The sequence below is a fragment of the Niveispirillum sp. FG156 genome, from assembly GCF_057809555.1.
Genome location: NZ_JBMDKE010000004.1, coordinates 1 through 111,480, shown reverse-complemented (window position 1 = coordinate 111,480; position 111,480 = coordinate 1). Strand labels below are relative to the sequence as shown.

Annotated in this window: 110 protein-coding genes, 1 tRNA gene and 1 other RNA gene (1 of these 112 only partly in view); 64 read left to right on the top strand and 48 right to left on the bottom strand. The window is 65.3% G+C overall.

What is annotated here, in order from left to right; translation table 11 throughout:
- The 5 genes from ubiA to ACODSP_RS03935 all read right to left on the bottom strand — a co-directional run.
- Positions 1-763 carry the 5' portion of a 4-hydroxybenzoate octaprenyltransferase gene (gene ubiA / locus ACODSP_RS03955; RefSeq protein ID WP_488964327.1) on the bottom strand. Its footprint begins 290 nt before the window's first position, so the window shows 763 of its 1,053 coding nt (coding positions 1-763); its start codon is at positions 761-763; its stop codon lies off the left edge, out of view.
- Positions 764-1,109: 346 nt separating this feature from the next.
- Positions 1,110-2,159 carry a hypothetical protein gene (locus tag ACODSP_RS03950; RefSeq protein WP_488964326.1) on the bottom strand — a complete coding sequence of 350 codons (1,050 nt, stop codon included), beginning with the start codon at positions 2,157-2,159 and terminating at the stop codon, positions 1,110-1,112.
- A 186-nt stretch (positions 2,160-2,345) separates the two neighbouring features.
- Positions 2,346-3,353 (bottom strand): TIGR00266 family protein, encoded by a 1,008-nt coding sequence (locus ACODSP_RS03945; protein WP_488964325.1) that lies wholly within the window; start codon positions 3,351-3,353, stop codon positions 2,346-2,348.
- A 324-nt stretch (positions 3,354-3,677) separates the two neighbouring features.
- On the bottom strand, positions 3,678-4,268 hold the full coding sequence (locus tag ACODSP_RS03940; RefSeq protein ID WP_488964324.1) for a DUF1013 domain-containing protein: 591 nt from the start codon (positions 4,266-4,268) through the stop codon (positions 3,678-3,680).
- A 188-nt stretch (positions 4,269-4,456) separates the two neighbouring features.
- Positions 4,457-5,455, bottom strand: a complete 999-nt coding sequence (locus tag ACODSP_RS03935; protein ID WP_488964323.1) for an NAD(P)H-quinone oxidoreductase — start codon at positions 5,453-5,455, stop codon at positions 4,457-4,459.
- Between the two features lie 234 nt (positions 5,456-5,689).
- On the opposite strand from ACODSP_RS03935, the gene ACODSP_RS03930 reads away from it, so the two are divergent.
- Both ACODSP_RS03930 and ACODSP_RS03925 read left to right on the top strand, forming a co-directional pair.
- Complete coding sequence (locus ACODSP_RS03930) at positions 5,690-5,878, top strand: DUF1192 domain-containing protein (RefSeq protein WP_488964322.1); 189 nt, start codon at positions 5,690-5,692, stop codon at positions 5,876-5,878.
- Between the two features lie 9 nt (positions 5,879-5,887).
- Complete coding sequence (locus tag ACODSP_RS03925; protein WP_488964321.1) at positions 5,888-6,154, top strand: hypothetical protein; 267 nt, start codon at positions 5,888-5,890, stop codon at positions 6,152-6,154.
- Positions 6,155-6,264: 110 nt separating this feature from the next.
- On the opposite strand, the gene ACODSP_RS03920 is transcribed toward ACODSP_RS03925, so the two are convergent.
- Together ACODSP_RS03920 and zapE are read right to left on the bottom strand one after the other, a co-directional pair.
- Positions 6,265-6,471: a ribbon-helix-helix domain-containing protein gene (locus tag ACODSP_RS03920; RefSeq protein WP_488964320.1), complete on the bottom strand. Its 207-nt coding sequence runs from the start codon at positions 6,469-6,471 to the stop codon at positions 6,265-6,267.
- Positions 6,472-6,569: 98 nt separating this feature from the next.
- On the bottom strand, positions 6,570-7,685 hold the full coding sequence (zapE, locus tag ACODSP_RS03915) for a cell division protein ZapE (RefSeq protein ID WP_488964319.1): 1,116 nt from the start codon (positions 7,683-7,685) through the stop codon (positions 6,570-6,572).
- Positions 7,686-7,845: 160 nt separating this feature from the next.
- Between zapE and ACODSP_RS03910 the strand changes: the two genes are divergently transcribed.
- The gene (locus ACODSP_RS03910; protein WP_488964318.1) at positions 7,846-8,634 is read left to right on the top strand and encodes a substrate-binding periplasmic protein; all 789 of its coding nucleotides are present in this window, start codon (positions 7,846-7,848) and stop codon (positions 8,632-8,634) included.
- 2 nt (positions 8,635-8,636) lie between these two features.
- On the opposite strand, the gene ACODSP_RS03905 is transcribed toward ACODSP_RS03910, so the two are convergent.
- Positions 8,637-9,422 carry a substrate-binding periplasmic protein gene (locus ACODSP_RS03905; protein ID WP_488964317.1) on the bottom strand — a complete coding sequence of 262 codons (786 nt, stop codon included), beginning with the start codon at positions 9,420-9,422 and terminating at the stop codon, positions 8,637-8,639.
- A 180-nt stretch (positions 9,423-9,602) separates the two neighbouring features.
- Between ACODSP_RS03905 and ACODSP_RS03900 the strand changes: the two genes are divergently transcribed.
- A complete protein-coding gene (locus ACODSP_RS03900) occupies positions 9,603-10,832 on the top strand; it encodes a DUF2336 domain-containing protein (protein WP_488964316.1) in 1,230 nt (409 codons plus the stop codon).
- A gap of 98 nt (positions 10,833-10,930) precedes the next feature.
- On the opposite strand, the gene ACODSP_RS03895 is transcribed toward ACODSP_RS03900, so the two are convergent.
- Positions 10,931-11,458 (bottom strand): hypothetical protein, encoded by a 528-nt coding sequence (locus ACODSP_RS03895; RefSeq protein ID WP_488964315.1) that lies wholly within the window; start codon positions 11,456-11,458, stop codon positions 10,931-10,933.
- 176 nt (positions 11,459-11,634) lie between these two features.
- Between ACODSP_RS03895 and ACODSP_RS03890 the strand changes: the two genes are divergently transcribed.
- A complete protein-coding gene (locus ACODSP_RS03890) occupies positions 11,635-12,030 on the top strand; it encodes a dihydroneopterin aldolase (protein WP_488964314.1) in 396 nt (131 codons plus the stop codon).
- 207 nt (positions 12,031-12,237) lie between these two features.
- On the opposite strand, the gene ACODSP_RS03885 is transcribed toward ACODSP_RS03890, so the two are convergent.
- From ACODSP_RS03885 to ACODSP_RS03855, 7 genes are all read right to left on the bottom strand, one after another.
- Positions 12,238-12,897 (bottom strand): DUF799 domain-containing protein, encoded by a 660-nt coding sequence (locus ACODSP_RS03885; protein ID WP_488964313.1) that lies wholly within the window; start codon positions 12,895-12,897, stop codon positions 12,238-12,240.
- Positions 12,898-12,907: 10 nt separating this feature from the next.
- Positions 12,908-13,273, bottom strand: coding sequence for a DUF4810 domain-containing protein (locus tag ACODSP_RS03880; RefSeq protein ID WP_488964312.1), 366 nt, complete (start codon positions 13,271-13,273; stop codon positions 12,908-12,910).
- Between the two features lie 2 nt (positions 13,274-13,275).
- Positions 13,276-13,575 carry a hypothetical protein gene (locus tag ACODSP_RS03875; RefSeq protein WP_488964311.1) on the bottom strand — a complete coding sequence of 100 codons (300 nt, stop codon included), beginning with the start codon at positions 13,573-13,575 and terminating at the stop codon, positions 13,276-13,278.
- A 10-nt stretch (positions 13,576-13,585) separates the two neighbouring features.
- Positions 13,586-14,521, bottom strand: a complete 936-nt coding sequence (locus ACODSP_RS03870; RefSeq protein ID WP_488964310.1) for a CsgG/HfaB family protein — start codon at positions 14,519-14,521, stop codon at positions 13,586-13,588.
- 476 nt (positions 14,522-14,997) lie between these two features.
- Positions 14,998-16,242, bottom strand: coding sequence for a threonine ammonia-lyase (locus ACODSP_RS03865; RefSeq protein ID WP_488964309.1), 1,245 nt, complete (start codon positions 16,240-16,242; stop codon positions 14,998-15,000).
- Positions 16,243-16,621: 379 nt separating this feature from the next.
- The gene (locus tag ACODSP_RS03860; protein WP_488964308.1) at positions 16,622-16,924 is read right to left on the bottom strand and encodes a hypothetical protein; all 303 of its coding nucleotides are present in this window, start codon (positions 16,922-16,924) and stop codon (positions 16,622-16,624) included.
- A gap of 114 nt (positions 16,925-17,038) precedes the next feature.
- Positions 17,039-17,860, bottom strand: coding sequence for a S49 family peptidase (locus ACODSP_RS03855; RefSeq protein WP_488964307.1), 822 nt, complete (start codon positions 17,858-17,860; stop codon positions 17,039-17,041).
- A 175-nt stretch (positions 17,861-18,035) separates the two neighbouring features.
- Between ACODSP_RS03855 and ACODSP_RS03850 the strand changes: the two genes are divergently transcribed.
- Complete coding sequence (locus ACODSP_RS03850) at positions 18,036-18,764, top strand: substrate-binding periplasmic protein (RefSeq protein WP_488964306.1); 729 nt, start codon at positions 18,036-18,038, stop codon at positions 18,762-18,764.
- Here the strand turns inward: ACODSP_RS03850 and ACODSP_RS03845 are convergent.
- Together ACODSP_RS03845 and ACODSP_RS03840 are read right to left on the bottom strand one after the other, a co-directional pair.
- On the bottom strand, positions 18,758-19,507 hold the full coding sequence (locus tag ACODSP_RS03845; protein ID WP_488964305.1) for a tRNA1(Val) (adenine(37)-N6)-methyltransferase: 750 nt from the start codon (positions 19,505-19,507) through the stop codon (positions 18,758-18,760). The genes ACODSP_RS03850 and ACODSP_RS03845 overlap by 7 nt on opposite strands.
- Positions 19,504-19,731 carry a putative signal transducing protein gene (locus ACODSP_RS03840; protein WP_488964304.1) on the bottom strand — a complete coding sequence of 76 codons (228 nt, stop codon included), beginning with the start codon at positions 19,729-19,731 and terminating at the stop codon, positions 19,504-19,506. Before ACODSP_RS03840 ends, ACODSP_RS03845 begins: the two co-directional genes overlap by 4 nt.
- 157 nt (positions 19,732-19,888) lie before the next feature.
- Here ACODSP_RS03840 and ACODSP_RS03835 point away from each other — a divergent pair, with 157 nt between their 5' ends.
- The 5 genes from ACODSP_RS03835 to ACODSP_RS03815 all read left to right on the top strand — a co-directional run bounded on the left by ACODSP_RS03835 (position 19,889) and on the right by ACODSP_RS03815 (position 23,737).
- A complete protein-coding gene (locus tag ACODSP_RS03835) occupies positions 19,889-20,911 on the top strand; it encodes a polyprenyl synthetase family protein (protein WP_488964303.1) in 1,023 nt (340 codons plus the stop codon).
- A gap of 291 nt (positions 20,912-21,202) precedes the next feature.
- Positions 21,203-21,279: transfer RNA gene (locus tag ACODSP_RS03830), tRNA-Pro, on the top strand.
- A 113-nt stretch (positions 21,280-21,392) separates the two neighbouring features.
- Entirely contained in the window at positions 21,393-21,839 is a 447-nt protein-coding gene (locus tag ACODSP_RS03825) for a DUF3429 family protein (RefSeq protein ID WP_488964302.1), read from the top strand.
- An 8-nt stretch (positions 21,840-21,847) separates the two neighbouring features.
- Positions 21,848-22,204, top strand: a complete 357-nt coding sequence (locus tag ACODSP_RS03820; protein ID WP_488964301.1) for a DCC1-like thiol-disulfide oxidoreductase family protein — start codon at positions 21,848-21,850, stop codon at positions 22,202-22,204.
- Between the two features lie 183 nt (positions 22,205-22,387).
- On the top strand, positions 22,388-23,737 hold the full coding sequence (locus ACODSP_RS03815) for an APC family permease (RefSeq protein WP_488964300.1): 1,350 nt from the start codon (positions 22,388-22,390) through the stop codon (positions 23,735-23,737).
- A gap of 88 nt (positions 23,738-23,825) precedes the next feature.
- Here the strand turns inward: ACODSP_RS03815 and ACODSP_RS03810 are convergent, their stop codons facing one another.
- The 4 genes from ACODSP_RS03810 to ACODSP_RS03795 all read right to left on the bottom strand — a co-directional run bounded on the left by ACODSP_RS03810 (position 23,826) and on the right by ACODSP_RS03795 (position 29,266).
- The gene (locus tag ACODSP_RS03810; RefSeq protein ID WP_488964299.1) at positions 23,826-26,165 is read right to left on the bottom strand and encodes a TonB-dependent receptor; all 2,340 of its coding nucleotides are present in this window, start codon (positions 26,163-26,165) and stop codon (positions 23,826-23,828) included.
- A 432-nt stretch (positions 26,166-26,597) separates the two neighbouring features.
- Positions 26,598-27,686 (bottom strand): LacI family DNA-binding transcriptional regulator, encoded by a 1,089-nt coding sequence (locus ACODSP_RS03805; RefSeq protein ID WP_488964298.1) that lies wholly within the window; start codon positions 27,684-27,686, stop codon positions 26,598-26,600.
- Between the two features lie 42 nt (positions 27,687-27,728).
- Positions 27,729-29,075 carry a GH1 family beta-glucosidase gene (locus ACODSP_RS03800; RefSeq protein ID WP_488964297.1) on the bottom strand — a complete coding sequence of 449 codons (1,347 nt, stop codon included), beginning with the start codon at positions 29,073-29,075 and terminating at the stop codon, positions 27,729-27,731.
- Positions 29,076-29,080: 5 nt separating this feature from the next.
- On the bottom strand, positions 29,081-29,266 hold the full coding sequence (locus tag ACODSP_RS03795; RefSeq protein ID WP_488964296.1) for a hypothetical protein: 186 nt from the start codon (positions 29,264-29,266) through the stop codon (positions 29,081-29,083).
- 57 nt (positions 29,267-29,323) lie between these two features.
- Between ACODSP_RS03795 and ACODSP_RS03790 the strand changes: the two genes are divergently transcribed.
- The 11 genes from ACODSP_RS03790 to ACODSP_RS03740 all read left to right on the top strand — a co-directional run bounded on the left by ACODSP_RS03790 (position 29,324) and on the right by ACODSP_RS03740 (position 45,570).
- On the top strand, positions 29,324-30,571 hold the full coding sequence (locus ACODSP_RS03790; RefSeq protein WP_488964295.1) for an ABC transporter substrate-binding protein: 1,248 nt from the start codon (positions 29,324-29,326) through the stop codon (positions 30,569-30,571).
- Positions 30,572-30,611: 40 nt separating this feature from the next.
- Positions 30,612-31,481 (top strand): carbohydrate ABC transporter permease, encoded by an 870-nt coding sequence (locus tag ACODSP_RS03785; RefSeq protein ID WP_488964294.1) that lies wholly within the window; start codon positions 30,612-30,614, stop codon positions 31,479-31,481.
- Between the two features lie 3 nt (positions 31,482-31,484).
- Positions 31,485-32,324, top strand: coding sequence for a carbohydrate ABC transporter permease (locus tag ACODSP_RS03780; RefSeq protein WP_488964293.1), 840 nt, complete (start codon positions 31,485-31,487; stop codon positions 32,322-32,324).
- A 4-nt stretch (positions 32,325-32,328) separates the two neighbouring features.
- On the top strand, positions 32,329-33,414 hold the full coding sequence (locus tag ACODSP_RS03775; protein ID WP_488964292.1) for an ABC transporter ATP-binding protein: 1,086 nt from the start codon (positions 32,329-32,331) through the stop codon (positions 33,412-33,414).
- Positions 33,415-33,574: 160 nt separating this feature from the next.
- Positions 33,575-34,279 (top strand): hypothetical protein, encoded by a 705-nt coding sequence (locus ACODSP_RS03770; RefSeq protein WP_488964291.1) that lies wholly within the window; start codon positions 33,575-33,577, stop codon positions 34,277-34,279.
- 73 nt (positions 34,280-34,352) lie between these two features.
- Entirely contained in the window at positions 34,353-36,503 is a 2,151-nt protein-coding gene (locus ACODSP_RS03765; protein WP_488964290.1) for a T3SS effector HopA1 family protein, read from the top strand.
- The gene (locus ACODSP_RS03760; RefSeq protein ID WP_488964289.1) at positions 36,500-37,786 is read left to right on the top strand and encodes a lanthionine synthetase LanC family protein; all 1,287 of its coding nucleotides are present in this window, start codon (positions 36,500-36,502) and stop codon (positions 37,784-37,786) included. Before ACODSP_RS03765 ends, ACODSP_RS03760 begins: the two co-directional genes overlap by 4 nt.
- Positions 37,783-39,375 carry a S8 family peptidase gene (locus tag ACODSP_RS03755; RefSeq protein ID WP_488964288.1) on the top strand — a complete coding sequence of 531 codons (1,593 nt, stop codon included), beginning with the start codon at positions 37,783-37,785 and terminating at the stop codon, positions 39,373-39,375. Before ACODSP_RS03760 ends, ACODSP_RS03755 begins: the two co-directional genes overlap by 4 nt.
- Positions 39,372-41,090 carry an ABC transporter substrate-binding protein gene (locus ACODSP_RS03750; protein WP_488964287.1) on the top strand — a complete coding sequence of 573 codons (1,719 nt, stop codon included), beginning with the start codon at positions 39,372-39,374 and terminating at the stop codon, positions 41,088-41,090. Before ACODSP_RS03755 ends, ACODSP_RS03750 begins: the two co-directional genes overlap by 4 nt.
- A 155-nt stretch (positions 41,091-41,245) precedes the next feature.
- Positions 41,246-43,336: a GAF domain-containing sensor histidine kinase gene (locus ACODSP_RS03745; protein WP_488964286.1), complete on the top strand. Its 2,091-nt coding sequence runs from the start codon at positions 41,246-41,248 to the stop codon at positions 43,334-43,336.
- A 164-nt stretch (positions 43,337-43,500) separates the two neighbouring features.
- On the top strand, positions 43,501-45,570 hold the full coding sequence (locus ACODSP_RS03740) for a S9 family peptidase (protein WP_488964285.1): 2,070 nt from the start codon (positions 43,501-43,503) through the stop codon (positions 45,568-45,570).
- Positions 45,571-45,850: 280 nt separating this feature from the next.
- Here the strand turns inward: ACODSP_RS03740 and ACODSP_RS03735 are convergent, their stop codons facing one another.
- The 5 genes from ACODSP_RS03735 to ACODSP_RS03715 form a co-directional block, all read right to left on the bottom strand.
- Positions 45,851-46,057, bottom strand: a complete 207-nt coding sequence (locus ACODSP_RS03735; RefSeq protein ID WP_156344386.1) for a hypothetical protein — start codon at positions 46,055-46,057, stop codon at positions 45,851-45,853.
- Positions 46,058-46,249: 192 nt separating this feature from the next.
- Positions 46,250-46,462 carry a hypothetical protein gene (locus ACODSP_RS03730; protein WP_488964284.1) on the bottom strand — a complete coding sequence of 71 codons (213 nt, stop codon included), beginning with the start codon at positions 46,460-46,462 and terminating at the stop codon, positions 46,250-46,252.
- Entirely contained in the window at positions 46,459-47,211 is a 753-nt protein-coding gene (locus ACODSP_RS03725) for a TrmH family RNA methyltransferase (protein ID WP_488964283.1), read from the bottom strand. Before ACODSP_RS03725 ends, ACODSP_RS03730 begins: the two co-directional genes overlap by 4 nt.
- A 172-nt stretch (positions 47,212-47,383) precedes the next feature.
- Positions 47,384-48,853 carry an IMP dehydrogenase gene (guaB, locus tag ACODSP_RS03720; RefSeq protein WP_488964282.1) on the bottom strand — a complete coding sequence of 490 codons (1,470 nt, stop codon included), beginning with the start codon at positions 48,851-48,853 and terminating at the stop codon, positions 47,384-47,386.
- Between the two features lie 389 nt (positions 48,854-49,242).
- Positions 49,243-50,553: a CAP domain-containing protein gene (locus ACODSP_RS03715; RefSeq protein WP_488964281.1), complete on the bottom strand. Its 1,311-nt coding sequence runs from the start codon at positions 50,551-50,553 to the stop codon at positions 49,243-49,245.
- 195 nt (positions 50,554-50,748) lie between these two features.
- Here ACODSP_RS03715 and ACODSP_RS03710 point away from each other — a divergent pair, with 195 nt between their 5' ends.
- From ACODSP_RS03710 to ACODSP_RS03585, 26 genes are all read left to right on the top strand, one after another.
- Positions 50,749-51,624 (top strand): DMT family transporter, encoded by an 876-nt coding sequence (locus tag ACODSP_RS03710; protein WP_488964280.1) that lies wholly within the window; start codon positions 50,749-50,751, stop codon positions 51,622-51,624.
- Positions 51,625-51,638: 14 nt separating this feature from the next.
- Entirely contained in the window at positions 51,639-52,388 is a 750-nt protein-coding gene (locus tag ACODSP_RS03705) for an N-acetylmuramoyl-L-alanine amidase (RefSeq protein WP_488964279.1), read from the top strand.
- A 42-nt stretch (positions 52,389-52,430) separates the two neighbouring features.
- Positions 52,431-52,858: RNase P RNA component class A (rnpB, locus tag ACODSP_RS03700), an RNA gene on the top strand.
- A 637-nt stretch (positions 52,859-53,495) separates the two neighbouring features.
- Entirely contained in the window at positions 53,496-53,984 is a 489-nt protein-coding gene (locus ACODSP_RS03695; protein ID WP_488964278.1) for a division/cell wall cluster transcriptional repressor MraZ, read from the top strand.
- Positions 53,984-54,949, top strand: a complete 966-nt coding sequence (gene rsmH, locus ACODSP_RS03690; RefSeq protein WP_488964405.1) for a 16S rRNA (cytosine(1402)-N(4))-methyltransferase RsmH — start codon at positions 53,984-53,986, stop codon at positions 54,947-54,949. The genes ACODSP_RS03695 and rsmH overlap by 1 nt, the downstream gene beginning before the upstream one ends.
- Positions 54,946-55,386 (top strand): cell division protein FtsL, encoded by a 441-nt coding sequence (gene ftsL, locus ACODSP_RS03685; protein WP_488964277.1) that lies wholly within the window; start codon positions 54,946-54,948, stop codon positions 55,384-55,386. The genes rsmH and ftsL overlap by 4 nt, the downstream gene beginning before the upstream one ends.
- Entirely contained in the window at positions 55,383-57,197 is a 1,815-nt protein-coding gene (locus tag ACODSP_RS03680) for a peptidoglycan D,D-transpeptidase FtsI family protein (protein WP_488964276.1), read from the top strand. The genes ftsL and ACODSP_RS03680 overlap by 4 nt, the downstream gene beginning before the upstream one ends.
- Positions 57,198-57,217: 20 nt before the next feature.
- On the top strand, positions 57,218-58,666 hold the full coding sequence (locus ACODSP_RS03675; RefSeq protein WP_488964275.1) for a UDP-N-acetylmuramoyl-L-alanyl-D-glutamate--2,6-diaminopimelate ligase: 1,449 nt from the start codon (positions 57,218-57,220) through the stop codon (positions 58,664-58,666).
- A gap of 99 nt (positions 58,667-58,765) precedes the next feature.
- A complete protein-coding gene (locus ACODSP_RS03670; protein ID WP_488964274.1) occupies positions 58,766-60,244 on the top strand; it encodes a UDP-N-acetylmuramoylalanyl-D-glutamyl-2,6-diaminopimelate--D-alanyl-D-alanine ligase in 1,479 nt (492 codons plus the stop codon).
- Positions 60,234-61,319, top strand: coding sequence for a phospho-N-acetylmuramoyl-pentapeptide-transferase (mraY, locus tag ACODSP_RS03665; protein WP_054165937.1), 1,086 nt, complete (start codon positions 60,234-60,236; stop codon positions 61,317-61,319). The genes ACODSP_RS03670 and mraY overlap by 11 nt, the downstream gene beginning before the upstream one ends.
- A gap of 8 nt (positions 61,320-61,327) precedes the next feature.
- Positions 61,328-62,725 (top strand): UDP-N-acetylmuramoyl-L-alanine--D-glutamate ligase, encoded by a 1,398-nt coding sequence (murD, locus tag ACODSP_RS03660; protein ID WP_488964273.1) that lies wholly within the window; start codon positions 61,328-61,330, stop codon positions 62,723-62,725.
- 2 nt (positions 62,726-62,727) lie between these two features.
- A complete protein-coding gene (gene ftsW / locus ACODSP_RS03655) occupies positions 62,728-63,852 on the top strand; it encodes a putative lipid II flippase FtsW (RefSeq protein WP_488964272.1) in 1,125 nt (374 codons plus the stop codon).
- Positions 63,849-64,955 carry an undecaprenyldiphospho-muramoylpentapeptide beta-N-acetylglucosaminyltransferase gene (murG, locus tag ACODSP_RS03650; protein ID WP_488964271.1) on the top strand — a complete coding sequence of 369 codons (1,107 nt, stop codon included), beginning with the start codon at positions 63,849-63,851 and terminating at the stop codon, positions 64,953-64,955. Before ftsW ends, murG begins: the two co-directional genes overlap by 4 nt.
- Positions 64,952-65,161, top strand: a complete 210-nt coding sequence (locus ACODSP_RS03645; RefSeq protein ID WP_488964270.1) for a hypothetical protein — start codon at positions 64,952-64,954, stop codon at positions 65,159-65,161. Before murG ends, ACODSP_RS03645 begins: the two co-directional genes overlap by 4 nt.
- A 3-nt stretch (positions 65,162-65,164) precedes the next feature.
- Positions 65,165-66,589 carry a UDP-N-acetylmuramate--L-alanine ligase gene (gene murC / locus ACODSP_RS03640; RefSeq protein WP_488964269.1) on the top strand — a complete coding sequence of 475 codons (1,425 nt, stop codon included), beginning with the start codon at positions 65,165-65,167 and terminating at the stop codon, positions 66,587-66,589.
- Between the two features lies 1 nt (position 66,590).
- Positions 66,591-67,538: a UDP-N-acetylmuramate dehydrogenase gene (murB, locus tag ACODSP_RS03635; RefSeq protein ID WP_488964268.1), complete on the top strand. Its 948-nt coding sequence runs from the start codon at positions 66,591-66,593 to the stop codon at positions 67,536-67,538.
- A 239-nt stretch (positions 67,539-67,777) separates the two neighbouring features.
- A complete protein-coding gene (locus ACODSP_RS03630; RefSeq protein ID WP_488964267.1) occupies positions 67,778-68,713 on the top strand; it encodes a D-alanine--D-alanine ligase in 936 nt (311 codons plus the stop codon).
- A complete protein-coding gene (locus ACODSP_RS03625) occupies positions 68,701-69,618 on the top strand; it encodes a cell division protein FtsQ/DivIB (protein ID WP_488964266.1) in 918 nt (305 codons plus the stop codon). The genes ACODSP_RS03630 and ACODSP_RS03625 overlap by 13 nt, the downstream gene beginning before the upstream one ends.
- A 12-nt stretch (positions 69,619-69,630) precedes the next feature.
- The gene (ftsA, locus tag ACODSP_RS03620) at positions 69,631-70,911 is read left to right on the top strand and encodes a cell division protein FtsA (protein WP_488964265.1); all 1,281 of its coding nucleotides are present in this window, start codon (positions 69,631-69,633) and stop codon (positions 70,909-70,911) included.
- 114 nt (positions 70,912-71,025) lie between these two features.
- Positions 71,026-72,723 carry a cell division protein FtsZ gene (gene ftsZ, locus ACODSP_RS03615; RefSeq protein ID WP_488964264.1) on the top strand — a complete coding sequence of 566 codons (1,698 nt, stop codon included), beginning with the start codon at positions 71,026-71,028 and terminating at the stop codon, positions 72,721-72,723.
- Positions 72,724-73,188: 465 nt separating this feature from the next.
- On the top strand, positions 73,189-74,082 hold the full coding sequence (gene lpxC / locus ACODSP_RS03610; protein ID WP_488964263.1) for a UDP-3-O-acyl-N-acetylglucosamine deacetylase: 894 nt from the start codon (positions 73,189-73,191) through the stop codon (positions 74,080-74,082).
- Positions 74,083-74,200: 118 nt separating this feature from the next.
- The gene (locus ACODSP_RS03605) at positions 74,201-75,013 is read left to right on the top strand and encodes a substrate-binding periplasmic protein (protein ID WP_488964262.1); all 813 of its coding nucleotides are present in this window, start codon (positions 74,201-74,203) and stop codon (positions 75,011-75,013) included.
- 225 nt (positions 75,014-75,238) lie between these two features.
- On the top strand, positions 75,239-76,000 hold the full coding sequence (locus ACODSP_RS03600; RefSeq protein WP_488964404.1) for an outer membrane protein assembly factor BamD: 762 nt from the start codon (positions 75,239-75,241) through the stop codon (positions 75,998-76,000).
- A gap of 42 nt (positions 76,001-76,042) precedes the next feature.
- Complete coding sequence (gene recN / locus ACODSP_RS03595) at positions 76,043-77,719, top strand: DNA repair protein RecN (protein WP_488964261.1); 1,677 nt, start codon at positions 76,043-76,045, stop codon at positions 77,717-77,719.
- A 3-nt stretch (positions 77,720-77,722) separates the two neighbouring features.
- Positions 77,723-78,001, top strand: a complete 279-nt coding sequence (locus ACODSP_RS03590) for a hypothetical protein (protein ID WP_488964260.1) — start codon at positions 77,723-77,725, stop codon at positions 77,999-78,001.
- Positions 77,998-78,228 (top strand): DUF2283 domain-containing protein, encoded by a 231-nt coding sequence (locus ACODSP_RS03585; protein ID WP_488964259.1) that lies wholly within the window; start codon positions 77,998-78,000, stop codon positions 78,226-78,228. Before ACODSP_RS03590 ends, ACODSP_RS03585 begins: the two co-directional genes overlap by 4 nt.
- 197 nt (positions 78,229-78,425) lie before the next feature.
- Here the strand turns inward: ACODSP_RS03585 and ACODSP_RS03580 are convergent, their stop codons facing one another.
- Positions 78,426-79,166 (bottom strand): helix-turn-helix transcriptional regulator, encoded by a 741-nt coding sequence (locus ACODSP_RS03580; RefSeq protein WP_488964258.1) that lies wholly within the window; start codon positions 79,164-79,166, stop codon positions 78,426-78,428.
- A 180-nt stretch (positions 79,167-79,346) separates the two neighbouring features.
- Between ACODSP_RS03580 and ACODSP_RS03575 the strand changes: the two genes are divergently transcribed.
- Positions 79,347-79,559 (top strand): ribbon-helix-helix domain-containing protein, encoded by a 213-nt coding sequence (locus ACODSP_RS03575; protein WP_488964257.1) that lies wholly within the window; start codon positions 79,347-79,349, stop codon positions 79,557-79,559.
- Positions 79,560-79,641: 82 nt separating this feature from the next.
- Here the strand turns inward: ACODSP_RS03575 and ACODSP_RS03570 are convergent, their stop codons facing one another.
- On the bottom strand, positions 79,642-80,124 hold the full coding sequence (locus ACODSP_RS03570; protein WP_488964256.1) for a peroxiredoxin: 483 nt from the start codon (positions 80,122-80,124) through the stop codon (positions 79,642-79,644).
- Positions 80,125-80,263: 139 nt separating this feature from the next.
- On the opposite strand from ACODSP_RS03570, the gene ACODSP_RS03565 reads away from it, so the two are divergent.
- Together ACODSP_RS03565 and pal are read left to right on the top strand one after the other, a co-directional pair.
- A complete protein-coding gene (locus ACODSP_RS03565) occupies positions 80,264-80,863 on the top strand; it encodes a YqgE/AlgH family protein (protein ID WP_488964255.1) in 600 nt (199 codons plus the stop codon).
- 279 nt (positions 80,864-81,142) lie between these two features.
- A complete protein-coding gene (gene pal / locus ACODSP_RS03560) occupies positions 81,143-81,667 on the top strand; it encodes a peptidoglycan-associated lipoprotein Pal (RefSeq protein ID WP_488964254.1) in 525 nt (174 codons plus the stop codon).
- Here pal and ACODSP_RS03555 read toward each other — a convergent pair.
- Positions 81,651-82,538, bottom strand: a complete 888-nt coding sequence (locus ACODSP_RS03555) for a LysR substrate-binding domain-containing protein (protein WP_488964253.1) — start codon at positions 82,536-82,538, stop codon at positions 81,651-81,653. The genes pal and ACODSP_RS03555 overlap by 17 nt on opposite strands.
- Positions 82,539-82,649: 111 nt before the next feature.
- On the opposite strand from ACODSP_RS03555, the gene ACODSP_RS03550 reads away from it, so the two are divergent.
- A complete protein-coding gene (locus ACODSP_RS03550; RefSeq protein WP_488964252.1) occupies positions 82,650-83,540 on the top strand; it encodes a TolB family protein in 891 nt (296 codons plus the stop codon).
- Here the strand turns inward: ACODSP_RS03550 and epmA are convergent.
- Positions 83,537-84,592 (bottom strand): EF-P lysine aminoacylase EpmA, encoded by a 1,056-nt coding sequence (gene epmA, locus ACODSP_RS03545; RefSeq protein WP_488964403.1) that lies wholly within the window; start codon positions 84,590-84,592, stop codon positions 83,537-83,539. The genes ACODSP_RS03550 and epmA overlap by 4 nt on opposite strands.
- Positions 84,593-84,658: 66 nt before the next feature.
- On the opposite strand from epmA, the gene ACODSP_RS03540 reads away from it, so the two are divergent.
- A complete protein-coding gene (locus ACODSP_RS03540) occupies positions 84,659-85,627 on the top strand; it encodes a lipid II:glycine glycyltransferase FemX (protein ID WP_488964251.1) in 969 nt (322 codons plus the stop codon).
- Between the two features lie 4 nt (positions 85,628-85,631).
- Here ACODSP_RS03540 and ACODSP_RS03535 read toward each other — a convergent pair whose 3' ends face one another.
- From ACODSP_RS03535 to ACODSP_RS03510, 6 genes are all read right to left on the bottom strand, one after another.
- Complete coding sequence (locus ACODSP_RS03535) at positions 85,632-86,510, bottom strand: sigma-70 family RNA polymerase sigma factor (RefSeq protein WP_488964250.1); 879 nt, start codon at positions 86,508-86,510, stop codon at positions 85,632-85,634.
- Positions 86,497-86,961 (bottom strand): carboxymuconolactone decarboxylase family protein, encoded by a 465-nt coding sequence (locus ACODSP_RS03530; RefSeq protein ID WP_488964249.1) that lies wholly within the window; start codon positions 86,959-86,961, stop codon positions 86,497-86,499. The genes ACODSP_RS03535 and ACODSP_RS03530 overlap by 14 nt, the downstream gene beginning before the upstream one ends.
- Positions 86,962-87,064: 103 nt before the next feature.
- Complete coding sequence (locus tag ACODSP_RS03525; RefSeq protein WP_488964248.1) at positions 87,065-87,577, bottom strand: DUF6265 family protein; 513 nt, start codon at positions 87,575-87,577, stop codon at positions 87,065-87,067.
- Positions 87,578-87,687: 110 nt separating this feature from the next.
- A complete protein-coding gene (locus ACODSP_RS03520) occupies positions 87,688-88,158 on the bottom strand; it encodes a DUF6265 family protein (RefSeq protein ID WP_488964247.1) in 471 nt (156 codons plus the stop codon).
- A 36-nt stretch (positions 88,159-88,194) separates the two neighbouring features.
- On the bottom strand, positions 88,195-88,791 hold the full coding sequence (locus tag ACODSP_RS03515) for a glutathione S-transferase family protein (RefSeq protein ID WP_488964246.1): 597 nt from the start codon (positions 88,789-88,791) through the stop codon (positions 88,195-88,197).
- The gene (locus ACODSP_RS03510) at positions 88,788-89,948 is read right to left on the bottom strand and encodes a YbfB/YjiJ family MFS transporter (RefSeq protein WP_488964245.1); all 1,161 of its coding nucleotides are present in this window, start codon (positions 89,946-89,948) and stop codon (positions 88,788-88,790) included. The genes ACODSP_RS03515 and ACODSP_RS03510 overlap by 4 nt, the downstream gene beginning before the upstream one ends.
- A gap of 106 nt (positions 89,949-90,054) precedes the next feature.
- On the opposite strand from ACODSP_RS03510, the gene ACODSP_RS03505 reads away from it, so the two are divergent.
- Complete coding sequence (locus ACODSP_RS03505) at positions 90,055-90,957, top strand: LysR family transcriptional regulator (protein WP_488964244.1); 903 nt, start codon at positions 90,055-90,057, stop codon at positions 90,955-90,957.
- A gap of 16 nt (positions 90,958-90,973) precedes the next feature.
- Here ACODSP_RS03505 and ACODSP_RS03500 read toward each other — a convergent pair whose 3' ends face one another.
- The 6 genes from ACODSP_RS03500 to dgcA form a co-directional block, all read right to left on the bottom strand.
- Positions 90,974-91,228, bottom strand: a complete 255-nt coding sequence (locus ACODSP_RS03500) for a hypothetical protein (RefSeq protein ID WP_488964243.1) — start codon at positions 91,226-91,228, stop codon at positions 90,974-90,976.
- Between the two features lie 271 nt (positions 91,229-91,499).
- Positions 91,500-92,141, bottom strand: a complete 642-nt coding sequence (locus ACODSP_RS03495; RefSeq protein ID WP_488964242.1) for an EF-hand domain-containing protein — start codon at positions 92,139-92,141, stop codon at positions 91,500-91,502.
- A 67-nt stretch (positions 92,142-92,208) separates the two neighbouring features.
- Positions 92,209-92,952, bottom strand: coding sequence for an EF-hand domain-containing protein (locus ACODSP_RS03490; protein WP_488964241.1), 744 nt, complete (start codon positions 92,950-92,952; stop codon positions 92,209-92,211).
- Between the two features lie 58 nt (positions 92,953-93,010).
- On the bottom strand, positions 93,011-94,105 hold the full coding sequence (locus ACODSP_RS03485; protein WP_488964240.1) for a pentapeptide repeat-containing protein: 1,095 nt from the start codon (positions 94,103-94,105) through the stop codon (positions 93,011-93,013).
- Positions 94,106-94,296: 191 nt separating this feature from the next.
- Positions 94,297-95,427, bottom strand: coding sequence for a pentapeptide repeat-containing protein (locus ACODSP_RS03480; RefSeq protein ID WP_054165907.1), 1,131 nt, complete (start codon positions 95,425-95,427; stop codon positions 94,297-94,299).
- A gap of 127 nt (positions 95,428-95,554) precedes the next feature.
- Positions 95,555-96,559, bottom strand: a complete 1,005-nt coding sequence (dgcA, locus tag ACODSP_RS03475; RefSeq protein ID WP_488964239.1) for an N-acetyl-D-Glu racemase DgcA — start codon at positions 96,557-96,559, stop codon at positions 95,555-95,557.
- Between the two features lie 162 nt (positions 96,560-96,721).
- Between dgcA and ACODSP_RS03470 the strand changes: the two genes are divergently transcribed.
- On the top strand, positions 96,722-97,558 hold the full coding sequence (locus tag ACODSP_RS03470; protein WP_488964238.1) for a hypothetical protein: 837 nt from the start codon (positions 96,722-96,724) through the stop codon (positions 97,556-97,558).
- Here the strand turns inward: ACODSP_RS03470 and ACODSP_RS03465 are convergent.
- Positions 97,536-98,897, bottom strand: coding sequence for a CRTAC1 family protein (locus tag ACODSP_RS03465; RefSeq protein WP_488964237.1), 1,362 nt, complete (start codon positions 98,895-98,897; stop codon positions 97,536-97,538). The two genes, ACODSP_RS03470 and ACODSP_RS03465, sit on opposite strands and share 23 nt — an antisense overlap.
- A gap of 156 nt (positions 98,898-99,053) precedes the next feature.
- Between ACODSP_RS03465 and ACODSP_RS03460 the strand changes: the two genes are divergently transcribed.
- The 3 genes from ACODSP_RS03460 (at position 99,054) to ACODSP_RS03450 (ending at position 101,831) form a co-directional block, all read left to right on the top strand.
- Positions 99,054-99,323 carry a hypothetical protein gene (locus tag ACODSP_RS03460; protein ID WP_488964236.1) on the top strand — a complete coding sequence of 90 codons (270 nt, stop codon included), beginning with the start codon at positions 99,054-99,056 and terminating at the stop codon, positions 99,321-99,323.
- On the top strand, positions 99,323-99,727 hold the full coding sequence (locus ACODSP_RS03455) for a PIN domain-containing protein (RefSeq protein WP_488964235.1): 405 nt from the start codon (positions 99,323-99,325) through the stop codon (positions 99,725-99,727). Before ACODSP_RS03460 ends, ACODSP_RS03455 begins: the two co-directional genes overlap by 1 nt.
- A 247-nt stretch (positions 99,728-99,974) precedes the next feature.
- Positions 99,975-101,831: a ribonucleoside-diphosphate reductase subunit alpha gene (locus ACODSP_RS03450; protein WP_488964234.1), complete on the top strand. Its 1,857-nt coding sequence runs from the start codon at positions 99,975-99,977 to the stop codon at positions 101,829-101,831.
- A 147-nt stretch (positions 101,832-101,978) separates the two neighbouring features.
- Here ACODSP_RS03450 and ACODSP_RS03445 read toward each other — a convergent pair whose 3' ends face one another.
- Positions 101,979-102,917, bottom strand: a complete 939-nt coding sequence (locus ACODSP_RS03445; RefSeq protein ID WP_488964233.1) for a nucleoside hydrolase — start codon at positions 102,915-102,917, stop codon at positions 101,979-101,981.
- 166 nt (positions 102,918-103,083) lie between these two features.
- On the opposite strand from ACODSP_RS03445, the gene ACODSP_RS03440 reads away from it, so the two are divergent.
- The 6 genes from ACODSP_RS03440 to ACODSP_RS03415 all read left to right on the top strand — a co-directional run bounded on the left by ACODSP_RS03440 (position 103,084) and on the right by ACODSP_RS03415 (position 107,806).
- Positions 103,084-103,692: an HAD-IB family hydrolase gene (locus tag ACODSP_RS03440; RefSeq protein ID WP_488964232.1), complete on the top strand. Its 609-nt coding sequence runs from the start codon at positions 103,084-103,086 to the stop codon at positions 103,690-103,692.
- Positions 103,693-103,796: 104 nt separating this feature from the next.
- On the top strand, positions 103,797-104,771 hold the full coding sequence (locus tag ACODSP_RS03435; RefSeq protein ID WP_488964231.1) for a metal ABC transporter solute-binding protein, Zn/Mn family: 975 nt from the start codon (positions 103,797-103,799) through the stop codon (positions 104,769-104,771).
- 12 nt (positions 104,772-104,783) lie between these two features.
- Positions 104,784-105,569 carry a metal ABC transporter ATP-binding protein gene (locus ACODSP_RS03430; protein ID WP_488964230.1) on the top strand — a complete coding sequence of 262 codons (786 nt, stop codon included), beginning with the start codon at positions 104,784-104,786 and terminating at the stop codon, positions 105,567-105,569.
- The gene (locus ACODSP_RS03425; protein ID WP_488964229.1) at positions 105,569-106,477 is read left to right on the top strand and encodes a metal ABC transporter permease; all 909 of its coding nucleotides are present in this window, start codon (positions 105,569-105,571) and stop codon (positions 106,475-106,477) included. The genes ACODSP_RS03430 and ACODSP_RS03425 overlap by 1 nt, the downstream gene beginning before the upstream one ends.
- Entirely contained in the window at positions 106,474-107,418 is a 945-nt protein-coding gene (locus ACODSP_RS03420; protein WP_488964228.1) for a metal ABC transporter permease, read from the top strand. The genes ACODSP_RS03425 and ACODSP_RS03420 overlap by 4 nt, the downstream gene beginning before the upstream one ends.
- 109 nt (positions 107,419-107,527) lie before the next feature.
- Positions 107,528-107,806 (top strand): hypothetical protein, encoded by a 279-nt coding sequence (locus tag ACODSP_RS03415; protein ID WP_488964227.1) that lies wholly within the window; start codon positions 107,528-107,530, stop codon positions 107,804-107,806.
- Here the strand turns inward: ACODSP_RS03415 and ACODSP_RS03410 are convergent.
- The 3 genes from ACODSP_RS03410 to ACODSP_RS03400 all read right to left on the bottom strand — a co-directional run bounded on the left by ACODSP_RS03410 (position 107,781) and on the right by ACODSP_RS03400 (position 111,257).
- The gene (locus tag ACODSP_RS03410; RefSeq protein ID WP_488964226.1) at positions 107,781-109,460 is read right to left on the bottom strand and encodes a glycosyltransferase family protein; all 1,680 of its coding nucleotides are present in this window, start codon (positions 109,458-109,460) and stop codon (positions 107,781-107,783) included. The genes ACODSP_RS03415 and ACODSP_RS03410 overlap by 26 nt on opposite strands.
- A 42-nt stretch (positions 109,461-109,502) precedes the next feature.
- Entirely contained in the window at positions 109,503-110,222 is a 720-nt protein-coding gene (locus ACODSP_RS03405) for a Bax inhibitor-1/YccA family protein (protein WP_488964225.1), read from the bottom strand.
- A 117-nt stretch (positions 110,223-110,339) separates the two neighbouring features.
- Positions 110,340-111,257 (bottom strand): complex I NDUFA9 subunit family protein, encoded by a 918-nt coding sequence (locus ACODSP_RS03400; protein ID WP_488964224.1) that lies wholly within the window; start codon positions 111,255-111,257, stop codon positions 110,340-110,342.
- Positions 111,258-111,480 lie beyond the last annotated feature (223 nt).

Sequence of the window (111,480 nt, the reverse complement as noted above, 5' to 3'; positions counted from 1 at the left end):
TGCCCATCGGTTCCAGCGCCAGCAGCCAGAGGATGAAGGCGCCAGCATAGAAACCACCCACCCAGCGCCGCGAATCATTGCCGAACAGCAGGGCCGTGGACTTGATCCCGACATGGGCATCATCTTCCCGATCCTGATGGGCGTAGACCGTGTCATAGCCGAGCGTCCAGAGGATGCCCCCGGCATAGAGCAGCACCGCCGGCCAGCCGATATCACCGCGCACCGCCGCCCAGCCCATCAGGGCGCCCCAGTTGAAGGTCAGGCCCAGAAAAGCCTGCGGCCACCAGGTGATCCGCTTCATCAAGGGATAGGTGCCGCCCAGCAGCAGCGAGGCAACGCCCATGGCGATGGCGAACAGGTTCAACTGCATCAGAATCAGCAGACCCACCAGCAACTGCGCCACCAGAAAGGCAATGGCCTGACGCACCGTGACCTGGCCCGAGGGGATGGGGCGGACCTTGGTGCGTTCGACCCGGGCATCCAGATGCCGGTCCAGGATGTCATTGATGGTGCAGCCGGCCCCGCGCATGACCACGGCACCGACGCCGAACAGGAACATCAGCCAGAGATTGGGCCAGCCTCCCGCCGGCGCCGCCAGCGCGATGGACCACCAGCAGGGCAGCAGCAGCAGCCAGGTGCCGATGGGCCGGTCCAGCCGGGCCAGACGCGCATAGGGGCGCCACGCCACCGGCAGGTAGCGGTCGATCCAATCGCCGGGCCGTATGTCGGTATGCCCGGCGGTCGTGTCGGTGGCGTGCGTCATGATGCGCGCATCTTATCTTTTCCCCCGCCGGACGCAAAGAGACGGTTTGTCACCGCCACAGGTTCCGGGTCCCGCGTGGCAGGATGGCATCGGTCGGCCGCCGTTTCCGTGACGGCGCGCACAGGGTGCCCTGTGAAACATGACGCACCCTTGTCTGTTCCCGCGTTTCGCAGGCAATGGATTATGCCATGGCGTTAACCCTGTGAAACATTGTGCACCCTCCTTTTCTTGCCCCTCAATCGCCGGCGCCCACATCCGTGGGCTTGGCTACGCGCCACGTGGCGCGCGGCGGCGGTCGCCGCCGTACCGACGGTCAAGAGTTTTGACCATCGGTATCGGTCCGGTTTCACAGGAAGCCGGGCTTGGGTGCCCAGGTCAGCCAGCGGGGACGTTCGGGCCAAACAATGTTGGTCAGGCCGGGTGCGGTGGGCAGGTTGTCCAGCACGGTTTGGGTTTCAAAGAGAATCCGGACCAGCAGGCGTGGGGCCGACCGGCGGCGGCGCGCGGCGGGGCTGAAGGGTGGCGCCGGGTTGCGCGGGATGGGCGGGGATGCGGCCTTGACGCGGGCCGGCGGTCTGGGCGGGGCGAAGCGGAGTTCGGGGGGGTAGTCAGGCGGGTAGTCGCCCGACTGGCCCATGACGTCGGCGGGGGGTGGGGGCAGCTCGGGGATCGGGTCTTCGGGGGCGTCCTGGGTGGGAACCGGCGTGGTGGAGAGGTCGGGCGTTTGGCCCCTGGGTCCCGGCGTTCGCCGGGATGACGAGGGGAGTGGGTCGGTGTGAGCCGACAGGTCGGGCAGGTCGGTGGCGAGGTCGGGGGCTTCGGCGGTGGGGGCGGTCAGGGGGTCCAGGCGGATGGCGTCGGCACCATCCGGGGAAAACCAGTCCGAGGGGACGCGGGCGTGGCCGGGCTTGGGCTTTTTTTCCGACGGTTGCAGCAGGTCCCCGCCCAGGCCCAGACGGTCGGCGGCCCACAGGGTGGCGCGCATGTCGCCGCTGGCCACGGCATGGTAGAGGCTGTCAACCACCAGGGTGCGCAGGGAGACGAAGCGGCTTTCCGCCTCCCGCCGCAGCAGGGCGCGTTCTTCGGCGACGCGGCGGCGCAGATTGTGGGACCGCTGCAGGGCGCGCCAGATGGTGGTGCGCGACACGCCATATTCCGCCGTGATCTCCTTGATCTTGCGGCCCGCCGCGATGTGGAAGGCGATCTTGGCCCAGGCGACATCCGTCACCTTGCGGGACACGTAACCCTCCGTCAGATGCTCATCAGGGGCGAAGCCCACATCCTCGGTAAAGGGCTTGGTATGAAGGTCGGAGGACCCGCGCCACCAGGCCTCCGACTGTTCCTGCGGCGTCAGGGTGGGGTGGTCGGTGTCGTAGGGGTTATGGGACAGGGACATGGGCCAGCGCTCCCGAAGGCAAGGGATGGGTCCATGATCCTAGCAGGTTTTGGGAATTTATTCCATTAATAGCGTTTGGAGCGCATTGCTTCAATTGCCCTCCCCTTCGTCATCCCGGCTTCCGCCGGGATGACGAAGGGGAGCGCGATGATGAAGGATAGGGTGGGGTAAGGGAAGGCGCCCGCCTTACCGCTTGCCGCCCATGACGATGTCGCCCAGGGGACCCAGCACGCTGCCTTCGCCCTTGCCGGCACCCGGCATGGCGGCGGACAGCATACGGCCGGCCAGACGGGAGAAGGGCAAGGATTGTATCCAGACGCGGCCAGGGCCGCGCAGGGTGGCGAAGAACAGGCCCTCGCCGCCGAACAGCACGGATTTCACGCCACCGACCTGCACCAGATCGAAATCGATATCGGGGGTGAAGGCGGCCACACAGCCGGTATCGACATGTAGCACCTCCCCCGGTGCCAGTTGCCGTTCCATGACGGTGCCGCCGACATGGGCGAAGACCCAGCCATCGCCCGTCAGGCGCTGCATGATGAAGCCTTCACCACCGAACAGGCCCGTCAGGATGCGGCGCTGAAAATGGATGCCGATGGACACGCCCTTGGCCGCCGCCAGGAAACTGTCCTTCTGACAGATCAGGCCACCGCCGAGATCGGCAAGGTTGAGCGGCAGGATGGTGCCGGGAAACGGGGCCGCGAAGGCGACACGGGCCTTGCCGCGCCCCTGTTGGGTAAAGACGGTGGTGAACAGGCTTTCGCCGGTCAGCACCCGCTTGCCGGCCCCGATCAGCTTGTCCAGGAAACCAGCCGATTCGTTGCCATCGCCGAAGATGGTGTTCATTTCAACGGTCTGGTCCTTGTAGACCATGGCCCCGGCCTCGGCGATCGCACTTTCGCCGGGGTCCAGCTCGACCTCCACGAACTGCATCTCCTGACCGTGGATCTTGAAATCAATCTGGTCGGCGCGCGAGTAGCGGCCCCCGCCACGCGGTGGGGGTGGGGGAGCACCGGCGCTGCCCCAGGGGCTGTCCTGTGGCGTCAGTTCGGCCACGGCGCGCACGGGCAGCCATTCGGCCATGCCATTGCGCCAGCAGAAGGCATCCGGGTGGTCGCGCACATAATCCAGCGCCGCCTGCCCGTCCAGCGGGCCGACCCGGTCGTCATCATCGTGGAAGAACCATTGCGTCATGATGTGTCATCCCCCCGTTTGCCGCGCCGCCGGTGCGGCGCGTCATCATGCATATCGGGATGAAGGCGGACAAGAAAAAGGCCGGCTGCGCGTGGCGAGCCGGCCAATTTCAAATATGCCAAAGGTGCCGATTGAAGCCGGTCAGGCTTCTGTGGCTTTACCCCATCTCGTCATCCCGGCGACAAGCCGGGACCCAGGAGCCAAGCGCCCAACCTATCGGTTGCGTCTATCAAGGCAGCGTCAAGCTTTGCTCCTGTGGCCCCTGGGTCCCGGCTTTCGCCGGGATGACGGGGGAGAGAGCTTTGATGTTGACGCTGAGAGACCTTAATCCTCGGCGTCAGCCGCATCCATATCCTCATCCACCGCGTCCATATCGGGCGTTTCCGGTTCCGGACGGCCACGGCGGGCGCGTTCCAGGGAAGCGTCCAACTCACGCTGGCTGCACAGGCCCAGCAGGACCGGGTTGCGCGCCTTGATGTTGGCGGCGTTCCAGTGGGTCTTGTCGCGCACGGCGGCGATGGTCGGCTTGGTGGTGCCGATCAGCTTGCAGATCTGCGCATCCGACAGTTCCGGATGGGCCTTCAGCAGGTGGGCGATGGCGTCGGGCTTGTCGCCGCGCTTGGTCACCGGGGTGTAGCGTGGGCCCTTGGAGCGGGCCACCGGCTGCGGCAGGTCCTGCACGCGCATGCGCAGCTTCAGGTTGGGGTTGGCTTCGACGCGGGCAATCTCTTCCGCCGTCAGTTCGCCGCCGGCCACAGGGTCGCGGCCAACCATGCCCACCGCCACTTCGCCATCGGCGATGGCCTGCACTTCAAGCTCATGCATGCCGCAGAATTCCGCAACCTGCTCGAAGGTGAGACTGGTGTTCTCGACCAGCCAAACGGCGGTGGCCTTCGGCATCAGGGGCTGTGCCATGCTTCCTCCTCAAACGCTTCGCCGGCACCCGGCCAGCAGAAAATCAATCCGTTAACGCAAAAGCCGCCCGTCGCGCGCGGGAGGGGCCCCGCGCAGCCAACCGGACGGACAAGTCAACGACCCGTTCACCTATAGCGTTCCGAGACGGGACAAGCCACGGGATTTTTTAGGGGAATGGTGTAACGGGATTACAGAACCAGCATGATCTTACCGATATGGGTGGAGCTTTCCATGAGGCGGTGGGCGCCCGCCGCACCGTCCAGCGGAAAGGTCTGGGCAATCACGGGCCGCACTTGCCCCCCCGTGACCAGGGGCCAGACCTTTGCCCGGACGGTCGCCGCCAAGGCCGCCTTCTGTGCGGTTGTACGGGCGCGCAGGGTGGAACCGGTCAGGGTAAGGCGCTTCATCATGATCGGCGCCAGGTTCACCTCCGCCTTCGGCCCGCGCAGGAAGGCGATGGAGACATGGCGGCCCTCCAAGGCCAGACAGTCGATATTGCGGGGCAGATAATCGCCGCCCACCATGTCCAGCACGACATTGACGCCCTTGCCGCCTGTGGCTTCTTTCACCACCGAAACGAAATCCTGGGCCTTGTAGTCGATGGCGTGATCGGCCCCCAGGGCGCGGCAGGCCTCCACCTTGTCGGCCCCGCCGGCGGTGGCGAAGACGGTGGCGCCCAGGGCCTTGGCAACCTGGATGGCGATGGTGCCGATCCCCGACGTGCCGCCATGCACCAGGAAGCTCTCACCCGCGATCAGGCCGGCGCGTTCGACCACGTTGGTCCAGACGGTGAAGACGGTTTCCGGCAAGGCGGCGGCCTGCACCATGTCCAGGCCCTCGGGCACGGGCAGCACCTGTCCCGCCGGGGCCGTGGCATATTCGGCATAGCCACCGCCGCCCAAGAGCGCGCAGACCTTGTCGCCCACCTGCCAACCCGTGACGCCATCGCCCAGGGCCGCGATGGTGCCGGACACTTCCAGGCCCGGCAGGTCCGATGCACCGGGCGGCGGGGGATACAAGCCCTGACGCTGCACCACATCGGGCCGGTTGACGCCGGCGACAGCCACCTTGATCAGCACCTCGCCTGCCGCCGGGACCGGGACAGGACGCGTGGTGGGCACCAGGACCTCCGGCCCACCGGGCTGCGAGATCTCTATGGCGCGCATGCTTGTGGGCAGGGTGGTCATCGGGGCGGTTCCTTCATGCTTCGGGGTGGCGGCCAATCGCGTGATACCGCAGAATGGGGCCAAGACTAGAGCGTATTTCCGTTGACCGGAAACACGCTCTAGCAGTTCGTAGTCCTCAGTCGCCGGCGCTGCATCCGCAGCTTGGCTTTCGCCGCACGAGCGGCGCGGCGACAGTCGCCGCCGGTGCGGTTTTCCAGTCAAAGGAAAACCGCCCTAAAGATAGGGATGGAACCGATGGCTTTCGACCTGGATGAGTTGCTGCCCACCAAGAAAGTGTCCAAGCCCGTGGAACTGGCCAGCCTGTCGGTCGGCGACCTGGAGGACTATATCCTGGCGCTGGAGGCGGAGATCGTGCGGGTGAAAGCCGCCATCAAGGACAAGCAGGAGGTCGCGGCGGCGGCACAGGCGTTTTTCAAGAAGTAGGGCGGTGGAATGAGCGATCTGAAGGTTCATATCGGGGACAGCGCCAGCTTGGCTGCCATGGGCGACCGCTTCATCGCCGCCTGGAACCGGGCCGCGACCGGCGACACGGTCCATGAACGCCATCTCAGCTTTGGCACATTGCAGGAAGCGGCGACAGTCCTGACCCCGCGCCGGATGGAGTTGCTGCGCACCATTCATGAAGAACCGGCGGCCAGCATAAGCACTCCGAAATCGTATTTTCTCCGTCACCCCGGCGGAAGCCGGGACCCAGCGTAAGGCGCGGTCAGCGCCGATATGAGTCATGTCGCAGCTATCGCTGCTCTCGCTGGGTCCCCGCTTTCGCGGGGATGACGATGAGGGGTGCTTCCAGTCAATGTAAACCCGTTCTACCTGCGAAACGCTGCCAGGACATGGACCCGCAAGGCGCTGGACAGGTTGCCGGTGCGGGTGGCGTCGATGCGTTCGATAAGGGCGTTGACGGAGATGCCTTCCGCCGCCGCCAGTTCCTTCAGCGCGTCCCAGAAGGGTTCTTCCAGCGTGACGCTGGTGGGGTGGCCGGCGACCATGACGGAGCGTTTGCGGATGGTGGTCATATTTCACGCTCCCTCAAGCGCCGGGCGGGCGCATCCGCGCCTTTGGCTTACGCCGCACGAGCGGCGGGCCGGCGGTCGCCGGCCTGGGCTGTGCCCGGTCACGTCAGATGCTCGCGCGCGAGGTATTCCTGGCTCTGCATTTCCATCAGGCGGCTGATGGTGCGCTGGAATTCGAAGGCGTGGGTGCCTTCGGCATAGATGCGTTCGGGGGCCACCTCGGCGGCGATGATGGTGTTGACCTTATGCTCATACAGCGCGTCGATCAGGGTCATGAAGCGCTTGGCCTCATTGCGCAGCGCCTCCGGCAGGCGGGGCACGTGATCGATCAAGACGGTGTGGTAATGGGTGGCGATGGCGAGGTAATCGCCCGCACCCAGCGGCCGCGCGCAGAGTTCATCGAAGGTGAACCAGGCCACGCCCTTGGCACAGCGCGGCACATCCACGCGGCGGCCCTGGACCGTCAGATGGGTGGCGGCGGGAGTGGCAGCGTCGGTCAGGTCAGCGAAGGTCTGGGCCATCGCCGCTGCCGTGCCGGCGGTCAGGGGATAGTGATAGACCTTGGCCCCCATCAGCCGGGCCAGACGGTAATCCCGCGCCGAGGCCAGATGCAGCACGTCCAGCCGGTCCTTCAACAGAGCGATGAAGGGCAGGAACAGCTGCCGGTTCAGGCCATCCTTGTACAGGTCATCGGGCGGCCAGTTGCTGGTCGCCACCACAACCACGCCCAGATCGAACAGGGCCGTGAACAGCCGGCCCAGGATCATGGCGTTGGTAATGTCGGTGACATGGAATTCGTCAAAGCAGAGCAGCCAGCCTTCAGCGGCGATCTCCTTGGCGACCTCCACCACCTCGTCACCCTTGGCGCGACCTTCGCCGCGGATGGCGTGCAGCCGTTCATGGACGCGCAGCATGAAGGCGTGGAAATGCACCCGCACCTTCTCCTCAACCGGGGCGGTTTCGAAGAACAGGTCCATCAGCATGGATTTGCCGCGCCCGACATCGCCATAAATGTAGAGGCCCTGCGGGGCGGGATCGGGACGGCGCGTCAGGCCCAGGCGGGCGCGCCAGCCGGTCTGGCCGGTCGCGGGCCGATAGCCCTTCAGGGCGTGCCACAGGCTTTCCAGCTTCTCCGCCGCCAGTTCCTGGGCCGGATCGGCCTTCAGCGTGCCGGTGCCGCGACGGGCGCGGTAGACGGAAAGGGGGCCGTCGGTCATGGCGTGTTCATGAGCAAGGTCAAGGATTTGCACGCCAACAGGTAAAGCCCGCCCGGCCCCTTCGCAAGCGCGGCATGGACGACCCTGCCCTGTGGCATCATCGGGTATGCCGAAATTGGTCGTTACATTTTAAACAAATTCGTGTGAAATATTTGCAGCCATGAATATGTCCATCCGCCCCACGCTGGCCGCCATCGCGGCCCTTTTCGTGTTTCTGGTCGCCTTGCCGGCGGCCAGCGCAGACACGGCGTGCCATCTGCGTATCGTGTGGACGGAGCTGCCGCCCTATCAGACGGTGGGCGCGGATGGAAAGCCATCGGGCATCGATATCGAGCTGGTGACCGAGGCCAGCCGGCGTATGCCGTGCGCCATCGACTGGGAATTCGCACCGCGCCCGCGCGCCTTGCTGCTGGTGCAGGAGGGCAAGGCCGATGCGGTGGTGGGCGTGGGCCGCACCGTGGAGCGGGAGGCGTTCGGCATCTTCTCCCAGCCCATCCGCGAGGGGCGCAATGTCCTGATCGTGCGCAAGGGCTATGCCGCGAAATTCCCCTATCAGAACCTGACGGCCCTGGCGGCCAGCCCGTTCCGGCTGGGTGTCGTGTCGGGGTCCCGGTACAGCCAGGAATTCGAGGATCTGACGCGCAGCGGCGCCCTGGCCGACAATATCATCCCGGTCCAGAACGGGGAGAGCGCCATGGCCATGCTGATGCGCGACCGCATCGACGGGTTCATTGATGGCTATCGCATCGCGCTGAACCGCGCCACGCAGCTGGGTCTGGCGGACGATATCGATGTCCATCCGATGTTTGTCAATGAACACAAGGCCTTCGCCCTGTTCAGCCAGGCGGCCAATATCGATCCCGCCGTCATCACCCGCTTCAATGCCGTGATCATGGGGATGGAGGCCGATGGCACCATTACCCGCATCATCAGCAATTACGGCAGTTGACCTTAGCGGGCATTAGCCATGACCGGTGCCCAGTCGCCGAGACCGTACCGCCCCAGCATGCGCGCCAGATCCCCTGAACGCCGCAAGGCGGCGATTCCCGCATCGAGTTTCGCTGCTTTCTCGGCGCCGTCCGGGCCGGGTGCAAAGGCGATGTAGAGCGGGGTACCGGTATCGATGGCCTGCATCTCAACCAACCCATCCATGGCCTGGGCCGCCAGCGTGAATTCGGTGACATTCATGTCCTCGATGACAGCATCGACGCGGCCAGCGAGCAGCTTCTTAAGATTCTGGTCCGTCACATTGTCGCCCGACGCCAGTTCCAGCCTGTCGGTATCGCCAACATGTGCTTGGACATAGGTGTCGATGACATCGCCGTATGAGTAATCCTTCACAACAGCCAGCCTTTTACCTTCCAGGCTCTTTAAACCTTCATAGCGCCATTTTTCGCCACGGCGGGTGATGACCACGTTGGTGGTGACACCGACACTCTCCCTGCCAAAGACAAGCCCCTCACCATCGGCAGCCGTGGCGCCGGCCACAGCGTCAATCCGCCGTGCCCGCGCCTCTTCCACTGCCCGTGACCAGGGCATCAACTGGTAATTTACGCCCTGATCAGCAAAAACGACACGCATGATCTCCACCATATAGCCGGGCTTTTCCGCTGCGGGCTCACAGTTATAGGGACACCATGCATCCGCACGCAGGCGCACCGGCTCCCCGGCATCGGCAGCCGGGCCGGACATCAGCGCAGGCAGCAGGAGCAGCATCATTGTCAGGAATACACGCATCGCCATTTCCCTCGCTCAACCGAAGCTCATACAAAGCGCGCTCTGCACGTCAAAAGAAGAGTACCAAAAGAATGTTGCGGCTTTTCGCGCGGGTCCCGTCCGCAAGTGAGTTGAAACCAGCGCACGGATAGAGGATCGTGGCGACATGCTGACCACCCTCATGCCCCGCCCCCATCCCTGATGACCGACCGGCCCGACAAAGCGCTGCCGGTTGAAGCCTATGAGCGGGCCAAGGAACTGGCGCGTATCGGCGCCCCGGCTCAGCGCGCCGAACTGGCGCTGCAATCCGATACGCCGCCGGAACTGCTCTATTATCTGGCCGATGATGATGACCCGCTGGTCCGCCGCGCCGTCGCCTTTCGCACCGAAACGCCGGTACAGGCGGCCCCCAGGCTGGCGCGTGATCTGGATACGGAAGTCCGCGTGCTGCTGTCGCGCAAGCTGGCGCGGGCCTTGCCGCACCTGACAGGAGCCGAACATGCCGCCATCCGCGACCTGGCCCACCATGCCCTGACCATGCTGGCCGCCGATCAGGTGGTGCGGGTGCGCGCCGCCCTGGCCGGCGCCCTGCGCGATGTCGCGTCCGCCCCGCCCGGCCTGATCGCCGGCCTTGCCCGCGACGTGGCGCGGGAGGTGGCGGAACCGATCCTGCGCGGCTGCGTCAACCTGGGGGATGAGGAGCTGGTGTCCATCATCGCGGCCCAGCCCGTGCCCTGGGTTCTGGAAGCCATCGCCCGGCGCGACCATGTCTCCGCCCCCGTGGCAGAGGCAGTGGCGGCGACGGGCGACCCGGTGGCCACCGCCAGCCTTCTGGCCAATCCCGGTGCCGCCCTGTCTGACCGGGCCATGTCGCGGCTGGTGGAAAAGCCGCTGTCCGCCATGGACATGACCAAGAGCACGGCCAAGCCGCTGCTGCCGCCATCGCTGCTGGGCAAGCTGGCCCGGATTGTCGAGGACAGTATCAAGGGCGAACTGGCGGGCCAGGGGTTCGACCGGCAGGAACGGCAGGAGGTGGTGGAGGTTACCCAGCGCCGCCTGGACTGGGCCCGCGATTACGTGAAGCGGGAGCCGCCCGACGCCAAGGCCGCCCGCCTGAAGGCCGAGGGCAAGCTGGACGAGGCGTCCGTCTGGGATGCCCTATCCTGGGGCGACAAGCCGTTCGTGCGCGAGGCCCTGGCCCTGCGCGCCGATCTCCCGGCGGAACTGGTGCAGCGGATCATAGACACGCAGAGCGCCAGGGCCATCACCGCGCTCGCCTGGCGCGCGGGGCTGTCCATGCGCTGCGCCCGGCTGTTGCAGCTCAAGTCCGGCCTGCCGCCGCCCAAGCTGCTGAATGCCCGGCATGGGGTGGATTACCCGATGAATGAGGCGGAGATGCGCTGGCAGCTGGGGCTGTTCGGGGTGGAATGAGTGTAGCGCGGATTAGCCAAGCGTAATCCGCGGAAAGCCCGTCAGCGTTGGCCCGCGGATTACGCTTCGCTAATCCGCGCTACGGTATAACCGCGCCATTACTCAAACGTGCGCAAGGCTGCCGGGGCGCCTTTCAGGTGCTTGACCAGCAGGCTGACGATTTCCTCCATCTGCGTGCGGACCTTGTCCAGTTCCATGGAGGTCTTGTCGTCGAGCGCTGCTTCCATCAGCATCATGTCGAAATCATTCAGCAGGCTTTGCAGGCTTTCACGCTCCGCCTCCAGAATATCGTAGGCGCCAAGCGCATGGATCAGCAGTTCGGGCGGATCACGGAAGAAAGCCAGGCTCATGCGCGTAAAGCTGGTAATGGAGCGCAGGCGCATGCGGATCAACCAGCCGCGCAGATCGGCGGGCACCCCCCGATTGGGGGCTTCTTCGGCCTTGTCGGTGATGGTGAAGATCAGGGCCTGGATTTCAAGATAGCGGGCGCGCGCCTTCTTGAAATCGGGAAATGTCGCCAGCTTCACGCTTTCCTGCTTTTCAAACAGGCTGACGGCACCGGCCAGCGACTGCGACAGATGCCGCAATACCGTCGCCCGCTGTGCCGCATCCTGTTCGTAACGCATGAATATCCCCGTGTGCCTCAATCTTATATAATGTCGCGCACTCTATCCGTGGAAGGCAAGCAGCACCACCATGCCTTAAGGATGGCATCAAAAGGCCGCCCCTGCCGAAAGCGGAGGGGCAGCCCCCGCATCCCCGTCGCTTGTCCCCGCCCCGGCCCGATGGTAGAGCAGCAGGCATGATGCAGCCCCTGGCCCGCCCCCTTCCCCACATCCTGCCCGACGCGCCGCCGCGTGATACGGGACAGGTAGTGCTGGTCGTGCGCGATCTGGTGGTGACGACGCTGATCGGCATCTATGACTATGAATATGTAAAACCGCAGCGCCTGCGCCTGAACCTGGAACTGGCGCTGACGGCGGACACCGATCAGCCCTGGACCCATGCCGATCTGGTGGCCACGGCCAGCCAGATTGTCACCGAGGGCCATACCAACCTGCTGGAATGCCTGGCCGAACGGCTGGCCACTGCCCTGCTGTGCGACGGACGCGCCGCCATGGCCCTGATCCGTCTGGAGAAGCTGGACGCGTTTGCGGAATGCGAAGCGGTGGGCGTGGAGATCGTGCGGGCGGCGTGAAAAAGCAAAACGCCGCGCCCAGTATATGAGCGCGGCGTCTGCTGTCGATCAGGTGGCTAGAGCGTGTTTCCGTTGACCGGAATCACGCTCTAGCTTTTCGTTTCCTCAATCGCCAGCGCTGCATCCGCAGCTTGGCTTACGCGGCACGTGCCGCGCGGCGGCGGTCGCCGCCGGAGCTGTTTGCGGTCAACCGAAAACAGCTCTAGATCAATAATCCTTGCCGTGATTGGCGTCGTAGGGACCCGTCGGCATGCCATGACCCGGTGCGTACAGGGCCATGCTGTTGGCCTGATTGGCGAGGGGGAGATAGCTTGGCTTCGCCCGCTCCACTGCTGCGACAATGGCTTGGGCAATCAGGCCGGCCAACAGGTTGCCACCGCTGTTCTGTGCCTGCGGGGAATAAGCCAGGGTGACCTCATCCGTCCAGATCGTGTTGCCGGTCTTGCCATGCTTGAGCACATAGGACAGGGAGACGGTCGTGGTGGTGGCGAGGACGGCGTAGGCCGAATCCCACTTCTCCAGCGACACGAACATCACCGCATCGGCGCCGAACAGATTGGCAACCCGCGCCGGATCGGCGGAATGGACAAGATTGGCATCGGCCAGCCCCTCATCCTCCATGAACCGCTTCACCATATGGACGGGGAAGACGTAATAGCCCTTTTCCGCCAAGGCACCCGGCAGGGTGACCAGGAAATTGTCAGCCGCATCGACCTGCGTGCTTTTGTTGACCACGGGCACGACGACGATGGAGCGTGGGTGCTGGTCACGGAACGCGCTGAAATCCTTCTTGGGGATTTCCGGCGTTGCACAGGCGGACAGGCCCAGAAGCAGCAGGCCCGCCGAGAGGAGTTTGATCATCCGCATCGGTCTATCCTCAACTGGTCTTGGGGGCGGCATTGCCATTGCGGGCAGCCGTGATGGCCTTGTCCATGAAGACGGCCGATTCCGGCCAAGCCGTCTTCTCCCGTTCAAACATGGCGACAGCGCCGGGGACATCCCCCTTGGCCAGCCGCACATACCCCAATTCGGCGAAGACGCCAGGGGCGATCTTCTGCGTCTTGGGATCGGTGACCGCCAGCCGTTCCAGTTCTTCCTGATACTGCGCCAGCTTGGTGGCATCCTGCTGATAGTCGTAGAGGGTCAGGGCATAGTTGCCCCACATGTACTTGCCGGTCGGCGGCTGGGCGCAACCCGCCAGGGCCGCGACCATCGCCGCGGCCAGCAACATTCTGTTCTTCATGGTCAGGGCACCGTGATGGTCTTGGTCACCTCGTCACCGAGATAGACCGTGGTTTCGTAAACGACGCGCCCCATATCCTGGATAGTCACCTTGTGGGTGCCACGATCCAGCTGAAGCTTGGCCTTGATCCCGTCATAGGCGGCGGCGGGGCCGATCTGCACGCCATTCACCAACAGCACAGCCGTGGGAGAGGCGTTGGCGATGGCGATGGCCGGACGCGAATCAACGGTACGGACACTCGAATCCGGATAGGAACATCCGGCAAGTACAAGAGTGAAGAGCGCGAATATTGTCCGCTTCATCTTAAATCTCCTACTGGCTTTCGCCGACGATGAGAGCGGCCTGACCAGCGGCGGCCAGCGAACCGGAGAGAACGCGGGCCACGGCCCCTTCATTCACTTCACTGTCGCCGAAGGTGGATTCCACCTCGATATCCACCAGCTTGGTGGGCGGCAGCTCAATCTCAAAGCCCGTCTGCGGGCTTTTCACCCGTTCACCGGGCTTCAACACGGCCAGACGGTCACCCGCCTTGACACCCTGACGGGCACCACCGCTGATGAAGACACGAGCGCCGTCAACCTTCAGGACATCCGCACGCCAGGGGCGGGATTCCAGCTTGGTCACCAGACCGTTCATCATGTCGGAAATGGCGGCGCCGATTGCCTTGTCATTCAAGGTCGCATCATAGGCGGCCTGACTGCCGAACCCCATGACAGTGCCGTTTTCCACCGCAGCCTCACCCACGCCGGAAGTGGTGAAAAAGGCCACGCCCGTACGCACATCGACGACGCGCACTTCGACCTTGGCGCGCGCAACCTGCTTCTTGGTGTTGCTGAGGAAGCCGGACTGCCCCTCGGTCTGGCGGCCAAATTCCGTCAGGGAACCGATGATCAGAACATCCGCGCCGACGATGTTGCCGGCCCCGCCGCCCAGCTTCTGCTCGCCCTTGATAATGTCGAGGTCAGAGCGTTCCAGCACCACGAACTTGCCGGAATCGACCAGACGCGCGGACAACATGTCAGAGGTCTGCCGGCCCAGCGGATCGATCTGATCCGCCGTCAGCAGCGCCTTGCCATAGCGGGTTTCGTTGGTGAAGCGCCCAATGGCGATCTTGCGCTTCAACGCCTTCACCGCCGGCGGTGCCTGCTGTGCCGCCTGTTGGGCCTGAGCAACCTGTTGCGGTGCCTGCACAACAGCCGGCGGCTTGGCCGGCGTTGCACAGCCAGCCAGCAGGGCAACCGCCGCCACCAATGATATCGATGCCGCACTTCGCGACAACCCTTGAATAGAACAATCCCTCAAAACGACCTCCCCCACAAATGATGTGGACAAGGTTATCAAACCGCAAATTATACAAGAATGCCGATTTTACATAATATTGAATATATTAATATTGACAAGTTTAAATGAAAAATCCCAAAATCAAAAATATAAACAAACAATAACACCCCGCTTCATTTGAGAAAAAGCTCGATTGCGGATGTATGTGTGCTGAAAGCGCACCTCCGACAACCGGAAGCACACTTTCTAGATCGGGTTTACGTTGACTGGAAGCACCCCCTATCGTCATCCTGGTGAAAGCCGGGACCCAACGTAAAGCGGCATCTGCCGCGACATGAGTCATATCGGCGCTAACCGCGCCTCACGCTGGGTCCCGGCTTGTCGCCGGGATGACGAAGAAAACGCGTTTCCAGTCAAAAGAAGTCCGCTCCAACAGATCAACCCTACTCCACCCCACCCGCCAGCACCTGTACCGTCAGGCCGCCCGTGGTACGCAGGGTTTCGACCACGCGTTGGGCGTGGCGTTTGGACCGGCATTCGATGGTCAGGTCGATGTCGGTGGCCTTCACCGTCGTGGTGGTGAACAGGCGCTGGTGCGAGGCCTCGATGATGTTGCCGCCGGCTTCGCCCACCAGACCGGTGATGCGGGACAGGGCGCCCGGACGGTCGGGGATGGCGATGCGGACCGCGATCAGGCGGCTTTCACGCACCAACTGACGCATGATCACCTGGGCCAGCAGGCGGCTGTCGATATTGCCGCCACACAGGACCAGCCCGACCTTCGATCCCTGGAACAGGTGGGGATGGGTGAGCAGGGCCGCCAGACCCGCCGCACCGGCCCCTTCGGCCACGGTCTTTTCGATGTTGAGGAACAGGGCCACCGCCTCTTCCACCGCGACATCGGGGACCAGGACCACCTGATCCACCAGGGCGCGGCAGATATCCAGGGTCAGGGCGCCAACATTCTTCACCGCGATGCCTTCGGCGATGGTGTCGCCGCCCACCTCGATCGGCTCGCCCTTCAGGGCCTGGGCCATGGCCGGATAGGCTTCCACCTCCACCCCGATGATGCGGATGGCGGGGTTCAGGGCCTTGGCCGCGACCGCAATGCCGCTGATCAGGCCGCCGCCGCCGACGGGGACCACCAGCGTGTCCAGATGCGGGACGGCGTCCAGCATTTCCAAACCGATGGTGCCCTGGCCCGCGATCACGTCGGGATCGTCATAGGGATGGACGAAGACCAGCCCCTCCTCCTGCGACAGGCGTTCCGCCTCTGCCGCCGCTTCGGCCAGGACCGTGCCTTTCAGCACGACGCGGGCGCCATGTTCCTCGGTCCGTTCCACCTTGGTGAAGGGTGTGCCTTCGGGCATGACGATGGTGGCGGGAATGCCCAGACGGCCGGCATGATAGGCCACACCCTGGGCGTGATTGCCGGCCGACATGGCGATGACGCCGCGCCGCCGCTCCTCCTCCGTCAGCTTGCGCAGCTTGTTCAGGGCGCCGCGTTCCTTGAAGGCGGCGGTGAACTGCAAATTCTCGAACTTCACCCAAACCTCGGCCCCGGTCAGTTGCGACAGGGTGCGCGACGGGACGCAGGGCGTGTCCATGATGTGGCCGGACAGGGCCTTCGCGGCCTCCTTCACATCGGCCAAAGTCACGGAAAGGGGGGCGGTGGACGCGGCGGTCATGGATTGCGGTCTCCTTGGACGCAAGGACACGGCATCCCACCCACCGCGACAGGGCGGGCGGGGCCGGTGGGTGCGCGTTCAGGTCCGCGCACTTCTCACGCTTTCTTGAGTCTCACGCCCCATCGTTGCTGACGAGACGATTTTTCACAGCGCTGGTAGACCGGGTCACGTTTGACGGGAAAGCCGGTGCGGCGGCAACTAAGGCAACGGTTGGATCGGCTTTACGTTGCGTCATCCCGGTGACAAGCCGGGACCCAGCGTGAGGCGCGGCCAGCGCCGATATGAGTCATGTCGCAGCTATCGCTGCTTACGCTGGGTCCCGGCTTTCGCCGGGATGACGAATAAAACGCGCTTCCCGTCAAAAGAAATGCACTCTGACTCAGCGCGGGCAGCCGGGGGTGCCGCAGCGCGCGGTTCCTGCGGCCACATAGACGCCGCAGACCGTGCATTTGGCCATTTCCTGCGTATCGGTCGACGGCGTCTTGCGGTCAGTGCCGCGCGGCGTCTTTGCCCGGTCGCCGCCATTGCGGCGCAGGGCCGCCTGCCGTTCCCGCTGGACCTTGCCCAGCAGGCGGAATGCGAACCAGACGATGGCCAGAAGGCCCACCAGGGTGATGATCTTGGACAAGGACAGCATGGCTGCAAAGTGTGGGAAGCCGGAAACGGGAGCAAGTGAAATCATATAAATCTCAGTCGCCGGGCGGCGGCATCCGCCGCCTTGGCTACGGCGCACGAGCGCCGGGCTGGCCGTCGCCAGCCTCCAGTCTGCCGAGGGTAAACCCTCAGCAGACTGGTATCAGAGCCCAAAGCGCGCGAAGGCGGCGCGTTCGGATGCCGCATCCGCCACCCCATCGGCCAGCGACCGCGCATGCAGCCCGATGAAGCGGCCAAGACCGGCCCGGCGCGGCGGGTTGATCAGGCGGATATCCACCTTCTCCCCAAACCGTTCGCGCAAGGTGGCGCGCATGTCGCCGGTGCGGTCGATCAGGCCAAGCTCCAGCGCCCTGGCCCCGGTCCAGAAGGCGCCCGTGAACAGGTCATCCTCCGCCGCCTTCAGCCGCGACCCGCGGCGGTCGCGGATCCAGGCCTTGAACGTCTCATGCATTTCCGCCTGGATGGATTTCAGATGGGCCACATCCTCGGCCTTTTCCGGCTGGAACGGGTCCAGCATGGCCTTGGCCGTGCCGGCGGTATGGACGCGGCGGTCCACGCCCAGCCGGTCGATCAGGCCCGTGAAGCCGAAGCCGGCAGAGACAACGCCGATGGAGCCGACGATGGAACAGGCATCCGCCGTGATCTCATCCGCCGCACAGGCCAGCCAATAGCCGCCGGACGCGGCCACATCCTCCACAAAGGCCAGGACGGGCACATTCTTTTCCGCCGCCAATGCCCGGATTCGGCGCCCGATCAGGGCCGATTGCACCGGAGAGCCACCGGGAGAGTTGATGGCGAGCGCCACCGCCGCCAGCCCGTTCGGGGCGAAGGCCCGGTCGATATCATCGGCCAACCCCTCCAGCGACAGGCCCCGCCGCCCCATGCCAATGGCGCCCGACAGGCGCAGCACAGTGACAAGCGGCGACAGGGAGAGGCCGGCAAGCTTTCTGAGGCGGCGGATCATGGGCGATGGCTTTCCAAAGCGAAGGTGATGGTGAAGAGATGAGGGTGGCATGCGCGCAACGGTAGCCCCGTTCCATACGAAAGAGCGCGGAGAAGGTTTGACCGCGCCCCGGTCGCGGGGCACCCTGTCACTTATGACGAAGGTTCGAGCCAACACCACCTCTTTTGTATATATCATGCTGGCATTCTGCATCCTTTTATTGGTGCAGCTGGCCACACCACTCGCCTATGCGGAGCAGACGGTCGTAGAACTGATGGCCGTGCAGAGCCCGCCCATGGCGATGGCGGATGGGGAGGAGCCGGGGGCCGTTCTGGAACTGGCCACCGCAGCGGTGGAACGGGCGGGGCTGAAGCCCAAGGTCACCTTCATCCCCTGGCGCCGGGCGCAGGAAATGGTGTCGGGGGGTAAGGACCTGCTGATCACCCCGCTGACCTGGCTGCCGTCACGCGCCGATAAATTCACCTGGATCGGGCCGATCTGCCGCATGGAACGGTCCATCGCCAGCATCAAGGACCGTATCGACAACCTGGATCAGGCCAAGCGGGAACGGCGTATCCTGGTGGTGGGGGCCGGCAGTGCCCAGGAAATCCAGCTGCGCGACTGGGGTTATCCGCCCGACCTGATCGTCGCCACGCCGCTGGGCACGCGGGAGGCGGAGATGCTGGCCAGCGGGCGGGTCGATGGCTGGTATAGCGGGACCGCACAGATCCGCTGGCGCTGGAACCGGGAGGGGCGGAAGGAACGGCTGATCATCGGCAATGCGATCATCGTGGATCAGATCCAGCTCGCCTGTTCACGCGATTGCGACCCGACGCTGGCCGCCACCCTGCGCGGCGCGCTGCAAAGCCTGCGTGATGATGGAACGACGGACCGCATCCTGGCGCGGTACGACCTTTACTATTGAAGGGGCAGCGGGGCCGCATCGCGCAGCATGGCCTCCACCGGCGCGGTGTAGCCCTGGCCCTCCCCATGCAGGACAAGGCCGGGCAGCAGGGACAAAGGGCCGCGCGCGTCGCGCCGCGCGCTGACGATCACACGCTTGGCGGGCACGCCGGCGCGGGGCCAGAGCGGCAGGACGCGGATATCCCCGAACCGGCCCGACAGCAGCGACAGCAGATGATCCAGCCGTTCCGCCGGATAGATCAGGGTCAGCGTCCCCCGGCTTTTGCCCAGGCGCAGGGCGGCCTGCACGAATCCCGCCAGATCGCCCACCCCTTCCCCGTGGCTGTTGGCCTTGTGCCCGCTGGGTGACGGGGTATGGCGGCCCGTGGGCCAGAAGGGCGGGTTGGCCAGGATATGATCGAAACTGTTGGGGCGCAGGCCGTCCGGCGGGGCGGATACATCGCCGTCCAGGACGGTGACACGGTCGGCAAGACCGCTTTCGGCGGCCCCGCGCCGGGCCAGACCGGCGGCGAGGTCCTGTATCTCCAGCCCCGTCACCGCCAGACCCGGCACACGGGCCGCCAGACATAGCAGGGCCGCGCCTGTGCCGCAGCCCAGTTCCAGCACGGCCTGTCCCGCCACCGCCGGCACGGCGGCAGCCAGCAGGACCGGGTCGATGGCGGCGCGGTAGCCGTCCGCCGGCTGGAACAAAGTGACGCGGCCACCCAGCAATTTGGTGGCATCGATATCGCCGCAACCGGTCACGCCGATGCCCCCGGCACCACGGACAAGCCTGCCTCCACCAGCAGGGCGCGGGCATCCTCCAGATCATCATCGGCCACGCAGAGACGGCGGGGAATAGCCCCGATGCTGCCTTCCAGCACAGAAGTGTGCTGGTCCAGCAGGACAGACGGGATGCCGGCATCGGACAGGAGCGATTGTGCGAAACTCAGCTCCACCGGGTCGTTGCTGCGGATCAGCGGCTGCATGCGGGTCCATCCCCTTCGGAGTTTCAAGGCGGACATGCCGCGTATAAACGCCGGCAGGTCTTGACCCGCCGGGCTTCCCCGCTATGCTCCCCCGCAATCCCTCGGCCCGTCAACCGGGCTTGTTGTCTGCTGCCTTCTCGCGATGGAGCCTTGACCCGTGGCCACCGTGACCACCCTTGATCCCAAGCGCCGGAAGCCGGACACCAACGCGCTCGACAATCTGGTCGCCCTCGTGGCCCAGGATCTGGCCGATGTGAACGAGATCATCGTCAACCGCATGCAGTCGCCCGTGGCGCTGATCCCGCAGCTGGCAGGCTACCTGATCGCCAGCGGCGGCAAGCGGTTGCGCCCGGTCCTGACGCTGGCCGCCGCCAAGCTGTGCGGGTATCAGGGGGAGACTCACAAGCCACTGGCGGCGTGTGTGGAGTTCATCCATACGGCCACCCTGCTGCATGATGACGTGGTTGATGAAAGCGACCTGCGGCGCGGGCAGGCCAGCGCCAATGCCGTCTATGGCAACAAATCCTCCGTGCTAGTCGGTGATTTCCTGTTCTCCCGCGCCTTTCAGGTGATGGTGGAGGCAGGCTCGCTGGACGTGCTGCGCATCCTGTCGAACGCGTCCGCCGTCATCTCCGAGGGCGAGGTTCTGCAGCTGATCACGCAGAACGACACCGAGACCAGCGAGGAAGCCTATCTGGAGGTCATCAAGGCCAAGACGGCGGAACTGTTCGCCGCCGCCTGCCGCATCGGCGCCGTCGTCGCGGGTCGCCCCACGGCAGAGGAAGATGCGCTGCGTTCCTACGGCATGAATCTGGGCATCGCCTTCCAGCTGGTCGATGACGTGCTGGATTATTCGGCGGCGCAGGCCAAGCTGGGCAAGAATATCGGCGACGATTTCCGCGAGGGCAAGATCACCCTGCCCATCGTCCTGGCCTTCCGCCGGGGCGATGACGAGGAACGGACCTTCTGGCGCCGGACCATGGAAGATCTGGACCAGGGCGAAGGCGACCTGGACCGTGCCATCGCCCTGATGGCCAAGCATAATGCCCTGCATGACAGTGTGGAACGCGCCCGCCATTATGTGTCGGTGGCCCGCGACGCGCTGGGCCTGTTCCCGGCCAGCCCCGTGAAGCGGGCGCTGCTGGACGTGCTGGAATTCGTGGTCGACCGCGACTACTGACGCCTGTCACAACAAGATAATGAAAAGGCCGGGAGGGATCACCCCCCGGCCTTTTTTATTCATGCTCCCTCAATCGCCGGGCAGGCGCGTCCGCGCCCTTGGCTACGCGCCACGTGGCGCGCGGCGGCAGTCGCCGCCGACCATCGGGCGGAGCGGTGAGTGGGCGCGAGGCTGCCATGCGGGCAGACGGGGATGGGAAAATGTCATCTAGGGCTTGCATGGGCCGTTCGATGACGCTATACAGCCGCCCACGCAAACGACGGCCTCGGCCACCGGGTGCGGAACAAGTGACGGAGTATAGCTCAGCCTGGTAGAGCGCTGCTTTCGGGAGGCAGAGGCCGGAGGTTCGAATCCTCTTACTCCGACCAGTAAAAACCCCGGTTCGACATCGTCGGACCGGGGTTTTTTGCATTTGAGGCCAGGGTCAGGGGTGAGCCTTGCCGATATGGCGATGCGTCCTAACTCTCTTGCCATGCAAGAGATGCCATCCCTTCCCACGCTCGTGCGCCTGCCGGGCCTCTCCGGGGTTCTGCCGCAGGTGCTTTGCTTAAGCGCTGCCCTGCTTGTCCCCTTGCCCCCGGAAAACGATGCCCCCGCAGCGCTGGGCCTCGCCTATGCCGCGCTGATCCTGTCCTTTCTGGGCGGGTTGTGGTGGATGGCGGCGTTGCAGCGGGGGGTGAGGCGGGCGGGGCCGTATGTGGTGGCGATAATGCCCAGCCTTCTGGCATGGGTCGCCTTGTTCCCGGTCGCCCTTGGCTTTGACAATGTTCATTCCGCCCTGGGTTTTGTCGGGGTTCTGCTGTTGTTGAGCCCGCTGGTGGACCGGTATCTGGGGCGCACCATTCCCTTGCCCCATGGCTGGGTCCGGTTGCGGGTGATGATGGCCGGCGGGTTGGGCCTGCTGACCATCGCCCTGGCCCTGGTGTGAGATCCGCGATGGCGATGCGGCGCGCAGCGGTCACCGTTTGGTATGACGGGGCCTGTCCGCTGTGCCGGCGAGAGATTGCGCTGATGCGGCGGCTGGACCGGCGGCGGGCCATCCGGTTCATTGATGCCGGCGATCCGGGTACGGCCTGCCCGCTGGATCGCGCCGACATCCTGTCACGGTTTCATGTGCGCGAGGGGGAGCGGATGCTGTCCGGTGCGGCGGCATTTGCGGCCATGTGGCGGGCCATTCCGATGCTGCGGCCACTGGGCATCCTGGCCGGATGGCGGCCCGTCACGCCATTGTTTGAGGCGGGGTACCGCGTTTTCCTGCGGCTGCGGCCGCGATTGCAAAGGTTGTTGCGATGAATGACCGTTCCCACCCCGTGCCGCAGGCGGGGTTGGGCGAGAAGGTGGAGGCCATCCGCCGCCATTTGCTGGGTAATGGCCTGTACAGTCCCGCGTTCTGTCAGGCCCCTTGCCAGGAAGCGTCGAACAATGGTCCTGTGATTGTCTGTTCCAACCCCGGCCACAGACCCAGGAGACAAAAGAGTGACGGATCAGTCCCAACGCGAGCCGACGCTGGCCCGCAATGTGAACCTGCCGCAGCTGGCGCTTTATGGTCTGGGCAGCATGCTGGGGGCCGGCATCTATGGGTTGATCGGCAAGGCGGCGGGGGAGATGGGCAATGCCGTCTGGCTGGCCTTTCTGGTCTCCATGGTCGCGGCCTTGCTGACGGGTCTGTCCTATGCCTCGCTCGGGTCGCGCTATCCGCGTGCGGGTGGTGCCGCCTATGTCACACAGCGCGCCTATGGCTGGCCCTTGCTGACATATCTGGTGGGGCTGACGGTGATGGCATCGGGCCTTACGTCGGTGGCGACGCAGAGCCGGGTGGTGGCAGAGGCGCTGACGCGGCTGCCCATGCTGGAAGGGGTGCCGGTACTGGCACTGGCGCTGGGCTTCCTGCTGCTGATCGCCGGCATCGTGTTCCGGGGCATCAAGGAAAGCATGTGGGTCAACATGGCCTGCACATTCATGGAGGCGGGCGGTTTGCTGGTCGTCATCGCGGTCGGCATTCCGTACTGGGGCGGGGTTGACCTGCTGGAGGTGCCGCCGACATCCGGCGGGATCGATACGGCCATGATCCTGCAAGGCGCCGTGCTGACCTTCTTCAGCTTCATCGGGTTCGAGGACACGTTCAACGTGGCCGAGGAAGTAAAGGACCCGCAACGTACCCTGCCCTGGGCCATCATCATCGCCATGGCATCGGCCACGGTGATTTATCTGGCCGTCGCCATCACGGCGGTGTCGGTGGTGCCGTGGCAGGAACTGGCCGCCGCGTCGGGACCGCTGGTGGAGGTGGTGAACCGTGCCGCGCCCTGGATCCCGCCCGTCGTGTTCGTGGTGATCACGGTGTTCGCGGTGTCGAATACGGCGCTGCTGAACTACATCATGGCCTCTCGCCTGGCCTATGGCATGGCGCGGCTGGAACTGCTGCCGCGTGCGCTGGGCCGGGTGCATGCGGGCCGGCGCACGCCGCATGTGGCCATCGCCACCCTGCTGCTGATCGTTACCGCCCTGATGCTGTCGGGCGACATCGCGCAGCTGGCATCGGCCACGGTGCTGCTGCTTCTGGCGGTATTCACCATCATCAATATCGCCCTGCTGATCCTGCAGCGCCGCCCGACAGAGGCGAAGGGCGTGTTCGAGGTGCCGTCCTTTGTACCGGTCGGGGGCGCGATGATCTGCGCCCTGCTGTTCGTCAACCGGCTGACCACCGGCGACTGGAAGGCCCCGGCGCTGGCCGTGGGCATGCTGGCCGGGATTGTCGTGCTGTATCTGATCATGCGGCCCAAATGCGTGGACAATCTGGACAATGCCGACGAGGTGGCGGTGGATTGAAAAGAAACCCCGCCGGCAGGGAATGCCGGCGGGGTTGCAAGTTAAGGCGCGCCGGAAGGCAGGACGCGCCACCAGGAAAGCGTGACGATCAGAAGCGGTAGGCGGCGCGCACGCCCCAGGTGCGGGGCGCGTCATAGAAGGCGCGGGCCACGCCGGCGAAGCCGGGGATGGTGCCCGTGGACGCCGCCTGCTGCCCACGGATGTCGATATTGTTCTTCACCGCCTTGTCCTCCAGATTCTGGACAAAGGCTTCCAGTTGCCAGTTGGCGGGGGATTCATAGCGCAGCGACAGGTCGGTGCGGGTATAGGCGCCCTGACGGTCGGTGGCGCGATTGAAGTCGGTCAGGAACATTTCCGACTGATATTTGCTCTGGATGCGCGGCACGATCACGCCGCCATCGGGCAGGTCAAAGAAATGCTCATAAACGACGGTCACCGCGATTTCCGGCGCAAAGGGCAGCTTGTTGCCCTTCAGGTTGATGGCGCCGTTGGGGTTGGACGCCGTGAAGATGTTGGTGTCCACGGTCTTGAAATCATCATATTCGGCGGACAGCAAGGCCGCCGACACCTGCAGCCGGTCATTGGCGGAGACGCGCCAGCTTGCCTCTGATTCCAGGCCATAGATGCTGGCCTTGGTGGCGTTCACCGTCACCAGCTGCTGGATGCCGTTGGCGCCGATCACGGTGTTGGCGCGCAGGATGTCGCTATAGTCGGAATAGAAGGCGACATTGTTCAAGGTCAGGTCGCCACCCAGCAGGGTGGCCTTCAAACCCAGCTCATAATTGGTGACGTTCTCCGGGTTGGCCGCACTGCCCCCATCCTGGATCACGCCCGACTTGAAGCCGGTATTGACCATGGCATAGGCCAGCAGGTCGGCGGATACGTCATATTCGCCGCGCGCCATCCAGGTCATCTTGGACCAGTTCTTGTCGGCATCGTTGCGGGCGGTCACCACGCACAGGCTGGGGATCTGGCTGGTTGGCACGCCGATGACATTGATGCCGCCCGTGGCGGGCGTGGAATTGTTGCGGTTGCAGACATAGTTGCGCCCGCCCGTGTCCTTCTTGGTGTCCTTGGTATAGCGCAGGCCGCCAGTGACCCGCGCCGCATCGGTCACATGGAAGGTTTCCTGCGTGAACAAGGCCCAAGAGGACAGGTCGCGGCGCGGCTGGATGAAGGTCTGGGCGTCGCGGCGGTCATTGGGATCGAACTGTCCGGGCACGGTGCCGGTATCGTCGCGGAAATCGATATCGAAGCGGATATCGTTGTCTTCCTTGTAGTAGAAGGCACCGAACAGCCAGTCCAGCCGCTCCGCACCCACCGATTTCACCTGCAATTCATGCTGATGGCTGTCGAACACGCCACGTTCGAACCGCCGCTCCTCGGCAAAGGCCGCCGATACGGGCGGGCGCGGCAGGGCGCGCAGGACCGGGTCAAGCTGATAGCCCACGTCATTGTCATTCACATTCTGCCGCGTCATGTGGGCCCAGCCGAACAGGTAGCTGACCTCCACGCTATCCACGGGCTGGTAATCGGCGCGCAGGCGTACCGTGTCATTGACCTGATCCAGCATGCCGGGACTGTCGATCACCGCCGACCGGCGCTTGGTGCCCGGCAGCGGCGTGACATTGACCGGCACGGTGCCGGCCCCCTGGTCGGAGAAGCGCTCTGCCGACACGAACAGCTTGAAATTCTCCGCCGGGGTCCATTGCGCGCTGACGCGGCCGGAATAGCGGTCGGCATTGTCATACTTGTCGGCGCCGGGCGGCACCTTCGACCCGGCGGCGAAATCGATGAAGCCGTCGCGCTGCTCCACATATCCCGCGGCGCGGATGGCCAACGTGTCAGTGATGGGCAGGTTCAAATGGCCCTTCACCCGGAACAGGCTGTAATTGCCCGCCGTCAGGTCGACGGAGCCGGACGCCTTTTCCGTGTTGGGTTTGGCGGTGATGATATTGACCACGCCGGCATTGGAATTGCGACCGAACAGCGTGCCCTGCGGCCCGCGCAGCACCTCCACCCGCTCCACATCATAAAGTAGCGCCGTAGCGCCCTGGGGTCGGGGCGAATAGATGCCATCGACATGGAAGGCCACGGCGGGGTCGCCCACCTCCGTGCGGTTGGTGGAAACGATGCCACGGATGGCCACGTCCACGGCGGCCTGGTTGCTGCTCTGCCCGATCTGCAGGCCGGGGACCAGGGAAACGATGCTTTTCAGGTCGGAAACCTGAAGCTGGTCGAGCGCCTGCTGGCTCAGCGCCGTCACGGCCACGGGCGTATCCTGCAAGGACACGGCGCGTTTTTCGGCGGTGACGATGATCTCTTCCAGCATGGCGCTGGAGGTCTGGGCCAGGACCGGCGCAGTGCTGATCCCCAGCGCGGTGGCGGCAAGCAGGAAACTCTTGATGGTACGGGTCTTGGTCGACATGGGTTCTCTCCCTCCCTGTTCCGGGCAAAATTCTCCCCTGACCGGAACGGGGCACCCGTCCGGTTGGGCATGTTGCGGGCAATGGGGACCCGTTACCGCGCGGGGGGTGAGCCTGTGCGGGGATCGGGTTTTCTTGGGTGTGGTTGGGTTGGGCGCGGCGGTGACGGAACGGAAACACTGCTCCCGTCCCCCCCGTCTATAGCTTCAAGTGCCGCCTTTCTTCGTCATCCCGGCGAAAGCCGGGACCCAGGAGCCAAATGCCTGACCTTGCGGGCAGCTTTGATCGACGCCGCGTCACGGTTTGATCCTGTGGCTCTGGGTCCCGGCTTTCGCCGGGATGACGAGGGAAGCGGCTTGGCTCGCCCCTACGCCGTCAGGTCTTTTCTGCTTTCATGAGCTGTCCTCTCTCCCTCTTGTCTGCGGCCGGGCCTTTCAGGCGCCTTGTCCCGCTTGGTGTTGGTTGTCCCGGGCCGTGGCCTGGGCGCGCAGTTCCATGCGGAACCGTTGCAGATCGTCGATGCGCTGATAGGGCAGCACGGTTTGCAGGCTCTCCGCCGGCTCCCCGCCCAGCAGGGCCAGCATATGGCGGGCCAGCTCCTCGCCATCGCGGCGCTGCGGCTGGTAGTAATAGGTCACGCCCTGTTCGAACGGCATGCGGAAGGGCATGCCGCCGAAGCCGACGATGCGCAGCCCGTCGCGCGCCGGGTCCATGCCCTGTTCCAGGGCCGCCTCCATGGCGCCGAACATGGACAACTGGTTGGCGCAGACGATGGCCGTCACGCTGCTGTCGCGTACCAAGAGGTCACGCACGGCGTCCTGACTGGCCCAGACCGACAGGTTGGACGTGACCAGCAGCGACTTGTCCCAGGGGATGCCCAGTTCGGCCAGCGCGCGTTGATATCCCCGCAGCCGGAACCCGGCATAGGTCATGTTGCCCGTCGGGTTGAACAGGGCGATGCGCCGGTGCCCATCCGCCGCCAGACGGATCACCGCGTCATAAATCCCACCCTCATCATCATGATCGACAAAGGCGTGGGGGCTGTGCAGTTCGGTGCGGCCAAAGCTGACGAACGGGAACTTGAATTCCAGGCAGAAGCGCGCCCGTTCATCCATAGGCGTGGTGCGGGAAAAGATGATGCCGTCGGCCAGACGCTGCTGAAACACCCGCCGCACGGTTTCCAACGGCGACTGGCTGGCCGTCTGCGCCAGGACGATCAGGTTGTAACTGTCGGTCTCAAGCGTGCGCGACACGCCTTCCACCTGCGCCAGGAAGCCGGCATCGCCGTAATCGGCCACCTCGGGCGCGAAGAAGACCGAACAGATCTTCATCGTGCGCCCGGTGCGCAGATAGACGCCGCCGGCATCGGGCAGGTAACCCAGGGTCGCCGCCGCCTGCTTCACCCGCGCCACCGTGTCCGGTTTCACCTCCGGCCCGTCCTTCAGCGCCCGCGACACGGTCGTGATCGACAGGCCCAGATGCTCGGCAAGGGTTTTCAGGTTGGTGCGCTGGCTTTGTTGCATGGCGGTCGGCTCGTTCAGATCACCTTCAGGGGGTTGCGGAGATTAGGGGTAATTGCCTTGCATGGGCACTTCATTCTCATGCATCACGCGGCGCATGAAATCGAACGATGCCTTGGGCGTGCGCTCAAGCGTCTGGTAATCGACATGCACGAGGCCGAAGCGCTTGTTGTATCCGTGCGCCCATTCGAAATTGTCCAGCAGCGACCAGGGCATATAACCCCTGATATCCGCCCCTTCCGAAATCGCCCGGTGCATGCCGGCCAGATAATCGCGGTAATAGGCGATGCGGTCCTGGTCATTGATGCGGCCATCGGGGCCGGGAATATCCAGGAAGGCGGCCCCGTTCTCCGTCACGAAGACGGGCGGGTTGCCATAATCGCGGCGCAACCCATCCAGCGCCTGATAGAAGGCGTGGCCATCGATGCCCCAGTTCATCTCCGTCCGGCGCAGATATTTCGGCGGCTCGACAATCCGGAACGGCCACGCCGTCCCCTCCACCGGCGACAGATATGTCGGGAAATAATGGTTCACCCCCTGGTAATCCACGGGCCGGTGGATCTCCGCCATGTCGCCCGCCTGGATATGCGGTGCGAACCGGTCCAGCACGCTGTCGGGATAGCGGCCCAGATGCACGGGACCTAGGAACACACCGTTCCATTTATCCTCAAACAGTTTCACCAGATGCGCGTCACGCTCAGCAAATTGCGGCAGGGGGCGGCCCGTATGGACCGGCAGGACGAAGCCTACGGGAATGCCGGGCGCCAGATCGCGCACCACCCCCACCGCCCGTCCATGGGCCAGGTTCAGGTGATGGGCCACGCGCACGGCGGCACGCGGGTCGGCGAGGCCGGGGGCGTGCCGCCCCTCCTCATTCCCGACCCAGGCGCAGACCGATGGTTCGTTGAAGGTGACCCAGGTTTTCGCCCGGTCGCCCAGGCGGCGCACCATCAGGGCGGCATAATCGGCAAACCACGCCGCACTGTCGCGGTTGACCCAGCCGCCCCGGTCCTGCAACGCCTGCGGCAGGTCCCAATGGTACAGGCAGGGCCAGGGTTCCAGCCCGCGTTCCAGCATGCCATCGACCAGCCGGTCATAGAAATCCAGACCCTTCTGGTTGGGGGCCCCCGTCCCGTCCGGCTGCACCCGCCCCCACATGATGGAGAAACGGTATTGCTGCGCGCCCAGGTCCCGGATCAGGTCCAGATCTTCGGCCCAGCGGCGATAATGGTCGCAGGCGACGGTGCCGGTATCGCCATTGGCCACCCGGCCGGGGGTGGCGCAATAGGTGTCCCAGATGCTGGGGCCACGCCCGTCATCGGGCGCCCCGCCTTCGATCTGATAGCTGGAGGTGGAGACACCCCACCTGAACCCATCGGGAAACCGCATCATCGCCGTCATTCGTTGCCTGTCGGAAAAAGTGGCCAGCCAAAAGCGCCCTGAAAGGCCGTGAAGCCCAGCAGGCGGAAAGCGGCCGGCGTGGGACCGTCCATGTCAAAAATCGTAACGTTTCGAAAAATCCCTGTCCAGGCGGATTCTGCAGTCTTCTCAATTTTTCTGCGCTTATTTTCTGCATTTGACATTCACCACCACCTGCCCATACTTCACCAAAATCGAAACGTTTTGGATTGTGCGGCGCGATGATGATCACGCTCAAAAAATGCTGCACCGCCACAAAGATCACGGCCATCGCCTGTCTGGCCCTTATGGGCACTGCATCAGGGGCGCAGGAACTGGAGGTGATGCATTGGCTGACCTCGGGCGGGGAATCCGCGTCGCTGTCGGTGGTGCGTCAGGCGTTCCGGGACCAGGGCGGGGTGTGGCGCGACGCGCCGGTGCCGGGCGGGTCGGCGGCGCGGGCCGCCGCCGTCAACCGCATCCTGGGCGGCAACCCGCCGCCGGTGTTTCTGTTTTCGCTGGGTGCGCAGCTGACGGAACTGTCGGCCCATGGGCTGGTGGTGCCGGCACCGGGGGCGGACGATGAATGGGACCGGGTGTTGCCACCGCTGCTGACCCGGTCGGCCCGGCATCAGGGCCGGTACATGGCCGCCCCCCTGAATATCCATGGCGAGAACTGGATGTTCTACAACAGTGCCCTGCTGCAACAGGCGGGGCTGGAGGTGCCGCGCACGTGGGAGGCCTTCATCGCGGCGGCGGCAAAACTGAAATCCATGGGCAAGACCCCCATCGCGCTGGGCGGGCAGCCCTGGCAGGAACGGTTGCTGTTCAACGCCGTCCTGCTGGGTGTCGGTGGGCGGGATTTCTACCGCCGGGTCTATGAGGGGTTGGACCCCGACGCCCTCTCCTCCCCCACCATGCTGTCGGTCTTCCGCACCTTCGCCATGCTGCGCCCGTTTGTGGATGAGGGCAGCCCCGGTCGCCGCTGGAACCAGGCCACGGCCATGCTGATGCGCGGCGATGCGGCGTTTCAGTTCATGGGCGATTGGGCCAAGGGCGATATCAAGGCAGCAGGGATGGAGCCGGGGGTGCAGATCGGCTGCGCCCTGGCCCCCGCGCCGGACCCTGCCTACATCATGGTGGTGGACGCCTTCGCCTTTACACAAGCACGCGACGCAGGCACGGCAGAGGCGCAGAAACGCTTCGTATCGGTGATGATGGACCCCGCGGTACAGGCCGGGCTGAACCAGGCCAAGGGATCGATCCCGGTGCGTACCGATGTGCCCGACGATGGTTTCGATGCTTGCGCGAAACAGGCCATGGCCCTGATCCGCGACCCGCAAACCAACCTCGCCTCTACCGGCATGGGCCTGTCGGGCGGCATGGCGGGGGCGCTGGACGATGCCATTTCGCATTTCTGGAACGACCCGCGCCTGACGCCCGAACAGGGTCAGGAATTGCTGCGCAAATCCATCCTGGCCTTCCGCTGACCCGGACCGCCAGCAACGATAATGACAAAGGGAGGACGGGATGAAGCCATCGCACCGGGCACCCACCATCGCCCTGCTGCCGGCGGGGATGATCACCTTCGTCTGCTTCTATCTGTTCATCGCCTGGACCTTCGCCATCTCCCTGACCGGCTCGCAATTGCTGCCAAGCTGGGATTTCGTCGGCTTGCTTCAGTATGAACGGCTGTTCGCGTCGGCCCGCTGGTGGACGGCGATGGGCAATATGGCGCTGTATGGTGCGCTGTTCATCACGGGCTGCCTGACGGTGGGCTATCTGCTGGCCATCCTGATCGACCGGGGCGTGCGGGCGGAGGGGGTGTACCGCACCATCTTCATGCTGCCGCTGTCCATGTCCTTCGTGGTCACGGGCATCATCTGGCAATGGATGCTGAACCCCGGCCTGGGCATCCAGCAGGCGGTGCGCGGTCTGGGGTGGGAGGAGTTTGCCTTCAACTGGCTGGTCCGCGCCGACCGCTCCATCTACACGGTCGCACTGGCCGGCATCTGGCAGCAATCGGGCCTGTGCATGGCCCTGTTCCTGGCGGGGCTGCGCGGGGTTGATCCCAATATCTGGAAGGCGGCGAAGGTGGATGGCATTCCCACCTGGCGCGTCTATGCCGCCATCGTCACGCCCATGCTGCGGCCCGTGTTCTTCACCGCCGGCATCCTGCTGTTCTCCCTGGTCGTGAAATCCTTCGATCTGGTGGTGGCGCTGACGGGCGGCGGTCCGGGCTTCTCCTCCGACCTGCCGGCGCGGTTCGTGATGGAGCATATATTGAACCGGCAGGAACTGGGCCTGGGCGCGGCGGGTGCCTGCATGATGCTGGCCACCATCGCCGCCGTGGTCGGCCCCTATCTCTATGCCGAAATCCGGCAGAAGAAGGGGGGCTGAACCATGCGGCGTTTTCCGCTTTACCTGATGCTGACCATCGCGGCGCTGATGGTGCTGTTCCCGCTGCTGGTCATGCTGTCGACCTCTCTGAAACCCTTGGACGAGATCAATAATGGCAGCCTGTTCGCGCTGCCCCAGGATCCGACCATCGGCGCCTGGGCCAAGGCCTGGGGTGGGGCCTGCATTTCCGGCACCTGCCGGGGCCTGTCGGTGTGGTTCGGCAATTCCTTTGCCATCGTGCTGCCGGCTTTGTTCTGCTCCCTGGCCCTGGGCGCGCTGACCGGTTACGCGCTCAGCCTGCGCACGGCCAGATGGGTGGACATGCTGTTCGCGGCCTTGCTGATCGGCCTGTTCATCCCGCCGCAGGTGACGCTTTATCCGATGATCGTGCTGGTGCGGGAGATGGGCCTGTTCGGGACGCTGGGCGGGCTGGTCTTCGCGCATACGGTCTGGGGGCTGGCCTTTGTCACGCTGTTGTTCCGCAATTTCTTCCTGTCGGTGCCGCGTGACCTTTTGAAGGCGGCGCGCATCGATGGGGCAGGCTTCCTGGCCACCTTCTGGCATGTGATGCTGCCCTTGTCGCTGCCGGTCTGTGCCGTCGCCCTGGTGCTGCAATTCACCTATATCTGGAACGATTTCATCCTGGGCCTGACCTTTGCGGGGCCGGGGCAGCAGCCGGTGACGGTGGCGCTGAACGTGCTGGCCGGGTCGCAGTTCGGGCCGCAGGAATACAATGTCAACATGGCGGCGACCATGATCGCCGCCTTACCCACCATCCTGGTCTATCTCCTGTCCGGACGCCTGTTCGTGCGCGGGATCGCGGCCGGGGCCGTGAAGGGATAAGAGGATGCAACGCGTACATCTGCAGGGCATCGCCAAAAGCTTTGGGCCCACAAATGTCCTGGAACGGATCGACCTGGATATCGAGCCGGGTGAGTTCCTGGTGCTGCTGGGCCCGTCGGGCTGTGGCAAGTCCACGCTGCTGAACATCGTGGCGGGGCTGGAGGAACCGACGGGCGGGCGCATCCATTTCGGCGACCGCGACGTAACGGATCTGGAACCCGATCAGCGCGACATCGCCATGGTGTTCCAGTCCTATGCGCTGTACCCCACCATGTCGGTGCGCCGGAATATCGGCTTTGGCCTGACCATGCGCGGGCTGGACCGGGCGGCGGTGGCGGGCAAGGTGGCGGACGTGGCCAAACTGCTGCAGATCGAACATCTGCTGGACCGCAAGCCGTCGCAACTGTCGGGCGGGCAGCAGCAGCGGGTGGCCATTGGCCGCGCCCTGGTGCGGGAGCCACAGGTGTTCCTGCTGGATGAACCCTTGTCCAACCTGGATGCCAAGCTGCGCGCCGACATGCGGGTGGAACTGAAACGCCTGCATGAACGGGGACGCCGCACCACGCTGTATGTCACCCATGATCAGGTGGAGGCCATGACACTGGCCAGCCGCATCGTGGTGATGAACAAGGGAAGGGTGCAGCAATGCGATCGGCCGGAAATGGTCTATGCCAAACCGGCCAACCGATTCGTGGCCGGTTTCGTGGGCGCGCCCACCATGAACTTCCTGGAAGGGGAATTGGCGCTGGTCGATGACGGCCCCGCGCTGCGCCTGGATCAGCAGATATTGCCGCTGCCGGGGCTGCGGGCCGGAACGGGGTTGCAGGTGGGGCAGAGGCTGGTGCTGGGCCTGCGACCGGAACATCTGTCCCTGGCACCAGCGGGAGAGAGCGGGACCTGTCAGGCCCAGGTGATGATGACGGAGCCGACGGGGCCGGACACCTTTGTCCTGCTGCGGCTGGCCGGGCGGGAGGTGACGGCCCGCATGGCGCCGGGCGTGGCCCTGTCGGCGGGACAGATGGTCGGCCTGCACCTGAACGGGGCCGCAGCCAGCCTTTTCGATACCGGTGAGGGGGTGCGGTTGAACTGAGGCACCCCCGCCCGATACGCGTAATAAGGGTAATTAACCAGAACCTGTTCTCGATATCGTCTTGAACAGCCTCCCCCAGGCGGGTTAATCAGAAGGGGGCTGCGCGCCTGCAGCCGGGAGACGCCACACGCCCGGACACGGGTTATCGGAGAGGTGCTGCATGTACGGTTATCCCCAGACCATTTCCTTCCCGCAGACGATTTCCTTCCCGCAAACCATTTCGTATCCGCAGACGATCTCCTATCCCCAGACCATCTCCTGCGCCCCGGCCAACTGCGCCTATCCGCAGACGATCAGTTTTGCGCAGCCGCAGACGATTAGCTTCTCACAGCCGCAGACGATAAGCTTTGCGCAGCCGCAGACGATCAGCTTCGCCCAGCCCCAGACGATCAGCTTCGCTCAGCCGCAGACGATCAGTTTCGCCCAGCCCCAGACGATCAGTTTCGCCCAGCCCCAGACGATCAGCTTCTCACAGCCGCAGACGATCAGCTTCGCCCAGCCCCAGACCATCAGCTTCTCACAGCCGCAGACGATTAGCTTCGCCCAGCCGCAGACGATCAGCTTCGCTCAGCCACAGACGATCAGCTTTGCGCAGCCGCAGACCATTAGCTTCGCTCAGCCACAGACGATCAGCTTCGCCCAGCCCCAGACGATTAGCTTCGCCCAGCCGCAGACCATTAGCTTCGCTCAGCCACAGACGATCAGCTTTGCGCAGCCGCAGACGATCAGCTTCGCCCAGCCGGGCACCATCAGCTTCCCGCAACAGGCGGCGGCTGGGGCGCAGGCACCGGCGGCACCGCCGCAGACGGGTGTGGCCGGCAATCCCTGGGTGACGCAGACGACCTACTGCCCGCCGGCGGCCTGACATCCGCCTGTAACAGGCCGGCGGGGATGCGACCCTGCCGGCCCCGTTGCCCAGCCCTTGCGAAGGCGGCCCCATGTTCCTGCTGGCCAGTGATGTTGCGCCCTTTCTGCTGTCACGCGATCTGCTGACACAGCGCGATGTCGCTGGTGATCAGTTGCGGGTGCGGGAGGTGCGGCGGCGTAACCGCAGCTTCCGCGTGTCCGGCATTGATGGGCCGGGCCTGTTCATCAAGCAGGTGGCGGCATCCGCCCCCGATCTGGCCGGGTCGATCGGGCGGGAGGCGGCCTTGCATCGGCTGGCGGAAACGGTGCCGGCCCTGGCCGCCCTGCGGGGCGCCACGGTGCGTTTGCGCCGGTTTGAGGAGGGGCGTCAGGCCCTGATCTTCGATCTGTTTGCCGATGCGGAGACGCTGGACGCCCATTACCGCCGCACAGGGCGGATGGATGTGGATATCCTGTCGCTGCTGGGTGCCGGTCTGGCCGGCATCCATGCGGAGGCGACGCCGGCGGCGGAGATGATCGGCACGCAGATCGGGGCGCAGCGCGTGGCCCCCTGGATCCTGACCATCGGGCGACGGGATGTGCCCCTGTTCGGGGCGGGGGGCGCGCAACTGGTCGCCATGATCCGCGCCACGCCCAGCGTCCTCCAGGGTCTGGAGGGGGCGCTGTCGCGCTGGCAGCCGCGCACCCTGATCCAGGGTGACATGAAGTGGGACAATATCCTGGTGCGGGGCGTGCCGGCGGGGGCGCCGGAGCTGCGCATCGTGGATTGGGAACTGGCCGATATCGGCGATCCGCTGTGGGATGTGGCGGGGGTCCTGTCCGGCTTTTATGCCTCCTGGCTGGTGGAGGACGGGCGCATGCCCTGGCTGGCCGATCCCACGGCCCCGCCCCGCGCGCCGGAACCGGTGCCGATGGAACCGCTGACCGCCATGTTCCCCGCCATGGCCGGGTTCTGGCAGGCGGCGACGGGCGGAGATTGGCAGGCCGATGATGTCGCGATGCGCGCCGTGGTGCCCTATCTGGGGGCAAGGCTGCTGCAAAGCGCCATGGAAAGCACCTTTACCTCCGCCACCGTGCCGCCGCTGGCCGCAGAATTGACCAATCTGGCCGGTCTGGCCTTCAGTGATGCAGACCGGTTCATGGCGGAATTCATGGGGGTCGGCACGGTCACGCCGGGCACGGCACCCGTGGCGGTGACGCGCGCGATGCAGGCACCAGCCCCCCGCCCCCACGGCCTGTGGGCCGACCCTACCCTGATCGCCATTGCGGAGGCGGTGCGGATCGTGCCGCCGCAATCGGTGCAGCTGCCGGGCCTGCCGCCCGTGCCGGTATCGGTGCAGCCGGGGCAGGATGTGCGGGTGGCGATGGTGGAGGCGATCTGGCCCCTGCTGTATGAGCAGGCCTATACAAAGCCCTGGACCGGTACGGCGATGGAGGCGACAGCCCGCGACCTGACGCCCGATCCCGCCCTGATCGCGGCCCTGTCGGCGGCCAATGCCGGACAGAATGTGCTGGACCGGGGCTGGCAGGTCTATCAGGTGACGCCGGACGGGCGGCTGCATGTTGAAAAGGGCGGCAGCTACCGCGTGGTGACGGCGGCCCAGGCGGGATTGCCGCCCGGATACACGCCGCCGCCGGGCCAGCGCATCGATATCCCCATGCCGAACCAGTCGCAGACGGCACAGGCCGGATATTTCCACGCGTTCGGCGAAACTCCGGCCAGTGCGGCGGATGAGGGGGAGTTGGCGCGACTTTATTTCAATGTCGCCACCGAACAGGCACCGGCCCTGCTGCACCTGCTGACCCTGGGCCTGAACCGCTATTTCATCCCGTTCAGCCTGAAATGCCCATCATCGCCGGCGCTTTATGACCGGGTGGACACGCTGGTCCTGTACCCGCCGCGCCGGTACCTGCCGCTGGTGCTGGAGGTGCTGGACGAAGCCGTGCCCGTGCTGTTGCCCCTGCTGCGTCCGGGGGAACCGCTATTCACGCGCCGGTTGCTGCCGGGGCTGGGCGGGGCGGATGATCCGGGGACGGGCGAAAGCTTCGGCCAGTCGCGGTGCCGGCAGGTGGCGGCGGGGATCATCGATGCCTGGACGGGCGGTGGGGCGCTGATGGATTGCATCGCGGCGCGGCTGACGGGGGCGGGCCTGCGGCTGGATGCGCTGCACCTGTCGCCGGGCATGGCCGATCTGTACCGGCCCTTGGCGGGTGCGGCATGAACCAGATGCTGGCGAGTGCGCCCCTAGTGGAAGGACGCGGACATTTCCTGCGCTGCGCGGATGAGATCGGCCGCCGCCTGTGCCGCGACGCGCTGCGCACCGGCGACGGCACGCTGAACTGGCTGCGGACCCAGACGGAGCGGCGGGAGAACCTGACGCAGTTCCTGCTGCGGCCTGTGGGTGGTGACCTGTATCAGGGGGCCGCGGGCATCGCGCTGTTCTTGTGGCTGCTGCATCAGCGCACGGGCGACCGGGTGGTGGCGCGCACCGCCGAACAGGCGCTGACCCTGGCCGAACAGCAGGCCGGGGGACCGGGTTTCTATACCGGTGCCGCCGGCACGGGCGGCGTGATGATCAGCATCGGTCTGGCGCAGGGGCGGCAGGACCGGGTGGAACGCGGGCTGGATCTGGTGGCACGCGCGGCGGCGGCGGTGACGGGGGTGGACCTGCTGTCGGGGGCCGCCGGTCTGGTGCCCGTCCTGTTGACCCTGGCTCGTACGCAGGCGCGGGCCGACTTCATCGACATGGCCGTCAAGGCCGGGGAGATGATGCTGGCCGCCGCACAGGCGGGGCCGGACGGTCTGTCCTGGCCGGCGGCGGATGCATCGGGGCCGGCCCCGACAGGACTTGCCCATGGCGGCAGCGGCATGTTGCCGGCCCTGGCCAGCCTGCATCTGGCCACGGGTGAGGCGCGCTGGGCAGAGGCGCTGACGGCGGCCCTGCGGTATGAACGGGCGCGGTTCGATCCGGTGCAGGGCAACTGGCCCGATTTCCGCGATGCCGGCGGAAACCCATCCACGACCCCGGCCTTTGGCGCCTCCTGGTGCCATGGCGCGGCGGGGATCGGACGGTCGCGCCTGTGGCTGCTGATGGCCGGCGCGCAGGACCCGCTGCTGGAACAGGAACTGGAGGCGGCGATGGCCGCACTGGTTGCCTTCCTGTCGCGGCCCATGGGGGCAGAGGCGCCGGACCAGAGCTATTGCCACGGGCTGGCCGGGATGGGCGATCTGCTGCTGGATGCCGGTCTGTGGCGCAACCGCGCCGATTGGACGGCGCTGGCCGCCGGCATCGGCTATCGCGGGATCGAACGGCACGGGCTGCCGCGCACCCCCTGGCCCTGCGGCGTGCGGGACGTGGGCGAGGTGCCGGGCCTGATGACGGGTCTGGCCGGGATCGGCCATTATCATCTGCGCCTGCATGACCCGATGGCGGCGGGCAGCATCCTGCTGCCCGATCCGTTCCTGGGCACACGCAACATTCCAACGGGAGGAACCACACCATGAACGCCCCCAGACATGGCGCCCGCTTTCCCGGTTCCCCGACAGAAGGCGGCGGCACGGCACGGCTGGTCGTGTCGCACCGCACGGCGCATGTGCAGGATGATGATCAGCGCAAACGGGCGCGGGAGCAGTTCGATACCTATGTCGACAAGGTGCTGTCCCCCATCACCAACCTGAAACGTCAGAAGCAGGCGCCGGGCGACCATGGCCGCCGCATCCTGGTGGTGGAGGGCGATGCCGGGGAGTTGGAAGCCAAACTGACGGAACGGCCCGACCATCTTCTGGTGGAGCGGGAGCTGCCGCGCGATATTCCGCGCCCCCTGCCCCCCGTGCTGCGCGACCTGCACCGCCGGGTAACGCCGGAACCCGCCCCCCGGACGGCGGCGGAGAAGAAGGCGCAGACGGCCCTGCGCCTGACCGTGATGGCCGATGGGCACCCGGCGGAGGGGGCACAGGTCGGCGTCTGGTTCGAAACGGGGGGTGAGGATACCAAGCTGGTGCAGGTGGTGGCCGACGCCAAGGGTGTCGCCGTGCTGCCCTATAAGCAGGGCTGGACCCCGTCCAAGGGCCTGATCCTGCCCTATGGCAGGGCGTGGAGCATGCTGGTCCCCGCCCCCCATGACGGGCAGGTGGTGCATCTGCCGGCCCTGCCGCAGGGGCCGGTCGGATGGTGGCAGGCACTGACCGGCCATCCCAGCTATGATCCGCATCGCGGTGCGGGGCTGCGCATCGGGGTGATCGATACCGGCGTGGGGCCGACCCCGCTTCTGTCGCATGTGCAGGGGCTGGGCGCCTTCATCAATGGCGAATTCATTGCAGGGACCGCCGCCGCCCATGATGTGCAGGATCATGGTACCGCCACGGTCGGCCTGCTGGGGGCCCGTCCGCCGGTGGACAGCCGGGATTTCTGCGGGCTGGTGCCCGGTGCCGATATCGGCGTCGTCCGCGTCTATCCGGAAAATGGCGGGGCCAGCCAGGTGGATATCGCGTCCGCCATCGACCTGCTGTCGCTGGATTTCAAGGCCGACCTGATCAATCTCAGCCTGGGCGGGGCGGCGTCGGCAATCGAACATGACGCCATCATCGCGGCCCGCCTACACGGCACGCTGTGTCTGGCATCGGCGGGCAATGGGGAGGGCGGGGCCGTCACCTATCCCGCCGCCTATCCCGAATGTGTGGCCGTATCGGCGCTGGGCCTGCTGGGCACCCTGCCCGTGGGCAGTTTTGCGGCCAGTTGGATCCCCGATACGCCCGACCGGTTCACGGCCAGCGGCCTCTTTGTGCCGGATTTCATCAGCGTCGGCTGGCAGATCGATGCCATCGCGCCGGGAACGGGCCTGATCTCCACGATCCCGTCGCGCTATGGTCAGGCCACACCCTATGCCGATATGAGCGGAACCTCGCTGGCGGCCCCGCTGACCACGGGGGTTCTGGCCTCCATCCTGTCGCGCGACCCGGTTTACGGCACCCTGCCGCGCGGCATGAGCCGGGCCGATTACGCGCGCTATGCCCTGACCCGACAGCTGGTCAATCTCGGCCTTGCCCCCTGGTATCAGGGTTGCGGCGCCGCGCACGCGCATCCGGTGTTATGAGGGGGGGCGGCCTGCGCCACCACCTGGGACAGGGCCTTGTGGCCCTGCTGTTCCTGCTGACCTTGACGCAAGGGGTGGGCGCGCAGGGGGCCGGAATGCCGGACGCGCGCAGCCATCGCCTGCTGGAGGAAAAGCGGGTGGTGATGGCCGCCGACAATATCTATCCCCGCACCCATTTCGCACAGATCATCACCCAGCCGCAGGCCACCCTGTTCCGCCTGACCCAGGGGGTGATCGGGCGCATGCATGGCGAATTGATCGCCTGTTCGCTCTGTACCCAGTTGCCCAACGCGCTGGACGGGTCGCTGGTCACCTATACGGATGAGGCGGGGCGGCTGGTGACGCGGGCCGTGTTCGACCTGCTGCCCAACCTGCGCTGGGGCGATGGCACGCCATTGGAACTGGGCGATCTGGAATTCGGGCTGACGGTGGCCAAGCGCTACCCACCTCTGATCCTGGACCCGACGGGCATTACCTCGCGCATCCGGTCGATGCGGATGACGGGGGAACGCCGGCTGGAAGTGGTCTATGACGGGGTGCTGTGCAAGGAACAGCTTTTCGTGCCCCCGCCCCTGCCCCGCCGGCTGGAGGAACCGCTCTACACTGCCGATCCGGCCACCTATTTCCAGCGCACGCTCTATTACACCCAACGCACGCATCCGGGCCTGTATCTGGGGCCCTATGTCATTGAGGCCGAAACGGCACCCAGCGTGATCAAGCTGCGCCGCAACCATTACTATGCCGGCCCGGCCCCGTATTTTGAGCATATCGACATGCTGTTCGGTGACCCCGCCGCCGCCGAACAGGGGCTGCTGGACGGGACCATCGATATCCTGCTGCCTAAAAGCGTGCGGGAGGATGCGCTGATCCGGTTCACCAAGGAACGGCGTGACAGTTTCAAGGTGATCTGGTCGCCCTCCTCCACCCTGACCTGGCTGACCCCCAATTTCGACCATGCGGCCCTGGGCGACCGGCAGGTGCGTGAGGCGCTGTATCTGGCGCTGGACCGCGAGGCCATGGTCCGCGACCTGACGCTGGGTACCTCGCTAGTGGCGCCGGGCTATCTGCATCCGGGTCTGCCGGCCTATACGGCGGGGTTCCCGCGCTATGGCCATGATCCGACACGGGCGGCCTATCTGCTGGACATGGCGGGATGGCGCCGGGACAAGGCTGGACAGCGCCGCAATGCCGCCGGACAGCCGCTGGAAATGACCGTATCCTATCGCGCCGGCGACCGCAGCGTGGGTCAGGCACTGGCCACCGCCTGGCGCGCCGCCGGATTTGCCATCACGCTGAAGGAAGAGACGGACATTATCGGCACCTTCCGGGCGCGCACGTTCGACATGGTGTTGAGCAGCATCACCTATGTCGCCAACTCCCCCTCCATGCCGCTCTATTTCCTGGCCAGCAGCATTCCGACGGCGGAGAACGGCATGCAGGGCCTGAATTTTGCCGGCAACCGCACCCCCAGCCTGGACCATGCGATTGCGCAGATCGACCGCGCCGGATGCACGCGGGAGGACCAGCGGGAGGCGTGGCTGGGCTTTCAGAAGGAATTGATGACCGAATTGCCGCGCATGCCGATGTGGTTCAACAGCGTCGGCACCGTCTTCACCAACCGCCTGGAGGGGGTGGGCAACCCGCCCTTTGGCGATCCCGTGCTGACCGTGCAGCGCTGGCGGCCCAAAATGGCACCCGCGCCGGCGCGGCCATGAACAGGCCGTAAGTACATGTGGTTGAATATCTGCAAAGTTTGAGCAATCCTGCATAATGATGGCGTGTGGTGGATGGAAGACCAGGGAATGAGGGATCAGGACTGGTCCGGATCGGGCAAGGATAACCCGTCCCGGCGATGGGTCAGATGGTGAGCATGATTGATGCCCGGCGCCAGGGACTGACGTTGCGTTGGCAGGGCCGTCGCCTGGGCCCGATCCTGCGCGCGCTGATCCCGACCCTGGTCGTCGTCATCCTGATGGCCGGCCTGTACAGCCGTGGCGGACAGACCGTGCAGGATCTGTCGGGCGACAATGCCCTGATCCTGCGCAATATGGAGGCCAGTGTGCGGCTGGCCGATATCGGCAACCGCATGCAGGGGTTGAGCGCGCGGTTCAACTGGATTTTGGTACTGAAGGCCGCCGAGCGTGAAGGCATTGATGTCCGCGCCGAGCTGGAGAATGCCACCTCTGCGCTGGACAGCGTCATCACCGATATGGAGGCCTATCGTCGCAATGATGCGCGGCCAGAGCAGATCCCCGCCATCAACGACATGCTGAACGAGCTGTCGGATTACCGCAGCGCCGTGACCTGGGTCGGGTCCATGGTCGATCTGGATTATCCCAGCGCGGTCGCGTACCTGGAATCCTTCGGCCAGATGTTCAACCGGGTGCAGAGCCAGTTGGACCGCATGGTCAGCGAACATGGCAATCAGGCGCGCGAACTGGCCGCCGCCGCCGCGCACCGCGCCGACAATACCATCCAGACCTTCCTGTATTTCGCCGTCGCCATGTCGGCGGGCGTGGCGCTGGTTTCCTGGCTGATCGGCCGGTATCAGCAGCGGCTGCGCATCGATACCGAGATTTTGCAGGAGAAGGTGGATGCCCGGACCGCCGACCTGCGCCACGCCAATGCAGAGCTGGAGGCGTCGGCCACGACCTTGAGCCGGCTGGGCCATGTCGGGCGCGACCTGACGGCCACGCTGGACCCGGCGGCGGTCTATGCCGCCCTGGCGCAGAGTGCCGCCGATCTGCTGCCCACCGATGCATTCGGCATCGCCCTGCTGAACGAGGCGGCGGACGAGGTGGGCTATGTGCTGTTCACGCTGGATGGCGTGGACAAGCCGGACCTGCCCCGCTATCCGCTGAGCCACCCCACCTCGCTGACCGTCAAGGCGCTGACCAATGGCGCCGATGTACTGGTGCTGGACAGCACGGCGGCGGCAACGGCGCCCACCTTGCAGGAAGGCGGGGATGCGCGCATGGCCTCGCTGGCCTTCTGCACCCTGGCCTTTTCGGAAAAGGTTCTGGGCGTGCTGACGGTGCAGACGCGGCGGCATGGCGCCTATGGCCCGCGCGAACAGGATATCCTGCGCACCCTGGCCGCCAGTGCCGCCATCGCCATCGCCAATGCCCAGGCCTATCGCCGGCTGGACACCACCCTGACCGAACTGCGCGCCACGCAGGCGCGGCTGGTGCAGCAGGAGAAGCTGGCCTCCCTGGGCGGGCTGGTGGCCGGTGTCGCGCATGAGATCAACACGCCGCTGGGCGTGGCCCTGACGGGCGCCAGCTTCATCGGCACTCAATGCGAGGAATTGAAGGAACGGGTCGATGGCCGCACCCTGAAACGCAGCGATCTGGAAGAATTCATCACGATCACCAGCGAAGGCATGCATGTGGTCCTGACCAACCTGACCCGTGCCGCCGATCTGGTTCAAAGCTTCAAGCGCGTGGCCGCCGACCAGTCCAGCGAGGATGCGCAGCTAATCGATCTGGGCCAGTATCTGCGCGAAACGGTGCGCAGCCTGGAACCGCTGCTGCGGCGCAGCCGGATCGGCGTGGTGCTGGATCTGGCCGACGGCGTCACACTGCTGGTGGCGCCGGGGCCGGTGGCACAGCTGGTCACCAATCTGGTGCAGAATGCCGCCGTACACGCCTTTGCCGACATCGCCGAACCGGTGATCACCATCCGCCTGGACCCCGTGCAGGGCCGCGACGAGCCCGTGCGGTTCAGCGTCAGCGACAATGGCGTGGGCATGACGGCGGAGGTGGCGGCCCGTGCCTTTGACCCGTTCTTCACAACCCGGCGCGGCAGCGGCGGTACCGGTCTGGGCCTGCATATCGTCCATAATCTGGCACAGGCCGCCCTGGGCGGGGATGTGGAGCTGTCCACGGCGCCGGGGGCCGGCACCCGTTTCACCATCACCCTGCCCCGCACTCCGCCCGCCCGCGCCACCGCAGCGGAATAGCCAAGGGCGCGGATGCGCCCGCCCGGCGATTGAGGGCGGAACGTTACCCTTCCGTGTACAACCCGCACGATGGCTTGCCGGAAACTCCCTCTTCTGTTTGGATGTGATCCCTTGTTCACGGGGCAACGTGACGGGAAACCCAATCAGAAGAAGGACGAGCGTACGTGACCACACGGAAACTGCCCGCGCTGCTTGGCAGCAGCCTCCTGGCCATCACCCTGGCCACCACCCTGTCGGCCTGTGGCAAGAAGGAAGAGGCCGCGACCGCGCCCGCCGCCACGCCGGCCCCGGCCGAACTGATCGCGCGCAAGGACCTGTTCGGCAATCCCAGCCGTACCGGCGCCAGCATCAGCCCCGACGGCCAGTCCATTGCCTTTCTGGCCCCGCGCGACGGGGTGCTGAATATCTGGGTCGCCCCCATCGGGCAGATCGACGCCGCCAAGCCCCTGACCGCCGACAAGGAACGCCCCATCCGCCGCTTCTTCTGGGCGCCCGCCGGTGACCAGATTCTGTATTTGCAGGACAAGGGCGGAAACGAGGATTTCCTGCTCTATGGCGTCAACATCGCCACGGCGGAAACCAAGCTGCTGACCCCGTTCGAGAAGACGACGGTGGAAATCGCCGCCATCTCCACCCAGGTGCCGGACGCCATCCTGATCGGCGTCAACAACCGCAACCCGAAATGGCATGACATCCATAAGCTGGATCTGAAGACCGGCACGCTGGAACTGGTCATGAAGAATGAGGGCTATGGCGGGTTCGAGGCCGACCGCAGCCTGACACTGCGCCTGGCGTCCAAGCCACTGCCCGATGGCAGCCTGCAGATCGAGCCGATCAAGGATGGCAAGATCGGCAAGCCCATCCTGACCATCGCCGCCGAAGACGTGCTGACCAGCGGCGTCACCGGTATCCCGCTGGACGGCAATGTCGCCTATCTGCAATCCACCGCCGGGCGCGACAAGTCGGCCATCTATACCCTGGACCTGGACAGCGGCGAAACCAAGCTGCTGGCCGAAAGCGACAAGGCGGATATCGGCGGGGCCATGACTAACCCGGTCACCGGCGCGCTGGAGGCCTATAATGTCGATTATCTGAAGGATGAATGGCTGCCCGTGGGTGACGCCGTCGCCGCCGATATCGCGTTCCTGAACCAGGAGGCCAAGGGCAGTTGGAACATCACCAGCCGGTCGCGTGACGATAATCTGTGGACGGTCATCATCGACCGGGTCACCGAACCGGCGGCCTTCTGGCTGTATGACCGCAAGGCCAAAAGCCTGACGCGCCTGTTCACCGTGCGCCCGAACCTGGAGGGCAAGACCCTGGCCCCCATGCAGGCGCTGGAAATCCCGTCGCGCGATGGCAAGGTGCTGGTCAGCTACCTGTCGCTGCCGCCGGGGGCCGATGCCAATGGCGACGGCAAGCCGGATCAGCCCGTGCCGATGGTCCTGAATGTCCATGGCGGCCCCTGGGCGCGCGATGGCTTCGGCTATAACAGCGAGCATCAGTGGCTGGCCAACCGTGGCTATGCGGTGCTGTCGGTGAATTTCCGGGGGTCGACCGGGTTCGGCAAGGGCTTTACCAATGCCGGTGACCAGCAATGGGGCCGGACCATGCATGACGACCTGATCGACGCTGTCGACTGGGCCGTCAAGAATGGCATTACGCCCACCGACAAGGTCGCCATCTATGGCGGGTCCTATGGCGGCTATGCCACCCTGTGGGGCATGACCAACACGCCCGACCGCTTTGCCTGCGGCGTTGATATTGTCGGCCCGTCCAACCTGAACACGCTGCTGGCCAGCGTGCCGGAATATTGGGCCGCCTTCTTTGAACAGTTGGCCCGCCGCGTGGGCGACCCACGTACAGACGAAGGCAAGGCCCTGCTGACCGAACGCTCACCGCTGACCCATGTCGACAAGATCGCCAAGCCGCTGCTGATCGCCCAGGGGGCCAATGACCCGCGCGTGAAGCAGGCGGAATCCGATCAGATCGTGACGGCAATGAAGGCCAAGAACATCCCCGTCACCTATGTCCTGTACCCGGATGAAGGCCATGGCTTTGCCCGGCCCGCCAACCGCACCAGCTTCTATGCGGTGGCCGAAGGCTTCCTGTCGCACTGCCTGGGCGGGCGTCAGGAACCGGTGGGCACGGACTTCAACGGCGCCTCCATCCAGGTGCCAGAAGGGGCCGACTATGTGCCAGGCCTGAAGGACGCGCTGACGACGAAGCAGTGAGTTAACTCACGGTCTGCCTGCGTTTTGGCGGCGCAGGCAGACCATTCAGTCGCCTTGCCGACTGCTTGATCATACGGAAACGGACGCGTCTAAGCGGTTGTTGGGTTTGCGTAGAGCATCCCATTTCGTCATCCCGGCGAAAGCCGGGACCCAGAATAACAGGATCAAAGTCTGACGCTGCCTTAAACTAAACTGCGGATCGGTTGAGCGTTTAGCCCCTGGGTCCCGGCTTTCGCCGGGATGACGAGGGATGGGGCATCAATCGGAACGTGGCAAACGCTTAACGGCTGGACGCCGGGGGCAGCCATTCCACGTTCGACACATCCAGATAATCGCGCATATAGACGGCCAGACGGTCGGCGATGCGGCGCAGGTTCGCCGCCTCTTCCGGCTGTGACTGTTCCAGACGCGCGGCCTCGGCCTGCATCTCGTCTGCTTTGATCAGGATGTCCTGGCGCAGGTCGTTCAGATCCTGGATCGTCATCATGATACCCATAATGAAGCCCGCCTTCTCATCCGCATGATGGCACAAAGGGCGTCTTTGTAACGCCACAACTATGCAAGGTTGCCGCGAAATGATGAAGTTATGCTTAAGGCGTGGATGGTTTGCCGCCGGAACCACCCGCACCCACACAAGGGACCTATGCGCAATCAAGGCCTTAGACCGAAAGGTCTATGCTTAAGGGCGGGGGTCGGCGCCGATCTCGCCCTGGATTTCGGCGCGTATCTTCGCTTCTAAATTGTCTATCCTGGCTTTCAGCGCATCGATACGGGCCAGCAGGTCGGGCAGGCCCAGGGCGCTGGCGGTCGACAGGGCGGCCACGCTTTCCGACAGGTCGGCGGCGATGGCGGCCAGATCGGCGGCCGGCGCGCTGTCAGGTTCGCCGGTCATTGACCGCCCGCATAATAGGTGAACAGCGCGATGGAGGCGGCGACGGTGGCGTTCAGGCTTTCGACCTGCCCCGTATTGCCAATGGTCAGACGCTGGGCCGGCACCTGCGCCGGCACCCCCTGCCCTTCCTCGCCCAGGATCAGGCGGGCATCTTCAGGCCAAGGGAAGGTGGCCAGATCATCACCGCCGGAATCCAGCGCCAGCAGCGGCCCCGCCGCCTGATCCAGCGCCGCCCAGCGTCCACCGCGCACGATGTTCAGCGTGAAGACCGCGTTGCTGGCGGCGCGCAGGCATTTCGGGTGGAAGGGGTGGGCCGCTTCTTCCAGCAGGATGACCTTGGACGCACCGAAGGCCGAGGCACTGCGCAGCAGCGCCCCCAGATTGGCAGGGTCACCCAGGGCGCAGACCAGTTCCAGCCCCTTTGGCGGGGCGGACAGGTCGGCCTGACCAATGTGCGGCAGGGTGCCCACCAGGATCGGGTAATCCGTGCCCGACACATCCAGTTCCCGGAACAAGGGGCTGGACAGCACCACGGGCTGAATATGGTCGGGCAGTGGCCAGTCCGCGATCCATTCCGGGTGGCGGATCAGGATGCGGGTGAAGTGAAGCGGCCAGCGGGTCAGCGCCTCCGGCACGGTCTTCAGGCCCGCCAGCAGGAATTGCCCCTGCTTACGGATGCCACGGCTTTCCAGCAGCCCGGACCAGGACTTGAATTGCGGGTTCTGGGGGCTGTCGATGTGGTGGAACATGAGATATCCGTTACACCCCTCGCCCGCGTTGGCGGGAGAGGGAGGGGCCCAAGCCGGAAGGCTTGGGAGGGTGAGGGAGCGCCGCCTGGGCTTGGTCCCCCTCACCCTCCCACCCGCTCAAACGCGGGCGGGCCCCTCCCTCCCCCTCAAGGGGGAGGGGCGAAGTGAAAACTCACCCCTGACGGTAATTCGGGGCTTCGTTGGTGATGGTGATGTCGTGGACATGGCTTTCGCGCAAGCCGGCGTTGGTGATGCGCACGAATTTCGGCTTGGTCCGCATCTCTTCCAGCGTGGCGCAGCCCGTGTAGCCCATGGAGGCGCGCAGGCCGCCGATCAGCTGATGCACGACGGCACCGATAGGGCCCTTGTAGGGCACGCGGCCTTCCACGCCTTCGGGCACCAGCTTCAGGGTGTTGGACACTTCGGCCTGGAAGTAACGGTCGGCGGAGCCACGGGCCATGGCGCCGACGGAGCCCATGCCGCGATAGGCCTTGTAGGACCGGCCCTGGAACAGGATGACCTCACCGGGGCTTTCATCGGTGCCGGCGAACAGGCCGCCCATCATGGCGCAGGACGCACCGGCGGCGATGGCCTTGGCCAGATCGCCGGAGTATTTGATGCCGCCATCGGCGATGACGGGGATGCCCTGCTTCTGACAGGCCTCAACCACGTCCAGGATGGCCGTCAACTGCGGCACGCCGACGCCGGCCACGATGCGGGTGGTGCAGATGGAACCGGGGCCGATACCGACCTTGATGGCGTCGGCACCGGCATCGATCAGGGCCAGGGCGGCGTCGGCGGTGGCGACATTGCCGGCGATGATCTGGGTGTAGTTTTTCAGGTTGCGGGCGGCGCGGACCTGATCGGCCACCTTCTTGGAATGGCCATGGGCCGTGTCGATGACCAACACGTCAACGCCGGCATCGAACAGGGCGGCAGCGCGTTCCAGACCATCGGGACCGGTACCGGTGGCGGCGGCGGCGCGCAGGCGACCGGCGGCATCCTTGGCGGCATGCGGATGGTTCTGCGCCTTTTCGATATCCTTGACCGTGATCATGCCGATGCAGCGATAGGCATCATCCACGACCAGCAGCTTTTCGATGCGGTTCTGGTGCAGAAGGCGCTTGGCCTCTTCCTTGGACACGCCCGGCTTGACGGTGACCAGACCGTCCTTAGTCATCAGTTCCGATACCGGCTGGTTCGGGTTGCTGGCAAAGCGAACGTCGCGGTGGGTCAGGATGCCGACCAGCTTGCCGTTTTCATCCACCACGGGGAAGCCGGAGAAACGGTAGCGGCGCTGAAGCTCCTGCGCGTCGGCCAGGGTGTTGTCGGGGCGGAGCGTGTAGGGATTGACCACCATGCCCGATTCGAAGCGCTTGACGGCACGAACCTCGTCGGCCTGACGGCTGATATCCATGTTGCGGTGGATGACGCCGATGCCACCGGACTGGGCCATGGCAATGGCCAGCGCCGATTCCGTCACCGTATCCATGGCCGCCGACAGGAGCGGAATGCCCAGCTGGATCGACTTGGTCAGCCAGGTCTTGGTATCGACCTCAGCCGGCATAACCTCCGACGCAGCCGGCACCAGCAGCACATCGTCAAAGGTCAGGGCTTCGCGGAAACGGTCATTGCTGGACATGAACCTGGCTCTCCCATGGGCGGGCCGGCGGGGCCGCCAAGAAACGGGTTATGGGACACCGAGCCCGCCCGCACCCGATGGCGCAAGCCGGTTCCATGTCCCAGATCAAAAGGTTCGCCGCACTATACACATGCGGGTGCCATTGGGAAGCTACCAGGGATGGGGGGCCAGGGTTGCCATTTGGGCAAGTCATTGGATGGGGGGGGGGCATCGGCATCTGCCCTCACCCTCCCAAACGCTGGCGCGTTCGGGCCCCTCCCTCTCCCACTTCGTGGGCGAGGGGCGGAATTGGGGCGTTGAGTGAAACGTTGCCCCTCGCCCGCTGGCGGGAGAGGGAGGGGCCTAAGCCTGCCAAGGCTTGGGAGGGTGAGGGAGCCACGCCCAGAAACTCACACCAGCAGCAACAACCCGTCGCTTTCCTGCGGGACGCCCAGCGCCGACAGGGCCAGACCCGCGAAGGTGACGGAGATGTCGAGGCGCCCGTCGGCATCCAGATCGGCATGCAGGGTCGCCCCCTTGTACCCGGCGGTGCCGTCATCGGCGGTCCAGGTGAAGCGGCTGGTGCCGGGGCGCCAGCCCCAGATATTCACCTGCTCCCCCTTTTCGAAATCGACGATGGTGGTCCACGCCACCTGTCCGCCGCGCCCATCGGCAAAGAAGATGTCCTGCCCCGCCCCGCCGATCAGAAAGTTGGAGCCGGTGCCGCCATCCAGCACGTCATTGCCGGCCCCGCCATTGGCGGCATCATTGCCGCCGCCCAGATTGATGAAATCATCCTGATCGCTGCCGGCCACATTATCGGCCCCTGTGGTGCCCAGCATCTGCCAGTCCAGATGCGTCACGGGACCGGAATAGGCCGTGGGCGTGGTGGCGACGAAGCTGTTGGTGGCGCTGTTCCAGGCCTGGAAGGTGACGGGTGCGAACAGGGCGGCCTTGGCATCCACCCCGACATTCAGGCCGCTCATGGTGACGGTCTGATAATAGCTGCCGGTCAGGCCGCCGCCGCTGAACCCCAGGGTCCAGGTGCCGTTGGTCATGGCGATGGCATAGCCGCCGGCGGCACTGGTCTGCCCCACGACATTGCCATTCACGGCGATCGACACGGCCCCCACCCCTTCGCCGGGATTGTAATAGCCATCGCCGTTCAGATCGTTGAAGACCACGCCGGTGGCGTACCGGGCCTGTCCCGTGGCCGCGAAATTCTGGGTGATCATGGAGGCGTTGTAGCCGGTCATTTCCCCCAATTGCTGGCTGATCCCGATCTCGCGGTAATTGTCGCCCAGGATATTGACGCGGTGGCCGGGGCTGAGGAACAGGCCGCGATGCTGCTGTTCGATATAGGAGGCAAGCTGGCTGGAGCGGATCTGGCCCGTCGTCCCGCTCCACGAAATATTCTCCCCCCAGGTATAGGCACCGGTGAAGCGGTAGCCGGCGGCGGCCATCCGGTCGCCGGGGCTGGAGCCGTTGATGCCGGTATGGCTGAAAGTGTCGGTCGCCAGCATCCAGTCGCTATGCGCTTCTGCCGCCGCCGCCAGCAGATTGTTGGGGGCCAACGGTTGTTTGGCGGCGGCGGAGATGGTGCCGGAGTTCAGCCCCTGGTTCAGGTCGATGCCGAAGGCGGCGGCCGCCGCCACGGGATCAGCCCGCGCCCGGTTGATCAGGGTCAGCATGTACAGTTCGTAGGCGTCGAACTCGGCCATCGCATCTCTCCTTACCTGCCGTTATTGGAAGGGGAGGTGAGGGAAAGGCACAATGGCTCTTTCGGGTGAGGGGTGTGACAAGTGCCGCCCCGAGGGCATATCCCAGGCGCGCATTGCAGGGTGGCAGGCTGCGCGTTCGCCATGGTTGCCAGTGAAACGATAGTTTTGACGGCCAACCTGTTGAGGAAGCGGCGGATGAGACCGGTTCATATGCTGGGCGCCCTGTTCGTGATGGCGCTGTGGGGGACCAATTTCGCGGTCTCACGCTATGCGCTGCGCGAATTTTCCCCGATGCTGATGATGGCGATCCGGTTCGCCATCGTGGCGGCTATCCTGCTGCCCTTCGTGAAATTCCCGCGCAACCAGCTGCGTCAGGTCCTGGCCTATGCCTTCGTTCTGGGCGGTGTTCACTTCCCCCTGATGCTGCATGGCATGGTGGGGGCGGAGGCATCGACGGCCAGCATCGTGATCCAATTGCAGGTGCCGTTCGCCAGCCTGTTGGCCGCCTACTTCTTCAAGGACACGCTGGGTTGGCGCCGGGGGATCGGCATGGGCATCGCCTTTGTCGGCGTGGCCGTCATCGCGCTGCGCGGTGGCGGCGGGCAAAGCGATCCGTTCCATCTTCTGCTGATCGTGCTGGCGGCGGCGGCGTTCAGCTTCTCCAACATCCAGGTGAAATGGATGGGGACGGTCGATCCCTATCAGCTGAACGCCTATATGGCCCTGTTCGCGGTGCCGCAGCTGCTGCTCTATTCCTTCGTGCTTGAAAGCGGACAGGTGGAGCAGGTGCTGAATGCCAGTTGGGGTGCCTGGACCGGTATCGCCTATATGGTCATCGCCTCCACCATCATCGCCTATGCCATCTGGCAGCCGATGGTGCGCAAATATGATGTGAACCAGACGGTGCCCTTCTTGATGCTGGTGCCGGTGTTCGGCGTGGCGTCGGGCGTGCTCTGGCTGGGCGAGGCGATGAGCTGGGCGCTGATCGTCGGCGGCGTGCTGGTGATTGCCGGTGTGGGCATCATCCTGATCCGCCGGCCCAAGATCGTGGTGGCGCGCAACACGGTGTGAGGTAGGGTAAGGGCATGTCGATACCGAACCTCATCCCCCATCACAGCCCCAACCATGGCCCGCGCCGGACCGACGGGCCGCCGGATATGCTGGTGATCCATTATACGGGCATGCAGGACGGGCCGTCGGCCCTGGCCCGCATGTGCGATCCGGCGGCGGAGGTCAGCGCGCATTACATGATCGAGGAGGATGGCCGCATCTTCCAGCTGGTGCCCGATGACCGCCGCGCCTGGCATGCCGGCGCCTCCCGCTGGGCCGGGCAGGATGATATCAACAGCCGGTCCATCGGGATCGAGCTGGTCAATCCCGGCCATGAATGGGGGTATCGGCCCTTCCCGGCGGCGCAGATGCGCGCGCTCGCCGATCTTTCCACCCACCTTCTGTCGCTTTATCCCATCCCGGCCCATCGCGTGCTGGGCCATTCCGATATTGCGCCCTTGCGAAAGCAAGATCCGGGCGAATTGTTCGACTGGCTGGGCCTGGCCATGGCGGGGGTGGGATTGTGGCCCGACCCGCGGCCCGCCGATGGGATGGCATGGGAAAAGGACGAGATTGCCCGGCTGCTGCAACGGTTCGGCTATCAGGTCGCCCCGGATGGGATTTCATGGGACGAGCACCGCGCCCATGGGAAAACATGGGACGACAGCGCCGAAGCGGCCCTGTCGGCATTCCAGCGGCACTGGGTGCCGGCCAGTATAGGCAAAGGCATGGATCGCGAGACGGTCGCGGCGTTGCGCGCCCTGGTCAGAGACTCGGGCATCTGATCGCGGTTGCTTTCCCAGCCCTGAACGCCTACAACCCGCCGGCCAGACGGTCGGATGGTCGCTCTCATGCAATGGGGAAACCCGCATGGGGGAGGAAAGTCCGGGCTCCACGGAAGTACGGTGCCGGGTAACGCCCGGCGGGGGTGACCCCAGGGAAAGTGCCACAGAGAGCAGACCGCCGACGCCAGTAACCCCTTGGGATTGCTGGATTTCGGTAAGGGTGAAAGGGTGTGGTAAGAGCACACCGCGACCCTGGCGACAGGGTTGGCATGGTAAACCCCACCGGGAGCAAAACCGAATAGGGACGGCACGGGCGGCAACGCCCAGGCGCACTTCCGCGCTGTCGTCCGGGTGGGTTGCGCGAGGTGTCCAGCAATGGGCATCCCAGAGGAATGACCATCCCCCGGATACCATCCACTCGTGGGATATGGTCCGGTGGACAGAACCCGGCTTACAGACCGTCTGGCCCTTTACCTTGCATCGCGGCATGATTTATTTACGAGTGGTTTACAGGTGTGCGCGCCATCACAGCGGCAACCCGCTGCCACACCTCCCCCCCAGCCCTAAAACCGCCCAGATTTAGGGCCAAAACCGGCCCCAGCCCCACAATATCTAGGCAATGGAACGGGTCGGAAAGCGGGTTTGAAATTTAAATATCACGGTTTTCGAGATATCGCCCAGATTCCCATGATATTTCGAATTTCTAGTTAACAGAAAAACACCCTGTCCATTCGGGTTATTTTCAAGAAAAGGCAGGCATAGATTGCCTATGCCTTTCAGTCCGCCGCCCAGCGCGAATCAAATCGGAACAAGAAAAACCAAGCATATCTTGGTGGATGGACTTGTTTTTCATCTTCGGACCCGACTTATCCACAGATCAAGACTCCCACTGTGGAAAAACGCCGAATCAGGGCGAGACATTACTATCTCCCCTTTTCTCCCATAAATTCCCATGGTATCCCATAAAGACCCAATGACAGGGACCATCCGCCCAATCACGCCCATACGATGCTCCAAAACAGGTGGCATCGGAAGGGGCGGAGAAAAGGCAATGGAGGGGTCGTTGGGGTCATGGGCGCCGGGGTGGCGCCAGCAAGGTGGGGCGTGATGGGCTTGTTCCTGTCCACATATGTCAACAAGGTTGATAAGAAGGGCCGGGTATCCATCCCCGCTCCCTTCCGCTCGACCTTGTCGACGGGACAGACGGGCACCCAGACCGAGATGGTGATTTTCCCCTCTCTCCAGGCGCAGGCGCTGGATGCCTGCCCGCTGTCCTACCTGGAACAGCTGTCCGAAGCCCTGGACAATCCGAACATGCCGGATGACGTCCGCGAGCTGATCGACACCACCGTGTTCGGCCAGTCGGTGCAACTGACGCTGGACCCCGAAGGCCGCGTGATCCTGCCCGACAATCTGCTGCGCTTTGCCGGGATCACCGAGAATGTGACCTTCATCGGTCGCCGCAAGACGTTCCAGCTGTGGGACCCGGTGGCGTTTGCGGCCCACGAACAGGCCGTGCGCGATCAGGCCCGGACCAACAATATCTCGCTATCCACCATTCTGGCCAAGGCCACGGGCCTGGTGAAGGGGGAATGATGGGCGCGCAACCGGTGCATATCCCCGTCCTGCTGGCCGAAGTGCTGCACGACATGGCCGTTGCCGATGGGCAGACGGTGGTGGACGGCACCTTTGGCGCCGGCGGGTACAGCCGCGCCCTGCTGGACAGTGCGGCCATCCGCCTGTTCGCCATCGACCGCGACCCCGCCGCGCATGAGCGCGCCCGGCCCATCATCGAGGCCTATGCCCCGCGCCTGTCGCTGCTGAATGGCTGTTTTGGGGATATGGAGGCGCTGCTGTCCGCCGCCGGGGTGTCCACGGTCGATGCCATCGTTCTGGATATCGGCGTGTCGTCGCCGCAGATCGACACGCCAGAACGCGGGTTCAGCTTCCGTTTCGACGGACCCTTGGACATGCGCATGGGCGATACCGGCCCGACCGCCGCCGATGTGGTGAACAGTGCCGAGGAAGAAGATCTGGCGAACATCTTCTATCGCTATGGCGAGGAGCGGCTGTCGCGCCGTGTGGCGCGCGCCATCGTCATGCGCCGGGCGGAGAAGAAGTTTGAGCGGACGGGCGATCTGGCCGATGTCATCCGCTCCTGCGTGCCGAAATCCAAGGACGGGATCGACCCCGCCACCCGCAGCTTCCAGGGCCTGCGCATTCATGTGAATGACGAGCTGGGTGAGCTGGAGCGCGCGCTGGCCGCTGCCGAACGGCTGCTGTCGCCCGGCGGGCGGCTGTGCGTTGTCACCTTCCATTCGCTGGAAGACCGGCTGGTCAAGGAATTCATGCGCGAACGGTCGGGCAATCTGCCGGGCCCGTCGCGCCATATGCCGGGTCCGGCAGCATCCGGCCCCGCCCCCACATTCCGCCTGCTCTCCAAATCCGGCACGGGTCCGGGTGCGGAAGAGCAGGCCCGCAATCCACGCGCCCGGTCCGCCCGGCTGCGTACCGCCATCCGTACCGAGGCACCGGCCTGGGCACAGGGAGAAGCCGCATGATCGGGAAGTCCACCATCGTCTGGATCGCCGTTTCCTGTGCCGCCAGCGGCATCCTGTACCAGACCAGCTATAAGGCGCAGGAGCAGGAGCGTGAGCTGAACCGCCTGAACCGCGCCATCGTGACGGAGCAGGAGGCCATCCAGGTCCTGAAGGCCGAATGGGCCTATCTGAACGATCCGACGCGCCTGGAAAAGCTGTCGGCGGAACATCTGCTGTTGCAGCCGACCGGTGCCGCGCAGATCGCGCGCCTGTCCGACCTGCCGCAGAAGGACCCGAACCAGCCGGCCCCCTATACCCCCATTCCCGGCCGCAAGCCGGGCAGCCGCGCGCCGGACGTGATCGAGCGCGCGCCGATGCCCAAGCCCGTCCCTCCCGCCCCGTCGCGACGCCAGCCTGAAGGCCCGGTGATCCTGGCGAAGTATGGAGCCACGCGATGACCGACATCAATTACAGCCTGACGGGTTTCGATCTGGCCGGTGGTGACCGGTATGGCCAGGGCGGGCGGGCGGAACCGCGCATCCGCGTCAATGGCCGCGCATCCACCGCGCTGGCCATGGGCAAGTCGCGTCTGGTCGTGCTGATGGCGGCCTTCACCGTCGGCTTCGGTGCGGTGGGGGCCAAGCTGGTGGATGCCACGGTCAGCTTTGGCGGGGCCAAGGAGCCGTCGGTGGCCCGCGCCGCCACGCGCACCATGACCAACAGCCGCGCCGACATTGTGGACCGCAACGGTGTGCTGCTGGCCACGTCGCTGCACACGGCCTCGCTGTTCGCCGATCCCAAGCTGATCCTGGATGCGCGCGAAGCGGTGCAGCAGCTGTCGACCGTTCTGCCCGAACTGGACCCGGTGACGCTGCTGGCCGATCTGAAGTCGGACAAGCGCTTTGTCTGGATCAAGCGCAACCTGTCGCCCCGCCAGCAGCAGGAAGTGTTCCGCCTGGGCATCCCCGGCCTGAATTTCCAGCGCGAGGAGCGCCGCGTCTATCCGCAGGGCAATCTGGCCGCCCATGTCGTGGGTTTCAGCGGCGTGGACAATAACGGCCTGATGGGGATCGAGCAGGCGTTCGACACCCGCCTGAAGGAAAGCGACGAGCCGCTGCGCCTGTCGGTCGATGTCCGGTTGCAGCATGTGCTGCGCAAGGAACTGGTCAACGCCGTGGACGAGTTCAACGCCATCGGTGCCGCCGGCATGGTCATGGATGTGAAGACCGGCGAAATCCTGGGCATGGTTTCCGTGCCCGATTTCGACCCGCACGCCCCGCCGCCGCCCGCCCCGGAGCAGGACACCGACCCACGTTTCAACCGCAACACGCTGGGCGTGTACGAAATGGGCTCCACCTTCAAGATCTTCAACACCGCCATGGCGTTGGAATCCGGCAAGGTGCGTTTGCAGGACAGTTTCGACACCACCCGCCCCATCAAGATCGGGCGGTTCCTGATCAAGGATTACCACCCGGTCAATCACTGGATGGATGTGGCCGATATCTTCAAGGAAAGCTCCAATATCGGTTCCATCAAGATGGCCGAACAGGTGGGGCCGAACGCGCAGAAGGAATTCATGGGCCGCCTGGGCCTGCTGCGTCAGGCCAGCCTGGAGGTGCCGGAACGTGGCTGGCCCATGATCCCGAACCCGTGGCGTGAAGTGAACATGATGACCATTTCCTTTGGTCACGGCATGTCGGTCAGCCCGGCGCATCTGGTGCAGGCCGTTGGCGGTGTCGTCAATGGCGGCATCATGCACCCGGCCACCCTGCTGAAACGCGAAAACCCGAACGAGGTTCCGGGCACCCGTATCATCAGCGAGCAGACCTCCATCACCATGCGCAAGCTGATGCGGCTGGTGGTGACGGAAGGTACGGCCAGCAAGGCTGATGTCCCCGGCTATCTGGTCGGCGGCAAGACCGGTACGTCGGACAAGGTGAAGGGCCGCGGCTACGTCACCAACGCCCGTATCTCCAGCTTTGCCGGCATCTTCCCGGCCAATGACCCGCGCTATGTCGTCTATGTCCTGGTGGATGAACCCAAGGGCAACAAGAAGACGTTTGGTTTTGCCACCGGCGGCTGGGTCGGCGCGCCGACGGCGGGCGCCATCATCGCCCAGATCGGGCCGCTGTTGGGTGTGAAGCCGCAGGACAATAACGCGCCCGAGATCATCCAGGCCATGTCGGTGCATCCGGGGCCGATGGCCCCGCAGGGTGCGCAGGTGGCAGCGGTACCGGCATCGTTGCAGGCCGGGGGTGAAGAGGATTGATGAAAAGGCTGTCGGAGATCATGGCATCACGGACCGAACTGGCGGTATCAGCGCTGGCACTGGAACGCGACCCACCCATCACCAACCTGACGGCGGATAGCCGCAAGGTCGTGCCCGGAACGCTGTTCGCCGCGTTGCCGGGCACGCTGCGTGATGGGCGTGATTTCATTCCCCAGGCCATTGCATCCGGCGCGGTCGCCATTCTGGCGCCGAAGGGCACCACTCTGCCCGAGGGTGCCGAGCATGTGACCCTGATTGAGGATGCCAATCCCCGCCGCCGTCTGGCGCTGCTGGCCGCGTCATTTTCCGGGGAGCAGCCGCAGAAGATCGCCGCCGTCACGGGCACCAATGGCAAGACCAGCACGGCACAGTTCACGCGGCAAATCTGGGCCGGTCTGGGCCACAAGGCCGGGGCCATGGGTACGCTGGGTCTGGTCGCACCCGGCTTTCCGGCAAGCGACAGCCTGACCACGCCCGACCCGGTAGCCCTGCATGCCACGCTGGCCGATGTCGCCCGCGCCGGTGTCACGCATCTGGCGCTGGAAGCGTCCAGCCACGGGCTGGATCAGTTCCGCCTGGACGGGGTGCTGGTGACAGCATCCGGTTTCACCAACCTGACGCGTGACCATCTGGATTATCACGGCACCATGGAGGCCTATCTCAAGGCCAAGCTGATGCTGTTCGACCGCGTGATGCCCAAGGGGGCGGCGGCCATCATCAATGCCGACATCCCGGAATTCGACCAGATCGCGGCTACCGCCCATGCCCGCAAGCAGAATGTCATCGGCTTTGGCGAGGCTGGTAAGGAACTGCGCGTCATCGAGGTGACGCCCCTGCCCCATGGTCAGCGGCTGGAGCTGGAGCTGTTCGGGCGTCGCCGGACGGTGGAGATGCCGCTGGTCGGGCGGTTCCAGGTCTGGAACGCGCTGTGCGCCCTCGGCCTTGCCATTGGCAGCGGCGAGGATGCGGAAAAGGCAGCCGACCAGCTTGCCATGCTGACGGGCGTGCGCGGCCGGCTTGAGATGGTTGCAACCCTCAAGAATGGCGCGGCGGTCTATGTGGATTACGCCCATACGCCGGACGGGTTGGAGACGGTGCTGCACGCGGCCCGGCCCCATACGATGGCCAAGCTGTCGGTCGTGTTCGGCTGTGGCGGCGACCGCGACAAGGGCAAGCGGCCCATGATGGGCGCCATCGCGGCCCGTCTGGCCGACCGCTGCATCGTCACCGATGACAACCCGCGCAGCGAGGTGCCGGCAACCATCCGCGCGGCGATCATGGCGGCATGCCCCGGCGCCCTGGAAGTGGATGACCGGGCCAAGGCCATTGCGGTGGCCATCGGCGAACTGGGGCCCGGCGATGTGCTGATCATCGCGGGCAAGGGGCATGAACAGGGGCAGATCGTGGGGACCGAGGTCCGTCCCTTCGACGATGCAAGCGTGGCCCGGCAGGTGGTGGCGGGTCTGTGAGTGTAGGTCGCGGGTGAGCCGAAGGCGAACCCCGACAGCGACGGTGAGAGGGAATGTCGGGGTTCGCCATTGGCTCACCCCGACCTACGAGGTGGAGCGATGTCGGACATCCTGTGGACGGGCAATGAAGTGGCAGCGGCCTGCAACGGCAAGGCGCTGGGCGATGCTGCCTGGACCGTCACAGGCGTGTCCATCGACAGCCGCACCATCGCCAGGGGCGACCTGTTCATCCCGCTGAAGGGCCCGAATTTCGACGGCCATGCCTTTGTCGCCCAGGCCCTGAACCAGGGGGCCGCCGGGGCCATCGTGGCCGATATCCCCGCCGGTCTGGAAGGCGATGCCCGCCTGATCAAGGTGGATGACACGATGCTGGCCCTGCAGGACCTGGGCCGCATGGGCCGGGTGCGGGCGGGCGGCAAGATCATCGCCGTCACCGGGTCGGTCGGCAAGACGGGCACCAAGGAGGCGTTGAAGGTCGCGTTGGACAGCCAGGGCAAGACCTTCGCCACGGTCGGCAGCTTGAACAATCACTGGGGCGTGCCGCTGTCCCTGTCGCGCTTTCCCGCCGACAGCCGGTTTGGGGTGTTCGAGCTGGGCATGAACCATGCCGGTGAGATTGGCCCCCTGTCGCGCATGGTGCGGCCCGACATCGCCATCATCACGACGGTGGAGGCGGTGCATATCGAGTTCTTCGCCAGTGTCGAGCATATCGCCGACGCCAAGGCCGAGATTTTCGAAGGCATGGACGCATCCGGCACGGCCATCCTGCCGCGCGACAATGCCCATTATGCCCGGCTTCTGGCCGCCGCCCGCACGCAAGGGCTGACGCGCATCCAGTCGTTCGGAACGCATGGGGGAGCCGACGGACGGCTGTTGAAGTATGAGGCGCATGCCGACCATGGCGTCGTCACGGCCCGCATCGATGGCATTGACGTCACCTACACCATCCCCCTGCCGGGCAAGCACCATGCGGTCAATTCGCTGGCGGTCCTGCTGGCCGTGAAGGCGGCGGGCGGCAATGTGGCAGAGGCGGCGCAATCGCTGGCCGGGCTGGCCCCCATCAAGGGGCGCGGGCAGCGCCGGGCGATCGAGCTGGAAAGCGGTTCCCTCACCCTGATCGATGAAAGCTACAACGCCTCGCCCGTGTCCGTGGCCGCCGCCGCCGGTGTGCTGGGTCAGGCGGAGATCGGGGCGGGCGGGCGGCGCATCGCCATTCTGGGTGACATGCGCGAACTGGGCGACCATGCGCCCGTCCTGCATGCCGGTCTGGCCGACCCGTTCGTGAAGGCCGGCACCGATCTGGTTTTCTGCTGCGGTCCCAATATGCGCCATCTGTTTGACGCATTGCCCGCCGACAAGCGCGGCGCACACACACCCGACAGCGCCACCCTGGCCCCCATCGTCACCGCCGCCATGAAGGCGGGCGACGCCGTGATGGTGAAGGGGTCCGCCGGCAGCCGTATGGCGCTGGTGGTGGAGGCGTTGAAGGCGCTGGACCGCGCGCAACAGGATAATAACCCGCAAGGGACGACCGCCGGCAACAAGGCGGGGAAACCGAGAGACAACGATGCTGTATAACCTGCTCTATCCCCTGGCGGACGAATTCCAGATCTTCAACCTGTTCCGGTACATCACGTTCCGGACGGGCGGGGCCGTCATGACGGCGCTGATCATCAGCTTCGTCATCGGGCCGCGCGTCATCCGCTGGCTGAAATCCAAGCAGGGCGAAGGTCAACCGATCCGCACCGACGGGCCGGAAACGCATCTGAAGAAGAAGGGCACGCCCACCATGGGCGGCCTGATGATCATGATCGCCGTCATCGTCTCCACCCTGTTGTGGGTGGACCTGACCAATACCTATACCTGGATCGTGCTGCTGGTGACGGTCGGTTTCGGTCTGGTCGGGTTTGGCGATGACTACCTCAAGCTGACCAAGCGCAATACCAAGGGCCTGTCGTCGAAGGTGAAGCTGGTCGCCACCCTGGTGGTCGCCGCCGTCGCCACGGGCTGGTACCTGATGGTCACCCCGTGGGAGATGGGCACAGGTTTGGCTCTGCCCTTCTTCAAGGATCTGCTGATCAATCTGGGCTGGTTCTATGTGCCGTTCGCCATCATCGTCATCATCGGCTCCTCCCATGCTGTCAACCTGACGGACGGGCTGGACGGGCTGGCGACCGTGCCCATCATGATCGCCGCCTCCTGCTTCGGCCTGATCGCGTATCTGTCGGGCAATGCCATCTTCTCCAACTATCTGGGCATCCACCATGTGCCGGGCACGGGCGAGCTGGCCGTGTTCTGCGGGGCGCTGGTGGGCGCGGGCCTGGGTTTCCTGTGGTTCAACGCGCCGCCGGCCATGGTGTTCATGGGCGATACGGGGTCGCTGTCGGTGGGGGGGGCGCTGGGTGCCATTTCCGTCATCACCAAGCATGAACTGGTGCTGGCCATTGTCGGCGGGCTGTTCGTGCTGGAGGCGCTGTCGGTGATGATCCAAGTGGCGTCGTTCAAGCTGACGGGCAAACGGGTATTCCGCATGGCCCCCATCCACCATCATTTTGAAAAGAAGGGCTGGTCGGAACCGACCGTCGTTATCCGGTTCTGGATCATCGCCGTCATCCTGGCGCTGGTCGGCCTGTCCACCTTGAAGCTGCGTTGAGGGCTGGAATGATTGATCTTGGCCATCTGAAAGGTCGCAGGATCGCGGTGATGGGTCTGGCCCGGTCAGGCCTGACGGCGGCGCGCGCCCTGAAGGCGGCCGGGGCCACGCTTCTGGCCTGGGACGATGGGGCCGGCGGGCAGAAGGCGGCGGCAGAGGCCGGGATCGACCTGACCAACCTGCACGAGGTGGATTTCAAGGGCATCGACGCCCTGGTCCTGTCGCCCGGCATTCCGCACACCTACCCCGCGCCCAACCCTATCGCCGCCAAGGCCAAGGCAGCCGGCGTGCCGATCATCAGCGATATCGAGGTGCTGCGTCAGGCGTGCCCCAAGGCCACCTATGTCGGCATTACCGGCACCAACGGAAAATCCACCACCACGTCGCTGGTCGCCCATATCATCGCCGGCACGGGCAGGCCGACGCAGGTGGGCGGCAATCTGGGCATTCCGGCCCTGTCGTTCGACGCGCTGGGTGCCGACGGGGTCTATGTCCTGGAAATGTCCAGCTATCAGTTGGAAATCACGCCGTCGCTGGGCTTTGACGCGGCTGTCCTGCTGAACATCACGCCTGACCATCTGGACCGGCATGGCGGGATGGATGGCTATATTGCGGCCAAGAAGCTGATCTTCCAAAAGGGGATGGCGACGGGCGCACAAGTGGCCGTGATCGGCATTGACGATCCGCATTGCGCCCGGATGGCGCTGGAACTGGACGCGGAATTCCCCGGCAAGGTGATCCGCATCAGCGCCGAAGGTCCCGTCAGCGGCGGCATCGGGGTGGAAAACGGGGTTCTGGTGGATGACCGGGGTGGTCACCATCATCCGGTCACCGACCTGCGGACCTTGCCCGCCCTTCCCGGCACACATAATTGGCAGAATGCCGCCGCCGCCTATGCCCTGGCCCGCGCCGTCGGTATCAACCATGCCGACATCCTGGACGGGTTGCGCACCTTCCCCGGTCTGGCCCACCGCCAGAGCCTGGTGGGCAGCATCGACGGTGTCCGCTTCATCAATGACAGCAAGGCCACCAATGCCGATGCGGCGGCCAAGGCGCTGGCCTGTTACCAGCCCATCTACTGGATCCTGGGCGGCAAGGCCAAGGATACGGGCCTGGACGGGCTGGACAGCTACATGCCCGCCGTGGCGCACGCCTTCCTGATCGGCGATGCGACAGAGGCGTTTGCGCAATGGCTGTCGGCGCGCGGCGTGGCGCATACGCGCTGCGGCACCATGGATGTCGCCGTTGCTGCCGCCTTTGCCAAGGCCAAGGAAGAAGGGCGGGAGGCACCGGTGGTCCTGCTGTCCCCGGCCTGCGCCAGTTTCGACCAGTATCCGAATTTTGAAGTACGCGGCGATGATTTTGCAGGCCACGTCCGGGCCTTGTCCAATGGGGGGATCGTCTGATCATGGTTTCATTCTCCCGTACCGATCATTCGATCCTGGGCCGCTGGTGGTGGACCGTTGACCGCTGGACCATGGCGGCGGTGATCCTGATCGCCACCATCGGCGTGGTCCTGGTCCAGGCGGCCAGCCCCGCCGTGGCGACGCGCATCGGCACCGACAGCTTCCACTTCATCGAAAAGCATCTGCTGGTGCTGATCCCGTCGCTGGGCCTGATGTTCGGCGTGTCGCTGCTGTCGCCGCGGGGCGTGCGGCGGCTGGCGGTGGTGATGTTCCTGGCCGCCGCGTTCGGCGTGTTCCTGACCCTGTTCATCGGGATGGAGATCAAGGGCGCCACGCGCTGGCTGCAACTGCCGGGCCTGTCGGTGCAGCCGTCGGAATTCCTGAAGCCGGCCTTCGCGGTTGTCGCCGCCTGGCTGTTCGCCCTGCACCGCACGCAGGAGAATGTGCCCGGCATCCCCGTGGTGGTGGGGCTTTACGGCCTGATCGTGGTCCTGCTGATGAGCCAGCCCGACCTGGGCCAGACCTTCGTCATCACCTGCATCTTCTTCGGTCAGTTCTTCCTGGCGGGCCTGCCCATCGTCTTCGTGGCCTCCTGCGTGGTCATGGGCGTGGGCGGTCTGGTCAGCGCGTACTTTCTGTTCCCGCATGTGCAGAGCCGTATCGACCGGTTCCTGGACCCCGCCGCCGGCGACAATTATCAGGTCGCCCGCTCCCTGGAAGCGTTCGAGAAGGGCGGTATCTGGGGCACCGGGCCCGGCCAGGGCACGGTCAAGATGTCCATCCCCGACAGCCATGCCGACTTCATCTTCTCCGTCGCGGGCGAGGAGATGGGGATGATCACCTGCATGATCATCATCTGCCTGTTCGGCTTCGTCGTGCTGCGCAGCTTTGCCCGCGCATCCAATGACCAGAGCCTGTTCGTGATGCTGGCGGCCAGCGGCCTGACCATGCAGTTCGGCCTGCAGGCCCTGATCAATATGGGTTCGGCCCTGCATCTGATGCCGACCAAGGGCATGACCCTGCCCTTCATTTCCTATGGCGGGTCGTCGCTGATCGCATTGGGGATCGGCATGGGCATGGTGCTGGCCCTGACCCGCAAGCGGTTTGGACCGGGAGAGGCGCTATGACCGCCCAGCGCCCCATCATCCTGGCCGCCGGGGGAACCGGTGGTCACATGTTCCCGGCAGAGGCGCTTGCCCGCACGCTCATCGCGCGCGGGCATTCGGTCATTCTGGTGACCGACAAGCGTGGCAAAGCCTTTGGCGACAGCCTGCCCGACGTGCGCGTCGAACGTATCCGCGCCGCCACATCCGCCCCCGGCATTTGGGCCAAGCTGCGCATGGTGGTGGAACTGGTGGTGGGCACGGCCCAGGCGCGTTCCCTGCTGCGGCAGTTGCAGCCGGCCCTGGTGGTCGGTTTCGGCGGCTATCCCTCCCTGCCGACCGTGTTTGCGGCGCAAAGCGCGGGCATCCCCACCCTGCTGCATGAACAGAATGCCGTGCTGGGCCGCGCCAACCGGCTGCTGGCCGCCAAGGCGCGGATGATCTGCACCAGCTTCCCCAGCGTCGCGGGCCTGCCGGCGGTGGATGGCACGCGCATCATCCGCACGGGCAACCCCGTCCGCCCCGACATCCTGGCGCTACGCGACGCGCCCTATCCCGCGCCCTATGCCGGTGGTTCGCTGAACCTGCTGGTTACGGGCGGCAGCCAGGGGGCCGCGATCTTTGGCGAGGTGCTGCCGCGTGCCGTGGAAATGCTGCCCGAGGATGTGCGCTACCGCCTGAAGATCGTGCAGCAGGCACGGGCGGAGAATATCGAGGCGGCCCGCAGCGCCTATGCCCAGATGGGCGTGGAAGTGGAACTGGCCACCTTCTTCAAGGACATGCCGGCCAAGCTGGCGGGATGCCACATGATGATCGCCCGTTCCGGTGCCGGAACGGTCGCGGAATTGTCGGTGGTTGGCCGCCCTTCCCTGCTGGTTCCGTACCAGTACGCCATGGATGATCACCAGACCGCCAACGCCCAGTCACTGGTCGGGGCCGGTGGTGCCTGGCTGCTGCCGCAGCAGGAATTCACACCTGTTTCGGTATCAGAACAACTGGCGTCTTTCCTGGCCGATCCGGGCCGTCTGGCCAGTGCGGCAAAGGCCGCCGCCGGCTGGGCCATCCCGGATGCCGCCGACCGTCTGGCCGATGCTGTTGAACGCGTGGTGAAGGGGAATGCCGCATGAGCATGATGGATACCACCGCCGAACCCACGCTGGCCGAGTTGGAGCGCGCCTTTCCGCTGCTGCTGAACGGGCTGACGCGCCGGCGCTTCACCCTGCCGCAGCCGCAGAGCCCTTTGAAAGCAGGGTTTGTTTCACAAATGGAACAAAAAATCGCCCCGCGCCTGCACCATGATTATTCCACCATCACCCGTCGCCTTGGAGTTTGACCCATGCGGGCTTTGCCGCTGAATATCGGAACCCTGCATTTCGTCGGCATCGGCGGTATCGGCATGTCCGGCATCGCCGAGGTGCTGCATAATCTGGGCTATGCCGTGCAGGGCAGCGACATGGCCGACAATTACAATGTCCAGCGGCTGCGCAAGCTGGGCATCAAGGTGGAGATCGGCCACCGGGGCGAAAACCTGGGCGATGCCGCCGTTCTGGTCATCTCTTCCGCCGTAAAGAAGGACAATCCGGAGGTTGTGGCGGCCCGCGCCGGCATGATCCCCGTGGTGCGCCGCGCCGAAATGCTGGCCGAACTGATGCGCCTGAAATGGTCGATCGCGGTGGCCGGCACCCATGGCAAGACTACCACCACCAGCATGGTCGCAGCCTTGCTGGAAGGCGGGGCCATGGACCCGACCATCATCAATGGCGGCATCATCAACTCGCTGGGCACCAATGCCAAGCTGGGCAGCGGCGAGTGGATGGTGGTGGAGGCCGACGAAAGCGATGGCACCTTCACCAAGCTGCCCTCCACCATCGGTATCGTCACCAATATGGACCCCGAACATCTGGACCATTACGGGACGTTCGAGGAGGAGCGGAAGGCCTTCGACCGGTTTGTCGAAAACATCCCCTTCTATGGCTTTGCCGCGCTGTGTATCGACCATCCCGAGGTTCAGGCCATGCTGGGCCGGGTGGATCGCCGCGTTGTGACCTATGGGTTCAGCCCGCAGGCCGATGTGCGCGCCGTCAATATCGTGACCAACACGTCCGGCTGCTATTACGACGTGGAACTGACCGACCGGGCCGCGTCGGAGGCACGCACCATCACGGGCGTGCATCTGCCGATGTACGGCCTGCACAATGTCCAGAACTCCCTGGCCGCCATTGCGGTTGCCATCAGCCTGGGCATCAGCGACGACAGCATCCGCGCCTCCTATGCCAAGTTCATGGGCGTGAAGCGCCGCTTCACGAAGACCGGGGAGAGCAACGGCGTCGTCGTCATCGATGATTACGGCCACCATCCCGTGGAGATCGCCGCCGTGTTGAAGGCGGCCCGCATGGCCGGCACGGGCCGGACCATTGCCGTCGTACAGCCCCACCGCTACACCCGCCTGCAGAGCCTGTTCGCGGAATTCTGCACCTGCTTCAACGATGCCGACGCGGTTGTCGTGGCCGATGTCTATGCGGCGGGTGAGCAGCCCATTGAGGGTGCGGCCAAGGATGATCTGGTCGAAGGCCTGCGCGTGCGCGGCCACCGCAATGTCACCGCCCTGTCCAGCCCGGCAGCATTGCCCAGCCTGATCGCCGAGATGGCGAAACCCGGCGACATGGTCGTCTGCCTGGGCGCCGGCACCATTACGCAATGGGCCAATGCCCTGCCGGGCGAATTGGACAAGCTGGCCACCCTCAATAAGGGGGGCGACTGACATGGTGCAGGTGCTGGATGGACAGGCGCTGACCGGCCGGTTGAAAGAGGCCGCCCCCGATATCAGGGGACGGCTGACCCCGGATGCGCCGATGGGCCCCAGCACCTGGTTCCGGGTGGGCGGCAAGGCAGAGGCCCTGTTCCGCCCGGCGGACGCGGATGATCTGTCCTACTTCCTGGCCCATTGCCCCGCCGATGTGCCCGTGACGGTCATCGGCGTGGCCAGCAACCTGTTGGTCCGGGACGGGGGCGTTCCCGGTATCGTCATTCGCTTAGGCGGCCCGTTTGCGGAAGTAGCGGTGGAGGGGGACCGGATCATCGCCGGTGCCGGTGCGCTGGACCTGAACGTCGCCCTGACGGCGCAGGCCGCCGGTCTGGCGGGGCTGGAGTTCCTGTCGGGCATTCCCGGCACCATTGGTGGGGCCGTGCGCATGAATGGCGGCGCCTATGGTGCCGAAACGGTGGATGTCATCCTGTCGGCGGAGGGCATTGACCGGCGCGGGGTGAAGCACAGCTACACGCGTGAGGACTTGCACCTGACCTACCGCCATTGCGGGGTGCCGGACGATGTGATCTTCACCAGCGCCATCTTCCAGGGCCAGCCTGACGATCCCGCCGCCATCCAGGCGCGCATCGACGCCATTCAGCAGGCCCGCGCCGATAGCCAGCCCGTGCGCGCCCGCACCGGCGGATCGACCTTCGCCAACCCGGACGGGCACAAGGCCTGGCAGTTGATCGATGCCGCCGGATGCCGGGGCCTGACCATCGGCGGCGCACAGATCAGCGAGAAGCATTGCAACTTCCTGCTCAACCTCGGCGACGCGACAGCCCATGATATCGAATCGCTGGGTGAAGCGGTCCGGGCACGTGTGAAGGCGAAGAGCGGCGTGGATTTGCGCTGGGAAATACGCCGGATCGGACTACCCCGTTCGAACGGGGGTGAGTCATGAATGCCACCCTGGCCGACAAATGTGAGTCTCCGCTGCAACAGGTCTCAGTACCCCGAGTCGCTTTTTTAAAAGCGCTTCATTTTGGCGCTTGCAGCCCCGTAATCCGTCGCTTACACCGAATCTTGTGGGAAGGCTGGGGCTGCCTCACACAACATCTTGCGATAGCGCAGAATTTGCCGGAAGGGCCGGCAGGAATGGCGACGCGTCACCACGCGTCAGCCAAAGGGGGAACTGTTGTGATGGGCACCGAGAACCGTTCGAAGCATGTCGCCGTCCTGTTGGGCGGATGGTCTGCGGAGCGGGAAGTGTCCCTGGTCAGCGGGTCCCGCATCGCCGAGGCGCTGGAGAGCAAGGGCTACAAGGTTACGGCCATCGATGTGCAGCGCGATCTGGCCGGCCTGATCGCAGCCCTCACCCCGCATCCCGACGTGATTTTCAACGCCCTGCATGGCAAGGGCGGCGAGGATGGACTGATCCAGGGCGTTCTGGAATATCTGGGCGTGCCCTATACCCATTCCGGCGTGATGGCGTCTGCCGTCGCCATGGACAAGGCGCTGACCAAGCGCATCCTGGCCACCGTGGGCATGCCCGTGGCCGATGGCGTCATCGCCACCAAGGAACAGGTCCTGGCCGGCCATGTCCTGCCCCCGCCCTATGTCGTGAAGCCCGTGGATGAGGGTTCCAGCGTCGGCGTGCGCATCGTTCGCGAGAGCGACAATTTCACGGTGCTGGAAGAAGATAGCTGGGTCTATGGCCGCCGCGTGCTGGTGGAGAAGTTCATTCCGGGCCGCGAACTGACCGTCGGCGTCATGGGCGACCGCGCCCTGGCCGTCACGGAAATCGTTCCCCGCACCGCCTTTTATGATTATGAGGCGAAATACGCCGATGGCGGTTCGGTCCATGTCTGCCCGGCCGAAATTCCGGCGGACGTGGCCGAGGAGGCCAAGCGTCTGGCGCTGCTGGCGCATCAGGTGCTGGGCTGTTCGGGCGTGTCGCGCACCGATTTCCGCTGGGATGACAGCAAGGCCGGCGTCAGCGGCCTGTGTTTCCTGGAAACCAATACCCAGCCCGGCTTCACGCCGACCTCCCTGCTGCCTGAACAGGCGGCATCGCTGGGCATCAGCTATGCCGATCTGTGCGCCTGGATAGTGGAGCATGCAAGATGCCACGCGTGACGCCCACCGCCCCGCCCACCACCGATAATCCCCGCGCGCGCTTTGCCGAAACGCAAAAGCGCGCGACGCTGCGTGCCGCCCAGGAGGCGAACCGCCGCCGTGCCCTGCCCCGCTGGGCCGAACCGGCGATGAAGATCGCGCGGCGGTCGGCGCCGCTGGTGGCGCTGCTGGCTGTGGGCGCCTGGGTCTGGGGCTCGGGTTATGGCGAGATGCTGACCCATGCCGCCACCGACAAGGTCCTGACCGCCAGCGTCGAAGCCGGCCTGTCGGTGCAGGATGTGACGGTGGTCGGGCGGGAGAAGGCGGCGCAGGCCGACCTTCTGAACGCGCTGGCGGTGCAACGTGGCACGCCGATCCTGGCCTTTGACCCGCACCATGCGCGCACGTCGCTGGAACAGATCCCCTGGGTCCGTCAGGCGCGGGTGGAACGCCGCCTGCCCGACACCATCGCCATCACCATCACCGAACGGGAGCCGATGGCCCTGTGGCAGCATGACCGGCAGATGCGCCTGATCGACGCCGACGGCATCGTGCTGACGGCGAATGACCTGTCGAAATGGCCGAACCTGCCGCTGCTGGTGGGACCGGATGCGCCCAAGCGCGGGCCGGCCCTGCTGCATATGCTGGCCAAGCAGCCGGCCATTGCGCAGATGGTCGAGGCGGCAGTGCTGGTCGGCGGGCGCCGCTGGGACCTGCGCCTGAAGAACGGCATCGATATCCGCCTGCCCGAACATGATGTGCCGGAAGCCCTGCATCAACTGGCCATGATCCAGCAGACGAATGACGTGCTGAACAAGGATGTGGTCGCCATCGACCTGCGCATCCCGGACCGCCTGTCGGTCCAGACCTCCGCCGCTGCGGCCGATCTGCGCCGCAAGCCCCCCGAAAAGAAGCAGAAGACCTGAGGGCACGCGATCATGGCATTTCCCGGCGCCCTCAATACCCGTACCAAGGCCCGCAAGGTTCCGCGCGGCGGCACCATCGCCGCGCTCGACGTCGGCTCGTCCAAGATTGTCTGCTTCATTGCCAAGGTCGATGACCCCGGCAGCATCCGCGTGGTCGGCATCGGCCACCAGATCAGCCGGGGCGTGCGCTCAGGCGGCATCGTCGACATGGAAGCCGCTGAAACCGCCATCGGCACCACCGTGCATGCCGCCGAGACCATGGCCGGCGAACAGATCCGCGAGGTTCTGGTCAGCCTGTCGGGCGGGCAGCCGGAAAGCCAGACCCTGATTGCCGAAACGGCGGTGACGGGGGCGGAGATCGGCGACAGCGACGTGCGCCGCGCCCTGACCGAGGCGCGCAAGCTGGACCTGTCGCCCGACGCCGAACTGATCCATTCCATCCCCGTCGGCTATGCCATCGATGGGGTCAAGGGCATCCGCGACCCGCGTGGCATGGTGGGCGAACGGCTGGGCGTGCGCACCCATGTGGTCACCGCCGCAGGCGGCCCGGTGCGCAACCTGTCCACCTGTGTCGGGCGCTGCCATCTGGGTGTCGAAAGCTTCGTCATGAGCCCCTATGCCGCCGGCCTGTCGTGCCTGGTGGAAGACGAGATGGAACTGGGCGTCACCGTCATCGATATGGGCGGCGGCACCACCAGCATGGCCGTGTTCAATGACGGCAAGATGGTCTGGTGCGACAGCATCCCGCTGGGCGGCGGCCATGTCACCAACGACATTGCCCGTGGCCTGACCACGCCCGTGGCCCAGGCCGAGCGGTTGAAGACCCTGTACGGTTCCGCCGTGTCCGCCGTGTCGGACGAGCGGGAGATGATCGACGTGCCCCAGGTGGGCGAGGAGGAGCGCGGCCAGACCAATCATGTGCCGAAATCGCTTCTGGTCGGCATCATCCAGCCGCGCATGGAAGAGATTTTCGAACTGGTGCATGGCCGCCTGGACCAGTCGGGCTTTGCCAAGGCCGCCGGTCGCCGCGTCGTCCTGACCGGTGGTGCCAGCCAGCTGTCGGGTGTGCGCGAACTGGCCGCCAATGTCCTGGACAAGCAGGTACGCCTGGGCCGTCCGCTACGCATCGGCGGGCTGGCCACCAATGTTTCCGGCCCGGCCTTCGCGTCGGCTGCCGGCCTGCTGGCCTATGCCATGCAGCAGAACCATGAGATGCCGGCGCTGGCCCCCATGCCGGAAAAGTCCACCGGGCTTTGGGGCCGCGTCAATGGCTGGCTGCGGGAGAATCTATGACCCGAAGACCATGCCACAGGCCCCGCGCCCGCCGATCAGCAGCCAAAGCCTGAACTACTACCCGTTCCCGCCGCCTTTCCCGATTTCCCTCCCCCGCCAGAGGAGCCCACAGCGATGAGCATCAAACTCGGTATCCCCAGCGTCGAAGTGCAGACCAAGCCCCGCATTACCGTGTTCGGTGTCGGCGGTGCCGGTGGCAACGCCGTCAACAACATGATCCGTTCCGCGCTGGAAGGGGTCGAGTTCGTGGTGGCCAATACCGACGCGCAGGCGCTGCAGGGCAACCTCGCCTCCAAGCGGGTTCAGTTGGGCTCCACCATCACCCGCGGTCTGGGCGCCGGATCGCGCCCCGATGTGGGCCGTGCGGCGGCGGAAGAACAGCTGGAAGAAATTCTGGGCCATCTGTCGGGCACCAACATGTGCTTCATCACCGCCGGCATGGGCGGTGGTACCGGTACGGGTGCGGCCCCCGTCATCGCCCGTGCGGCGCGTGAACAGGGCATCCTGACCGTCGGCGTGGTCACCAAGCCGTTCAATTTCGAAGGCGCGCACCGCATGCGCACCGCCGAAAGCGGCATCAGCGAACTGGCGCAGTATGTCGACACGCTGCTGATCATCCCCAACCAGAACCTGTTCCGTATCGCCAACGAGAAGACGACGTTCGCCGACGCCTTCAAGATGGCCGACGATGTTCTGCATGCCGGCGTGCGCGGCGTGACCGATCTGATGGTCATGCCGGGCCTGATCAACCTGGACTTTGCCGACATCCGCACCGTCATGAGCGAGATGGGCAAGGCCATGATGGGCACGGGCGAGGCCGAGGGCGACCGCCGCGCCATCGACGCCGCCGAGGCCGCCATCAACAACCCGCTGCTGGACGATATCAGCATGAAGGGTGCGCGCGGCGTGCTGATCAACATCACGGGCGGTCATGACATGACCCTGTTCGAGGTGGATGAAGCCGCCAACCGCATCCGTGACGAGGTCGATCCCGAAGCCAACATCATCTTCGGTTCCACCTTCGACGAACATATGTCGGGCAAGATGCGCGTGTCGGTCGTCGCCACGGGCATCGACAATGCTGTGCAGCAGCGTCCGCCGATCGGTCAGCCGCAGTTGCAGGTCGTGTCGGGCCGCCGTGTCGCCCCCGCACAGGCCCCCGCCGCGGCACCAGCCGCCGCCATCGCCGGCATCCCGCCGGTCCCGGCCAATCCGATCCCGGCCCGCCCGGCCCTGCAGCCCGCCGCCATCCCCGGAGTCGCGGCGGCTGCCCCCGCCTTTGCCCCGATGCAGCCGGCCCCGATGCCGGGTGCCGCCGTGGCCATGATGGAGGAAACCGCCCCGGCTATGGCTGATGAAGCCGCTGCCGAGGCCCATGCCGCTGTCGCCATGGCCGCCGCCACGGCCCCGCAGCCGCATCATGAGCTGCGCCCGTCCGACATGCGTCCGGCTGCCCCGGCCCGCCGCGACGACGCCTTCATCCCGCCGCGTGCGGCTGAAGGCGCCCCGCGCAGCAGCCAGCCGACAGCACCGGAGCGGTTCACGCCGCCCGCCCCGCAGGAAAAGCGTGGCCTGTTCGCCAAGCTGTTTGGCGGCGGCGCCCCGCAGCCGGCACCGGCCGCCCCGCGCATGCCGGCGCCGGCCCCGCAGGCCCAGGCACCGCAGTTCAACGCCCAGGCCCGTCAGGCCGCCCCCGCCCCGGCCCCGCAGCCGGCGGCACAGGCTGCCCCGCAGGCCCCCCGCCCCAAGACCGCGCAGAGCGACGAAGAGATGCTGGACATCCCCGCCTTTCTGCGTCGTCAGGCGAATTGAGGTATCGACCAGTACCCGTAGGTCAGGTCGAGCCGTAAGCGAGCCCTGACAGGAAAGGCCTCAAGCTTGTTCTGTCAGGGCTCGCTTCGCTCGACCTGACCTACGACCCGACACATGAACTTCGTTCAAAATCAAACGCTTATCGCAGCGCACAAGGGGCCGGTCCGGCGGGGACCGGCCCCTTTCTTTTTGGCACCCGCCACAATTACGACAAAATTGTGAAGGCCTTTCAGATACTTACCAGCGTATGCCGTAACAATCGGTAACAAAGAGTGATTTGAAGCTGGACGCGCACTCTGTCATTTTCACGATGCGGCGATCAGCGATACCGCATTGCAACGCAGGTGGGATGGCGTTGCACTCCAAATTGGCCCCCGGCCAAGGTCGGGACTGCCATTCGGAGCCGGTGGCTGGATTTCCGCATCAGGGGGCGTTACTGTCGATTTATCGGAAAGGGACAAGCCCATGTCCTGGCAACAGACGCTCAATACGACCATTCACTGCGCTGGCGTCGGCCTGCATTCGGGCCGCCGCGTCCGCATGACCTTGCGCCCGGCGCCGGTCGATCATGGCATCTGCTTCATCCGCACCGATGTGCCCGCCGACCGCGCCGTGATCGCGGCCCGCTGGGACCTTGTCGCGGATACCCGTCTGTGCACCTTGCTGAAGAATGAGCAGGGCACGACCATCGGCACGATCGAGCATCTGATGGCCGCGCTGCGTGGCCTGGGTGTCGATAATGCCGTGGTGGAGGTAGACGCACCGGAACTGCCCATCATGGATGGCAGCTCGGCCCCGTTCGTCTTCCTGATTGAATGTGCCGGGATCAAGCAGCAGGACCAGCCGCGCCGCCTGATCCGCGTGCTGCGGGAGGTGCGTGTGCAGGATGGCGACAAGATCGTCAGCCTGTCCCCCGCCCCGGTCAGCAGCTTCCGCGCCGAGATCATTTATGACAATACGGCCCTGATCCGCCGTCAGGAAGGCTTCCTGCGCCTGACCGATGGCGCCTTCAAGGCGGAGGTTGCCGATTGCCGCACCTTCGGCTTCGCCCATGAGGTGGAGGCGATGCGCAAGGCCGGCCTGGGCCTGGGTGGCTCGCTGGACAATGCCATCGTCATTGATGGCGACCGGGTGATGAATCCGGGCGGCCTGCGCCATGCGGATGAGTTCATCCGTCATAAGATCCTGGACGCCGTCGGCGACCTGTATCTGGCAGGTGGCCCCATCCTGGGCCATTACCAGGGCCTGCGCCCCGGCCATGCCATGAACAATGCCATCCTGCGCGCCCTGTTCGCCGACGCCACGGCCTGGCGCCGCGAGGATGCCGAAACCTGGGACAGCCGGGCCGCCGTGGCCTGATCGGGCTGTATCGCTGAAAACCGAAGGGCGCCGGACAATCCGGCGCCCTTTTTCATTTTACTGTCACTGGTATTCACGGGATCATCGGGCACTATTCCCATCGTTCCAAGGGCGAGCGATGATGCGACGGCCAGTTCCCAGCCTGCTTCTTGCCACCCTGCGGGGCACGGCCATGGCCCTGTTGTTGGCTGTGGCAGCCGTGATGATGGCCCGCGCCGGCACCGCCCCTGATGGCGCATCGGCCACCGTCCGGCTGTCCAGCCTCGACTGGCCACCTTTCAGCGGTGAGGGTCTGCCAAACCGGGGGCTGACGACGGCCATTGTCGAACGCACCCTGGCACGCGCCGGCCTTTGGGCGGAAGTCACGTTCCTGCCCTGGCAACGGGCGGTGGCCATGGGCCTGAAGGCGCCCGGCCATGCCGGCTATTTCCCGGAATACCGGACCGCCGCCAGTCAGGCGCGATGCCTGCTCTCCGCCCCCATCGGCAGCAGCCCGCTGGGCTTTGCCGAACGTGTGGCGGCCCCCGTCACCTGGCGCACCCTGAAGGATCTGGCGGGCCGGCGCATCGGCACCGTGCGCGGCTACGTGAATACCGACAGTTTCGACCGCGCCGCCGCCGATGGCACCCTGACCGTGGAACCGGCGGTCGATGATGCGACCAACCTGCGCAAGCTGGCGGCGGGCAGGCTGGACATGGCGGTGATCGACGCCAACGTCCTGGCCCACCTGTTATCTGCGGACCCGGACCTGCGACCCTTGCGCGCGGGCCTGCGCTTCAATGCCCGGCTGCTGGAGGATAAAAGCCTGCATGTCTGTTTCCGCCCCGGCCCGGAAGGCGACATCCTGCGCCGCCGTTTCGACAAGGCGCTGGCCCAGGACAGGCCGGATTCCATGCTTCAGGCCTCGCGGCCCGCGCCGGAACGGCGATAACAGGTCCCAGCCTGCCATGGTTCCGCCAGGATTCACCGCCATCTTCCGCGAAAAGCGCCTTTGCGTGCGTGCCCGTGACGTTTGCCGCTTGGCGGTGGCGGTCCCGTGCGTGCTATAAGGCATCCCGCATTCATGCTTGCTGCTTGGTTGTCCTTGCCGATGCTCCGCACCGAACGTCCGAACCGCCGCGCCCGTGTCCTTCGCCATCTGGCGCCGGTCGCCCTCATGTTCCTCGCCGCCTGCTCGGGCAAGAAGGATGAGCTGCCCTATGTCGAGCGGCCGGTAGAGCAAATCTACTCCGAGGCGTCCAACGCCATCGACAACCGCAACTACACCAAGGCGGCGCTGCTGTTCGACGAGGTCGAGCGCCAGCACCCGTACAGCCAATGGGCCGTGCGCGCGCAGCTGATGGCCGCCTACTCGCACTATCAGGCGCTGCGGTACGACGATGCGATCACGACGCTGGATCGTTTCATCGCGCTGCACCCCGGCAACCGCAATGCGGCCTACGCCTTCTATCTGAAGGCCCTGTGCAATTATGAGCGTATCAGCGACGTGCGCCGCGACCAGGGCACGACGTATGAGGCGCTGAAGAATTTGCAGGAAGTGGTCCGCCGCTTCCCCAGCAGCCCCTATGCCCGTGATGCCCGCCTGAAGATCGACCTGACCCGCGATCATCTGGCCGGCAAGGACATGGAAGTGGGCCGCTTCTATCTGGCCACGGGCGAATATATGGGCGCCATCAAGCGCTTCCGCCGCGTGGTCGATGAATATCAGGCCACCAGCCATGTGCCCGAAGCCCTGCATCGTCTGGTCGAAAGCTACCTCGCCTTGGGCATCCGGGAAGAGGCGCAGGCCAATGCCGCCCTGCTGGGACATAATTATCCCGGCTCGATCTGGTATCAGGACACCTACGCCCTGATGAACCGCAGCGAACGGGGCGAGAAGCCGTCGCTGTTCCAGCGGGCTGTCGACTGGCTGTTCTGATCCGGCTTTCCCATATCCTGACCCCATCGCCCCGGCTGCGCCATGCTTGTCACCCTGTCGATCCGTGACGTCGTCCTGATCGAACGCCTGACGCTGGCGTTCCAGCCAGGGCTTTGCGTTCTGACCGGTGAAACCGGCGCCGGCAAATCCATCCTGCTGGATGCGCTGGGGCTGGCGCTGGGTGCGCGTGGCGACAGCAGCCTCGTCCGCCATGGCTGCGAACAGGCCAGCGTCACCGCCGAGTTCGACCTGGGCAAGCGCGGCGACCACCCGGCCTTCGCCATCCTGCGCGAACAGGAGCTGGAGGTGGAAGACAATCTGGTCATCCGCCGCACCCTGACCAATGACGGGCGCTCCCGCTGCTTCGTGAATGATCAGCCGGTGGGCGTCACCCTGCTGCGCCGGCTGGGCGAAACGCTGGTCGAGGTGCATGGGCAGTTCGATACCCATGGTCTTCTGGACCCGCGCACCCACCGCGACCTTCTGGATGATTACGCGCAGCTGTCGGTGCAAGGACAGAAGGTGGCAGCATCCTGGCGGGCCTGGCGGCAGGTGGAGCAGGCAAGGCTGACCGCCGCCGCCGACGCCAACCGCGCGCGGGCGGAGGAAGATTACCTGCGCCACGCGGTAGAGGAGTTGGACCAGCTTTCGCCCGAGGAGGGCGAGGAAAAGGCCCTGGCCGAACAGCGTATCGTGCTTCAGCACCGCGAGAAGCTGATCGAGAGCCTGACCCAGGCGTCCACCGAACTGTCGGGCGAGCGCGGGGCGGAACGGGGCCTGGCATCGGCGCTGCGCACCCTGTCACGCATCGCCGACAAGGCTGGCGGCAAGCTGGACCCCATCATCTCCGTCCTGGATCAGGCGGCCAGCGAGGTGGGCGAGGCGTCGCGCGCCATCCAGGGCTTTGCCGCCGATATGGACAGCGATGGCGGCAATCTGGACAAGATCGAGGAACGCCTGTTCGCCCTGCGCGGTGCCGCGCGCAAGCATGGTACTGACGTGGACGGGCTGGTCAGCTTACGTGCCGCCATGGCGGCCAAGCTGAACCTGATCGAGGATCAGGGCGACCTTCTGTCAAAGCTGGCGGCGCAGGCCGAGACGGCCAAGGCCACCTACCTTGAGGCCGCCAGGGCCCTGTCGGCGGGCCGGTCCAAGGCAGCGGGCAAGCTGGATCAGGCGGTGGCGGCGGAGTTGAAGCCGCTGCGCCTGGAAAAGGCGCGATTCGCCACCAAGGTGGAACAGTTGGGCGAGGAAGGGTGGAGCGCGTCGGGCATCGACGACATCGCCTTCCAGGTCGCCACCAACCCCGGCACACCGCCAGGACCCCTGGCCAAGATCGCATCGGGCGGTGAGCTGGCGCGCTTCATGCTGGCGCTGAAAGTGGTGCTGGCGCAGGTGGGTACGGTGCCGACCCTGGTGTTCGACGAGGTGGATACGGGCGTGGGCGGGGCCGTGGCCGATGCCATCGGTGAACGTCTGGCCCGGCTGGGTCAGCATGACCTGCAGGTCCTGGTCGTCACCCACAGCCCGCAGGTGGCCGCACGCGGCGCCCATCACTGGAACGTCCGCAAAAAGGTCAGCGCCGGTCGCACCGCCACAGAGGTCGTGGCCCTGTCGGTGGAAGAGCGGCTGGAGGAAGTGGCCCGCATGCTGTCCGGTGCTGAAATCACCCAGGCAGCCAGGGCGGCGGCAGAAAGTTTGCTGGCCGGGCGGGGGTAGTCGATGAGCGATGAGGATGAACCGGACCGCTTACCTCCACCACCCTTCTGGAGAACGCAATACTTTGCGTTGACCGCTATGGGGAAGCCCGGACGGCAACGGATTGATGCGTTTATGATCCGCGCTGTCCTGAACAACCCGATCCGCAAATCCAGACAAGCAGATGGCCGTGTGCAATATTGGGGTTGGGTGTGGGAGCTGCAATCCTATATCCGTATTGTTACCCTGCCAGACGGAGAAACCGTCCACAACGCCTTCCTGGACCGGAACTTCGAGCCATGACCGTTACCTCGCCCATCTTCTATGATCCGTCGACAGACAGCATGTATGTGCGCTTCCACAATGTGGATGCCTATGATCAGCGTGTCGATGATCAACGCGATCTGGTGATCGATCTGGACGAGACGGGCCGGATCGTTGGTTATGATATCCAGCATGCAAGCCGTCACATGGATGTCGTGGCTGAGGCTTTGCTGCTGTTGCGCGAGACACCTGCCCGCGCCGCCTGACACCCGATACCTTAGAACGTGTTTCCGTTGACCGGAAACGCCCCCCCCCATTCGTCATCCCGGCGAAAGCCGGGACCCAGCGTAGAGCGGCGTCTGCCGCGACGAGAGTCATATCGGCGCTGACCGCGCCTCACGCTGGGTCCCCGCTTTCGCGGGGATGACAAAGAAAACGCGTTTCCAGTCAAAAGAAGTTCGCTCTACGGCACGATCAGACCCAGATGGACCGCCATGGCGATGGCGTGGGGTTTGGTGTGGACGCCCAGCTTCTGCATCGCATTCTCCACATGGAACTTCGCGGTGCGGTCGGAAATATTCAGGATGATCGCTGTCTCCGCGATGGTCTTGCCCCGGCAGGCCCAGAGCAGACAGTCGCGCTCGCGTCCCGTCAGGGGCGGCGGTGGCGTCACGCCATCGCGCACGCCGCGCAGCGCCAGGGCGCGTTCGTGGTAGGCCAGCGCCGCCAGCCGCAGCCAGCGCGGCGTGCCGGCGGCCAGTTCGTCGGGCCGGTCCGTCCAGTACATCGAGATCAGCGAGGAGGCGGGCCGTCCCGCGGCATCCAACGCATGGACCGGCAGCACATAGCCCTGGGTATAGCCATGATCATAGGCCGCCTCCAGCACCCGGCGCGGCTTCGTCCCCCGTGCCGTGGCGGCGAAATCGGGCAGGTCGGTCCACAGGAAGGGCGTGTTGGTGCTGGCGGCACGGGCAAAGACCGGATCGTGCAGGATGAAGCCCTCATCCTCATAGGTGCGGGCGAAATCGGCCCGCACGCTGGTCTGATAGAAGGGCAGGCCGTCGCCCGCGCGCAGTTCGCGGATATCGATATAGGAGAAGCTGGCGAAGCCAAGCCGTGACGACAGGGCGCCGAACGCGGCATGAAGGCCGTCAAGATCGCGGCTTTCCTCTATCGCACCTAAGGCATCGTCCAGGGTCGGCATCCGGCATCACACGAAAGAGGGAAAGGCCATATGACCCTGTCATCCTGTCTGAACAGACAGTGTCGGGCAAAGGCAAAAACTGTCCTACTATTTTCATGTCGATGAAGACCCGTCCCTGCCGGCCCGCTGGCCGATCACGGTTTGCGTCTGGCCCATGCCATGGACAAGGTGGGATGCGGCATGCCGCGCCGGCAGCGATCTTTCCTGATTGGGGGGGAGATGCGGGCCGTGCGGATGCCGCCCGATCTGTGGCTGGCGCTGGATGGGATCGCCCTGACGGAAGGGGTGATGACCGCCTTCATCGTGGAGCGGGTGGCCCGCCGCCGTGCCGCAGGTATCGGCCTTGCCGCTGCCCTGCGCTGCTTTATCCTGGCTTATCACCGCCGGGATTAAGAGAAGGGTGGGCGGACCGCCTGCCCTCTCCCCCGCCCGCCCTTTGCGGGGGACGGGGGGATGGGCGGTCCGCCTTTCCCGATTACAGCACCTTCAGAATGTGCTCAGCGCTCGACACCTCAAAGGCGCCGGGCTTTTCCACTTCAAGGCGGGTCACGACGCCATCTTCAGCCACAAGGGCGAAGCGCTGGCTGCGGTGGCCCAGATTATAGGCCGTGCCATCCATTTCCAGGCCCAGGGCCTTGGTCAGGGAGCCATTGCCGTCGGGCAGCATGGTGACCTTGCCGGCCACGTTGTTCTGCTTGCCCCAGGCCTGCATGACGAACGGGTCGTTCACGGCCATGCAAACGATGTCTTCCACGCCCTTGGCCTTGAAGGCCTCGGCATTATCGACAAAGCCCGGCAGGTGCTTGGCCGAGCAGGTCGGGGTGAAGGCGCCGGGGACGGAGAACAGGACGACCTTCTTGCCCTTGAACAGGTCGTCGGTGCTGACCTCCTGCATGCCGGACTCGGTCAGGTGCTTCAGGGTGACCGACGGGACGCGGTCGCCAACCTTCACGCTCATCTGGATATCCTCCACAAAGGGGATGTTGATTGAACCTATGTGCCGTTTCTAGGCCACACCCGGCCCCGCGACAAGCAAAAGGGACCTCCAGAAAAACCGCCCACCTTGGCTGCGGGGGCTGCTATGATCGGTTTCCAGGATGAAAGCCACACCACAGCCCATGCCGACATCGTCCAAGAAGCCCCTGAATTCATTGACCGGTCAGTTCCTGATCGCCATGCCGCAGATGCCCGATCCGCGGTTTGAGAAAAGCGTGATCTATATCTGCGTCCACAATGCCGAAGGGGCGATGGGGCTGGTGGTGAACAAGCTGTTCGAGGGGATCAGCTTCACCAGCCTGCTGCACCAGCTGGATATCGAGGTGACGCAGCCGGCCCGCGAACTGATGGTGCATTTCGGCGGCCCAGTCGAATCGGGACGCGGTTTCGTGCTGCACAGCGCCGACTATAACCGCGACGGCAGTGTGCAGGTCAGTGATGGGGTGGTGCTGACCGCCACCGTCGATATCCTGCGCGCGGTCGCGGAGGGCCAGGGGCCGCAGAATGCCATCCTGGCGCTCGGCTATGCCGGCTGGGGCCCCGGACAGCTGGATCAGGAGATGCAGCAGAATGGCTGGCTGCACGCGCCCGCCGACAACCGCATCCTGTTCGACACCGATCAGGAGCGGAAATGGGAACGTGCCCTGGCCAGCCTGGGCATCAACCTGTCCATGCTGTCCGCCGATATCGGCCACGCTTGACGCGTTGCCTCAGGCGCCGGCGCCGCGTCCGCGGCTTGGCTTTACGCCCGCATGGGCGGGCGCGGCGGCAGTCGCCGCCGGAGCGGCTTTCCGGGTTGCCGGAAAACCGCTCTCGGGTGTCCCGGTTCCATGGCATGGTGCCCTCTGCTCGCGCCGACAGCCATATGCCAAACACAGGCCCGGCTTTGGTCCAAGTCCCGCCGCAATCGCAGGGCTGGATGATGGGGGGCCACCGGTCTTCCCGACCGACGGAAAACATCTGGGAATGAGAGATACAAGATGAAGCGCACCAACCTTCTGCTGCTGGCACCCGTGATGCTGCTGGCGGCCTGTTCCTCGGTCAGCGACCGCGACAAGGATGCCAGCAGCAGCGGTGGCGGTTACACCACGCCGTTCCCCGGCGCGGGCACGCCCGCCACCGGCGTCGAACAGTCGAACCTGAATTCCAACCTGTCGCCGCAGCAGCAGCTGGCGCAGATCGGCGACCGCGTGTTCTTCGGCCTGGATCAGTTCGAAGTGTCGCCGGAATCGGCCGCCACCCTGGACCAGCAGGCGCAATGGCTGCGCGGTAATCCGGCTATCACCCTGACCATCGAGGGTCATTGCGACGAGCGCGGCACGCGTGAGTACAACCTGGCCCTGGGCCAGAAGCGCGCCGACAGCGTGCGCCGCTATCTGGTAGCCGCCGGCATCGATGGCAGCCGGTTGCAGGTCCTGTCCTTCGGCAAGGAACGCCCCGCCGTGGCCGGCTCCTCCGCCGATGTCTGGGCGCAGAACCGCCGCGCCGTCAGCGTTGTGAACTGATCCCCTCCCCCACCTTGCGGGCCATCGCCAAGATGAAACCCGCAAGGTGGCGGATCGTTGGTGACGCCGTTTCCGGTCGCCAAACCAGAAAATAGGCGTCAGGCCTGCGCAGAACGTGCTCGAACGGCTGCACCAGCAAGCCCTGTTCCAGCAGCGGCGCGAACAGGGTAGGTGACAGCAGCGCTGCGCCCGCGCCAGCCAGAGCCACCCCCGCCGCCATATCCTGCGTCGGAAACGTGGTCGACAGAGCCGGCGGCCGAACGTCGGGCGCACCCGCCAGCCGCACCCATTCACTCCATCGGTCGTCCGGTACGACCGGGCAGCGGGCCAAGTCAGCCGGTTCGTGCAGGGCCAGGCGGGCGGCTAGTGCCGGGGCAAGCATGGGCGTGCCCTCCACCGCGAAAAGCGGCTCTGCCATCAATCCGGGCCACAGGCCCGTCCCGCTGCGTAAAGCCAGATCGAAATCACCCGTACCCCGCACTTCGACAGAGACATCCAGGGTGACGGGTACCGCCCTTTCCTCCCGCCCATAGGCATCCAGAAGCGGCAGCAGCCAGCGGCTGGCCAATGTCGGCGTGGCCGTAAGACGGATCGGTTCGGGGGCGGCCCGGCAGGCCGTAACGGCGTCGCGGATGATGGCCAACGCCACGCCCAGCCGTCCGGCCAGGGTCTGTCCAGCATCCGTCAACGTGATGCGCGGACCGCTGCGATGAAACAGTGCGGTGCCCAGGTCCCGTTCGAGTTGCCGTACCCGCAAACTGACCGCCGCCGGCGTCACGCCCAGTTCATCAGCTGCCCGCGACATATGGGCGAGGCGGGCGCAGGCTTCAAAATAGCGAAGGGAATCCAAGGGCGGGAGGCGGGTGACCATACGCCATGTTAAGCACAACTTAACATCAGGGCCAAGCAAAGCTCGTTTTGATGGGAGGGCGGCATCGGTTATCTGAACCTTTCCGCCCAACAGCCGATTGACGGTCACCCCATGTTCGCAACCACCCGCATCCTGGCGCTGATCCTGCCCATGACAATGGGCGTCGCCGCACAAGGCACGGAACCGGGACCTGTACGCTGGACCCCACCCGCCCTGTCCAGCAGCGACTATGAATCCAGCGCCAGTTTCACCGCCAACGGGCGGCAGGTCTACTTCATGCGGGCCGATCCGGGCTTCCGCCATTACGCCATCCTGGAGGCGCGGTGCGGGGCAGACGGGTGGACAACGCCGGAACCGGTCCCCTTTGCCGCCACCCCACCCGCCATGGATGCCGATCCATTCGTGACACCGGACGGAAGCAGGCTCTTTTTCATTTCCACCCGCCATGCGCCGGGAGGTGAGGATTTCGACATCTGGTTTGTGGAACGGCAGGCAGACGGGGAATGGGGACCGGCCCAACGCCTGCCCGCGCCCGTCAATTCGTTGGCATCGGAATTACTGCCGCGCCTGGACCGGGCAGGAACCCTCTATTTTGGGTCGGCGCGGGACGGCAGTGCAGGGGGTGGCGACATCTACCGTGCCCATCCCGATGCAGCAGAGCCCGGCGGCTGGCGCGTGGAGGCGCTGCCCGCCCCCGTCAACAGCGCATCCATGGAGTATGAGGCGGAAATATCGGCAGACGGGTCCCGCATGGTGGTGGTCGCCAATCGTGAGGGCCGATCCCACCTCTATCTGATGCGCCGTACACATAAGGGCTGGACAGAGGTGGGCCGTCTGCCAGGCCGGACAGATGTGTTTCAGGTCGGCCCAACCCTGTCACCCAAGGGTGAACGCCTGCTGTTCGCGCAGGCCGAAGGGGAAAAATCGGGAGAACTCTTTGTGCTGGATCTGGTGCCGGACAGCCGGGAGAACTGGCCGCCCAAATGCCCTGCCGGACGTTAAGCCACCACCACTGGCGCCCACAGCACATCGTCGATGGCATCGGCGCCTGCGATGATCATGGCCAGACGGTCAAAGCCCAGGGCGATGCCGGCGCTGTCGGGCATCATCGGCAGGGCCGCCAGGAAATCCTCATCAATCGGGTAGCGTTCGCCGTAAAGCCGTTCCTTTTCGGCCATGTCCGCCTCGAACCGTGTCCGTTGCAGGACCGGGTCGGTCAGTTCACCGAAGGCATTGGCCAATTCCACGCCACAGCCATACAGCTCAAACCGTTCCGCCACGCGCGGGTCGTCAGGCTTGGGGCGGGCAAGGGCGGCCATGGAGACGGGGTAGTCTGACAGGAAGGTGGGCACATCCATGCCCAGATGCGGTTCGATCCGGTCCAGGCTGACGCGGAAGAACAAATCTTCCCAGGTGTCCGTCTCCGCCACGCGGATGCCGATGCGCGCCACCTCCGCCGCCAGACGATCACGGTCGGGGCGCAGCGGGTCGGGCGCGGTGGCCAGCAGGTCGATGCCGGCATAGTGCAAAAACGCATCCTGCACCGTCAGCACGCGCCAATCGGCAAACGGATCGCATTCAATACCCCGGAAACGCAGCTTGTCCTTACCCGCCGCAAGACAGGCCGCCCGCACCAGCGCCACGCAATCATCCATCAGGTCGCGGTAACCGGCTCCGGCCCGGTACCATTCCAGCATGGCGAATTCCGGATGGTGCGTGCCCGACCGTTCACCGTTGCGATAGACATGCGACAGCTGAAACAGCCGGGGCACGCCCGCCGCCAGCAGCTTTTTCATGGTGAATTCGGGGCTGGTGTGCAGGTAGAGGCGGCGGCGGTCATCCGGGTGCGGGCCGATCAGGTCGGTCGCAAAGGCCATCAGATGCACCTCCAGCCCTGGTGAGACCTGCAGGGAAGGCGTCTCCACCTCGTCAAACCCGTGATCCTCGAACCAGCGCCGAAGCGTACGCATCACGGTCTGGCGCACGGCCAGATGCGGACGTTTTTTCTGGAAATGGTCGGGGTGCCACCAGGGGGGCGAAACGGTGCGGCGCATGATCACTCGACAGCGGGCGGGCAAGACGGGCACTCTCGCCTTCCCGCCCGTGACTTGCAATCCCCGATGACCGACCAAGACACCCTCCCCAATCTGCGCATCGTCTGGGACGTGGGCCGCCTGTCGGAATGGTCGCGGCTGCTGGCCGAGTGCGGGCAGAGCAGCCTGACCCAGGGGTTCGGCTATAATCAGGCCATGTTGACGGTGGAGGGCTGGCGCCCCCGGCTGGGCATTATCGAGCTGTCCGACCGGCCCATCGGTCTGGTGGTGATGAGCGAGCGGCGGATTTTCAAGCTGATCCGCGTGGCGCGCCTGCACCGGGGGCCGATGCTGCGGCCCGAAGCGCGAAAGCCCGCCGTCTTCGCCATGGTCATGAAGCTGATCCGCAAGGAATATCCCAGCGGTCCCCTGAACTGGACCGCCGTCGTCCCGGAATGGGGGGCAGGCGACGAGGCAGAGGCCATGATGCGCTGGGCCGGATTCCGGCGCGACAAGGCACCGGGCTACCGCACCTTGTGGGTCGATCTGCGCCGCGACGAGGCGGCGCTGCGCGCCCGGCTGGCGCAGAAATGGCGCAATGCGCTGAACCAGGCCGAACGCGCCGGTCTGAGCGTGGAGATTGACCGCGACGGCAAGGCGCAGCTTCCCTGGCTTCTGGAACAATATCAGAAGGACAAGGCGGCCAAACGCTATCGCGGGCCGTCGCCCAAGCTGGTGATCCGCATGCGGACCGGCATGCACAAGGATGGCGACATAATGCTGCTGCGCGCCGTCAAGGACGGGGTGCCAGTGGCGGGCATCCTGATCCTGGGCCATGGCAAGGCGGCAACCTATCAGATCGGCTGGTCCGACGCCGCCGGGCGGGCTACGCGGGCGCATAACCTGCTGCTCTGGCGCGCCATGCAGGAGTTGAAACACCAGGGCCGGGACTGGTTCGACCTGGGCGGTATCCTGCCCGATGAGGCGCCGGGCGTGACGGCGTTCAAACGCGGCATGGGCGGGGAAGAGGTGGAACTGGTCGGCGCATGGCGGTGACCCGTCAGGCGTTGCCGGCCAGCCCCACCAGATGGCGCAGTTTGTCAGGGTTGCGGGTGATATAGATGGCGGTGATACGGTCATCGTCGATGGCAAAGGCGGTGCTTTGCACCTCCCCATCCGATGCCAGAGTGACATAGCCGGGCAGACCATCGATCAGGCCCGTCCACAGCACGGGCGGCAGCACGTGGCCGTGTTTGGCGGCCAGACCCGCGAAGAAGCGGGACACCTTGTCCTGGGTTCTGACCGGGTTCATCACGGCGATGCGCTTGCCGCCGCCATCGGCATACAGCACCACATCATCAGCCAGCAGGCCGCGCAGGCCCGACAGGTCGCCATTATGGCTGGCGGCCAGAAAGGCAGCGGCGATTTCCCGGCCACGTTCCGGGGCCACGGGAAAGCGCGGGCGCGACGCGCGGACATGGGTGCGGGCACGCGTGGCCAGTTGCCGGCAGGCGGCGACGTCGCGGTCAAGGGCGGCGGCCACCGCTTCAAACGGCTGGCCGAACACGTCATGCAGCAGGAAGGCGGCCCGTTCCAGGGGTGACAGCCGTTCCAGCGCCAGCATCAGGGCAAGCGTCACCTCCTGCCCCTGTTCCAGGCTGTCATCGGGATCGATGATCGGTTCGGGCAGCCAGGGGCCGATATAGGTTTCATGCCGGGCACGGGCGGAGCGCATCTGGTCCAGGCACAGCCGGCTGACCAGCCGGACCAGATAGGCATCCGCATCCGCCACCCCGGCATGGTCCACACCGGCCCAGCGCAGCCAGGCCTCCTGCACCATGTCGTCCGCTTCCGCCTGTGACCCCAGCATGCGGTAGGCGATGCGGGACAGGCGGGGACGCAGACGGGTGAACGCGGCCAGCGGGTCAGGCGGCGGCACGGGCCGGGCCCTTGGGGTGCTGCGAGCGGAAGCCGATGGCAAAGCGGTTCCAGGCATTGATGGTGGTGATGGCCAAGGTCAGCTTCACCTGCTCCTCCGGCGTGAAATGCGCCTGGAGCAGGGCGTAATCCTCATCCGGCGCACCGGTGCGGGCCACCTCCGTCAAGGCTTCGGTCCAGGCAAGCGCCGCCTGCTCCCGCCCTGTATAGAGCGAGGATTCGCGCCACGCGTCCAGCAGATAAAGCCGTTCCTCCGTCTCGCCCAGGGCGCGGGCCTCACGCGTATGCATATGGATGCAGAAGGCACAGCGGTTGATCTGCGACGCGCGGGTCTTCACCAGTTCCAGCAGGCTTTGTTCCAAGCCGCTGCCTTCAAAGGCAACAGCGCTCAACTCCACCATCGCCTTCACGGCGGCGGGGGCGGCGGCATAGAAATTCAAGCGCATGGTCATATCCATCTCCGTCGGGGCGGTAATGGCCCCCGGATATCCGGGGGCCTTCACAGACAGGACGGGATGGGATCGATCAATGTGACATGGGTCCCTGATTTATTTTTCAGGGTGCGTCGCCCGCCCGCTTCCAGGTCCAGCGGAAGCGGCGCACGCCGCCATTGCCATCGGGCCCTTCCAGCGCCGCCACGACATTGCCGCCATAGCGGTTGAAGACGATGCGCTGTGGATAGGCGATGCTGGTATTGGCGAAGACCGCCATATTGTCCCCGGATTCGATCAGCTTGTAGGCAATGATCTCATTGCTGCCCAGCGGCTGACCGTAATAGGTCACGGTTCCGTCAGGTTCCGCGACAATGCGCATGAACTCCGTGTCGGCCCCACGGGAGGGCGACATGGACCGGCGCATGCCCAGCATCACACCGTCGCCGGGCTGCATGAAATGCTGTTCGGTACGGGTCGGTCCTTCACGGCCCACCCATTGGCCCGACAGCCAGGTCAGTGATTTCAGGGGATCGTTGCCAGCCTGCCCCGACTGGGGCAGGGCCATGAGCAGGCCCAGCAGCAGCAGGGCGCAAACACGGGAAAGAGAAAGACGGGACGCAGAGAGGGTGAACATGGGCACTCCTCCATTTGCTCTTGTTTTGAATATGTTACTCCTTTGTTAAGAGGTCGTCCCCCGGTGGCGGCGATTTTGACGATTTTGCAGCAGCCCGGATGGGGTGGGCGTCAGGGGGCGCCCCCTGCCAGCCGCCAGGACCAGCCGAAGCGCTTCACCTGCCCATCCTTGCCCGGCCCCTCGATGGTCGCCGACAGGGTGTCGCCGTCGCGGCGGTAGGTGATCTTCTGCGGGAAGTCATGGGCCGGGTTCGTGAAAACGGCAAAGCCGGGGGCAGACTCGACCAGGGTGAAGCTGGCCGGGGCCTGCCCCTGCGGATGGGCGTGATAGGCCAGTTTGCCGTCCACACCGGGGCCGATGCGGATGAATTCCACCTCCGGCGCTTTGCCGGACCTGACCGTTCGGCTCATGCCCACGATGATGCCGGCGGCGGGGCGCATATAATGCTCCTCCATCCGCCGCTCCCCCTCCCCACCCAGCCATTGGCCGGATAGCCAGGCCAGATCCTCAATCACCGGGTCGGCGGCGCGGGCAGGCAGAGTGAGTGACAGTAGCAGCAGCAAGGACAGCAGGCGGCGCATGGGCAATCCTCCATCGGGATCGCCCAGCATAGCGCGTCAGCGTGGGTCCGTCGCGCGCAAGGAGGGCCGGTCGATCACCTCGGCAAACCAGCCGGCAAGCGCAGGACAGCCGGCGCGCCAATTCAGGTCCCCATGCCGGAAATCCAGATAATCCAGCGCACAAGCCACCGACAGACCGCCGAGGCCGAAGCCCTCCTCCGTCAGGTCGTCCAAAGCCGCCTCCAGCACCGGCAGGGTGCGGGCGATGGCCGCCTTCTGCCGCGCCACCCAGTTGGGGGAGCGTTCGCCGGCGGGCCGCCGCCCCTCGATCACCGCGCTGAAGGCCGCGTCCAGCAGCCCCTGGGCCAGGGCGGACAGGCGCAGACCGCGCCAGCGGGCGGGACCGTCGGAGGGCAGCAGGCGGCGGCCCGGCAGGGTGGCGTCCAGATAATCGGCGATGGCCCAGCTTTCGCCCAGGCACCAGCCCTCATCCGTCACCAGGGCCGGCACCTTGCCGGACGGCACAGCGGCCTGCAGGTCGGCGGGATCGATCCAGGGGTCCAGGGTCACGACATCGACCGATGCCCCCTTTTCATGGATCAGGGCCAGCACCTTGCGCGCATAGGGGGAGGTCTTGGCGATATAGAGCTTCATGACGCGGTCTCCTTCTTCTGCGATGACAGACCAGCCAGCGCCGCGACGGTGCCCAGGGCCAGGATCGTGGCGCAGGCCGCAAACAGGGGCAGGTGACTACCCGTATGGGTAAACAGGGCGGTGAGCGCGTAGCCGCCCGCCGCCTGGAACAGGGCGTAAAGGACTGTCATGCGGCCCCAGGCCGCCGCATGGCCCGCCGCGCCGGCCAATTGTCCGGCCACACCGGAGGCCAGCGCCACATTGCCGGGCGTCAATACGCCAACGATGAAGGCAGACAGGCCCAGCGGCAGCGGGGCAGCGGACAGCAGCGGCAGTGCCACCGCCAAGGCCTTCACACCCAGCCCCAGCGCCAAAGCCGGGGCAAAGCCGGTGGTACGGGCCAGCCATGCCACCAGGACCGGCCCCAGCAGCGCCCCCAGCCCAAAGATGAACCAATAGGCGCCGCCCATGGCCAGCCCCTGCCCCAGGCCGCGCGCCACAAAGTCGGACAGGAACAAGGTATGTGCCAGAAAGCCTGCCCCATCGGTCGCATAGGCCAGGGTGAACAGCCAGAGCGGCCAGGAGCGGTTCCGCCCCACCGGCGGCGGTGTCACGGATTGTGATGCCGCCGCCGGCCATTGCGCCCAGGCAAGGCCCGTCAGCAGCAGCGACAGCACGCCGATCCCCGCCCAGGCCGCCGCCGCTCCGAATCCGGCCAGCCAGGGCAGCACGGTGCCGCTGACCATCACGCCGGCGCCGATGCCGGAAAAGACGATCCCGGCCACCAGCGGCTTTTTCTGCGCCGGGACCTGCGCCATCAGGGTAGGGGCGGCCAGGATGATCAGCAGCGCCCCCGCCACCCCGGCCAGGAACCGCCATGTCCCCAGCCAGAGCAGCCCACCATTCCAGGCGCAGGCCAAAAGCGACAGGGCCACCAGCAGCATGGCCGAACGCAGCACGGGCACCGGCCCGAACATCCGCCCGGCCCGCGCGGCGATGACGGCCCCCAGCAGATAGCCGGTCAGGTTGGCAGCCCCCAGCAGCGCGCCACCGGCGGCATCCACCCAGCCTTCACCAATCAGGGCCGGCAGCAGCGGGGTATAGGCAAAGCGCCCCAGCCCCACGCCCAGCAGCGTTCCCACCAGACCCGCCATCGCCAGCCGCCAGACACCCGCCATCCGACACTCCATGATCCATTGAGGATCATGACGATGGCACGCCCTTGACATCATGAAAAATGAATTGTCAGGATAGAAGAAATCGATCCGATTGATGGATGCGGCAATGGACAGCACCGATCTTTCCTTCTTCCTGGCCGTGGTGGAGGAAGGGGGTGTCACGGCGGCGGCGCGGCGGTTGAACTGTGTGCAGTCCAACGTGACGGCGCGCATACGCTCGCTGGAGGCCGACCTGGGCGTGCCGCTGTTCCACCGCAATGGGCGGGGCGTGGTGCCGACAAGGGCCGCGGAGCGGTTGTTGCCGCATGCAAGACAGGTGGCGGCGGCGCTGCGGGCGGCCCGCGACAGCCTGTGGGACCTGCTGAACCCCGATCGGCCCGGCGGGCAATTGACCATCGGCAGCATGGAGACGACGGCGGCCTGCCGGCTGCCGCCCGTTCTGGCCGCCTATCACGCGGCCTTTCCCGATGTGGAGCTGAGCCTGCGAACCGGCGGTACGGGGGTGCTGACGGAGGAGGTGCTGGCCTATCGCCTGGATGCCGCCCTGGTCAGCGGCCCCATCGACCATCCCGACCTGATCGCCGCCGATGTGGGCGTGGAACGGATGGTGGTGGTGACGGCAGCCGGTGCCGATTGGGCAACGCTGCAGACGCGGGCCAGCCTGTCCGCCCTGTGCTTCCGGCGCGGATGCGCCTATCGCGAGCGGCTGGAAAGCCTACTGGCGGGCATGGGTCTGGGCCGGACAAAGATGCAGGAGTTCGGCACCCTGGAGGGTATTATCGGCGGGGTGGCCGCCGGCATCGGCATCTCGCTGCTGCCGCTGGCCGCCGTGGAACGCTCCCCCCTGCGCGCGTCGCTGTCGCTGCACGGGGCACCGGACCCATGGGCCGTGGCGCCGACGCAGCTGATCCACCGCCGCGACAATGTGATGACGGCTGCCCTGGCCCGCTTCATCGTACATGCAAGGCTGGGATGGCAAAGCGATTTGCAAAATGCAGTAATTGCATAATGCAAATCCATTCGCCCTACCAAACCAGGGAGACGGCGGGGCGATAAGGCGCCTGCTCGAACATGCCATTCACCAGCCCCTGCAATTGCAGGCGGGCCCCTTCCGGCTCGTTCGAGGGGACGGAGGCCTTGGACAGGGCCTTGATCATGAAGCCGCCGCTGCGCAGCTTCTTCAGGGTGACACGGGCATCATCCGCACGGGATGGATGGATGGCGGCGACAGTGGCCACACCTTGCGGTGGGCGGACGATAAACAGGCCGAACTCGGTCATGGGAACCCCCTATGCCAATGGATAGGGGACCTAAAAGCAAATGGGGTGCCAAAGGCTTGGCTGCACTTAAGAGGTAGAAGGGGTGGTGGGGTTATAACAGCGGCACGAAATCATGACCGATGGTTTGGGGCGGCGGCTGCGTAGCGCGGATTAGGCGCAGCCGTAATCCGCGGGCTTCCCCGGCGTCGCTCCACGGATTACGCTTCGCTAATCCGCGCTACGATGAAGCCATGCGACTGATATCACCGGTCAATCATTGATGCCGGCAGGATCAGTCCACAGCCCAGGCCCGCATGGGACCCTCCGCCTGATCCATGAATTCGGACAGGGAGACGGCGCCGTCGCCATTCTTGTCCATGATGGCGTGGCGGCGCGCGGCCTCCGCCATCAGTTCATCGGGCGTCACGCGGAAATCGGCATTGCTGTCGGCGGACATCACGGGATCGATGCCCATGCGGTAATCGGGCCGGCCACGCCCATCGGTGCGCACCGTCGCCGCCTCGTCCGGGGTCATGTCGATGCGACCGGGGCGCAGACGGCGGCCACTATCGGCGGGGGCCGTATGGGTGGGCAGGCTGACGCGGTACTGCGTCAGTTCGTACGACGTGACAAAGCCATCATGGTTCAGATCGTACAGCGGAAACACACGCGCCGCCTCGGCGGTGAACTCCGCCAGAGACAGCTTGCCGTCCTTGTTGGTGTCGGTCCGGGCGAACCAATCCCGCATGGCGGCGCGATAGGCCTCGGCATCGCGGGTCGGGGCGTTAAGCGGTTCGCCCAGCGGACTGACGGCGCTGTAGCGGATGCCGGGCCGGTATTTATCCCCGCCGCCGCACGACGCCAGAACCAGGGCGAGGGCCAGACCACCCGCCATCCGCCACGCCATCGCCCGCCGCATCCGCCGCTCCGTCATCAACCCACCCCTTGATTAGCCGGTGGGCGAAATCCTTGCCAGCCGAAAAAGGCGGAACAGCGGCGGATCAGCGGGGCGGACCGCCACCGCCGGGTGGACCACCGCCGCCGCCACCACCACGCCGGCCACCCATGCCGCCAGGGCCGCCCCGCATCGGGCGCTCATTATAGGCAACCACGGCACCGGCGCGGATTTCCTCCAGGCTGGTCTTGCCATCGCGGTTGCTGTCCAGGGCACGCAGACGGTCGCAGGTCAGGAGTTCCAGTTCGTCCCGCGTCACCCGGAAATCAAGGTTGCGGTCGGCCTCCATCACCTTGTCGGCACCGCCGCCGGCCATCATGCCCATGCCGCCGCCGGGCCGCTGACCAGCGCCAGACGGCGGTGGCAGGCGATTGCCGTCCGCTGGCGGCGGCCCTTCCGGCGGCGGATTTCCGTCAGGACCCTGACCACTGCCCGGCGCGCCGCCACGCAGCGCCGCCATCCGGGCCATGCGGTAATCGCCCAGTTCGCGGGAATTGATGGCCCCATCCTTGTCCGTATCAACGGCCTGGAAGAACCGGGCAATGTCGGGTTTCAATTCGTCGGGCGACAGAAAGCCGTCGTGATTGGCATCCAGGCCGCGTGCCCAATCCACAACGATGTCGGCATAGGAGCCTTCGTCCGGGGCCATGCGGCCCAGCATCTCGCCCGACAGCGACAAGGGCAGTCGCCCCATTGGTCGCCGCCCGTCAAGCCCGCCGCCGGGCGGTCCATCGGCATGGGAGGTACAGGCGGTCAGCAGCAACAGGGCGGAAAGGGCGATGGGGCGCATGGGCGGAACCTTGGCTGATGTCCCGGTTACACGCCCGCCGGTCCCCGCACCTGTCGGATCAGGGCGTGGCCGCCGCCTCGCCCATGGCCTCCGGCAGGGTGCAATCCCGCAGCTTCAGGCCCTTCAGCCGGTCTACCGGTATCAGGACGCTGGTGAAATCCACCCACTCCACGGCGGCATCGCGCAGGCGCACGGGCAGCGCGCCGCCGCCCCGCAATTGCAGATCCTCCATATTGGCGGCCTCCAGCACGGTATTGCGCAGGGTCGCCCCCTCAAATCCGGCCCCGCGCAGGTCGGTGCCCGACAGGTCGGCATAGGCGAGGTTGGCACCGTTGAAATCGCTGGCGGCCAGCTTCGCGTGGCTCAGTTGCGCACCCGACAGGTCGGCGCCCCGGAAGGACATGGCCGAGAGTTCGCGCCCGCGCAGGTCCACGCCCTTCATCTTGCGGCCCGTGAAATCGGCCCGCACCCCAACCTTGCCACCGCTATCCACCCATTCTTCATGCTGGGCGACGATGCGGTCGATCTCCGCCAGGTTTTGCAAATGCTGGGTAAAGGCCGGAAGCCCGTGGAACAGGCGGCGGGTCGTGTCGTCGACGGTGAAGGTGGCGTCCTTGATATCGGCATGCAGGAAATTCGCCCCCTGCATCTTCGCCCCCAGCAGGACCACACCCTGCAGGTCGCTTTCGCTGAAATCGGCGTTGGACAGGTTGGCATTGCGCATGTTGACGCCGCGCAGGCGCACCTTGCGCACCACCGCATCCTCCAACGACGCCTCTTCCAGATTGCAGAAGGACAGGTCGGTCACAAATTCCCGGCTGACCACATCCTCCCCCTTGCGGTGCAGGGTGAGGTTGCCCATGCGCATGTCGCTGCCATCCAGCTTGGCCTGGGCCAGATCGGACTTATAGAAGCGCGCACCACGCAGGTTGGCGCGGGTAAAGTCGCAATGTTTGAGATTGGACCCGATGAACAGGCTGTTGGCCAGATCGCTTTCCCGGAATTTGCAGCCCTCAAGATTGGTCTGGGACATGTTGCAGGCCAGCAGCGTGGCCTGGGACATGTTGAACCCCTTCAGCTGCAACCCCTCCATATTGGCCAGACGCATTTCCAAACGACGCCCGCCCTTGTTCTTGAGAAACAGGGAGTGCATGGCCAGATGCGTTGTCAGGTCCGTACGCGGGGACCCGGTATCGGGAGTTTGAGCCGCCATAAACATTCAACCGTGTGCATTCGAATTGTCACGCGGAGATACGACGACTGTCATGACGCGCGACGAAAAGGATAGTGGCGCGTTCAATAGCAAAAGAAAATGATTAATAAGTTAATATTAACAACCAAAAATCAATGCTCGTCCGGCATCGGGCATTCGCGCAGCACCGCACCCGCCAATTGTTCGGATGTGATCACGCATTGCGAGAAATTCGTCCACTCAATCGATGCCCCGGCGAACCGGATGGACAGCTTGCCGCCGCCCCGCAACTCCAGGTCACCGAAATCGGCGCCATCGACAATCGTGTGCAGCAGGCGGGCATTTTCCATGCCGGCGCCGCGCAGATCGGCATTGGAAAGCTCGGCATAGGCCAGCGTGGCGCCATTGAAATCAGCCGCCGCCAGTCGGGCATGGGCCAGCTTGGCCCCCGTCAGATCGGCACCACGGAAGGACACAGCCGACAATTCGCGACCGCGCAGATCCACACCACGCAGGGCCAGACCGGCAAAATCGGCGCGCGACCCGTTGCGACCGGCGGAATTCACCCATTCCTCATGCGCGGCGACGATCCTGTCGGTTTCGCGCAAATTGGCCAGATGCTCCTCAAACGCCGGGTTGCCCGCGAACAGGCGACGCGTCTCGTCATTGACCGTGAAGACGGCGTTCTTGATATTGGCGCCCGTGAACTTGGCCCGCTGCATCTGTGCGCCCAGCAGTACCACGCCCTGCATGTCGGCCCCCGACAGGTCGGCGCCCGACAGGTCGGCATTGCGCATGTTGACACCGCGCAGCCGCACATTGTGCAGCACGGCATCCTGTAAGGTCGCCTCCTCCATGTTACAGAAGGACAGGTCGGTGGTGAATTCCCGCTGCTTGGCCACACCGCCGCTGTTCAGCGTGATGGAACCGACGCGCATGTCCGACCCGGTCATCTTGGCCTGTTGCAGGTCGGATTTATAAAAGCGGGTGCCGCGCAGGTCGGCGCGCGTGAAATCGCAATGTTTCAGGTTGGCGCCGATGAACAGGCTGTTCGACAGGTTCGCCGCCTGGAAGCTGCATCCCTCCAGGTCCGTATAGGAAAGGTTGCAGGCCAGCAGCAGGCATTGCGACAGATCGAAATTGTTCAGCTTGATGCCCGACAGATTCTGCAGGCGCATTTCCAGCCGCTTTCCCGCGTGACCACGGGCGAACAGCGTGTGCTGGGCCAGCATGACCTGCATGTCATGCGACGGCAATGTGTGGGCGCTCTGCGGTTTATTCATCGCGGGGACTGCTTGATCCAACTTCTGGTTCAACTATGACATACACGCGTGTCAGGGTAATCCACCAACATCCGCATAAGGTCCTGCCCAAAAGACATAGACCGCGAGTAGCTGCGTTGCAGCAGGCTCAGCCCCAAACGCCGGCGGCGCCCGGACGGACCAGCGCACCGTCATAGATCAGGCCCGGTTCCCGGTCACGGGCCAGCAGCAGCGGCCCGTCCAGGTCGACATAATCGGCCCCCTGCGCCAGCAGCAGGGCCGGCGCCATGGACAGCGAGGTAGCCACCATGCAGCCGACCATGACATCCAGGCCCAGCGCCTGTGCCCGCGCCTTGACCGCCAGCCCTTCCGTCAGGCCACCGGTCTTGTCTAGCTTCACATTCACCACCTGATAGCGGCCGGCCAGTTCCTCCAGCCCCTCCAGCCCATGGGCGCTTTCATCGGCCCCCAGGCGGATCGGGCTTTTGAACCCGTCCAGCGCCTGATCAGCTCCGGCGGGCAGCGGCTGTTCGATCATCTCCACCCCCAGCCGGGCAAAGGCATCGGGCAGGGTGGCGAGGTCGTCCGGCTTCCACCCCTCGTTCGCGTCCACGATCAGACGGCTGGCCGGTGCGGCGGCGCGCACGGCGGCCACGCGGTCCAGATCAACCCCATCACCGGCCAGTTTCAGTTTCAGCAGCGGTCGGGCCACGCTGCCGGCGGCGGCGGCCATGGCTTCCGGCGTGTCGATGGACAGGGTGAAGGCGGTGACCACCGGCTCGAGCGGGGCCAGACCCGCCAGTTCCCAGACGGGGCGCCCCGTGCGCCGTGCCTCCAGGTCCCACAGCGCGCAATCCAGCGCATTGCGCGCGGCACCCGCCGGCATGGCATGGGCCAGCGCCCGGCGGCTCAACCCCCGCGCAAAGGCATCGGCCATGGCCTTGATCGCGGCCTCCACCCCCTCCACGCTTTCACCATAGCGGGCATAGGGCACGCATTCGCCGCGCCCGACATGGCCGTCGTCATCCGTCAGTTCGGCCACCAGCACCAAAGCCTCCGTCTTGGCGCCGCGCGAAATGCGGAAGGTGCCACGGATGGGGAACCGTTCCTGCCGGACGGTCAGGCGGACGGGCGGGGCGGGTGGAAAAGGCATTGCGTACTCCGACAGGGGCTGTCGATTTTTTTACAATAATCACAGGTGCTTGTCGAAGCGTTGCCCCTGTGGCACCTCGACATAGCATTGCGGTCGCGCGGGAACACCCCATGTGTTAGACCGTTGCCCACCGACAGCAATTTTGCGGAACCCGGGTTTGCGATGAATTTCAAGGACGCCTGGCGCGAATCACTGGCGATCTATCTGCTGCTCCTGTCCGATCCGGGCCGCGTGCTGCGGTTTGCGGGCGCGCCGGCGCTGGTGCTGGCGGTGCTGGGCGTGGCGCAGATGACGGCATCGGGCGAAGGCGGTGGCGCCGCCCTTCTGCAATTCCTGTCGGTCCTGGGCATGATCTGGGGGCTGGGCATCTGGACGGTGCGCTGGGCCCGGTTCATCCTGACCGGTGAAGATCATAGCCAGTTCTGGGACATGCCGTTCGATGGCCGGTACTGGCGCGTTGGCGGCATATTGCTAGCCCTGGTGCTGATGGCCGGTCTGGTATCGGTGCTGCCGGCGGCGGTGTTCATGACCTTGCTGGCCAGCGTCACCGGCCATCGCCTGTCGCCGAACCCGGCGCAGGGGCCGGCAGATACCGCCGCCCTGGCCTTTGCCATGCCCGACTGGTTCTTCCTGACCACCTATGCCGTCATCATCCTGATGACCCTGTGGCCCGTGGCGCGGCTGGGTCCCGCCATCGGGTCGGTGGTGCAGGATGGCAAATTCGTGATGGGCGCCAGCTGGAAGGCCACCCGACCGCTGGGCGGGCTGCCGCCGCTTCTCGCGCTGGTTATGGTGAACCTGCCCTTGCAGGTGCCGGGGGCGATCCTGTTGCTGATGGGGCTGTCATCTGACAGCACGCTGGCCGTGCTGGCCGGCAATATCGTGCTGTCGATCACCAATCCGCTGGTCGCGTCCCTGACGGCGGTGCTGTGGGCGCGCATCTATGGCGTGGCCGTGGCCCCGCAGCAGGCAACCCTCAGCGACCGGGATGAGGGATGATCAGGGTCTGGCAGATGCCCGGCCCCTCGATCCGCTGAACCGCACCGTCGGGCCAGCGCACCTCCACCCGTTCCACCGCGTCGAGCCGGCCCAGGCCGAAATGGGCCACCGGCTCCATCTGGCACAGATAACCGGAGCCAGCGCAGATGGCACGCATCTGCATGCGGTCCCCGGCCCACAGGCGCACGACCGCGCCGCGCGCCGGCGCACCCGCCGCCGTCAGGGGCCGGATACGCAGCCAGTGATTGCCGCGCGGCTCCCCGATGAACAGCGACAAAGGCTGCGGCGCCTGTTCCCCATGCGCGACCAGCAGTTCCAGCTGCCCGTCCCCATCCAGGTCGGCCACGGCAGCGCCGGTGCCGAACCCGGCGGGCAGGGCCGCGTCGCCAATATCGATGGCGGTCCAGCGATCATCGCGCCAGCCGAACAGGCGGTTGGGTTCACCCAGATTGTTGATGAAAATCTCCTCATACCCGTCATTGTCGAAATCGGCGGCAATGAGAGTGCGGGCGCGGGTGGGTTTGGCCAGGTCCGGCGGGGCCAGATCGGCGAAGCTGCCGCCGGCCTGCTGCTGATACAGCCGGTGCGGCGCCTCCCAATTGGCCAGCATGATGTCGAACAGGTCATCACCCTGCACCAGGGCAACGCCACGGGCCGGCAAGGCCGCATCCGACAGGCCCAGCGCATCCGCCATCTCGATGAAGGTGCCGTCGCCCTGATTGCGGAAGAACAGGTTGGGCCCGATCTCATTGCCCGCGAAAATATCGGGCCGGTCGCCCAGGATGGGGGCCGCCAGCAGGGAGCGCCCGCCCGTCAGCGCATCCAGCCCCACCTCATCCGCGACATCGATGATGCGACCCCGCGCGCCCATTTCATAAAGCCGCATCGGCCCGCCATAATTAGCGACGATAAAGCCGTAACGCCCCGTGCCCGCCCGGTCGATGACGGCGATGGACCGGCCCGCGAAGCGGTTGGCGGCGGCGAAATTCTCCTGCAAGGCGAACAGGTCGATCCAGCGATCCCCGAAACAGGCCAGCAGCCGGTCGGACACCTGCTTGGGCCCTGAAAACCCATCGCTGTTCAGGATGTAGATTTCCTCCCGCCCGTCGCCGTCAATATCGCCGCAAGCCAGACCGATGGCGCGCCGCCCCGCATCGGCCAGCAGCGGCGGGGCGATATCCACCAGCCCCTGCCCGCCCCATTTCAGTACGCGGTTGGGGCCGCCATAGCCGGCGACAATGACCTCGTCCTGCCCATCGCCATCGATATCGGCCACGGCCACGCCATAGGACAAGGCGGGCAGATTGCCGGCGATCAGGTTGGAGCATTCGATGAACATCCGGACCCCACGCAATGGCTGTCGTCCCGGCACCGGAACGACCTATTCAATAACGCGGACAGGGCCTTGCGGGCAAGGCGGGGGACTGTGACGTTTGACAGGGGAATGGGGGCAGGGGAAGATGGGACCGTGGGCGCGGGACATCAGGAGCGCGACATGTTGAAGATTCTGGAAACAACAGTGGAAGAGATCGATACGGCAGTACGGCAGGCCGGCTTTGAGCCGGGGCGGCGGCTGCGCGTCATCGTCAGCGATGAGGATTTGCGGTCCGCTGATGATTTGCAGATCGAGATTTCCCACCAGCGCCTGAACCGGTTGTTGGGCACCACACCGCCCCCGCCCTTCGACACCATGACCGAAGATGAAATCATCGCTGTGGCGAATGAGGAAATCCGGGCCTACCGGGCCGAGCAGCAGAGCCGTTGATGCGGCTGGTGATCGATTGCAACGTTGTGATCGGAGCCGGTATTTGCGATGGCGCCTGTCGCCGGGCCATCGCCCTTGCGGTTGCCAAACACCATATCTTGATTAGTGAACCGATCCTGGCGGAATATCGGGCGGTAGCCAGCCGATCAAAATTCAAACCACAGGCGCAGCAATATATCCGCTCTCTGGCCGACGACATCGCCCGTGACGCACAACATATAGATATCGCCTCTTTCGTCGGCCCTACCCGTATGGGTGATCCTAAGGATGTGATTTATGTCCTGACGGCCAGTATCGGCGGTGCCGACGCGATCCTGACGGGGGACCTTCGGGACTTCATCGAATCTTATTATGGTGACGCGCGGGTGCTGTCTGTCCGACAGTTCCTGGACTTACACCCCTGAATCCAGGGAAAAATCGCGGCTAGTCCGGTACGATGGCCCCGTCAAGCCGCGTGCAGCGCATACCCCAGCCCCGTTCGCAAGCCCCCTTGGAATAGCTGACGTCAAGCCTATTCATGATGGATAGGGCGGAAATTTCTGCCTTGTGGTGAGCACGGGATTTGGTACGATCCCGTCCTCAACAAACAAGATGTTGTGTCCTGTGGGCAGTTATCCACAGCCGGGGCTCTGGGGAAAACGGGGATAAGTCATGCGCGACGGTGAAGTGAACGAGTGGGCTCCGCAGGGCGCCGACCTATTTGGCCAGATTCAGATGCGCAAGCATGCGCCGGTGACTGTGGATCATTCCAGAAACGAGTTGCTGACCACGTTCGGCAAGGCGACGCTGGATGACCGCTATCTGATGCCGGGCGAGACCTATCAGGATCTGTTTGCCCGCGTCGCCAGCTATTATTCCGACGATCATGCGCATGCCCAGCGCCTGTATGACTATATCTCCCGCCTGTGGTTCATGCCGGCCACGCCCGTCCTGTCCAATGGCGGCACCGCCCGCGGCCTGCCCATCTCCTGCTTCCTGAACGAAGCCAGCGACAGCCTGGAAGGCATTGTCGGCCTGTGGAACGAGAATGTCTGGCTGGCGGCCAAGGGTGGCGGCATCGGCAGCTATTGGGGTAACCTGCGCTCCATCGGCGAACAGGTGAAGGATAGCGGCAAGACCAGCGGCGTCATCCCCTTCATCCGCGTCATGGACTCACTCACGCTCGCCATTTCCCAGGGCAGCTTGCGTCGCGGCTCCGCTGCCTGCTACCTGCCCGTCTCCCATCCCGAGATCGAGGAATTCATCGAGATGCGCCGCCCCACCGGCGGTGATCCGAACCGCAAGGCGCTGAACCTGCACCATGGCATCGCCATCCCCGACGCCTTCATGCGCGCCGTGGAAGCGGACGAGGAATGGGCGCTGACCAGCCCCAAGGACGGCAAGATTCTGCGCCGCGTGAAGGCGCGCGACCTGTGGATCCGCATCCTGACCGCCCGTATGGAAACGGGCGAGCCCTATATGCTGTTCATCGACCATGTGAACCGGGCCATCCCGGAACATCACAAGCTGGCCGGCCTGACGGTGAAGATGTCCAATCTGTGCAGCGAGATCACGCTGCCGACCGGCATGGACCCGTGGGGCAAGCAGCGCACCGCCGTCTGCTGCCTGTCCTCGCTGAACCTGGAAAATTTCCTGGAATGGCAGGACCATCCGACCTTCATCGAGGACGTGATGCGGTTCCTGGATAATGTCATGACCGACTTTATCCAGAAGGCGCCGGACGACATGGTCAAGGCCAAGTATTCCGCCATGCGCGAGCGCTCGGTCGGCCTGGGCGTCATGGGCTTCCACAGCTTCCTGCAAGGCCAGATGATCCCGATCGAAGGCGTGATGGCCAAGGTCTGGAACAAGCGCATGTTCGCCCTGATCAAGCGTCAGGCCGACGCCGCGTCGGTCAAGCTGGCGCATGAGCGCGGCCCCTGCCCCGACGCCGAGGAATATGGCGTGATGGAGCGTTTCTCCAACAAGATCGCCATCGCGCCGACAGCCAGCATCTCCATCATCACCGGCGGCGCGTCGCCGGGGATCGAGCCGGTGGCCGCCAACGCCTATACGCACAAGACCCTGTCGGGCAGCCATTCGGTGCGCAACCCGTACCTGGAAAAGCTGCTGGCCGAAAAGGGCCGCAATGACGAGGACACCTGGTCGGAGATCACGCTGAACAGCGGGTCGGTCCAGCACCTGGACTTCCTGACCCAGGATGAAAAGGACGTGTTCAAGACGGCGTTCGAACTGGATCAGCGCTGGCTGATCGAACATGCCGCCGACCGCACCCCGTTCGTGTGCCAGAGCCAGTCGCTCAACGTTTTCCTGCCCGCCGACGTGCATAAGCGCGACCTGCACCAGATCCACATGATGGCCTGGAAGAAGGGCGTGAAGAGTCTGTACTACCTGCGCTCCATGTCGGTGCAGCGCGCCGAGAGCAACGCCACCAAGGAAATCGGTAAGGCCAAGGCCGCACCGATGGCCGAGACGAACAAGTACGAGGAATGTCTGGCCTGTCAGTGAGGTCGGGTCGGGTCACGGAAAGGGCGGGCAGCGATGCCCGCCTTTTTTGGTTCAAGGGTGACCATTTCGTAGCGCGGATTAGCGAAGCGTAATCCGCGGGCCGACGGTACCCGGCTTTCCGCGGATTACGGCTGCGCCTAATCCGCGCTACAACCTCCCCAACCGTTCGATCAGCAAATCAAAGAACCCGTCGGCGTCGGCCTTCAGCATGAAGAATACATTCTTCGGGCGCTGGGTGATGCACCAGCGGTCGACCACCGTCTGGCCGATGGTCAGGGGGGAGGCGGTCTCCACCTCCACATTCACCTGTTTGCCCTGGAACAGGTCGGGCCTGATCAGCCAGGCGATGACGCAGGGGTCGTGCAGGGGGCCGCCATCGGTGCCGTACTTCGCCTCGTCATATTGGCGGTAGAAATCCAGCATTTCATAGGTGACGCGGCCCACGGCACCGGGGATGGCGCGCACACGGTCCATACGGGCCTGGGTGGTCAGCACCTGATGCGTCACATCCATGGAGAACATGGTGATATCGACGCCGGATTTCAGAACGATTTGCGCTGCGTGCGGATCGACGAAGATGTTGAATTCGGCCACGGGGCTGCTGTTGCCGCCTTCGAACTGCGCCCCGCCCATCAGCACGATGCGCTTAATGCGCGCCGCGATTTCAGGCGCGCGGGTCAGGGCGGTGGCAATGTTGGTCAGCGGACCCAGGGGGCAGAGCGTGACGGTGCCCGGCGGTTCGGCGCGCAAGGTATCGATGATGAAATCAACCGCATGCTGTGCCTGCAACGGCATGGTGGGTGGGGGCAGGTCGGGACCGTCCAGGCCGGTATCGCCATGCACCTCCGGCGCTGTATGCAGGTCCAGAAACAGCGGGCGGTCGCAGCCGGCGAAGACCTTGATATCGGGCCGTCCCGACAATTCGCAAATCTTGCGGGCATTGATTTCCGTATGGGCCAGCGGGGCATTGCCCGCCACCGCCGTGACGCCCAGCACCTCGATCTCATCGGGTGAGGCGAAGGCCAGCATCATGGCGACGGCGTCGTCCTGTCCGGGATCGGTATCGATGATGATGCGTTCAGGCATGGCGTCCCCCGTAGGTCAGGTCGAGGCGAAGCCGAGCCCTGACGGTATTGCTTTCAATCCGTTTATGTCAGGGCTCGCCTCCGGCTCGACCTGACCTACGATATGCGTCACATAGCGGGAAAAATCTTGAGCGGGAAGGCCCGCGCCTGTTTTATGCGCGGCGACCATGACACGACGCATCGCCATCTTCGACTTCGACGGCACCCTGGTGGGTGGGGACAGCCTGTTGCCCTATCTGGGCCGGGTCGCGGGGCGCATGCGTTCCGGCCTGGTCTTTGCCCGCGCCATCCGGGCAGGGCTGATGAGTGCGGGGGCCAATCCCGACGATGATCTGCGTACCCGCATCAAGGCCGGGATGCTGCGCCGGGCGCTGGCCGGGGTGCCGGTGCGTGTGGCGCAGGCGGCGGCGGAACGAATGCGCGGCTGGCCCCGCTGGTATGAACCCACGCTGACCGCCCTGAAACGCCATGCCGATGCCGGCGATCTGGTGGTGGTGGCCACGGGCGGCCTGTCGCTTTACATCCCCATCCTGCTGGAAGGGCTGCCGGTTGACCGCATCCTGGCCACCGATATGGAGGTTCAGGACGGGGTTCTGACGGGGCAGATGCAGGGTGGGAACTGTGTGCGCGGCGAGAAGGCACGGCGGGTGGCGGCCCTGCTGCACGAGGCGGGACCGTTCGATGAAAGCCACGGCTATGGCAACCGCCCCTCCGACCTGCCCTTTCTGGCGCTGATGAGCCATCCGACGGTGATTCCCACTGTGCCCAGAAAGTAATGTTGCGATAGAACGATCACAGGACTTTGCCTTGCCGGCTTTGTCACAGGGCCTATATGCTAATCCGATACGAAGTTTGGAATGATTCCAGAAAGCCCGATCCCGTGACCGCGCCGACCAAAGCCCTTTCCCGCCGTACTGTCCTGGCCCTGGCCGGTGCCGGGATGCTGTCAGCTGGCCTGCCGGTGCGGGCGGCGGAAAGGCCGGTATTGCAGGCGACGACGGGACAGGTGGCGGAATTGCTGCGCGCCGTGGCTGGTGATACGGCCAGCATCAGCAGCCTGATGGGCGAAGGGATCGACCCCCATTCCTATAAGCTGACGCGGTCGGACACGGTCGCCTTGATGAAGGCCGACGCTGTCTTCCATTCCGGCCTGTTCCTGGAAGGCAAGATGGCCGAGATGCTGGACAAGCTGTCGGCTGCCAAGCCGGTATATGCGGCAGCCTCCGCCCTGCCCAAGGATCGGCTGATCCATCCTGACGGGGCAGACAGCCATCCCGACCCCCATATCTGGATGGACCCGACCCTGTGGCGGCTGGCCCTGCTGGGCGTGCGGGACAGGCTGTCCACGCTCTATCCCGCCAATGAAGCGTTGTATGCCGCCAATGCGGCAAAGGCGGCGACGGCGTATGAGGCGCTGACCGCCTATGCCGGCACGGTCCTGGCATCGGTGCCGGAACAGCGGCGCGTGCTGGTCACTGCCCATGATGCCTTCTCCTACCTGGGCCGGGCCTATGGATTGTCGGTCGTGGGTATCCAGGGGATCAGTACGGAGTCCGAAGCGGGGTTGCAGCGGATCGAAAGCATGGTGTCCCTGCTGGTCGACCGTAAAATTCCGGCGGTTTTTATTGAGACCTCGGTGTCTGATCGCAATATCCAGGCGTTGATTCAGGGGGCGGCGGCCAAGGGGCACAAGGTGTCCATCGGCGGCTCGCTCTATTCCGACGCCATGGGGGGGCCCGGCACCTATGAAGGGACCTATGTCGGCATGATCGACCACAATGTCACCACCATCGCCCATGCCCTGGGCGGCACCGTGCCGGCGCGCGGGTTCCAGGGCCGGCTGGCGGCACGGTAAGGGGATGGTCCGATGCTGCAACGGTTGTTGAGCGATAATTTCATTCCCAGCGCCGATGCCGGCGTCGGCGCCCTGGCCGTGGCGGGCCTGTCGGTGGCGTACCATCAGCGCCTTGTGCTGCGCGATGTCACCTGGACGGCCCCGGCCCAGGGTCTGGTCGCCGTGGTCGGGCCGAACGGGGCCGGCAAGTCCACCTTCCTGAAGGCGGTACTGGGCCTGGTCCCGGCCCTGACCGGTACCATCGAGGTTTATGGCCGGCCCCTGAAACGGCAGCGCGCCCTGATCGGCTATGTGCCGCAACGGGAGAGTGTGGATTGGGACTTCCCCGTCAGCGCGCTGGACGTGGTCACCATGGGCCGTTACGGCCTGATCGGCTGGGGCCGGCGCATCACGGGCAAACATAAGGCCGCCGCCATGCAGGCGCTGGACCGGGTCGGCATGGCCGATTTCGCCCATCGCCAGATCGGGCAATTGTCGGGCGGACAGCAGCAGCGCGTGTTCCTGGCCCGCGCCCTGGCGCAGGAGGCGCGGCTGTACTTCATGGATGAACCGTTGGCCGGCGTGGACGCCGCCACGGAACAGACCATCCTGGCGGTCCTGCGCGACCTGGACGCGGAGGGGCGCACGGTCATCTGCGTGCATCATGATTTGCAGACGGTGGCCGAAACTTTCGACCATGTGCTGATGCTAAACGGCGGGCTGGTGGCCGCCGGGCCGGTGCGCGAGGCGCTGACCGAGGAGAACCTGCGCCGGGCCTATGGCCAGCGGGCCAGCGGGCTGCTGCTGGGTCCGCGCTGATGGACATGGTGGGGCACAACACGCTGGTCGTGCTGCTGGGTGCCACGGCACTGGGCATGGCGGCGGGCATGGTGGGCTGCTTCATGGTGCTGCGCCGCCGCGCCCTGGTCAGCGATGCGTTGAGCCATGCGACATTGCCCGGCATCGTCGCGGCCTTCCTGACCGGCATGGCGCTGGGGGTGGAGGGACGGTCCCTGCCCCTGCTGCTGACCGGGGCGGCCATCAGCGGGGCCATCGCCGTCGCCACCATCCAGGCCATCAAGCGCTGGACCCGACTGACCGAGGATGCGGCCATCGGGGCCGTCCTGTCGGTGTTCTTCGGGGCGGGTGTCGTACTGCTGTCGGTGGTGCAGGAACTGCCCGCCGCCAATGCCGCCGGCTTGAAGGGCTTCATCTTCGGCCAGACGGCGGCCATGCGGACGGGGGAGGCGCTGGGCCTGGGGGCGCTGGCCTTGCTGGCCGCATCCATGGTCTGGCTGTTTTTCAAGGAATTCCGCCTGCTGGCCTTTGACGAAGGCTTTGCGCGGGCAGCAGGCTGGCCCACGGGGCGCATCGATCTGGCGCTGATGGCGCTGGTCACCCTGGTCACCGTGGTCGGGTTGCAGACGGTCGGCTTGGTCCTGATCATCGCCCTGCTGATCACGCCCGCCGCCACGGCCCGATTCTGGACCGATGATCTGGCGGCCATGCTGATCATCGCGGGCTGTGTCGGGGCCGTGTCGGGCGGGTTTGGGGCCGTGCTGTCGGCGCGGTTCGCGGACCTGCCGGCAGGCGCCGTCATCGTCCTGGTCGCCACCAGCCTGTTCTTCATCAGCCTGATCGTGGCCCCGTCGCGCGGGCTGCTGGGGCGCGGCCTGCGCCGGGCGCGATTGCGCCGTGCCTTGCTGGCGGGGGAACTGGTGGGATGAATATCGATGCGGCCACCTTTCTGACCGTCGATCTGCCGGCCCTGCTGGCGGCTTTGTTCGCCTGCCTATCTTGCGCCCTGGTCGGGAATTTCCTGGTCCTGCGGCGGCAAAGCCTGATGGGTGACGCCATTAGCCATGCCGTGCTACCCGGCATCGTCGCCGGGTTCATGGTGGCCGGTACCCGCGACACCTTCCCCATGCTGGCCGGCGCCCTGACCGCAGCGCTGGTGGCGGGCGGCATGATCGAACTGGTCCGCCGCCTGGGCCGGGTGGAGGCAGGGGCGGCCATGGGTGTGGTCTTTACCGGGCTGTTCGCCCTGGGCGTGGTCCTGATCGAACAGGGGCCGGCGCGGCAGGTCGATTTGGATGCCGATTGTGTGCTGTATGGTCAGTTGGAAGCCATCTTGTGGCTGACCCCCGGCGGCTGGGCCGATCTGGCCGATCCCGCCATCTGGGCCACCCTGCCCCGACAGGTGCTGCAACTGATGGCCGTGTTCGCCCTGTGTCTGGCCATCATCCTGATCTTCTTCAAGGAATTTACCCTGGTCAGCTTTGATCCCGGTCTGGCCGATACGCTGGGCCTGAAAAGCGGGCTGGTGCAGCAGGGGATTGTCGTGCTGGCAGCATTGGCCGCCATCGCGGCGTTCGAGGCGGTGGGGTCCATCCTGGTCATCGCCATGCTGATCTGCCCCGCCGCCACGGCCCGGCTCTATACCGACCGGATGGGGCCGCAGGTGGGCTTGTCCCTGCTGATCGGCGGGGTGACGGGGATTGGCGGCTATGGCCTGGGTGCGTTCGGGCCGTCGCTTCTGGGCTATGACATGGCTGTGAATGCAGCGGGGTCGATTGCGGTACTGGCCGGGGTGATCCTGGGACTTTCCATTCTGCTGGCCCCACGCTATGGCGTCATCGCGCGCGGGATGCGGGGAGCGATGGCGTGAATTATTCTGTTCCCTCAAGCGCCGGGCGCCGCCATCCGGTGGCTGGGCTCACGGCGCATGTGCGCCGGGTCGGCAGTCGCCGCCCTCCACTGTCATGAGAAGAGAACTCATGCCAGTGGAACTGTCCTACATCGTGCTGGGCGTGACGCCGGCCATAGCGGCGGCATGCCGCACCCTGGCGGACCAGGGTGGCTGCTTCACGATCATGGACATGGATCAGCGGGCGGGGCACCGGCTGGTGCTGGAACTGAATACCGGCAGCCGGGGGCGCGCCATCTTCGTGCCCGGCAACCCGGAAGAGGCGGGTGACCGGACCGACGCCATGGCGGAAAATGCCCGCTGCTGGCCCGATCAGACGGCCCTTATCCTTTCGCCCGCATGGCTTTGACCCCGTCCAGGATCTGCCGCAGCATGCGTTCGCGCGATGAGATATCCGCGAACCGGGCCTTGGCCTTCTCCTGAAGCTGACCACGCAGGTCGGGATCGTCGGTGTATCGCGTGGCGGCGGGTGCGAAATCGGCGTAGCTGGACAGGTGGAAGGCCGGCCCCACCACCACGCCCACATCCCCGCTATTCAGGCTGTAGGCCGGGATACCGCGCGACAGGGCATAGGCGGCGGATGTGCCCCCACCGCCACGCGGCGGGTTGATATAGAGATCCGCCGCCGCCATCAGGCCCATGACGTCGGTTTCATGCCCCTGTGACCGTGACCGTGCCGCCAGGGCGGGATGCGGGGACACCAGCTCGGCGTAATTATCCATCTGTCCCACGAACAGGAAGAACAGGCGCGGCTCCGCCTGTACCGCCGCATCCAGGGCGGCGGCGAAGTCCGGCGTCACCTCCCGCGCCAGGCGCAGGCCGATGATCAGGGTCAGGATCGTGTCGTCGCCCAGGCCCAGCGACGCCTTGTCCCGCACCGTCATGGCGGGCGGTGGGGCATAGGAATATTCGATGCGGATTACCTTGTCCGGGGTCAGCCCCCCCACCGCCAGGGCCGGCGTCTCCGCCGGGTTCAGGGGGCGCGGCAAGGCCAGCCATGTCGGCTCCGCAAAGGGCAGATAGCTGCCATAGGGGATGGCGACAACATCCAGCAGGCCCCGGCACAGGTCGGACACGGGGCAGAGCGTGCCGAAGGACAGGACCAGATCCGGTTTCAGCGCCAATATCTGGTCGCGGGCATCAGATGCCATCTGCGGATCGGTGAAACCAGCTGGTAAATGGATGAAGGGGATAGGCAGGCCATCAATGACCAGTTGCTTCGCGGCCACCAGTTCGTGATCCGCGCTGCTGACGAAATTGCCCAGATAGGGAAAGTGCGATTTGATCGGCCCATCGGCGGTGTTGATCAACACAGCTCGCCGCCCCAGGCGTAAGACCAGCTTTGTCACGAAATCCAGCATGTCGATGCTGGGCTGGTGGGCACCCCGGATGAACTGTCCCGTAGTGATGACGATCAGGTCCCGCTGACGCGCCGCCGCTGGAACCGGATCGCGGGCCGGCATGGCGGCACGGTACTGGTTCAGCATCGTCCGCCAAAGTCGGCGGATCGCCATGTCATGGGCGCCGGGATCGGTGAGTTTGATGCGGTTGGTCCAGACGCCATAGATCATGGCGCGCAGGATGTAATCCACCTGGATCAGCCTGTGCCGAGGTTGGGCACTTTCAAGATCGGCGGTTAATATATCGATCACACGGGTGGCCGCATTGGCATCCCAAAGCGCCATGGCGCGGAGCAGATGGTACAGCGTCTCTTCGCGCGCATTGTGGCGGGGCACCCGGTCCAACGCTGCTACAAATGGGGCCGGGTCAGCGCCGGCGGCCACCAGCTGTCCATAGGTGCCCGCAAGCTCTTCCATCCGCACCCAGGCATCAGCGTCGAAAATCGGCTCCTCCATACCACCGGCAAGTGTTCGCGCCAGCATGGCGGCAAAGCCTGTCAAACTGTTCTCGCCACCGGTCACTACCTGCTGCTCCCCATCCGCCCGCACAAGATCATAGACAGCGGGGCCGGAAATGAAAACGCCCGGCGCGGATATCTCCACGCCGGGCGTTCCAAAAGGTCGGGTCCTGGAACCCATCAAACCTTATTCGTCGCGCTGCCCCATCAAGGATAGCAGGAACTGGAACAGGTTGATGAAGTTCAGGTACAGGCTCAGCGCGCCCATGACGGCCAGACGGCTGTTGGCCTCTTCACCCCAGTGGGAAGCATAGCTTTCCTTGATCCGCTGGGTGTCCCAGGCCGTCAGGCCCGTGAAGATGACCACGCCCAGCACCGAGATGGCAAACTGCAAGGCGCTGGAAGCCAGGAAGATGTTCACCAGACCGGCGATGATGATGCCGATCAGGCCCATGACCATGAAGCTGCCCATCTTCGACAGATCGGTCTTGGTCGTGTAGCCATAAAGGCTGGTGCCCGCGAACATCGCCGCCGTGATGAAGAACACGCGTGCGACGCTGGCGCCCGTATAGACCAGGAAGATCGACATCATCGACAGGCCCATCAGGGCGCTGAAGGCGATCAGGCTGGTTCGCAGGGCCGACGCGGACATCCGGTCAGGCCGGAAGCCGAAGAAGATGAAGGCGAGCGGGGCCAGCATGACCACCCACTTCAAAGGCGTACCGAAGATCATGGCGACCAGGGTTTCGCTCTGCGAACCCAGGAAAGCCACGCCGCCGGTGATTGCCAACGCCAAGCACATGTAATTATAGACGCGCAGCATATGGGTACGCAGACCGGCGTCGAACGACGCCTGGTCCATGGTCCGACTGCCCGCCGCATACGGATTATAGGGTCCGTTTACCATCGATGTATCCTCGACAGGGGCTGTTGAGTACTGAAGCTCTATATTGGGTGCCTCCCCCTCCGGATCAATGGAAATCGGTCTGCGGCCCACGCATTTTCACAAGCACGAGCCCACCGGTCAGCGCAGATAGGTCGGCACGACCAGTTCCACGGCCTTGGGCGTGATGCCCAGATCGGCCAATCCCGGCAGGGCGCCGGAGACGACATTGTCCCGGCGCAGCAGGGTTACCTGATCGCGCGTCAGCGGCTTGCCCGGCAGCATTTCCATGAAAAAGGCCTGCGTCATGGCCACGGGGAAAGGCAGGGTCAGCAGGCAGCGATGGGGCACACAAGCCTGACGGCGGATGTATTCCAGCAGCTCCTTGAAGCTGTAGGCGCGTGGACCACCCAGCTCATAGGTCTTGCCGCTACAGGCCGGATCGGCCAGGGCGACCATGACCGCATCGGCGACATCGCCGACATAGACGGGCTGGAATCGGGTATGGCCACCGCCGATCAGCGGCAGGAAGGGCAGGATTTTGGCCATCTGACCGAAGCGGTTGAAGAAACCATCGCCGGGTCCGAACACGATGGAGGGGCGCAGTATCACGGCCCCCGGCATGGCGGCCCGCACCGCCGCCTCCCCCGCCGCCTTGCTGCGCGCATAGGCCGATGGCGAGGCCGCGTCGGCACCGATGGCCGATATCTGCACGAAGCGGCGGGCACCCGCAGCGGCAGCGGCGCGGGCAATGCGGGATGACGCCTGATGCTGCACGCCATCGAAACTGTCGCCGCCCGACGGGGCCAGGATGCCGATCAGGTTGATGACGGCATCGGCACCCGTCACAGCGGCGGCCACCGATGCATCATCACGCGTGTCGGTGGCGATGGGCAGCACCTGCCCGACATCGCCCGCCACCTTCATCCAGGACAACAGGCCCGGCTGGCGCGATGGCACGATGACCCGCGCGCCGGCCTGCGCCAGCCGTTTCACCACCTGCCGCCCGATGAAACCGGAGCCGCCGAAAACCACCACCGTACCCAAGGATGCGGACATCGCCCCCTCCCCCACCTTTAAGCGCATGATTTGGATATGGTTCAGGGGCCTTGCATAAAAAGTCGGGCGATCATGAAAAACATCTGTTGACGGCACCGGCGGCGGTCATTATACACCCGCTCCACGACGCGCCGCCCACCGGCAACGATGGAAAGCGCGGTTCGGAAAACGCCCAGATGGCGGAATTGGTAGACGCGCAGGTTTCAGGTACCTGTACCGCAAG

What these genes read in the sequence shown, in the direction of transcription:
- ACODSP_RS03950 (WP_488964326.1), bottom strand. Translation starts at nt 2,159, where the DNA reads ATGTCCCTGTCCCATAACCCCTACGACACCGACCACCCCACCCTGACG.
- ACODSP_RS03945 (WP_488964325.1), bottom strand. Translation starts at nt 3,353, where the DNA reads ATGACGCAATGGTTCTTCCACGATGATGACGACCGGGTCGGCCCGCTG.
- ACODSP_RS03940 (WP_488964324.1), bottom strand. Translation starts at nt 4,268, where the DNA reads ATGGCACAGCCCCTGATGCCGAAGGCCACCGCCGTTTGGCTGGTCGAG.
- ACODSP_RS03935 (WP_488964323.1), bottom strand. Translation starts at nt 5,455, where the DNA reads ATGACCACCCTGCCCACAAGCATGCGCGCCATAGAGATCTCGCAGCCC.
- ACODSP_RS03930 (WP_488964322.1), top strand. Translation starts at nt 5,690, where the DNA reads ATGGCTTTCGACCTGGATGAGTTGCTGCCCACCAAGAAAGTGTCCAAG.
- ACODSP_RS03925 (WP_488964321.1), top strand. Translation starts at nt 5,888, where the DNA reads ATGAGCGATCTGAAGGTTCATATCGGGGACAGCGCCAGCTTGGCTGCC.
- ACODSP_RS03920 (WP_488964320.1), bottom strand. Translation starts at nt 6,471, where the DNA reads ATGACCACCATCCGCAAACGCTCCGTCATGGTCGCCGGCCACCCCACC.
- zapE (WP_488964319.1), bottom strand. Translation starts at nt 7,685, where the DNA reads ATGACCGACGGCCCCCTTTCCGTCTACCGCGCCCGTCGCGGCACCGGC.
- ACODSP_RS03910 (WP_488964318.1), top strand. Translation starts at nt 7,846, where the DNA reads ATGAATATGTCCATCCGCCCCACGCTGGCCGCCATCGCGGCCCTTTTC.
- ACODSP_RS03905 (WP_488964317.1), bottom strand. Translation starts at nt 9,422, where the DNA reads ATGCGTGTATTCCTGACAATGATGCTGCTCCTGCTGCCTGCGCTGATG.
- ACODSP_RS03900 (WP_488964316.1), top strand. Translation starts at nt 9,603, where the DNA reads ATGACCGACCGGCCCGACAAAGCGCTGCCGGTTGAAGCCTATGAGCGG.
- ACODSP_RS03895 (WP_488964315.1), bottom strand. Translation starts at nt 11,458, where the DNA reads ATGCGTTACGAACAGGATGCGGCACAGCGGGCGACGGTATTGCGGCAT.
- ACODSP_RS03890 (WP_488964314.1), top strand. Translation starts at nt 11,635, where the DNA reads ATGATGCAGCCCCTGGCCCGCCCCCTTCCCCACATCCTGCCCGACGCG.
- ACODSP_RS03885 (WP_488964313.1), bottom strand. Translation starts at nt 12,897, where the DNA reads ATGCGGATGATCAAACTCCTCTCGGCGGGCCTGCTGCTTCTGGGCCTG.
- ACODSP_RS03880 (WP_488964312.1), bottom strand. Translation starts at nt 13,273, where the DNA reads ATGAAGAACAGAATGTTGCTGGCCGCGGCGATGGTCGCGGCCCTGGCG.
- ACODSP_RS03875 (WP_488964311.1), bottom strand. Translation starts at nt 13,575, where the DNA reads ATGAAGCGGACAATATTCGCGCTCTTCACTCTTGTACTTGCCGGATGT.
- ACODSP_RS03865 (WP_488964309.1), bottom strand. Translation starts at nt 16,242, where the DNA reads ATGACCGCCGCGTCCACCGCCCCCCTTTCCGTGACTTTGGCCGATGTG.
- ACODSP_RS03860 (WP_488964308.1), bottom strand. Translation starts at nt 16,924, where the DNA reads ATGATTTCACTTGCTCCCGTTTCCGGCTTCCCACACTTTGCAGCCATG.
- ACODSP_RS03855 (WP_488964307.1), bottom strand. Translation starts at nt 17,860, where the DNA reads ATGATCCGCCGCCTCAGAAAGCTTGCCGGCCTCTCCCTGTCGCCGCTT.
- ACODSP_RS03850 (WP_488964306.1), top strand. Translation starts at nt 18,036, where the DNA reads ATGCTGGCATTCTGCATCCTTTTATTGGTGCAGCTGGCCACACCACTC.
- ACODSP_RS03840 (WP_488964304.1), bottom strand. Translation starts at nt 19,731, where the DNA reads ATGCAGCCGCTGATCCGCAGCAACGACCCGGTGGAGCTGAGTTTCGCA.
- ACODSP_RS03825 (WP_488964302.1), top strand. Translation starts at nt 21,393, where the DNA reads ATGCCATCCCTTCCCACGCTCGTGCGCCTGCCGGGCCTCTCCGGGGTT.
- ACODSP_RS03820 (WP_488964301.1), top strand. Translation starts at nt 21,848, where the DNA reads ATGGCGATGCGGCGCGCAGCGGTCACCGTTTGGTATGACGGGGCCTGT.
- ACODSP_RS03810 (WP_488964299.1), bottom strand. Translation starts at nt 26,165, where the DNA reads ATGTCGACCAAGACCCGTACCATCAAGAGTTTCCTGCTTGCCGCCACC.
- ACODSP_RS03805 (WP_488964298.1), bottom strand. Translation starts at nt 27,686, where the DNA reads ATGCAACAAAGCCAGCGCACCAACCTGAAAACCCTTGCCGAGCATCTG.
- ACODSP_RS03800 (WP_488964297.1), bottom strand. Translation starts at nt 29,075, where the DNA reads ATGATGCGGTTTCCCGATGGGTTCAGGTGGGGTGTCTCCACCTCCAGC.
- ACODSP_RS03795 (WP_488964296.1), bottom strand. Translation starts at nt 29,266, where the DNA reads ATGTCAAATGCAGAAAATAAGCGCAGAAAAATTGAGAAGACTGCAGAA.
- ACODSP_RS03790 (WP_488964295.1), top strand. Translation starts at nt 29,324, where the DNA reads ATGATGATCACGCTCAAAAAATGCTGCACCGCCACAAAGATCACGGCC.
- ACODSP_RS03785 (WP_488964294.1), top strand. Translation starts at nt 30,612, where the DNA reads ATGAAGCCATCGCACCGGGCACCCACCATCGCCCTGCTGCCGGCGGGG.
- ACODSP_RS03780 (WP_488964293.1), top strand. Translation starts at nt 31,485, where the DNA reads ATGCGGCGTTTTCCGCTTTACCTGATGCTGACCATCGCGGCGCTGATG.
- ACODSP_RS03775 (WP_488964292.1), top strand. Translation starts at nt 32,329, where the DNA reads ATGCAACGCGTACATCTGCAGGGCATCGCCAAAAGCTTTGGGCCCACA.
- ACODSP_RS03770 (WP_488964291.1), top strand. Translation starts at nt 33,575, where the DNA reads ATGTACGGTTATCCCCAGACCATTTCCTTCCCGCAGACGATTTCCTTC.
- ACODSP_RS03765 (WP_488964290.1), top strand. Translation starts at nt 34,353, where the DNA reads ATGTTCCTGCTGGCCAGTGATGTTGCGCCCTTTCTGCTGTCACGCGAT.
- ACODSP_RS03760 (WP_488964289.1), top strand. Translation starts at nt 36,500, where the DNA reads ATGAACCAGATGCTGGCGAGTGCGCCCCTAGTGGAAGGACGCGGACAT.
- ACODSP_RS03755 (WP_488964288.1), top strand. Translation starts at nt 37,783, where the DNA reads ATGAACGCCCCCAGACATGGCGCCCGCTTTCCCGGTTCCCCGACAGAA.
- ACODSP_RS03750 (WP_488964287.1), top strand. Translation starts at nt 39,372, where the DNA reads ATGAGGGGGGGCGGCCTGCGCCACCACCTGGGACAGGGCCTTGTGGCC.
- ACODSP_RS03745 (WP_488964286.1), top strand. Translation starts at nt 41,246, where the DNA reads ATGATTGATGCCCGGCGCCAGGGACTGACGTTGCGTTGGCAGGGCCGT.
- ACODSP_RS03735 (WP_156344386.1), bottom strand. Translation starts at nt 46,057, where the DNA reads ATGATGACGATCCAGGATCTGAACGACCTGCGCCAGGACATCCTGATC.
- ACODSP_RS03730 (WP_488964284.1), bottom strand. Translation starts at nt 46,462, where the DNA reads ATGACCGGCGAACCTGACAGCGCGCCGGCCGCCGATCTGGCCGCCATC.
- ACODSP_RS03725 (WP_488964283.1), bottom strand. Translation starts at nt 47,211, where the DNA reads ATGTTCCACCACATCGACAGCCCCCAGAACCCGCAATTCAAGTCCTGG.
- guaB (WP_488964282.1), bottom strand. Translation starts at nt 48,853, where the DNA reads ATGTCCAGCAATGACCGTTTCCGCGAAGCCCTGACCTTTGACGATGTG.
- ACODSP_RS03715 (WP_488964281.1), bottom strand. Translation starts at nt 50,553, where the DNA reads ATGGCCGAGTTCGACGCCTACGAACTGTACATGCTGACCCTGATCAAC.
- ACODSP_RS03710 (WP_488964280.1), top strand. Translation starts at nt 50,749, where the DNA reads ATGAGACCGGTTCATATGCTGGGCGCCCTGTTCGTGATGGCGCTGTGG.
- ACODSP_RS03705 (WP_488964279.1), top strand. Translation starts at nt 51,639, where the DNA reads ATGTCGATACCGAACCTCATCCCCCATCACAGCCCCAACCATGGCCCG.
- ACODSP_RS03695 (WP_488964278.1), top strand. Translation starts at nt 53,496, where the DNA reads ATGGGCTTGTTCCTGTCCACATATGTCAACAAGGTTGATAAGAAGGGC.
- rsmH (WP_488964405.1), top strand. Translation starts at nt 53,984, where the DNA reads ATGGGCGCGCAACCGGTGCATATCCCCGTCCTGCTGGCCGAAGTGCTG.
- ftsL (WP_488964277.1), top strand. Translation starts at nt 54,946, where the DNA reads ATGATCGGGAAGTCCACCATCGTCTGGATCGCCGTTTCCTGTGCCGCC.
- ACODSP_RS03680 (WP_488964276.1), top strand. Translation starts at nt 55,383, where the DNA reads ATGACCGACATCAATTACAGCCTGACGGGTTTCGATCTGGCCGGTGGT.
- ACODSP_RS03675 (WP_488964275.1), top strand. Translation starts at nt 57,218, where the DNA reads ATGGCATCACGGACCGAACTGGCGGTATCAGCGCTGGCACTGGAACGC.
- ACODSP_RS03670 (WP_488964274.1), top strand. Translation starts at nt 58,766, where the DNA reads ATGTCGGACATCCTGTGGACGGGCAATGAAGTGGCAGCGGCCTGCAAC.
- mraY (WP_054165937.1), top strand. Translation starts at nt 60,234, where the DNA reads ATGCTGTATAACCTGCTCTATCCCCTGGCGGACGAATTCCAGATCTTC.
- murD (WP_488964273.1), top strand. Translation starts at nt 61,328, where the DNA reads ATGATTGATCTTGGCCATCTGAAAGGTCGCAGGATCGCGGTGATGGGT.
- ftsW (WP_488964272.1), top strand. Translation starts at nt 62,728, where the DNA reads ATGGTTTCATTCTCCCGTACCGATCATTCGATCCTGGGCCGCTGGTGG.
- murG (WP_488964271.1), top strand. Translation starts at nt 63,849, where the DNA reads ATGACCGCCCAGCGCCCCATCATCCTGGCCGCCGGGGGAACCGGTGGT.
- ACODSP_RS03645 (WP_488964270.1), top strand. Translation starts at nt 64,952, where the DNA reads ATGAGCATGATGGATACCACCGCCGAACCCACGCTGGCCGAGTTGGAG.
- murC (WP_488964269.1), top strand. Translation starts at nt 65,165, where the DNA reads ATGCGGGCTTTGCCGCTGAATATCGGAACCCTGCATTTCGTCGGCATC.
- murB (WP_488964268.1), top strand. Translation starts at nt 66,591, where the DNA reads ATGGTGCAGGTGCTGGATGGACAGGCGCTGACCGGCCGGTTGAAAGAG.
- ACODSP_RS03630 (WP_488964267.1), top strand. Translation starts at nt 67,778, where the DNA reads ATGGGCACCGAGAACCGTTCGAAGCATGTCGCCGTCCTGTTGGGCGGA.
- ACODSP_RS03625 (WP_488964266.1), top strand. Translation starts at nt 68,701, where the DNA reads ATGCCACGCGTGACGCCCACCGCCCCGCCCACCACCGATAATCCCCGC.
- ftsA (WP_488964265.1), top strand. Translation starts at nt 69,631, where the DNA reads ATGGCATTTCCCGGCGCCCTCAATACCCGTACCAAGGCCCGCAAGGTT.
- ftsZ (WP_488964264.1), top strand. Translation starts at nt 71,026, where the DNA reads ATGAGCATCAAACTCGGTATCCCCAGCGTCGAAGTGCAGACCAAGCCC.
- lpxC (WP_488964263.1), top strand. Translation starts at nt 73,189, where the DNA reads ATGTCCTGGCAACAGACGCTCAATACGACCATTCACTGCGCTGGCGTC.
- ACODSP_RS03605 (WP_488964262.1), top strand. Translation starts at nt 74,201, where the DNA reads ATGATGCGACGGCCAGTTCCCAGCCTGCTTCTTGCCACCCTGCGGGGC.
- ACODSP_RS03600 (WP_488964404.1), top strand. Translation starts at nt 75,239, where the DNA reads ATGTTCCTCGCCGCCTGCTCGGGCAAGAAGGATGAGCTGCCCTATGTC.
- recN (WP_488964261.1), top strand. Translation starts at nt 76,043, where the DNA reads ATGCTTGTCACCCTGTCGATCCGTGACGTCGTCCTGATCGAACGCCTG.
- ACODSP_RS03590 (WP_488964260.1), top strand. Translation starts at nt 77,723, where the DNA reads ATGAGCGATGAGGATGAACCGGACCGCTTACCTCCACCACCCTTCTGG.
- ACODSP_RS03585 (WP_488964259.1), top strand. Translation starts at nt 77,998, where the DNA reads ATGACCGTTACCTCGCCCATCTTCTATGATCCGTCGACAGACAGCATG.
- ACODSP_RS03580 (WP_488964258.1), bottom strand. Translation starts at nt 79,166, where the DNA reads ATGCCGACCCTGGACGATGCCTTAGGTGCGATAGAGGAAAGCCGCGAT.
- ACODSP_RS03575 (WP_488964257.1), top strand. Translation starts at nt 79,347, where the DNA reads ATGCCGCGCCGGCAGCGATCTTTCCTGATTGGGGGGGAGATGCGGGCC.
- ACODSP_RS03570 (WP_488964256.1), bottom strand. Translation starts at nt 80,124, where the DNA reads ATGAGCGTGAAGGTTGGCGACCGCGTCCCGTCGGTCACCCTGAAGCAC.
- ACODSP_RS03565 (WP_488964255.1), top strand. Translation starts at nt 80,264, where the DNA reads ATGAAAGCCACACCACAGCCCATGCCGACATCGTCCAAGAAGCCCCTG.
- pal (WP_488964254.1), top strand. Translation starts at nt 81,143, where the DNA reads ATGAAGCGCACCAACCTTCTGCTGCTGGCACCCGTGATGCTGCTGGCG.
- ACODSP_RS03555 (WP_488964253.1), bottom strand. Translation starts at nt 82,538, where the DNA reads ATGGTCACCCGCCTCCCGCCCTTGGATTCCCTTCGCTATTTTGAAGCC.
- ACODSP_RS03550 (WP_488964252.1), top strand. Translation starts at nt 82,650, where the DNA reads ATGTTCGCAACCACCCGCATCCTGGCGCTGATCCTGCCCATGACAATG.
- epmA (WP_488964403.1), bottom strand. Translation starts at nt 84,592, where the DNA reads ATGCGCCGCACCGTTTCGCCCCCCTGGTGGCACCCCGACCATTTCCAG.
- ACODSP_RS03540 (WP_488964251.1), top strand. Translation starts at nt 84,659, where the DNA reads ATGACCGACCAAGACACCCTCCCCAATCTGCGCATCGTCTGGGACGTG.
- ACODSP_RS03530 (WP_488964249.1), bottom strand. Translation starts at nt 86,961, where the DNA reads ATGACCATGCGCTTGAATTTCTATGCCGCCGCCCCCGCCGCCGTGAAG.
- ACODSP_RS03525 (WP_488964248.1), bottom strand. Translation starts at nt 87,577, where the DNA reads ATGTTCACCCTCTCTGCGTCCCGTCTTTCTCTTTCCCGTGTTTGCGCC.
- ACODSP_RS03520 (WP_488964247.1), bottom strand. Translation starts at nt 88,158, where the DNA reads ATGCGCCGCCTGCTGTCCTTGCTGCTGCTACTGTCACTCACTCTGCCT.
- ACODSP_RS03515 (WP_488964246.1), bottom strand. Translation starts at nt 88,791, where the DNA reads ATGAAGCTCTATATCGCCAAGACCTCCCCCTATGCGCGCAAGGTGCTG.
- ACODSP_RS03510 (WP_488964245.1), bottom strand. Translation starts at nt 89,948, where the DNA reads ATGGCGGGTGTCTGGCGGCTGGCGATGGCGGGTCTGGTGGGAACGCTG.
- ACODSP_RS03505 (WP_488964244.1), top strand. Translation starts at nt 90,055, where the DNA reads ATGGACAGCACCGATCTTTCCTTCTTCCTGGCCGTGGTGGAGGAAGGG.
- ACODSP_RS03500 (WP_488964243.1), bottom strand. Translation starts at nt 91,228, where the DNA reads ATGACCGAGTTCGGCCTGTTTATCGTCCGCCCACCGCAAGGTGTGGCC.
- ACODSP_RS03495 (WP_488964242.1), bottom strand. Translation starts at nt 92,141, where the DNA reads ATGACGGAGCGGCGGATGCGGCGGGCGATGGCGTGGCGGATGGCGGGT.
- ACODSP_RS03490 (WP_488964241.1), bottom strand. Translation starts at nt 92,952, where the DNA reads ATGCGCCCCATCGCCCTTTCCGCCCTGTTGCTGCTGACCGCCTGTACC.
- ACODSP_RS03485 (WP_488964240.1), bottom strand. Translation starts at nt 94,105, where the DNA reads ATGCACTCCCTGTTTCTCAAGAACAAGGGCGGGCGTCGTTTGGAAATG.
- ACODSP_RS03480 (WP_054165907.1), bottom strand. Translation starts at nt 95,427, where the DNA reads ATGAATAAACCGCAGAGCGCCCACACATTGCCGTCGCATGACATGCAG.
- dgcA (WP_488964239.1), bottom strand. Translation starts at nt 96,559, where the DNA reads ATGCCTTTTCCACCCGCCCCGCCCGTCCGCCTGACCGTCCGGCAGGAA.
- ACODSP_RS03470 (WP_488964238.1), top strand. Translation starts at nt 96,722, where the DNA reads ATGAATTTCAAGGACGCCTGGCGCGAATCACTGGCGATCTATCTGCTG.
- ACODSP_RS03465 (WP_488964237.1), bottom strand. Translation starts at nt 98,897, where the DNA reads ATGTTCATCGAATGCTCCAACCTGATCGCCGGCAATCTGCCCGCCTTG.
- ACODSP_RS03460 (WP_488964236.1), top strand. Translation starts at nt 99,054, where the DNA reads ATGTTGAAGATTCTGGAAACAACAGTGGAAGAGATCGATACGGCAGTA.
- ACODSP_RS03455 (WP_488964235.1), top strand. Translation starts at nt 99,323, where the DNA reads ATGCGGCTGGTGATCGATTGCAACGTTGTGATCGGAGCCGGTATTTGC.
- ACODSP_RS03450 (WP_488964234.1), top strand. Translation starts at nt 99,975, where the DNA reads ATGCGCGACGGTGAAGTGAACGAGTGGGCTCCGCAGGGCGCCGACCTA.
- ACODSP_RS03445 (WP_488964233.1), bottom strand. Translation starts at nt 102,917, where the DNA reads ATGCCTGAACGCATCATCATCGATACCGATCCCGGACAGGACGACGCC.
- ACODSP_RS03440 (WP_488964232.1), top strand. Translation starts at nt 103,084, where the DNA reads ATGACACGACGCATCGCCATCTTCGACTTCGACGGCACCCTGGTGGGT.
- ACODSP_RS03430 (WP_488964230.1), top strand. Translation starts at nt 104,784, where the DNA reads ATGCTGCAACGGTTGTTGAGCGATAATTTCATTCCCAGCGCCGATGCC.
- ACODSP_RS03425 (WP_488964229.1), top strand. Translation starts at nt 105,569, where the DNA reads ATGGACATGGTGGGGCACAACACGCTGGTCGTGCTGCTGGGTGCCACG.
- ACODSP_RS03420 (WP_488964228.1), top strand. Translation starts at nt 106,474, where the DNA reads ATGAATATCGATGCGGCCACCTTTCTGACCGTCGATCTGCCGGCCCTG.
- ACODSP_RS03415 (WP_488964227.1), top strand. Translation starts at nt 107,528, where the DNA reads ATGCCAGTGGAACTGTCCTACATCGTGCTGGGCGTGACGCCGGCCATA.
- ACODSP_RS03405 (WP_488964225.1), bottom strand. Translation starts at nt 110,222, where the DNA reads ATGGTAAACGGACCCTATAATCCGTATGCGGCGGGCAGTCGGACCATG.
- ACODSP_RS03400 (WP_488964224.1), bottom strand. Translation starts at nt 111,257, where the DNA reads ATGTCCGCATCCTTGGGTACGGTGGTGGTTTTCGGCGGCTCCGGTTTC.